This is a genomic window from Abiotrophia sp., assembly GCF_057275535.1.
In genome coordinates, this window is sequence record NZ_DBHIRJ010000004.1 from 115344 (window position 1) to 228154 (window position 112811).

Here is a 112811-nt window from a genome sequence, read left to right on the forward strand (position 1 = left end):
AGATATTCTAAAGGCTAAAAAGGTGCCGGCCACCTTCTTCGTGATTGGCAAGACGGTGGGAGACAAGACCCGGCCCTTGTTAGAACGGCAAATTCGCGAGGGACACGCCATCGGGATTCACTCCTACAGTCATGATTACAATCGTCTCTTTCCGGGCGGGGTAGTCGATGTCAATCAAGTAGTCAAGGAAGTCAAGGAAACCCAGGCCTCTATGCAGGAAGTGCTAGGTCGGGATTTCCACACGGCTGTCTGGCGTTATCCAGGTGGCCATATGTCCTGGAAGGGGACCGAAGAACTGGATGCCTCCCTTAAGAAACTAGATGTTGACTGGATGGACTGGAATGGCATGTCTGGCGATGCGGAAACACCGTCTGCCCGCCCAACCACGCCGAGTGACATGTTAGCCTATATGGAAAAATCCTTCTATGTAGCGCCAGATGCCAAGGTGCGGGTCATTCTCATGCACGATGCATCGGATAAGCAATTGACCATTGAGGCCCTGCCTCACATTATTGATTACTTCAAGTCTCAAGGCTATGAATTTGGGGTGTTAACATGAGCCCACTTGCTTGGTTAGGCCTAGGTTTGGGCATGACCGCCTATGCCTTGGCCACCTTTTGGGGCTGGCACTTAGGCCCTAAGTTGCAGCAACGGCCTTGGGTTCGCAGCCAACTACTCTTGTTGACTTGCGGCATCTGGCTAGAATTAGTCTTCTTCGATTTATTGCCTTCTACCCAGCCCACCCTTATGGGGATTCTGGGTTTCCGTATGGCCACTCTGTTTAGCCTTATCCTCTTCTTTACTCCGGTCATCCTCATGTCAGGCCTGCATTCCTTTGTTGGCTGGGCACCGAGCGGGCGCCTGCGCCTAGGGGCCTTCACCCTCCAAAATATGTTGGAAGGGGTCCTGATTTACAGCCTCTGCCGGGTCAATCCCTGGTTAGGGACAGCCTATCTTTTCCTAACGGCGCCACACGCCTTAGTAGAGGCCATGACCATTCGGGACCTGAGCCGTCCGGCTAAGGCTGGCACCTGGCTCTGGTTAGTGTTGGGTAACTTAGCTGGGCTTGGCCTAGGTTTTGTCCTAATCGAGGGCATGGGCTCCTTAATCAGCCTAGCCGTCTTCAACCAACTCATGGCTGGCTATCTCTTCTATGTGGCCTTTGTGGACCTCTATCAGGAGGTGGTCCGCCAGGCTAAGCGCCCGATCATTCCCTATGCCGTCTTCCTAGGCATGGGACTCATGGGTCTCTTGAATGTGCTGGTTTAATTGAATATAAAAATAACGAGCTAGGATGCTTCCTAGCTCGTTTTTCTTATCCTATTAAATGTAAGCCCGTCATATAGACGGCCGTGCCCAGCGCGATGCTAAGGAGGAAGTTACGCTTCCACAGGTGGCAGACAGCTGTGATAAGGGCTGCGCCAATCATGAGTAGACTGTCTTGGGGCAGACTAGGGCTGAGATGGCGGAAGGCATAGACGACTAGGAGTCCCATGACGGCAGTGGGTAGCACTTGGCCTAAGTAGCTTACGAAGGCGGGTGGCCGCTTGTGTGCTGGGAAGATCCAGAAGGCTAGAAAACGTGTCAGCACAGTTCCTAGAACGACTAGTGCGATGGTAATAGCTTGCTGCCAGGGTGTCATGCGCCCACCTCCTGGTCTTGCTGCTTCTTCTGCTGCCAGTAGCGGTAGCCAAAGAGGACTAACATGAGAATCATGGCCGGAATCATAAAGTTTTCCGGTCCGAAAAGGACCAAAGAGAGGACCGATGCGCCTAGGCCAATAAAGGCAGCGGAGTGTTGACGGTGAGAACGCCATTGTTCAATCAGCAAGACAATGAAGAGGGCATTGAGGACGAAGTCCATGCCCTTGACATTAATGGGCAAGTAGGGGCCACTAAAAGCCCCCATGGCCGTTGCGCAGACCCAGTAGAACTGGTTGAGCCAGGTCACATGGAAGTAGGCCCAGCCGCGGTCAAGGTCTTGAGGTAAGTCGAGCGTCACATTAATGGAGAAGGACTCATCACACATGCCGAAGATTAGATAGGGTTGCTGCCAGCCCAGATGGTGGTATTTGTCCAACATGGCTAGGCCATAGAAGAGATGGCGGGCATTGACCATGAGGGTCAAGAGCAGGGCCTGGAGTGGGTTGAAGGCAGCAAGCAAAAGTTGCAAGGTCACAAACTCCATGGAACCAGCGAAAATAAAGAGGGCCATTAAGACCGGTAAGTAGGGGGGGAAGCCCTTGCTGACGGCTAACATGCCCAGGGAGAAGCCTAGGAAGAGAAAGCCCGTCATAATAGGGATGGTCTTAGGGAAGACATAGGAGAGTGCACGTTTCATTGATTCACCTCGGCATCGTTAATAGTCCCATTCTAATTGCCTTCCTTGGCCCTGTCAAGTCCACCTGACTTATGGTATAATGACCAAGTGAAGATTTAACGTGAAAAGAGGGAAGTCACCATGACCTTATATTACCAAAGTACTCGTAACCCAGAAAACCGTGTCACCGCTTCTCAAGCCATCCTCAAGGGCATTGCGGAAGACGGAGGCCTCTATGTGCCGGTGGAGCATCCGAAACTGCCAGTCCCTCTGGCTGACCTAGTGGGCAAGTCCTATCAGGAGGTTGCCTTTACCGTCATGAAGGCTTATTTTGATGACTTCAGCCAGGAAGAATTACAGGCCTGCATCGATGGGGCCTATAACAGCGACAAGTTCGACACGCCAGAATTGACCCCAGTTAAGAAGGTAGGGGATGCCTACTATCTGGAGCTCTTCCATGGCCAGACCATCGCTTTCAAGGATATGGCCCTGTCCATCCTGCCTTATCTCATGACCACTTCGGCTAAGAAACAAGGCTCTGACAAGGAAATCGTCATCCTGACTGCTACGTCCGGCGATACTGGTAAGGCGGCTATGGCCGGCTTTGCGGATGTACCCGGCACTAAGATTGTGGTCTTCTATCCTAAGGGTGGCGTCAGCCATATCCAAGAACTGCAAATGCTGACTCAGAAGGGTGATAACACCTATGTAGTAGGCATTACCAGCAACTTCGATGATGCCCAAAGCCAAGTCAAGGCCCTCTTTGGGGACCAAGTGCTTAATGAACAGATTGCTGCAGCAGGCTACCAATTCTCAAGTGCTAACTCCATTAATATTGGCCGGCTCATTCCCCAAGTGGCTTACTATGTCTTTGCCTACTTGCAACTAGTGAGCCAAGGTGTCATTGCCCTCGGCGATGTCATCAATGTGGATGTGCCAACCGGTAACTTCGGTAATATTTTGGCGGCCTACTATGCGCGTCAAATGGGCTTGCCAATCAAGACCTTCATCTGTGCGTCTAACAAGAACAATGTCTTAACTGACTTCTTCAAGACCGGCGTCTACGACCGTCAACGTCCTTTCTATGTGACCAATTCGCCATCCATGGATATCCTCATCTCTAGCAACTTAGAGCGTTTAATTTACCATGCGACCGGTAATGATGCGGCTCAAACGGCTGCTTATATGAAGCAATTAGTAGACCAAGGTCACTACCAAGTGACGCCTCAAATGCAGGCAACTTATGCTGATTTCTATGGGGGTTACGCCGATGAGGCCCAAATCGAAGCCAGCATTAAGGCCGTCTATGAGGCGACCGGCTATGTCTTAGATCCACATACAGCAGTGGCTACTTCAGTATACGGCGACTACCGCCAAGAAACCGGCGACACTACGCCAACCTTAATCGCTTCGACCGCCAGCCCTTACAAGTTCCCGCGCTCTGTCATGCAGTCCTTCCAGGACTTAGATCTTGAGGTGGATGACCTGACCCTGGTGGACCTGTTGGAAGCCATCTCTGGCGTGCCACAACCTGCGGCCGTTCTCGAAGTCAAAGAAGCCCAAATCCGTCATAATGAAGTCGTGGATGTGGCCGGCATGAAGGCTAGCATCTTGGCTAAGTTGGGGCTCTAATCACAAGTCCTAAGAAAGAAGGTGCTTAAGATGATCAACTACCGTCATGATAAGGAAATTTCCCATGCCCAGTTGCGACCACTCTATCAGGCAGTCGGTTGGACAGCCTACCTAGACCAGGTATCTGACTTGGGTCAGATGCTGGCGGCTTCCCAGGATGTCATTAGCGCCTGGGACCAAGACCAGCTAGTGGGGCTGGTGCGTACAGTTGGAGATGGCCACTATGTGGCCTTGATCCAAGACATCTTAGTTCTGCCAGATTATCAGAAGCAGGGCATAGGCCGACAATTGCTGAATCAAATTCAGGAAGCTAGCCAGACCTATCGTCAGGTCTTTCTGGTGACTGACACCACGCCTTGGAACCAGTCTGTCCGGGAATGGTACGACCGACGCGGCCTAGTGGGCTTTGCCCAGGCGGAGCTAACTGGATTTTTAGCCAATCAAGGAGATTAGGACGCTGTCCTAGTCTCTTTTGCTTTGCTATGGCTAGGCAAATAATTCGTACTGGGGACCTTAACGTGGTAGACTAAAGTCATCATAGTAGAAAGGAGGGGACTGAGATGTTGGAAGATAAACTCGACCAAGCTGCTGGCAAAGTCAAGGAAGTGGCAGGTAAAGTAACTGGCGACAAAGGCCTTGAAACTGAAGGCGTCGTTGAAGGCGTCGTTAGTAAAGCCAAAGAAGTGGCTCATGACGTGGCTGAAGCTGCCAAAGGTGCAGTGGAAGGCATCAAAAATTCCTTGGGCAAATAATCCAAGTAAAATAAGCTTAGCATCACCAGTACCCCTCGTTCTAGGGGTGCTTTTTTTGTGCTTGAAGTAAGAGTGCTAGGTTAATAAATCACTTGCATTCCCCGCCAAGTAAGCGTATACTAAAGGTAATTCACCAAGGAGGTACTTGTGCCGATGAAAGTTAACTAAAATTGTCAATTACTAAATAAAGGATCAAGATGGCTTTATTTAGTGCGGTCAATTTTAGTGAAGAGGTACAAGCAGCTAGGGCAGGCGCACCTTATATTAGGGCGCAGACTCTTTCTTTGGCTTCATCCATTTGCTTCCAAACAGGGACCGACGCTAGATAGGGCATCGGTCCCTCTTTATATAGGAGGTAGCAGATGTTACACGTTGAAAATTTTACCATGACCCATCAACAAGACCTCAAGGTCTTAATTCCTTCCCTGTCCTTTGACTTGAAGCCAGGCGACAAGCTAGCCCTGATTGGCGAAGAAGGCTGCGGCAAGTCTTCGCTCTTGAACTGGCTCAGGCAGCCGGATGCGCCCCTGCCCTATGTCGAGGTGACGGGCACTTGTTCTAATTCCTTTGGTCGGACGGTCTGGATTGGCCAGACTTTTCCAGCCCAAGATGAAGGCTTGACCATCGAGGCTTATTGCTTTGATCCGGTCTTGGCCGAGCAAGTAGACTATGGTTACTTCTATCAGCTAGTCAGCCAATTAGGCTTTGACCCCGATCGTCTCACTAGCCAGCAGCTAATGGGGACTCTGTCAGGGGGCGAGAAGCTCAAGTTGCAGTTGGCTCGGACCCTGGCCTTGGAGCCGGACTGTCTGCTCTTGGATGAGCCTTCCAATGACTTGGACTTGGTCACACTGGACTGGCTCAGTCGGACCCTGGCTAGTTTGCCGGCAGCGGTTCTCTTTATTTCCCATGATGAGGCCTTCCTGGCTCAAGTGGCCAATCGCATTCTGCATATTGAGACCATTCATAACCATAAGGCCAGTCGGGTTCATTTGGTCAATCTGGACTATGAGACCTATCGCAGACAACGGGAGGCCCAGTTCCAGCGTCAGGGCCAGCTGGCCCGCAAGCAGCAGGAGGAGCAGGCCAAGCAAGAGGCCCGACAGCGGCAAATGCACGACAAGGTCCAACACCAATTACGTCAGGCCCATGATTCTAGCCTGGGTCGTCTCTTGGCTAAGAAAATGCGAAATGTTAAGTCTGTGGGCCGTCGCTTGGAGCGTCAGGCTGAGAACCTACTGGAGATTCCCATTCAAGAGGATGCCATCTTGGTCAAACTGCCTTGCCCCCATCCCTTGCCCGCTAGCAAATGGCTGATCAACGAGCCGGACTATGTGGTCCGCCTAGAGGGGCGCGCTCTGACCCAACCCCTGACCATGGAGTGGCGAGGCCAGGAGAAAATCGGACTAGTGGGCCCCAATGGCGTGGGCAAATCTACCCTCCTCAAGCAAGTCCGTGACTGGCTGACAGACCGGCCAGGCATTCGTCTGGGCTATATGCCCCAAGATTATCGCCAGGTCCTACCTCAGGATCAGACGCCCTTGGACTTTCTCCAGGAATCGGGTAGCCAGGAGGAGAAGACTAAGCTCATGACCTATCTGGGTAGCCTACGCTTCGACCCTGATGAGATGCGTCATCCCATTAGCCAACTGTCTGGGGGCCAGCAGGCCAAGTTGCTCCTGCTTAAGTTGAATCTGATGGAGGTCAATGTCTTGTTATTGGACGAGCCTAGCCGTAATTTCTCGCCCCTGTCTCAGGCTGAAGTAAGGCAAATTTTTCGCGACTTCCCCGGGGCCATTCTGGTGGTTTCCCATGACCAACGCTTCCTAGACCAAGTCTGTGACCGGCGTCTGGCTTTGGAGCCAGCCGGAATCTAGTAGCGGAATCTCCTTGTTGAAAGCTAGGCCTTTGTGATAGAATGAATAGGTATTGGACTTGAGAGGAGCAAATCAATGAAACACCACCAAGGAATCCTGCTAGCCATTTGGATTGGTTTACTAAGTAGCCTGGCGGGGGCAGTCAATGTGACCACCCTGTGGCTGGTAGCCACGCCATCGACCCACATGACGGGCAACCTGTCCCAACTAGTCCTAGCCTTAGTGCGGGGTGATGGGGAAGCGACCAGCCGTCTGGCCTTGACCTTGCTGGCCTTTATGGCTGGGAGCATCTTAAGCGGCCTCTTATTCTCTGATAAATCCTTTCGCCTGGCCAACCGTTACGGTGTTTTGCTGATTAGCTTTGGCCTCTTATTGGGTTTAAGCTATGCCCTCAACTGGCAGGCTAGCTGGCTCTATCTCTTGTCCTTCGGTATGGGGACGCAAAATGGTATGTTTATCTACTATCGCGGCATGATTGTCCGCAGTTCGCATTTTACGGGTTACTTGACTGATACGGGCTTTGCGCTAGGACGTTACTTGCGGGGCTATAAGGAAGATGGCCACAAGATTATCTTCTACATGGCAAGCATTGCCTGTTTCCTAGTAGGAGGGCTCCTGACTTATATATGGCTTAATCATTCTGCTATCAGCATGATTTTGGTCTTGTCCCTGGCCTATCTGCTGACGGGGACCTATTACTTTATCCTCCGCCACTGTCATCAAGCTGCATAAGCAAAATCCCCTTATATCTTATAGGATATAAGGGGATTTTTTACTTGGTAAAAAGAAGCTGAGACTTAGTCTCAGCTTTTGGCTTCTAGTTGAACTTTTTTCTCTGCTTTAGCCTTAAGTAGATAGACCAGAATCAGAATGGCGAGGACTTCGATGATCAGGCAGTAGAGACCACCTTCTAGTCCAAAGTCGCCACCAGTCCAGAGCTTAGGACCTCCTAGTCGGGTGTGCCAGATAGGATAAGGCAGGCTCATGCCGGATACTTGGATGCCCAGAACAGGCCCTTGCACGAAGTTCCAAGCCGAATGGGCCGCCCCCACAAACCAGATATTTTCCGTATAGGCGAAGAGGAGGGAGAAGGTCAGGCCGGCCAGGGTCAGGTTGACCAGGGCCAGGGTCGAGACATTGGGGTTACCCAAATGCATGGCCGCGAAAATCAGGGAGTTGGCCAGGACCGCTAGCCAGGTTGGAAAGCGTAAGGCCAGACCATTCATGAGATAGCCCCGGCAGATGACTTCTTCACTCAGGCCCTGAATGAGGAAGCCGGCTAGGTAGAGTAGGGTAACTAAGGCGGGCGTCTGGCTAATGCGTTCTAGCGATAAGTGGCCTAGCAAGGCGGGGATGATGAGGCAGGCCAGCAGTTGTAGCCCACCCAGAATAAAGCCCAGTAGATAGGGGCCAATCAAGGGACGCTTGAAGCCCATGGATTGCCAGGACCGTCGGCCCAGGGTCCAACCGTAGAGGGCGAAGCCTAAGAGGGGAATCAAGGTCGAAAAGAGGGCCAAGACGTTTAAGAGTGGGGCTACCAATTCGGGGTGAGTCCAATTGAGGATTTGGAAGCGGGGGTGTGTGATGCCCCATAGGGTGGCCTTGGTCTGCCAGTCCTGAAGGTAGTGAAACAAGAGAGGGAAGGCCAGCATGGAAAGCATCCAGCCCCAACCGGATGCTTGGCTTGATTTAGCTTTGATAAATGGCATTAAGCCACCTCCTTTTCTTCTAGTATAAGGCTCTTGGCAGATCAAGGCAAATGTAAACAATCAGCCAATATCGGAATCAGTTCCATACTTTTCTTGATTTTTCGGCCATTTCCTAAGCTTAGGAAATAACTTTAGCGATTAGATGGCACATAAAATGTTATAATAGAATTGAGAGAAAGCGATGTCACAGCCTAGGAGGAGGGCGCTTATGCAGACACGACAGGAACAGCTCATGGTCATCCTGGCCCAGTCACAAGGCTGGCTCAAGGGGCGGGATCTTGCGGCTTTGTTGGGCGTCTCCGACCGGACCATTCGCTCTGATATGAACAAGTTAAAGCAAGACTATCCAGGAGCCATACAAACTCATCACCACAAGGGCTATCGGCTAGTGGCCCAAGCCCTGGAAGACTCCAATCAGCCCAGTCCTCTGGGTCTGCCACAGAGTCAGGAAGAAAGGCTACATTATATACTCAAACTCCTATTGGCTGACAGTCAGCCTCAGACCCTCAAGGAGTTGAGTCAAGACCTCTATGTCAGCCCCCAAACCCTAACCATGGACTTGCATCAAGTCGGTCAGCTGGTGGGGGCCTATCCGGACTTAGACCTAGAACATGATGCCAAGGGCTGGCAGCTTAAGGGCCCTGAATTCCAGAAGCGCCGGCTCTATCGGGAGCTCCTAACCTCAGAACTTCAGGGCGATTTCTTGAATCTGGATAAGGTCTTAGCTATCTATGAAGAATTCGACATGGTCTGGGTGGCCCACTATTTCCAAGGCCTGCTTCAGCAGGCAGACTATCAGATTCGGCCTGCCAGTTTACCTATCTTACTCCTGCACGTCGGGATTGCGGTTCAGCGTATGCTAGCCGGTCAATTTCTCTATCATCGTCAGGACCTACCGCCTCTGGCGCCTAAGGAAGAAGCCTTAGCTCGCAAGTTCTTGCAGGGGGTGGGTAAGCAATATAAGTGCCGGATTCCAGCTTCTGAAGCCTACAGTATTGGCCGTCTCTTGGAAGCTTATCAGGCTATGCATGAGCTAGCCTCACAGGTCATCTATCAGGGTCACCCCCTGGATTTGACCCACCTGGTTGAAGACTTGGGCCAGCACCTACAAGACTTGGTGGGCTTGGATTTTCTTAGTGATGCCGACTTTAAGGATCGCTTCCATCTCCATCTTCAAGGTCTAATCGAACGCCTCCATTATCAGGTGGAGCTGCCCAATCTCTTCCTACAAGATATGAAACGCCAGTATCCCCTGGTCTTCGACCTAGCCGTGACGGTCAGCACCTGGTTGGGAGCTCGCCTAGGGGTGGTCTTATCCGAAGCCGAAATCGGGTTGATTGCCGTCCATATTGGCAGTTCCTATTCTCGCCTGGAGCGACCATGGAAGGCGCGAGCCATTTTGTTGGCGCCCCAGCACTATCCCCTTATGCAATCCTCAATCGACCGGCTCAAGGCTAGCTTCGGCCACCGGCTGGAAATTCTAGCCCAATTTGATTATGTCAGTGAAGCCCAGCTCCTGCATCAGCCGGTTGACTTAGTCATTAGTTTTATGCCGCTGGCTCAGACTTTGGGCCTTCCGACCTTGCAGGTTTCTACCTTCTTCAATGAGGAAGATGAGCTAGCCTTGGTTAGTCTGCTTAACCAAGTAGAACAGCGTCAGACAGCCATCCAGCTGGCCCTACAATTGGGGGACTTTCTGGAGTCACGCTTCTTCTATCAAGACTTGCAGGCCAGCAGCCCCGAGCAAGTTCTGACCCTCATGGCCCAGGATTTGGCCCAAGCCGGTTATGTGACGCCGGACTTTCTGCCTTCGGTCTTGGAGCGCGAAGCCCTATCTTCGACGGACTTTGACTATGCTTTGGCCATTCCCCATCCCTTGCAAGCCCACAGTCATCAGTCGGTGCTGGCCATTGCCAATTTAGCCAGTCCCATTGAGTGGGGCCGCTACCCTGTTAAACTCGTCATTTTATTGGCGCTTAAGGACAGCGACTGGGCCTTCACCCAGGTCTTCTTCAAATGGCTAGGCCAGTGCCTAGCCCATCCGCGTCAGCTCAAGTCCCTCTTAGCTGCCAGCAGTCGCGACGACTTCTTGGCCGCTATTGTGGGCGAATTTCCCCATCCATCTCGTTAGCAAGTTTATTTTATAGGAAAGGAGGTAATGGTATGGATGACTTAGAGTTGGTATTCTTCAAGATGATTTCTTCCTTGGGATCCGCCCGATCTTCCTTCATGGAAGCCATGGCGCTAGCCCGGACAGGTGACTTCGCCCAAGCCCAGGCGGCCATTGAGCAAGGGGAGAGCCAACGGATTGCCGGTCATGATCAGCATTTCGACCTCTTGCAGGCGGATGCGGCAGGGGACCATCCACCTTTCTCGCTCTTGTTAGTTCATGCCGAAGATCAACTCATGAGTGCTGAACTGCTCAAGGTGACAGCCGAAGAAGTTCTGGCCCTTTATCAACGTTTGGCCCAGCTCACCACCTAGATTAGGAGGAAATACCATGAAACGTGTCTATTTATTCTGTAGTGCTGGCATGTCGACCAGCCTGGTTGCCAGCCGTATGCAGGCCGTGGCGGACGACCACAACCTGCCCATTGAAGTCAAGGCCTTCTCAGATTCTAAGCTAGATATCATCGTGGAACAGTATCATCCCGATGTCATCTTGTTAGGGCCTCAAGTCAAATACAAATTCAATGCCACCCGGGACAAATACGAGCCCCAAGGCATTCCCGTTGAAGTTATGAACCTAGACGATTATGGTAACGTCAATGGCGAACGCATTCTCAAGCGCGCCATTCAATTACTCAAGCAAAACAAGCAAGGCTAAGTACAGATCTCATTATAAGAAAAGAGGTAAGTCACATGTTTGCAAATCTTGAAAAAGTCATGGGCGGGACAGCCGAGAAACTCAGCAATAATAAGGTGTTAATTGCTATTCGTGATGGTTTCTTGGTGACCACGCCACTCATTATTGTCGCTTCCTTCTTCATTTTGGCCGGTAACTTCCCAATTGAAGGTTATACCGACTTTATGGCCCAATTCTTCGGCCAAGGCTGGGAAAACCACATGGATGCCGTGATTGATTCCACCTTTAGTGTCATCGCCCTCTTAGGGGCTATCGGGATTGGTTACGCCTATGCCCGTCAACTGGAATCAGACCCTATTGCTGGGGCAGCCATTTCCGTCGTCTGCTTCTTGATTCTGACACCTAAATCCCACCCTGCCTTCACTAACGAAGCCGGTAAGGTCTTCAATGGTTTGGCTAATACGAATATGGGGTCCGCCGGTATGTTCGTGGCCATGATTACGGCCATTGTCTCGGTCCGCATCTTCGTGGCCATTGAACGTAAGGGTTGGGTCATCAAGATGCCTGACGGGGTGCCACCAGCAGTTTCTCAATCCTTCGCAGCTTTGATTCCTTCGCTCTTTGCCATGTTAACCTTCTTCTTGGTTTACCTTGGCTTCTCACTCACCGATTATCACTATGCTCATACCTTTATCTATACCAACCTGCAATCACCTCTCTTAGGGATTGGACGCAGCGTCTTCCTAGAACCCCTGACCCAGTTCCTGTCCACCTTCTTCTGGTTCTTCGGGATTAATGGACCAGCCGTTACCAATACGGTCTTCGCGCCAATTGGTCTGGCCTTGACGACTGAAAACTTGGAAGCCTTCAAGAACGGCTTGCCATTGCCTAACATCTTCACCAACGGTTTCAGCAACTTCTTCACCAACTTCGGGGGTGGGGGTTCTACCTTGGCTTTGGTCTTCCTCATGGTAGGGATTGCCAAGTCCAAACGTATGAAGACCTTGGGGCGTTTGGCTATTGTACCTGGGATTTTCGGGATTAACGAAATGATTATCTTCGGGCTACCAGTCGTACTCAACCCAATTATGTTGGTGCCATTTCTTGCAACACCACTGGTTAACACCATTTTATCCATTATCGCAACAGTCATCGGTATTCTGCCGCGAACTACCGGGGTCAGCATCCCATGGACAACCCCATTCTTCTTCTCTGGTTGGTTGGCTACCGGGCACTTGATTGCCGGCTTCTGGCAAATTATCTTAATTGCCATCGACTGCTTGATCTACTATCCATTCTTCAAGGTAATGGACCGTCAATTCTTGGCTGAAGAAGAGAAACCAGTTCAAGACCTTAAAGATGATTTAGATGATATTTCCTTGGACGACTTGTCCTTCGATGATTTATAGACAACTGAAGAGTTCAGCCCTATCCTGCTGAACTCTTTTTGCTGAGGAGGGAATAAGGATGAAAGTAATCCTATTATTCGACCAAATTCAGGCCGGTTATGGGGGCAAGGAACGCCCCAACACCCCACTGGGATTAGAAAAGGGCGGGATTGGCTCTTATCTCATGTTTAAGGACGTCTTCGCGGCTCACGATCTCAAAGTCCTAGCGACCGTCTACTGCGGACCTGACTATTTTCAGGCTAATAAGGAAGAAGTCCTACACAAGATTGCCAATCTCATGAAGAAGGCGCAACCTGATGTCCTCTTGTGTGGCCCTTGCTTCAACTACGACACCTACGCCCAAATGGCGGCCGAGGTCGCAGCCTATATTCAAGATCAGACGCCGGTTCGCACCTATGTGGCCTGCTCCGCCGAAAATGAGGCCGTGGTCGACCGCTACAAGGACCAGGTTAAAATAATTCAGATGCCTAAGAAGGGCGGAGTAGGGCTGACGGATGCCCTGCACCATATTGCTGAAATTCTCAGTGGCTCAGCAGAGGCCGATTGGCCCCACTTCTTCCAATAGGAGGTGCCTTATGGATTGGACAAGTTTCTATGATTTACCCGCCTTGTCGGGGGATGAATTCGACCTGCATCAAGCCCTGTCTCAGGCCCTGACCGAACAAGGGCTCAGCCTCTATCGGGATCAACTGGGCTCTGTCTTGGGCCTCAAGCCCCAGGAGCAGGCGCCCTTTCGGGTCATGCTGACCACTAACCTGGATGAAAATGGCGGTCTGATTCAAGCCATTCGTCCGGATGGCCTCTTGGACTTTGTGGCCCTAGGCCGCTATCAGAAGACCGACTATGTCAACCAAGTGGTCCGCCTCTTAACCCGGGATCATGTGCCCCATCTGGGCTATGGGGTTCTGGTAGAGGGCCAGCCCTATCTAGCGCTAGGTGCGGCCTCAGCCCAGCAAGTGGCTGACTTGGGCATCCAGGTGGGTGATAGCTTTGTCTTAGACTTTTCCCGCCGGCAAATAGCTGGGAGTGCCTGGCTAGGTCGTAACTTGGCCAATCGGGCCAGCCTAGAGCTGATACTGGATATGAGTCGCCAACTTCAAAACAAGTTAACTTATGAGTTGGCTGTGGGGGGCATTAGCCAGTCCCTAGTGGGGACCCGGGGTGCCATTACCGCCACTAATCTTATTCAACCAGACTTGGCTCTGGTGCTGGATGCCAGTCCAGTGCCAGCTTCTGACTATGACCCTAAGTGTCTTTATTTGCGTTATTTTGATAAGACCCTCTTACCTAATACGGCCTTGCTGGAAGCCATTCGCCAAGTGGCCCAGGGTCTGGGTTACCAAGTCAAGGGCCAGGTTCAAGAGGCCGGGACCGATGGGGCCTTTATCCACAAGACAGGGGTGGGGGCACCGACCTTGGTTATTGCCTTGCCGCTGCTTCAGTCGCCAGGTCTCTACCAGTGTCTAGATCCAGCCAGTTTCGAGCCCGTGCGAGATACTCTGGTGGCCTTCTTGAGCCAACTGACCCCAGCCCAAGTCCGAGACTTTGGCTTTGGCAGTCGGGGAGGTGGCCCTTATGACCACTGAGGCTCAAGGTCAGGTAGACTGGCAAGTCCTGTCAGATTTATGTTGCTTACCTGGGGTGTCGGGCCATGAAGCGGGCATTCGGGCCTACTTGGATCGGCAGCTGACCATGTGCCAGCAGGGTACCGATCCCTTGGGCTCTGGCCTCTACAGCCTAGCAGGTCAGTCCCAGTCGCCCCTGTCCTTGCTCTTTTCCACCCACATGGATGAAATCGGTTGGGTGGTGCGGGTCATTGATGAGGCCGGCTATGTCTTTATTCAGGAAGTGGGGCGATCTTGGTCCCATACCCTTTTGCAACAGGAGGTCCAAGTCTTCACCCAAGATGGCCGTGTCTACACAGGGATTCTGGCTGGGCCTCAGGTTCATAGTCTCAGCCCTGAGCAGCGCCAGCAAGTGGTGCCCATGGACCGGGTCTATCTGGATCTGGGGGTGGACAATCGCGACCAGGTTAAAGCTCTGGGCATTGAGGTTGGCGACTGGGTTTGCCCGGTGACTACTTTTCAGGCCTTAGCCAATCCTGACTATCTGGCCGCCAAGGCCTTCGACAATCGGGTCAGTGTGGCCCTGGGAGTCTGGACCATGCAGGCCCTGGCTGAGGGGCCTTGTCCCAACAAGGTGACCCTGGGGGCGACCGTTCAAGAAGAAGTGGGCTTGCGGGGGGCGCGGACCGTGGCCCAAGCCGTCAAGCCGCACATTGCCTTGGCCGTGGATACCTGCTTGGCAGGCGATACGCCAGCCGACTACAATCCTATTAAACTAGGCAAAGGGGTCTCCCTAACGGTGGCCGACAATATGACCGTGACCCACCGGGGCCTCTTGCGTTACTTGGAAGGCATCTGCCAGCGAGAGGGCATTCCTTACCAACTGGGCTGCTTCCTAGATGGGGGGACGGATGCGGGCAATATCCATAAGTCCCAAACCGGTATTTTGGCGACGACCCTGTCCCTTCCCATGCGCTATATGCATACCCACCGGGGTATTTTGCATCGGGCTGATGTCCTAGCGGCCTACCGCCTCATGGTGGCAGTGGCGCGGGACTTGACGCCGGCTATCTACCAGCAGCTGCTGGACCAAAATTATCATTATCAAGTATCGAATCAATGACAGAAAGAAGGTGACAGCCATGTGGGGAATCATTGCGACCTGGCGGATGGCCTTAGAAGGAGTCCAGGCCACCCTGCCTAGCTTGGCAGGCGGTGGCTCTGCGGGTGACGCCATTGAGCAAGCCATCAAGGCCGTCGAAGACTTTCCTTATTATAAATCCGTCGGTTATGGCGGGCTGCCTAACCGCCAAGGCCAGGTAGAATTAGATGCCGCCTATATGGACGGCAGTCGCCTGGACTTTGGGGCTGTTTGCGGGATTCAGGATATTGCTAATCCCATTGGTGTGGCGCGCCGCCTTAGCCAGGAGCCGGTCAATAATGTCTTGGTCGCCCAAGGTGCCCGCCAATATGCCCTAGACCATGGCTTTGAAGCCAAAGAAATGCTGACAGACCGGGCTCAAATTCACTATCACAATCGCCAGGTGGAGCTAGCTCAAGAACAAGGCCTAGCTGCCTACGACGGCCATGACACGGTGGGCATGGTGGCCCTGGACGGCCATGACCACATGGTGGCAGGCACTTCGACTAGTGGCCTCTTCATGAAGCATCCCGGCCGGGTAGGCGACTCGCCAATTATTGGCTCGGGTCTCTATGTGGACTCCCAGATTGGGGGAGCCACCGCTACAGGCCTAGGGGAAGATTTGATGAAAGGGGTCCTGTCCTACGCCATCGTTCAGCTCATGGCTGCGGGCTACCATCCCCAAGAGGCCTGCGAAAAGGCCGTTTATGACTTAGACAGACGTCTCAAAGCCCAACGCGGCCAAGCCGGCGATTTGTCGGTAGTGGCCATGAACGCCAAGGGCCAGTGGGGGGCTGCGACCAATATTGACAACTTCTCCTTCGTGGTGGCTAGCAAGACCACGCCTTTGACCGTCTACCGTCTTCATCCGCTGGCTTCTGGCCAGATGGAGTTGGAGCGGGCGAGTCAGGAATGGCTGGACGACTATGTGCGTCAACGCATGCGGCCCCTGGAGGTGAAGTAGGCATGACCCTCAAGCAAATCCAGGCACTCAATGACTTGCTGGAAGACTTGCTGCCCCAATACTGGCAGGACCTAGCCCAACTGGTAGCTATTCCTAGTGTGCAGGGACCAGCGGAGCCAGACGCTCCCTATGGGCCTGGACCTAAGGCTGCTCTGGACTGGGTGCTAGACCGGGCCAAAGCCATGGGCTTTGAGACGGTCAATTTAGACCATAAGGTTGGCTACGCCCAGTGGTCGCCTGACCCTAACCAGGCGACCTCAGGCGCTGGCTATTATGGGATTTTCGGGCATGTGGATGTGGTGCCGGCCGGCCAAGGCTGGCGGCAGGATCCCTGGACCCTAACCAAGAATCAAGCACAAGGTCGCTACGAAGGGCGTGGCGTCCTAGATAATAAGGGGCCCATTCTGGCCAATCTCTATGCCGTCTATGCCCTCAAATGCCTAGGCTATCACTTCCGCCATCCCATTCGGGTGGTCTTTGGGACCAATGAGGAGACAGGCTTTGGCTGTATCCAGCATTATCTGGCTCAGGAAGCAGCGCCCCTCTTCGGTTGGACGCCAGATTGCAAATGGCCGGTCGTCTATGGCGAGCGAGGGCGTTTGCGGGTAGCCCTTAGTGTGGATTTGGATCAAGTGGCCAGCCTCTTTGACTTTGTCAATGCCTATCTGCTGACCGGCACCAAGGATGGTCGGGAGCTGGGCATTGCTTATGAGGACCAGGACTTTGGCCGCATGATGCTGAGGGGCTATCAACTGGGCATGACTCAGGGACGGCCTTGGGTGGCTTGGTCCATGGCCTATCCGGGAGCCTGCAGTCAGGAAGACATTCTGACCCAAATTAAGTCGCGCCTGCCGGAAACAGGCCAAATAGAAGTCCTCAGCCATTGGGCGCCTGTCCTCAAGGACAAGCAGTCGCCTTATATTGAGGCCTTGCAGCAGGTCTACAATCAGGTGACCGGCCAAGCCCTTGAGCCCGTCACAACCACAGGGGGCACCTATGCTAAGTTTGTGCCTAATATCGTGGCCTACGGGCCTTCCTTCCCGGGCCAACGAGACATCGCCCACTTGCCCCATGAATGGCTAGGCATTGAGGATTTAGAGACTGATCTAAAAATATATAGCCAGGCCTTATTGGCCTTATGGCAGCTAGAACAAGAAGTAGAGGAGGCAAGTCCATGACCCTAATCGAGTTGTGTGCCGGTAGTGTCAGAGATTGTCTGATTGCCCAAGAAGCTGGCCTGGACCGGATTGAGCTCAACAGCGCCCTGGCTCTGGGGGGACTGACGCCAACGGTGGCCTGTCTGGAGTTAGCCAAGGCCAATGGCGTGACCCTACCAATCATCTGCATGGTCCGCCCACGTGGCGGTGGCTTCGCCTATGATAAGCTGGAAATCAGGCAAATGCTAGCAGAAGGCCAAGCCTTGTTAAGAGCAGGTGCCCGTGGCCTAGCCTTTGGCTGTCTAACTGAGACTGGTCAGCTTAATTGGGATGCCAACCAAGCCCTGATTGAGCTCTGTCAGACCTATGGCGCCCAGTCGGTCTTCCACCGGGCCATTGATGTGGTGGCCCAGCCTGACCAAGCCATTGAAGGCTTGATTAAGCTAGGCTGTCAGCGGATTTTGACCAGTGGGGGAGCCAAGAGCATTGAGGAAGGGCGAGACCGACTAGCTCATTATCAAGCCCAATATGGGGCTGACATTGAATTTGTCATGGGGGCCGGTCTGAATTTGGCTAATGCGGCGGACTTGGTGGCCTATACGGGCATCCGGCAAGTCCACGGCAGCTTCAAGACCTGGTACCAAGACCCTACGACCCAGCAAGGCCCCGTTTCATTTGCTTACGATCCTCGTGGAGCCTATGAAGGGGCAGACCCGGACCTAGCCCGCGCGCTAGGCCAAGCACTAGGAAAGAAGGAGTAATATGGTAAGACGTGTATTAGAATGCCTGCCCAGCGATTATGCTGGCTACAGTGCAGAAGAACTCAAGCAAGCCATCTGGGCCGCTGAAGGCCGGACCGTTTGTTGTGAAATGGTAGCGCCTGTGCCTGCCTATATCAGCAACTTGACTAATGCGGAAATCGCTAAGGCCTTCGGGGCAGACCTCATGCTCTTAAATGGCCTAGATGTCCTTAATCCAGTCATTTGTGGCTTAGATCAAGGGACAGAAGATCCCATTCGCCGTCTCAAAGCCCTATCAGGTCGCCCTATTGGGGCCAACCTAGAGCCAGTTGATACCGACGCCATTATGGTGGAGGCGCGTAATGTTCTGCCTAAAGGCCGGACCTGCTCGGTTGAGACCCTAGAAGCGGCCGACCGCCTAGGCCTAGACTTCATTTGCCTGACGGGTAACCCTGGAACGGGGGTAACTAATAAGGAGATTGCCCACTATGTCAAGGTGGCCAAGCAACATTTCTCAGGTCTGGTCATTGCCGGCAAGATGCATGGGGCAGGGTCCAAGGAGCCAGTGGCCAGCATTGAGACGGCCAAGGACTTCATTGAGGCCGGGACCGACATTCTGCTGGTGCCGGCCGTGGGGACGGTGCCGGGCTTCACCGATGATGAGCTGGTGGCGATTGTCAAGTACGCTCACGCTCACGATGTCCTAGTCTTATCCGCTATCGGGACCAGCCAGGAATCTAGCAGCCCGCGGGTGGTGGAAGATATTGCCATTCGCAATAAGGTGGCTGGCGTGGATATTCAACATATTGGCGACGCAGGCTTTGGCGGCCTGGCCAATGTGGAAAATATCTTCGCCTTATCAGTGGCCATACGGGGCATGCGGCATACGGTGAGCCGTGTGGCCGGCTCCGCCATTCGTTAATGAAGCAAAAGTAGACAAAGAAAGCCAGGTAGTTGAGCTACCTGGCTTGTTTTAGTGTGGGCTGACCACTGATTGGATAATGGTAAGGACGACTTGGCTGGCCTTTTCCATGCTTTCTAAGCTGACAAATTCATACTGGCCATGAAGGTTCTCAGCGCCCGTGAAGAGGTTGGGCGTCGGGATGCCCTTATAGGTGATGATGCAGCCGTCTGTCCCACCCCGGAAAGGCTTGATAATAGGCTCAATGCCACAGGCCTTGTAGGCGGCAATGGCCACCTCAACCGGCGTCATGTCTTGCTTTAGAATGTCGTACATATTATAGTATTCGTCGTAAATTTGGCATTGGATGCGGGGCCGGTCGTAGCCTGCATTCTGTTGGGCCACAATCTGACGGAAGAAGTCCTTACGGGCTTGGAAACGCTCCTTGTCATGGTCACGAATAATGTAGGTGGCCTGAACTTGGCCAATGTCGCCGCTTTGACTGGACAGCATATAGTAGCCCTCGTGGCCCTCAGTCAATTCTGGTACCTGGTCTTGGGGCAGGCGGGCGAAGAGTTTGGCAGCCTCGGCCAGGGCATTGACCATGAGGCCCTTTGCGGTCCCTGGATGGACACTGGTCCCGTCGATGGTCAGCATGACCCGGGCGGCGTTGAAGGTCTCGTATTCCAACTTGCCCACCTCGCCGCTATCCAGCGTATAGGCAAAGTCTGCTGGGAAGTCTTGGGCTTGGAAACGGTGGGCGCCCTTGCCGATTTCTTCATCAGGTCCGAAGGCTAGCCAAATATCGCCGTGAGGCAGGTCTGGATGGGCTAATAGATGGATGACAGCTTCCAAAATGCTGACCAGACCTGCCTTGTCATCGGCCCCTAGCAGGGTGGTACCATCTGTGGTGATCAGGGTCTGTCCCACATAGTGTTTCAAGTTAGGAAATTCGGACACCCGCATGACAATGTCCAGGTCAGGATTCAAGACAATATCCTGGCCGTCATAGTCTGCATGAACCTGGGGCTGGATATGGTCAGCATTGAAGTCGGCTGTATCCACATGGGCAATAAAGCCAATGGCTGGCGCCTTTTGATGGGCCGATAGGTTGCTTGGCAAGAGGGCGGTGACAAAGGCGTCCACTGGATTGAAGCGGACTTGGCTGAGCCCCAGGTCCTTGAGTTCGCCCTCCAACATGCGGAGGAAGTCCAGTTGACCGGGTGTGGTCGGTACGGCATCCGAGTGCAGGTCAGATCGGGTGTTGATTTTAGCATAGCGGATAAAGCGTTGGAGCATGGATTCCATGGCGGAGCCTTCTTTCTCTTAATCAGTTAAGTCTAGTATAGCACTATCACGGGCCAGACCCAAGTTAGACCTTGTTGGCAGGGACGAGGATTTGTGATAGACTGAGGGACAGTAAGGCCTGGAGCAGAGGAGGAAGCCGCATGCGGATTAGAAAAACACAGAATCGGGACTTGCCGGCTTTGATGTCCATATACGACCAAGCCCGGGCCTTTATGCGGGCTAAGGGGAATCCCAACCAGTGGCCAGACGGCTATCCGCCTCTAAGTCTCCTAGAAGCAGATATAGCGCAAGGCCATTCCTATGTCCTAGAGGACGAGGCCGGCCAGCTAGTGGGCACCTTGGCCCTGATTGGCGGCCAAGATCCGACCTATAGGCAGATTGACGGTCTGGGCTGGCGCAGCCAAAGTCCCTATGTGACCATTCACCGCCTGGCTTCCAATGGCAAGGCCCGCGGCGTGGCGCGGGCAGCTTTCGACTTCGCTAAGTCCGTCTGCCCCCACATCCGGATTGACACCCACGCCCAAAACCTTCCCATGCAGCAGGCCATCCTGGCCTACGGCTTCCAGGAGCGAGGCACTATCTATCTCCAAGACGGCTCGCCCCGGCAGGCCTATGACTATCTAAGTGAATAAATGTGTGAGGGCTGGCACTGGGGTGCCGGCTCTTTTTTGCTCGGGTCAGTTCATTGGTCCCGGCTTCTTTTTTGTTGTATAATAGTAAGGTTACGAAAGGAGAAGGTGTCATGTCACTCATTCGCAAATTAGGCTGGTTCTTCAAGTTGGAAGCCCGCCGCTATATCATTGGGATTCTGGCCTTATCCTTGGTCAGCGTCTTCAACCTGATTCCGCCGCGCATTATTGGGCAGGTTATTGATGCCATTGCTGGTGGCAATCTGACCCCTAGCGATCTGGCCATCAATCTGACCTGGCTAGTGGGAGCCGCCCTCATTATGTATGCCCTCCGCTATGTCTGGCGACTCTTTATTTTAGGGACAGCCAATAGCCTGGGCCGGATTCTACGGACTCGCTTGTTTAAACACTTTACCCGCATGGCGCCGTCCTTCTATACTCGCTATCGGACCGGGGACCTGATGGCCCATGCCACCAACGATGTCCAAACTCTGGTTATGACGGCAGGGGGCGGGGTCATGTCGGCTGTGGATGCCTCGATTACTGCCCTAGTTACCCTGGCTACCATGTTCTGGATTCTGGATTGGCGCCTGACCCTGGTGGCGATTTTGCCTCTGCCAGTTCTGGCCTGGGGCACCAGTCGCCTGGGACGCATCAACCATGAAGGCTTTAAGCAAGCCCAGGAGGCCTTCTCTGAGCTTAACAACTCGGTTCAGGAATCAGTCTCTGGTATTAAGGTGACCAAGTCCTTTGGTTATGGTGCCCAGGAGACGGCTAAGTTTCAGGCCACCAACCAGATGGTCTGGGCCAAGAACCTGCGAGCTGCCAAGTACAATGAGCTCTTCCAACCCATGGTCTTGATTTTCGTGGGGGCTTCCTATCTGATTAGTCTGCTCTACGGGGGCTATCTGATTAGTCAGGGCCAGTTCACCGTCGGGGAAATGGTTACCTTCATGACTTATCTGGACATGCTAGTCTGGCCCCTGCAAGCCATCGGCTGGCTCTTCAACATTATGCAAAGGGGTTCGGTCTCGCTGGATCGGATTGATAAACTGCTGCATGAGGAAAGCCCCGTCCGTGAGACGGAACACCCTCTGCCTAGCATTCAAAATGGGCGCCTGGACTATGACATTGAATCCTTCGCCTACCAAGACCTGCCTACGCTTGAGGATGTCCACTTTAGCTTGGAAGCCGGTCAAACCCTGGGCATTGTCGGGACCACGGGGTCCGGTAAGACCAGTCTCTTGCGTCTACTCTTGCGGGAGCAGGATGTCAATGTGGGCAGCATTCAGTTAGATGGTCACGACATCCGCGACTACCGCCTGAGCGACTTGCGGAGCTTGATGGGCTATGTACCTCAAGACCAGCTGCTCTTCGCCATGAGTATTCGGGACAATGTCCGCTTCGGCCAGGCTGACTTGGATGATGCGGCCATTGTCAGAGCCACCCAACTCTGTGGCGTCTACCAGGATATCCAGGCCATGCCCGAAGGACTTGATACCCTGATTGGGGAGCGGGGCGTCTCCCTGTCCGGTGGTCAGAAGCAACGTCTGGCCATGAGCCGGGCCCTGATTTTGGATCCAGACATTCTGATTCTGGACGATTCGCTGTCAGCCGTGGATGCCAAGACGGAGCATTTGATTTTAGAAAATCTTAAGTCGGAACGTCAAGGCAAGACCACCATTATTACGGCCCACCGTCTGTCAGCCGTCGTCCATGCCGACCTGATTCTGGTTATGGAAGATGGCCGCATTAAGGAGCGGGGTAATCACCAAGAATTGCTGGCGCAAAATGGTTGGTACGCGACCACCTACCGTAGTCAGCAACTGGCTCAAAGTTTGGAAGGAGGGGACTTGGATGCCTAATCGTGCTAAAACTTTTCGGCGCCTTATGGCCTATATGTGGCGTTACAAGGGGACTGCCCTGATGGCTCTGGTCTTCATCTTCCTGACGTCGGCCGTGACGACTGCCATTCCACTTCTGGCCCGGTATTATATCGACCACTTTATTGGGGGTGGCTTGGTGGCCCAAGGAGGCTTAATCCTTCTGGCCTACTACAGCCTCTTCCTGGTGCGGGTGGCCTTTACCTTCTTAGGTAACTACACCTTCGCCCGTGTGGCTCAAAGTGTGGTCCGCGACTTGCGCCAAGAGTCCTTCGACAAGCTGCAAAGCCTGTCCATGCGATACTTCGACCAGACGCCAGCCGGGGCCATCGTGTCCCGCCTGACCAATGATACTCAGGCAGTGGCCGATATGTTCAGTGCCATCTTCTCTAGTTTCCTCAGTTCCTTGGTCATTGTGGCGGTTACGATTGGGACCATGCTCAGTCTTAATGAGCCCCTGACCCTGCTCATGCTGGTCTTTATTCCCATTATGTTTGGTTCTATTGCCCTCTACAATACTAAATCGCGTGATTTGATTGCCATGACCCGGGCTAAGCTCAGCGACCTGAACGTTAAGCTGTCGGAAAGCATTGAGGGCATGCGAATTGTCCAGGCCTTTGGCCAGGAAGGGCGTCTCTTGGCGGAGTTTGAAGCCATTAATGCAGACCACGTGGCCTATTCCAATAAATCCCTCAATGTCAACAGCCTCTTCCTGCGGCCGGCCATGTCCTTACTTAAGCTCTTGGCCTATGCTGTTATCCTGGCCTATTTCGGGGTCACCTGGCAGGTGGCTGGTGTGACCGCGGGGCTTATGTATGCCTTTATTCAATACTCCAACCAGCTCTTCAACCCGCTGATTGAAGTCACCCAGAACTTTTCCATTCTGCAAACTTCCATGATTGCGGCCGACCGGGTCTTTGCCTTGATTGACCAGGAGGATTATGAACCGGCCCAAAGCGGTCAAGTCACAGAAATCGGGGCGGGCAGCATTGAGTTCCGGGATGTCAGTTTCTCCTATGACGGCAAGCGGGATGTCCTCAAGCGTATTAGCTTCAAGGTGGAAGCCGGCCAGACGGTGGCCTTTGTAGGTGCGACCGGGTCTGGTAAGTCTTCGATTATGAACCTCTTCTTGCGTTTCTATGATTTTGATCGCGGCCAGATTCTGATTGATGGTCAGGATATTAAGTCTTATTCGGCTCAGGCCTTGCGGTCAGCAGTAGGCTTGGTTCTGCAAGATCCTTTCCTCTTCCACGGGACCATTGCCTCTAATATCCGCATGTATCAAGAGGGCTTGACGGATGAAGCCATGCGCGAGGCGGCGCGCTTTGTTGATGCGGCTGACTTTATTGAGAGTCTACCTGCGGCCTACGACAGTCCGGTGACGGAGCGGGGGGCTACTTTCTCAAGTGGCCAGCGCCAGTTGCTGGCCTTTGCCCGGACCATGGCCACCCAGCCTAAGATTTTGATTCTGGATGAGGCCACGGCCAATATTGATTCGGAGACCGAGGAAGTCATTCAAGCATCGCTGGCTAAGATGCGAAAGGGGCGGACGACCTTGGCCATTGCCCATCGTCTGTCGACCATTCAGGATGCGGACTGCATCTATGTCCTGGACCAAGGGCAGATTGTCGAGTCGGGCAACCACCAGGAGCTACTGGCTCAAGGTGGGCTCTACTACCGCATGTATCAGCTCCAGGCTGGTATGATGAACTAAATAAGATAAGCTTGAGGCTGGGACGGGTGTCCTAGCCTCATTTTTGTGTGTCGCCAAGGCCAAAGTCTAGCCTCGCTCCCACCAAATCGGCCTTCCTAGGAGCCGGACCGGCTGCAGCCTCCCTGCGGGAGTCTTCCGCCTTGCCTAGCTATGGAATCTCTAGGTCGCTAGCGCTCCCAGAGCTTCTCATGCGCTTGGCATCCTTTGGTACCACACGGACCCGATTTTGCCTGTGTCGCGTCTTAGTCACGGGCTTGAGGCTCTCTAGCAAAAAGGAAAGGGCTGGCGAGTGCCGATCAAAAGTAAAGAATAGGGCCTGCCCTTTTGAAGTCCAAGACAGGCTTTGTTATAATGAGAAAGTAAGCGAAAGGGGGGCGACCGTATGACCATTACAGCACAGGAGATTCTGGCGCAAAGGCTCTATCATCAGGCTTTGCTTGAGTCTAAATTGACAGGGACAGAGGTCTTGGCCAAGAGTCTGGGGATTCAGTCTCAGTATGTGACCCATGGCATCTATAATTACTTCAACCGCCTGGCTAATCCCAAGGCGGATAGCTATGCTGACTTGACAGAGCAAGGTATTCTGGCTTGGGGCCAGCGGGGGACCTACCACTTCTATGATCGTCCGACTTGGGAGGCCTTGTCACTTCTTCTGTCGGAGACAGTCTCCTGGCCCTGGCATCATTTGGCCGAACAAGGGGTAGAGGTGTCGGCCCAATTAGAGCGCCTGGCCGGCTATCTGGCTGACGGTCCTCTGACGCGTGAGGCCCTTAAGGATCGCTATGGTCAGGAAGAGTGGCGCCAACTCTTCCGTTGGGGTGGGCTCTTCTTGGCGGCTTCGCGTCAGGGCCAGCTCTATCATACCCTGAGTCAGGGCGACCGCTTGGTGTACTGGCAGCTAGCGCCGGGCTCACAGGACCTTCTTGGCCTTAAGGAGCAGCTCTTAGGGACTTATTTTTCTTTTTATGGTCCGGCCACACTGGGTGATGCAGCCCATTTCTTCGGGGTGCCCCAGGCCTTCTTCAGTCAGGTGGACCTGTCTGACTGGCCAAGTTGTCGCTACGGCAAGCAGACCTTCTACTATGAAAGCTGGCAGGATGCGGCCAAGTTGCCGACTGTCTTAGTCCTGGGCAAATTCGATGCCCTCTTGGTCTCCTACAAGTCTAAGGACATCCTAGTAGAAAAGGACCGTCACCACACTATTTGGCAGAAAGCAGGCCAAATTCCGGCTCTGATTCTGATTCGGGGCCAGGTCAAGGGCCAGTGGAACTTGCGCCAGCAAGGCGACCAAATCACTTTTCAGGTGACTAGCGCCCAGCCTTTGGCTAAGGTCCACCAGGCCAGCATCCGCGCTCGTTTCAAGGCCTTTGCCCGCTGGTGGGGCAAGCAGGTCAAGGCCATTGATTTTGTGGTGGAATCCTAGACCCTGTTTTCTGTCAGTCAATCTGCTATAATATAGAAGTATAAAGAATTTACACAACGAAGGAAGATAGAATGAAACTGATCTCATGGAACATCGATTCACTCAATGCGGCCCTAACTAGCGACTCGGCCCGGGCCCAACTCTCCAAAGCCGTCTTGGACCAGCTAGCGCAAGCAGGGGCAGACATTATTGCCATTCAAGAAACCAAATTATCGCCAACAGGTCCGACCAAGAAGCATGAAGAAATCTTGGCCGAATATTTCCCAGGTTATGCCCACACTTGGCGGTCCTCTCAGGAGCCAGCCCGCAAGGGGTATGCTGGGACCCTCTTCCTCTATCGGGAGCACTTGCAGCCTAAGGTGACTTTCCCTGAAATCGGGGCGCCGTCGACCATGGACTTGGAAGGCCGGATTATTACCCTGGAATTTGACGATTTCTATGTCACTCAGGTCTACACGCCTAATGCGGGGGATGGCCTCAAGCGTTTGGCAGAGCGTCAGGTCTGGGATGCTAAATACGCCGACTACCTAGTTAGTCTGGATGCTAAGAAGCCCGTCTTGGCGACCGGAGACTTCAACGTTGCCCATCAGGAAATCGACCTGGCCAACCCAGGAGCTAACCGCCAATCTGCGGGCTTTACCGATGAAGAACGGGCCGGCTTTACTCATTTGCTCAGCCGGGGCTTTACCGATAGTTTCCGCCACCTACATGGGGACGTGCCGCATCAATATACCTGGTGGGCGCAGCGTAGCCGGACCAGCAAGATTAACAATACAGGCTGGCGCATTGACTACTGGTTGGTATCTGATCGCATTGCAGACAAGGTGACCAAGTCCGAGATGCTGGATTCCGGGGCGCGCCAAGACCATACACCTATTCTGTTAGAAATTAACTTATAAGAGGAGGCAGTTCGATGACACACTATCCTGTGGAAAGCACAGAGCTCATGCCGGAAGATTTCTATGAGAGAGTCTTCACGCATGGCTATGAGACCTACTTCAATCAGCCTAAGCCTGAAGGCTTGGACCAGTCCTTCATCTGGCAGATGAAAGACGGGGAGCGCTTGGTAGCTGCCATGAATGGCAAGATTCGTTATCAGGCCATGGAAATCGATAACTTGGCTATTGACCCGGACTATCAAGGGCAGCGCCTGGGCAGCCAGTTCATAGACTATGCCAAGGACTATGCTCGTCAAATAGGGGTGACTAGCATCCTCCTAACTACGCGGACCTATCAGGCCAAGGACTTCTATCTCAAACATGGCTTTGAGGTCTATGGCTTCTTGGAAGATGTCCCAATGCCAGGGGTCGGGGTCTACTATATGATTTATCGACTTAAATAAGCAAGCTAAGGTCGGGAAGGGATTCCCGGCCTTTTTGCTAGATCGACTATCTATAATCAATATTATTAAATAATACAATCTTGACGATAAATATTATTGACAATCTAAATTAGAGAAGCTATAATAAGAGTGTAAAGTAAATTGATTATAAATAAGAGGTGAGATCATGAAGTGTTTAAGATACAACAAACGAATTATTGAGACTGCGCTCTGTCTGGGTTTTATCCTAGTGGGACTAGTCTTTTTAGAAAGTCAACCTGTCTGGGGGCAGGCAAGTTTTATTCTAGCTTTCTTGATTGGAGGCTATGAGCCAGCCCTAGAAGGCTGGAAGGAGTTAGTAGAGGAACATCACCTCAATGTGGATGTCCTCATGGTCCTAGCTGCCTTGGGTGCAGGCATTATTGGTTACTGGCTAGAAGGGGCCTTGCTGATTTTTATCTTTGCCCTGTCTGGGACTCTGGAAGAATTAGCTATGAAGAAGAGCCAGGATGCCATTACAGCCCTCATGGCCCTACGGCCAGATAAGGCTTGGCGCATTCTGTCCGACGGTCAATTGGAAGAAGTAGAAACCGGCGACCTCATGATTGGCGACCGTCTGCGGGTCAAAAAAGGCCAGGCAGTGCCAATCGATGGCAAGTTAATCAGCGACTGGGCTAGTTTAGATGAAGCCATGGTGACAGGGGAGCCAATCCCAGCGGATAAGGCAGCGGGCGACCTAGTATTAGGCGGGACCCTCAATGTGGGCGCCGAATTGGATATGGTAGTGACAGTAGCCCAAGAAGATACCCTCTTCGCTAAAATCGTAGCCCTGGTCAAACAAGCCCAGGGCCAAAAGAGCCGGGTGTCTAGCCTGATTGAAAACTTAGAAGATGGCTATGTGAAGGCGGTGCTCTTCCTGGTTCCGACCTTTATCGTGGCGGTCCACTTCTTGCTGGGCTGGTCCTGGTTGGATAGCTTCTACCGCGGCATGATTCTCTTGACGGTGGCTTCTCCTTGCGCCTTGGTGGCTAGCTCCACACCGGCTGTCCTTGCGGCTATTAGCCGAGCTGCTCGTATGGGCGTCATGGTCAAAGGCGGTCAAATCATGGACCAGATTGGCGATGTCAACCTGGTGGTAATGGATAAGACTGGGACTTTGACTCAAGGTCAACCCCAAGTAGAAGAGGCTTGGTTTGCAGAAGAGGCGACTGACTTGAATGCCTTGGTGGCAACGGCTGAAGCGACTTCTACTCACCCTGTGGCTCAAGCCATCTTGAACTATGTGGGCGACTATCAAGCGGTGACCTTGGATCAGCTTGAGGATGTGACCGGTCGTGGTTTTACTTGTGCCTATCAAGGGCATGACTGGCGGATTGGGAAAGCTGATTTCGTCTTAGAAGCAGTGGGGCAAGTGCCTGCTGACTTAGAACAAGTCCTAGCTGAGCAAGAAGCAGACGGCAAGACCCTGGTCTTGGTGTCTCGTGACCAAGACTTAGTGGCCTGGTATGCGCTCTTTGACCGAGTGAAGGCGGAGAGTAAGGCCACAGTGGAATTGCTGCATGAATTAGGGGTCCAAGTGGTCATGATGACGGGGGACCACCAGGCAGCGGCCCAAACCATTGCTAATGATTTAGGTATTGACCAAGTGCAGGCTAACTGTCTGCCAGATGACAAGGCCCGTTTGGTGGCCGACTACAAGGCTCAAGGCTATTGTGTGGCCATGGTAGGGGATGGCATCAATGATGCGCCTGCCTTGGCTCAGGCTGATGTCAGCTTTGCCATTGGTTCAGGGACGGACATTGCCATGGAAACGGCCGACTGCGTCATTATGGATGACTTGACCCGGGTGCCTCAGGCCATTCGGCTCTCTCGTCGCATGAAGACCATTATTATGCAAAATATTATCTTCGCCTTGGCCGTGATTGTCTGCCTGATTGCAGCCAATGTCTTCCAAGTGGTCAGTCTACCGCTGGGTGTGGTGGGCCACGAAGGTTCTACAATTTTAGTGATTCTCAACGGCTTACGTCTCTTAGGTTTTCGGCATAACCCATCAGACCCTAAGTCAGTCCAAGCGGCACAAGTAGCCCAATAGGTAAGAGGCTGCGCCACTTGGAGGTGCTTTTCAGATGACTGGCTCACACTGCATGTGGGCCAGTCATTTTTTTGTAAGCTTTTCCTTAGGCTCAGAATGTGCTATAGTAAGGGAAAGCAAGAAGGAGGGCCTTACATGAGATTATGGCATCAAGCCTTGATTGACAAGTTGCCAAGACAACAGCTGCTAGGTCAGCATCGGGAGTGTGCGGCCTTGCGGGGCAAGGGTTGGGGCAAGCCCCACAGTGTGGTTAACTATGTCTTTGAACACTCGCCCTACAAGCTCTATGCCTACCACCGCCTGATTATGGAGGAAATGGTCCGCCGCGGCTACCGGCCGGACGACCAGTGGTGGGAGCCCAGCTATCGTGGCAAAGTCATGCCAGCCTATGAAGCTAGCCAAATCCAATCTCAGCCGCTGGGCTCTCCTATTTATGCGGAGCATGACGCGGCATATCTGGCTGAGTGCTTAGCTAACTTGCGAGCTAAGGGTATTGAATTAGAGCCAGAAAACTAGAAGGGAGATTTAAATGATGATTAAAGAATGGAAGAAACTAGGGCTTTTAAGCCTGACTGCGACTATGTTATGGGGTGTCGGTGCACCGAGTGTGCAGGCTCAAGACTTGACCACTGATGAGCTGGTAAACCGGGTCATTAAGACTAGCCTCCAAAGCAAAAGCGTCCACACTAAGGTCAAATTTTCCATGACCCACAGTGATCTTGAAGAGAAAAATACACAGACCGTGCTAGATGGCGAGTTAGATGCTAGCCTTGACTTAGATCAAATGGCGGGCAAGGCCGAGTTTGGCTTGGCTAAGTTTCCCGGGGCAAGCAAAGTCAAGTTGGCCTTAGTAGATGGCTACTTGTATGGTAAGGCGGACGGTAAGGAGTTGGAGCCAATTGACCTCAAGTCTCAGGTGCCAAGTTGGAAGTCAGACTTGGAGTCGATGCGTCAGGTGGAAACTTGGAATAGTCCTCAATACAAAGGGGAGCTAGCGAAGTATATCCAGAGCGTCAAAGAAGATCAGGGTTACCTCTTGCAATTATCAGAAGATATTGATGGCAAGCAGCTCTATCGTGATCATCAAGAGTTCTGGGACCAGGTCAAGCAAGAGGCCTTGCACCAATTGCTGCTGGAGACTAGTAACCCTACCATCTATGGCGATTTTGCGAGCTTTATTGACTATGTCTTAAATGAAGAGGCCTTTGGTGCTTTCATGGCTCGTAAGCCAAAGATTCTGGTGCAGACCGACAAGGATTTCCGTGTAACCCATGTCACGGTTGATTTTCAGTTTAGTATTGACCAGGGGATGGATCTATTCTCTGGCTTAACAGGAATCTTCCATGTCAAATTGGAAGCGGACTTGGACCAATATGACCAAGCGGTGTCAGTAGAAAAGCCCTAGGACATTTGAGGAGGAAAGTAGATGAAATGGTTTAAAAAATTAAGCCTGCTAGCCATGGCCGGCGGCCTTTTGGCAGGGGCTGGTGGGGTGGCGCCAGCAAGCGTTAGTGCGCAAGCTCCGTCCCTGGACCAATTACTGAATGAGACGGTCAAGAAGATGGCCAAGACCCAGACAGTCCATACTAAGGGTGAGTGGAAGATAAGCAATACTCTCCCAAGCCAGGAGGAAGATATCCTCATAGGCGGCCATTTTGAAGCAAATGTAGATTTGGACCAAGCGTCCGGATTTGGCTCCTTTGATATTGGTAGCTTCTTGGGCGACTACCACTTAATTGCCTCTGTCAAAGACGGGCAGCTTCATGGCAAGGAGAACCATGAAGAAGAGGTCAGAAGTCTAGATATCAAGACCGAAGTTCAAGAATTTCAAGACTCGCTTAAGCAGTTACGTAGCTTGGATCAATTCTATACGCCTGAAGAAATCGCCTTATATTCAGAGATTTACGAGGTTAAGGAGCTAGAGAATGGCTACGAGTTGCGCCTGAGAGAGGATATAGATGGTAAGAAGGTTTACCGCGACCACGAAGCTGCGTGGAATCTATTAAGTGCAGCTGCGGTTTATGGGGCTTATCAATCGGACCACCCAACCGACGCCAAAGAGATTAGCACGGAACTGATCCGCTACATCTTTAACGAGGATGCTTTCGCGGCTTTCTTTGCCAGCAAACCTAAGTTTAATTACCAAGTAGATAAGGACTTCCGACTTCAGAGCCTTGAAGTGGACATGGTCTTTACTGTTGAAGAGGGCAAAACGCGTCACTTGAACTATTTAGCAGGTACCTATCGTATTCAAGGTAAAATCACTTTTGACCAATACAACGAACCTGTTCAAAGTCCAAGACCTTAAGCCATCTAGCCTCCTGCATGAATCTGTAAGAATTTTTCATATTGAAAATAATCAAAAATGTGGAAATATAAGTGATTTCTAGAAGATGCTTGGAGCGTTATTAAATATAATTATTTCAAAATGGGCCAAAAGTAGGGCAAAGAACCATACAGATTCTATACTGTATGGTTCTTCTTTTTTATCTAACCAAGAAAGGTTAAAACCCATTAAAATAAATCCCAGTCAGGTGTTGAATATTTTCTAGTCTGGGTCATGTAAAAATGAACAAAAATGAATTTCTATGATTAAGGCTAAGAGGATTATTTGCTAGAACAGCAGCCTGAAAGAGTCCAATTCTGATATAGAAGAAGCATGTCACGCATTACGCTGTTGCTCGTAGTGTCAATAAAATAAATAGACAATTTGGAAGTTTCAGTCTGGTTCGCAAAAAGAAAAGGAGTTTTCACTCCTTTTCACACGTTATATTTCGCTTTGCTTTTCTTTCTTTTGCAATCATATAGGTGCCAAGAATGACGAGTACGCCGAAAATGATACTTCCCAAAGTGATGTTCATAAAAGCAATTTTTTGAGGACTATCGGCTGTTCCGTACTCTTTCATCATCATACCAGACAACGGTATGATGGAATCCTTCTTTGGTATTCTTAAGTCTGAGATGTTTTATGGTTATGAGAAAACATTTAAATCACTTAACCAATTGGAACAAGCTATTGTTGACTACAATGAGTACTACAACAACAAACGAATTAAGGTAAAACTAAAAAGGGCTTAGTCCTGTGCAATACAGAACTAAATCCTTCACTTAAATTATTTGTCTAACTTTTTGGGGTCAGTACAAACAGTGCTTTTTTTGTTGAAATCGCAAAAAATCCAAGCTTTCTTTTTGCAGATAACATTCGCTCTTTTATTTTCGGTATGATTGAGTCGATGCCCCGTTCTCGACCGGTTATTATTGCAACTTATCGAATGCTAGAGCACTATGCCATCACTTTTTGGAAGAATACTTGGAGCAATTCTACGCAGAATGGAATGCGAAAAAGTGATAATTAAAGAGACGAAAAAGCTGAGAATATGATTTCCCAGCTTTTTTGAATGCGATAGAAATAGCAACTAGACTATTTACGAAAGGCCTCAATAATGTAGGTGAAGCCAGTAACTAAAAATGCAAAGGCATTGACATAAACGACAAAGACAGCTGTAGCCACTGGATTGAACAGAATCACTAGACCTAGTAAAAATTCAAGCAAGGCTACCCACGTGATATTGCTACCAATAATAGGGAAAATCAATCCTAGACGATTGCCTTTAAAGAAAGCAATAATGGCTTCTACAATTAACCAAATTCCTACAATGGTCGGAATGACGACCGGCAGGGTCACAAAGCCATAAGCAACGAGGTAAAGAGCTAAGAGAAGACTAACAAATCCTTGGAAAAGATAAACAGGTGAGCGAAGCTCTTTTGGTGCAGAGAAATAGCCTAAAATAGCTGCTATAGAAGAAACCAGTAAACCAAATGCAATCCACCAGCTGTAAGCAACAAGATTAGCTACTGGGTTTGTAAATAGGAAAAGTCCTAAAAGGACAAAAACAACTCCTGCAAGGAATAGCAGTAAACGATTAGAAAATTTCATTTCAATACCTCCGATATAGTATAGTTTGATATTAAAGTTATTGTACCTCTTTTTATAAAAAATGTCAATAAAATAAATAGACAACTTGGAAGTTTCAGTCTGGATCGCAAAAAGAAAAGGTGTTTTCGCTCCTTTTCACACTTTATATATTTCGCTTTGCTTTTCACGCTTTTGAAATCATATAGGTACCAAGGATGACAAGTACGCCGAAAATGACACTTCCCAAAGTGATGTTCATAAAAGCAATTTTTTGGGGACTATCAGCTGTTCCATACTCTTTCATCATCATGATTTGCAAGAATCGGTAGTAAAGCAGCTGTTGCAAAAAATATTCCACCTTATGCTATCGCAGTCGGAAATCCAGTGCGTGTTATCAAGTACCGCTTTGACGAAGAGACGATTGCTTTTTTGGAAAAACTTAAATGGTGGGATTTTTCAGAAGAACAGCTCGACGCTGCTATTCCGTACTTGACGAGTGTGCATTTAGAAGAGGCAAAGGAAGAGTTGATGAGAATTAAGCAAGAAATGAAATGATACGAAGATAGTGTATTATCAGAAAGGATTCGTTAAAAATGCGATAAACTCGCAACAAATTTACTTTGGAAAAGTAAAAAAGCCTTTAAATAAAGGCTTTCAGAGTGAGGACAAAGTCCTTATAAAAGTGTCTTCTAAAGATTTTAACTCCAATCTGAAGCGAGGTTATCCTCGCTTTTTCTATTTATCAAACAATTCCTTATTTTCAATCAAGAGTTCTAGTGGAGATTTTTCTCTTGCTACAATAAAATCGGGTTCATATTGGGTATGAAATGTTCTGTTCTAAGAAGTTGGATCAATATACAACTCTTCTCCATCTTCTGTGTATAGTTGGTTGCCCCGTGTTAGATAGAGTAAATCTTCTAAGTGCTGTCCATCAGTTGGAGGAGCGCCATGTCGTGTTGGGGCTCCAACGCGACGTGGTGGAGGCGATGAACTTGGTTTTTGAGCGAAAAAGGAGCCAAAAGGTGCAGCCACGTCGCATTGGAGGAGGGCGATGTCGTGTTGGGGCTCCAACACGACGTGACTGCGGGCACCCGCCCCATTTGTCACGCAAAAAGATAGGGCGCCTATCCAAACTTGTGTTATAATGAAGGTGTAAACAATTTTCAAGGGGGCATTAGGATGAATCCAACCTTAAGTTATCTGCAAGAACTTCTAGCTATCGCGTCGCCAACGGGCTACACGCGTGGCGTTCAGGACTATTTGGTATCGACTCTGGAAAAAATGGGCTACCAACCGGTGCGCACTTCCAAAGGACTAGTACATGTGACGGTGCCGGGCCAGGACGATGACCACCACCGCATCGTGACGGCTCACGTTGACACCTTGGGGGCAATGGTGCGCGCGGTCAAGGGCGACGGCCGGCTCAAGCTGGACAAGGTGGGTGGCTTTCCTTGGAACATGATTGAAGGGGAGAACTGTACCGTCCATGTGGCGGCCACCGGTAAAACTGTATCTGGGACTATTCTCATTCACCAAACTTCTACCCACGTCTACCGTGATGCGGGGACGGCTGAACGGACCCAAGACAACATGGAAGTCCGCTTAGATGCCAAGGTTACCAACGAGGAAGAAACCCGCGCCCTAGGTATTGAAGTGGGTGACTTTGTCTCCTTCAACCCACGAACCACCATCACCGACACCGGCTTTATCAAGTCGCGCTTCCTCGACGACAAGGTGTCCGCCGCTATCCTGCTTAACTTGTTGCGCCGTTACAAGGAAGAGGGCATCACCCTGCCGGTGACGACCCAATTTGCCTTCTCGGTCTTCGAGGAAGTAGGGCATGGGGCCAACTCTAGCCTATCAGACAAAGCGGTTGAGTATCTGGCGGTCGACATGGGCGCCATGGGGGACGACCAACAGACCGACGAGTACACCGTCTCCATCTGTGTCAAGGATGCCAGCGGCCCTTACCACTATGAATTCCGCCAACACCTGGTGGAGCTAGCTAAGGCCAAGGAAATTCCTTACAAATTAGACATCTACCCATTCTACGGCTCCGACGCTTCGGCCGCTATGTCAGCGGGTGCCGAAGTCAAGCACGCCCTCTGTGGTGCCGGCATCGAGTCCAGCCATTCCTATGAGCGGACCCATGTCGACTCTGTAGAGGCAACCGAGCGCTTGGTGGATGCCTATCTCTTGAGTGACTTAGTCAAGTAAGATGACAGGGAAGTGACTAGTGTGACCATTACCTTTAGAGAGATAACAAGCGATAACTACTCCCAAGTCTTAAATCTCAAGATTTCTCCTGAGCAAGAAGAGGCCAAATTTGTATCTCCTGTCGTCCGGTCCTTGGCAGATGCTTGGTTTTACCGTGAAGAAGGCATTACCTATCCCAAGGCCATTTATGCAGATGAGGATTTAGTTGGCTTCATTATGTATGAATTGGATCCAGAGGAGCAGCAAGTCTTTGTTTGGCGCTTCTTGATTGACCAGCGCTACCAAGGCAAAGGCTACGGCCGACAAACCATTGAAGCCGTAGTTGAAATGGCCAAACAGCAAACCCAGATGACCAAGGTGGTGGCCGATTACGTGGACGGTAACGAGCCTATGAAGAAGATTTTGCTAGGTCTAGGCTTTGAAGAGACCGGCTTTGACCCAGACAACAATGAACACATTATGGTCTATCAGTTATAAGAAGAAAAGGTCCCCTTATGATCAGACGAGGGGGCCTTTTGCTATAAATGACTATATATGTGTCTAAATTTATGATATAATATAGCCATTAAAAGGGGGTGGCGTTGATGAAAATTATTCCCATGCGCGATTTAAAAAACACAGTGGCAGTTGAAGCGTATTGCCAAGAGGAACAAGGCCCAGTCTTCGTAACTAAGAATGGCTACGGGCGACTAGTTGTCATGGACATTGAATACTATGAGAAGACCCTCCGCCAAATGGAAGAAGCAAAATTTCTATATCAAGGGCTGGAAGATATTCGAGAGCAGCGTCTAAGAGACGGTGAGTCCCTTATCGCGGATATGAGGGAGCGTTATGACCTATAGTTATGAGTTCACTCAGAAGGCAGAAGAAGATTTAGAAGTGATTCTGGACTATCTGACCAAGGAACTTAAGAATCAGCAAGCTGCCAAAAAGTTTCTTGATGCACTCCATGAGTGTTTGAAAAATTTGCTAGTTTTCCCAGAAAGCGGGGAGCGGGTGCGCAATCCCTATTTGCCAGCTATAGGCATTCGACGGAAAATTATTGGTCACTATATTGTCTACTATGCGCCATACCCCAAAGAACAAAAAGTGCGGATTATCCGGCTAGGACATGGTCTTCAGGATCAAGCCCATTTGTTTATGGACCTTAAGTCGCATTAAACCAAGCAAACGCCATCGCTAGGTCATCATACCGAGCTGATGGCGTTTTGTTTATTCCTAATCCTCCATATCAAACAACAACTTATACTTATCCAAGATAAGCTTCAATTCTTCTTGGGATAGTCTTTCCTCTACCTTAGCGACACCTCGTGCCGCCAAGTCTAGGGTCATGGTCTGGTCTAGCATGACCTTGCCCTGAATGGTGCGGGTGCTAGTCAGCTCATGATAGGTAGGAAAGTTACGACTAGTGGTGGTGATGGGGGCAACGATGGTCAAGCCACTCCCCTCCAAGTTGAAATTTCCTTACAATCCTATTATAATTAACTTGTAAAGGGTTACAGATAACCCTGCGCATTCGCATCGCAACTTATGCAAGATCATGTCAGACCAGGAAAGGAGGCAGCCAGGCCAGGAAGGGCCGCGAGTCCCTCGGAAGAAGGGACCAAAGGAGTGAGTCAGGAGGATTCCGATGCGAGACTTCTGAAGCACCTAACAATCAAAGGAGGTCTTTGTACCATGTTTAAGTTGTTACAAAAAATCGGGAAAGCCTTTATGCTGCCAATCGCTATTCTGCCGGCAGCCGGGCTATTGCTGGGGATTGGGGGCGCCTTGTCTAATCCAACCACGGTGGCGACCTATCCCGTATTGAATAATCCAAGCCTACAAGCTATTTTCCAAGTCATGAGTTCGGCCGGCGAAATTGTCTTCGCCAACCTGTCCCTCCTGCTCTGTGTGGGCCTCTGTATCGGCCTTGCCAAGCGCGACAAGGGGACGGCAGCCCTAGCTGGGGTGACCGGTTACCTGGTCATGAAAGCCACCATCGGTGCCTTAGTCAAACTCTACATGGCGGAGGGTTCTGCCATCGATACCGGGGTCATTGGCGCCATTGCGGTCGGTGCCTGTGCAGTTTGGCTCCATAATCGCTATCATAATATTCAACTGCCACAGGTCTTGGGCTTCTTCGGGGGCTCCCGCTTCGTGCCGATCGTGACATCCTTTGCCTCAATCTTCTTAGGGGGCGTCTTCTTCCTAATCTGGCCACCATTCCAACAATGGCTAGTATCAACAGGGGACTACATTTCCCAAGCAGGTCCGCTGGGGACCTTCCTCTACGGCTTCCTCATGCGTCTCTGCGGGGCGGTCGGCTTGCACCACATGATCTACCCAATGTTCTGGTACACTGAATTGGGTGGGGTGGCTCAAGTTGCGGGCCAAACCGTAGCCGGGGCGCAAAAAATCTTCTTCGCCCAATTGGCAGATCCAAACCACACTGGTCTCTTCACCGAAGGAACTCGCTTCTTCGCTGGGCGCTTCTCAACTATGATGTTCGGTTTGCCAGCTGCCTGCTTGGCTATGTACCACTTGGTGCCAAAAGACCGTCGTAAGAAATACGCAGGTCTCTTCTTCGGGGTTGCCTTGACCAGCTTTATCACCGGGATTACGGAACCAATCGAGTATATGTTCCTCTTTGTGAGTCCTTTCCTCTATGTGATTCACTCCTTCCTGGATGGGGTCAGCTTCTTCATCGCCGACATCCTCAACATTTCCATCGGGAACACCTTCTCTGGTGGGGTCATCGACTTCTCCCTCTTCGGGATCCTGCAAGGGAATGACAAGACCAACTGGCTCTTACAAATTCCATTTGGCTTAATCTGGGCCGGCCTCTACTATGTGGTCTTCCGTTGGTTCATCACCAAATTCAACGTGCCAACGCCAGGTCGTCTGGAAGAGGACTTGGACGAGGATGCCAAGCCAGTGGTCGACACCAAGGACAGCCTCAAGCAAGATTCAGTTAGAATCATTGAAGCCCTAGGTGGTCCTGAAAATATTGAAGAAGTCGACGCTTGCATCACTCGCTTGCGTGTATCAGTCAAAGATTCAGGCAAGGTCGACAAGCCAACCCTCAAGGCCATCGGTGCCGTCGATGTCTTGGAAGTCCAAGGCGGCATCCAAGCAGTCTACGGGGCTAAGGCTATTCTCTACAAGAACAACATCAACGAGATTCTGGGTGTGGATGACTAGGAATCTAATCAAGGCTGGGGTGACCCGGCCTTTTTTGATGTGGCGGAGAAAGATTAAAATAGAAATATGCTTATTTTGAGTTTAACTACTACTCACTTAAGACTCTAGCATATTTATTCTTTCTTGACCGAGATTAAATTGAGTGGTAATGTAAAAGTATCTAAAACTTTTAGACATATGGATCTTAAAGATAGTACTATTAAAGGTAATGGAGGAAATATTATGGGAAAATTTTACTTCTCAAATTTAAAGACCCTGTATGCGGATATGAAAAGGAAAAATGAAGTTAGAAGTATATTTCCTATTAAAATAAAGGAGAAAGGGTTTAATTGTATCTTCATTATAGACACTGTGCCTTTTAGGTTGTATTTGACAACTTTAGGAAAATTTCCTGTTGTTTTAGAGTTTGAAGTAGAAATAGGATTTAAAGTTAATGATTATTTAGATGGCGATACATATAAAGCTTTGCTGAATTATCTAGAGATAGAACGTGATCCGGACTATAAATTTAAGCCAAAGGATTTCTTTGAATTAGTAAATAGTAAAATTCCATCTGAACACAGGGAACGCCCTGGATATCGGAATGTACTTAATCTTGCTAGAAAGACAAGATATATTGAGGATGAGGATAAGAGATATTTTTGCGGATGGCGTAAGAATCCTGAAGGAAAACATGTAACCAAAGAAAATATAGAAAAGACAATGGCAGCTTTTGGTAAGAAATATGCTGATTTAAGTATCCGTTATAATATGAGTTCGTGCTGGACTGATATCAGTAGTAAGGAGCAAATAGAGCGATTAAATCAACTAGTTAGTGATACCGATTAACAATTTCTATATTTGACAAGCTTTTACAAGAATGAGTAGGTCTGGATGTTAGGCCACGCAGACCTATTTAAAATGTAAGTAAACCCAAGACACCCCCTCGGGTGTCTTTCTTTATGCTAGCTTGAGAATTTGTTATAATAAGGAAGCAAAAGAGGCTGGCTGACGCCTAGTTTAAGCCCCCAACTACCCAGCCAGCAGACAAGGAGGTCCGGCTTATGCAATGGACAGATCTTTTATCTACTACCCGTCTATCGGGTAGTGCGACCCAGCATCGTAATGAATTTGATGATGACTACAAACGAATTGTAACCAGCCCGTCTTTCCGGCGCTTACAGGACAAAACCCAGGTCTTTCCCCTGGAGCGGATGGATTTTATTCATACGCGCCTGACTCATTCCCTGGAGGTGGCCATGATTGGCCGGACTCTAGTCTCGGAGATTGCCCTTAGTCTGGCTGATCAGCTGGAAGGAGTGGCCGATTCAGAGCTAGCAGTCAGCCAGCAGGAATTCATTGTCCGTCAGGCCGATATCGCCCGTATTGTCGAGTGCGCTAGTCTCCTGCACGATATTGGCAATCCGCCTTATGGGCACTTTGGCGAGGATATTATCCGCCAGTGGTTCAAGAAGCGTCTGCCAGCCATTCTGAGTGAGCAGTTGGATCCCCAACTGGTCCAGGACTTTCTGGCCAGCGACTATGTTCATGACCTCTATCATTTTGAAGGTAATGCCCAGGCCCTGCGGATTGCGGCCAAGCTCCACGACTTCAAGGGCAGCTTTGTTGGCCTGGATTTAACCGTGGCGACCCTCAATACCATTCTCAAGTACACTCGGGCTTCCCACCAGCCAAAGACTGGTGCTATCACCCATAAGAAGGTAGGCTACTTCCATGCGGAGGTCGACCTCTTCCAAGCCATTACTAGCCAAACGGGGGCGGGCAGCCAACGCCATCCGCTGACCTTTATCCTAGAGGCAGCCGATGACATTGCCTATCTGGTGGCCGATATGGAAGACGCCCTGGGCAAGGGGGTGCTGACCTTCGCCATGGTCAAGGCGGACTTGCTAGCCAGCCTGAAGCAGTCAGCCCAGGAAAGCCAGGCTTCGCGCCAGGTGGTTCACATTCTGGAGACCATTGATGAAGAAATCTTCAGCATCAACCGTTTCTTCGAGCACCTGCGCAATGTCCTCATTGCCGGTGCCACCCAGTCTTTCGTGAGTCATTATGCTGACTTGATGGCCGGAACCTACGACTTTGATCTCTTCAAAGACTCGGATGTGGCGCCGCTCTATGCCCAGTTGCGGTCTATTTCTGAAGAGCGAATCTATGACCACAAGTCGATTCTACGCCTGGAAATAGCGGGCTATTCGACCCTGACCTATCTGCTGGATAGCTTCGTGCCACCACTCGTAGCCTATGATACAGCGCGTCGACTAGACTATGTGGACCTTAAGAAGATTGGCATTATTTCCGAGAGCCAGAAGCGGTCCTACCATTACTTTGCTCAAGGTAAGTCGGACCTGGAGAAGCTCTACCTGCGCCTGCTCTTGGCCACGGACTTCATCTCAGGTATGACCGACAGCTATGCCCACCAACTCTACTTAGATATGGTAGGAATTTCCTAAAGCTTATCACTCAGCTCCCTCATAGCAGGGGGCTTTTTTGATGTTATCAAACTATTTAACAAGTAGTGCAATATTTTTTCATTAGACTATTGACAATCATTACGATTCGGTGTAAGATGCTAAACGTAAGAATTACCATTATATATAAAGGAGTCATCATTCATGACTAAAAAACGCATCCTCTTATGGGGGATTAATGGCGTCGTTCTCTTGAGCGCCGGGGCCGGTTTGTGGGGCCTTAACCAAGAACTTAGCCAATCTCAAGCCCGTTTACAAGAGGCCCAAACGGCCATGTCACAAGCAGAAAGCGACAAGGGGCAATTATCTAGCGATTTGGCCGCAGCCCAAGCTCGAGAGGAATCTCTGGCTTTGGATAAGCTAGAGCTAGAATTCAAGGAAAAAATGGGCAAGCAAAAGGTCATCGTGGGTAAGGTCTTTTCCAACGGTTACCTTAAGAAACACGGCAATCACTATCACTTTGTCTATGGTAAGCCACCAGTGGACGCTATCTATGAAGACCAGGACCAAGCAGGGGCTAGCAGCTCAAGAAGGGGTGGGGACGATCACTATACCTTTAACCCAGCCGATATTGTCGAAGAGAATGCGGATGGTTATGTAGTCCGTCACGGCGACCATTTCCACTTTATCTCCAAACGGGACTTGGCCAATGCGCCAACTGTGCCTAATGCCCACACACCAGGGGGCTGCCGCCTAGTGCGGATTCCTCACGGCGACCATTTCCACGATGTCTTGGATTGCGGTCAAGGCTTAGGCAATCTGTCCTTCGATGATGAGCCAGTCAGCCCAAGACCTAATGGTCCAGTCGCTAGCCGGCCGGCTAGCCCAAGCCAACCTGTGGCACCAAGCCATCCAGCCGATCAATTGACCCGACCAAGTCAACCAGCGACGCCAAGTCTGCCAGTGGATCAGCCAGCGACGCCAAGTCCGACTCCGAGCCAGCCAGAACAACCAAACACGCCACAAGGGCCGACTTCCCTCTTGACCCTAGACTCGCCTGAGTTGCAGCCGCATTTGGATTACATCAGCTATGCCTATGGGGTAGAGCGGGACACTATCAAGTTGCAAGCCGTCTATGATGATGCAGGCAACTACCGGGGTCAAGTCTTTGCCTTCCAAAATATGGAACAAGGCCAGGACAAGTCTCACATCCACCCTTGGGTAGTGCCACTCTGGACCTTGGAAGTGCCTAGTCAGGATCCAAGCATTGACCCTGAGTTACGCTTTGCCCGCGAATTAGCAGGTCTTGCTAAACGCATGGGAATTCCTCAGCGCATTATTCGCATTCGCGATGGCTACTTCGAGGTGCCACATGGCGATCACAGCCACAATATCCGCATTCGCAATGTGGACGGGGCCAAGGCTTATGTAGCCAACAAATTAGCGAGCCTGCCAAGTGTCCATGTGCCAGGGGATTTGGATGAAGCGACAGTCAAAGCCTACATCGCCACCCTGCGCCAAGTAGCTAGCCAACGTTTGGCTGGCCAAGAAGTAGCCCTAGCCCGGATTGAAGCTGGCTTGCAAGACATTGAAGAAAGCCTCAAGGACAAGGGCAATTCGACCCAAGGCTTCCTCCAACTCTTAGACCGCTTTGCGGCCCGTTACATCTTCCAAATTGAAGACAATAGCGACAAATTGTCCGAACGTCTGGCCAAATTGAATGCCCAACATGAGAGCATCCTCAAGGCCATTAGCGAGCTTAACTTGACCAACTATGGAGTGACCGCTGACCAATTGCGGGAACAAGCCAACAAGGCCATCGAAGCACAAGACGCGGTGGGCTTAAGCCGCTTAGCAGCCTATGTGGCCGCCCTCAAGGACGCCAACGACCGTCCTGGGGTTGAAGCCATGAAGCATCTCTACTTCTTGACCCAACACGTCCAAGATAAGCCATTGTCTTATGACTTGCGGGAACAAGTGTCGGATATCATTGCCCGCCTATCCAAGACCAATGCCGTCTTCGGTGGGGACGACCCGGCAGAACCGCTTTTCGCGCCAGCTATCTTAGCTAAACAAGCCATCGAGCTCGCTCACGCCCAGTTCAATGGCAAGGTTGACACCCGCGTAGGCGACAAGTATAAGGCCATTACCCAAGCCGGGGAAGATGGCGGTCCAAGCATCTTGGAGAGCAACAAGTCCTTCACTTCCGAAGTCTTAGAAGACGCCGACAAGGATAAGAGCCTGCCAGTGACTAACTTTGAAGAGGACAAGGCAATTGAGGCCTCCTCATCCTCAGACCAAAGCTCATCCCAGTCTTCGTCCAGCTCAAAAGCTGATGCAGCAAGCGATCAAAAAGATGAAACGCCTGCAAGCAACTAAATCTAACCCCTCTATTAAAAAACCACCCCCATCAGCGGCCGAACTGATGGCAGGGTGGTTTTTAGCTTGGCTGGCTAGGATTCAAGTTCCTGAGCCAAAATATGGAGAATAGCTTGTGGACTTTGGGCCTCTTTTAGCGATTGCTTGATCGGTTGGCGCATTAGTAGCCGAGCTAGCTGGGAGAGAACCTTGAGGTGGGTAGTTCCTGCTTGGGAATCAGGAATCATGAGACAGAAGATAAAGTCAATGGCTTGGCCATCCATGCTTTGCCAGTCAATGCCTGAAGTTAATTTCAAAATTAAGACCTTAGCTTCTTTAATGCTCGCGTCCTTGGCATGAGGAATAGCAAATCCATCCATCATGCCAGTTGTCCCCAGGGACTCGCGCTCTTGAAGACTGGCTAGAACTGCCCCGGCATCTGTGGCGACTCCCAGGGTCACTGCTTGTTTAGCCAGAAAATCAAAGACAGCTGCCTGGCTTGTCAGCGTCTGGTTGAGGTAAATAGCGTCATCTGATAGTAGCATGCAATTCTCGCCTCCTACTATTTAGGTTCTGGACGGGACAAGCCCAAGAGGACCGCCCCAATGACGGAACCAATCAGGATAGCAAGGACCCATAAGAAGGGATGTGTCACGACTGGTAGGACCAGGAACCCACCGTGAGGTGCAGGAACTTGAACCTTGAAGAGATAGGTCAGGATTGCTGCGACGGAAGAACCAATCATCATAATAGGCATAGCTCTGAGTGGGTCTTTGGCTACGAAAGGAATAGCACCTTCGGTGATATGGGTACTACCCAGGATGATGTTGACAATCCCAGCATTGCGTTCACTGGAATCGAAGCGTTGGCGGAAGAGTAAGACCGCAATCCCGGTAATGAGTGGTGGGGCAATGCAGGCTGCAGAGACCCCAGCCATAAAGGCGGTATTGCCTTGGGCTAGGAGAACGGTCCCGGTGACATAGGCTGCCTTATTAACCGGGCCGCCCATGTCGAAGGCCGACATACAGCCCACGATTAGGCCCAGAATAATCGGGTTAGAGTTTTGGAAACCTTGTAGGAAGGTCATCATGCCTTCGTTGATGCCAGCCATTGGGGTGACTAGCCACATCATAATCAGCCCTGTAATCAACACCCCGAAGAGTGGGAAGAGGAAGATGGCTTTCAGCCCGTCCAAGGTCTTAGGTAGGCCCTTGAAGACGACTTCTAAGAGACGAATGGTATAACCCGCCAAGAAACCACCGACGATACCACCTAAGAAGCCGGCGCCGCCAGTGCTGGCAATGGTCCCTGCCACGAAACCTGTGACGAGAGCAGGGCGTTTGCCAATACTTTGGGCAATGTAGGCTGCTAGTACGGGCGTCATGAGACCCATGGCTGTGCCCCCAATATCCTTAAGTTTGGCGGCAATTGGATTATAAGATTCATGACTAGGGTCGAAGGAATAAATCCCGAAAATAGCGAAGGAGAGGGCAATCAACACCCCACCGCCGACCACAAAGGGTAGCATGTGAGAGACCCCGTTCATGAGGTGCTTATAGATATCACGTCCAAAGGATTGGCCGCTAAGGCTTGGGGCACTAGTCCCTAAGAGAGCATCTTCCGCCGCCACTTGTTGGCTGGAAGGGTACTTGACTTGACCTTGTCCCGCCAACGCTTGTTCAATCAGCTGGGCTGCTTGCTTAATGCCTTGACCGACGGATACGTCAATGATGCGCTTGTCAACGAAGCGTTCAGCCTGGACATCTTTGTCAGCGGCAATAATGACCGCCTTGGCATCCGCAATTTCTTGAGCAGTTAATTCGTTGTCGATACCCATTTGCCCATGAGTTTCAACCTTGATCGTAACGCCAGCCGCCTTGGCTGCTTGTTCTAGGGCCTCTTGGGCCATAAAAGTGTGGGCAATCCCGGTCGGACAACCGGTTGCCGCAATCAAATCATACTTGGTCATGCAAATTCCTCCTTATAAATAAGTAAGCTCTATGCTTTTACTGAGTTCTGCTACATCTGAGAAGTCTGTCAGTCCAGGTCGAAAGGCTGTCGAGCTGCCCGCTGCTACCGCCTTGACCAAAGAATCTTCATAGGATAGCCCTTGTTGGCGACAGCCAATGAAGGTTGCTAATAAGGTGTCACCGGCGCAAGCCGTATTGACGACCTGGCCTTGAGGAGCAGTGGCTTTAAGGCTTATCTCTGGCGTCAATAAGATGGCACCGTCTGGGCCCAGTGATAGTAAAACCTGGCGGGCACCCTTGTCTAAGAGTTGGCGACCGTAATAGATGAGCTGGTCTTGGTTAAGGGCTTCTACCTGGAACCAGTGGGCTAACTCTTCATCATTAGGCTTGATTAGGGCGGGGCCATAAGGCAAGAGGTCCAAGACTACCGGACTGGAGATATCTAGAATGAGTTGGAAGCCTTGCGCTTGGGCAGCCTGGCCGATGGCCAAATAGGTGTCATTGGTGACGCCTTGGGGATGGCTGCCAGAGATTACTAGGGTGTCTTGGGGTTTGAGCCGTTTAATCTGGGCTAGAAGTTGCTGGATATGGTCAGGACTTAGACCGGGTCCCTGATTCACCAACTTATACTCCAGATTTTGACTGGTGACGCGGGTGAAGACATTGATGCGATTAATCCCAGGAATAGGGATGAAGGCAGTCTGGATACCCGCTGCAAGCAGTTGGTCTGAGATAAAGCGGCCCGTAAAACCTGCACTAAAGCCAAGCGCCGTAGAGTCTAGGCCCAGTTTCTTAAGGATGAAGCTGACATTGACTCCCTTGCCATTAGGCTGGTAGTCTGCCTCTTGGGTGCGGTTGACCACGAAGGGGACTAGGTCCTGAGTTTTGATGAAGAGGTCAATGGCCAGGTTCATGGTACAGGTATAGATCATTCAATCACCTCCTTGGTTTGAGATGGGACTTTTGTTATACTTAGTATGACAGAAGTTTGACTGTAAATGTTTTCTAAATGCGACGCTAGCTAGGAAAAAATTTACAGAATTACGGAGGAGGGAGTCTATGTTTTCGCTAGAACATTTAACGGCGACCGAGCGTCATCTTGTAGCCTATTTGGAGGCCCATCTAGGCCAGGTGCCCAGTCTATCCATCACCAAGTTGAGTCAAGAAGCCAATGTCTCCACAGCTTCCATTGTCCGAACCATGAAGAAGTTAGGCTATGATGGCTTTACGGCCTTTAAGCATGCTATCAAGCAGCAGCTTAGAGGTGATCAGGCAATCTCCATTACCTATCAAATCCTGGACGATAATGATCAGAAGATTCAGGAAGTTATCTTGAAAAATGACCTTGAGGTCCGGCAAACCCTGGCCCTCTTAGATAAGCGCCAGATTGAAGATGCTATTCAAGCTATTGCAGGGGCAGGCCAGGTCTATCTCTTTGCTCGCGGCTTGAGTGAATTGATTGCTAGCGAGATGGAAGTCAAATTTCATTTGCTTGGCCGGACCTGCGAACTCTATACCGACCCCAATATTATTCGTACCATCAGTAAGCGCCTGACGGATCAAGACCTGGTGCTCTTGATTTCCCTTAATGGCCAGACTCAGGAGTTGGTGGCAGCTGCCCAGACCTGTGTGGCCCAGGAAGTCCCCCTAGTTCTCCTGACCGCCAACGGAGGCTCTAGTTTGGCCCAGCTAGCCGACATCAGCTTAGTAGGCTATAAATCAGAAATTTCTTATTTTCCTGATTATGAAGTGAGGTCTCGCCTACCCTTGCAGGTCATTGGCCGAATTTTACTGGATGCCTATGCTATTCGAGTTGGGGGCCCAGCCAGCTAATTTTATTTATAAAAAATCCCAGCCCTTATCCTGTTCTCAAGCCAGGTCAGGGGCTGTTTTTTTCATTTATTGAAGAAGACAAAAATTTATTTCACAATTTCATATCAACTTCACACAGGGGTTGCATACTATAGTTAGTTCTTAATCAGCAGAAAGGAAGTGACTCGTATGAAATGGTATCAGCGTGCTTGGGCCTATGTCAGCCGTAAGCGAGTCAGAGTAGGGCTGCTTTTCCTCATCTTATCTCTGATCACGACCGCTGTCTTAGCTGTTTTCGCGATTCAGATTAGTACCCAACAAGTTCAAGATAAACTCCTGTCCCTCTCCAATGCGGGATTCCAGCTCCAAGGTCAGGGCTTGCAGGCAGGTATGAAAGAGTCGGACATCAGTCAAGTGGCTCAAGTAGAAGGGGTAGCAGATGTTCAGTATCAATCAGAAGGGCTGGCCAAGTTTGAGTCCGGCCAAGTCATTCAGGCCCAACAAGCCGTGCAACGTGACCAAGGCGACGATATCTTTAATCAGCTCTTATCCATTCAAGGTCGCCAAGACAGTCAGACCGATTTAGATTTTGCTAGCGGGGCCTTGACCCTCAGCCAAGGGCGCCACTTGACGCCAGATGACAAAGACAAGGTCATGGTCCACGAGGCCTTTGCAGAAGCCAACAAGCTCCAGCTAGGCGACAAAATCAGCCTCAAGGGCACCCAGCTAACAGAAGGTGGGGAAGCCAAGGACGGGGAAGCCAAGGAATTTGAGATTGTCGGGATCTATGGCGGGAAACGCAGTGAGACCTTCACCGGGCTCAGCTCCGATTTGACCGAAAACCGGCTCTACACCGATTACGCCAGCAGTCAGGCCCTCTACGGGCGGCAAGCAGACGACTATCAAGTGCGTCTGGCTCAGTATCGGGTGAAAAATCCCAAGGAACTAGACCAAGTTATTAGCCGTGTTAAGGCCTTGTCGCTGGATTGGGACCAAACCCAATTGACAGCCAACAGTCAAGCCTTTGACCAGGTGGCAGCACCTATCGCTAGCTTCAAGTCCCTCATGACCATCATGACCGGCGCGGTCTTATTGGTCAGTGTGATTACCCTCTTCCTAGTCTTGCTATTCTGCTTGCGGGAACGAGTGCATGAATTCGGCATTCTGCTCTCGATTGGGATTTCCAAGGGCCAAATCATTGGTCAAATTCTGCTAGAGCTCTGGGGCCTATCCATTGGGGCCTGGGCCATCGCAGCAGCAGTCGCCTATCCACTGGCTAACAGTTTCTTCTCCAGCCTCTTAGTCTCCAATGACCTGCCAGACCAGGTCCGCAAACTCTTCGCGGCCGCTGCGCCAACTTGGCAGGCCGGCCTAGTCGCAACAAGTTATGGCGTGGTTCTCATTATTATAGTAGTGGCGGTCATGGCTTGTGCCGGCTTAATTCTAACCAAAAAACCTAAGGAAATCCTAGGACAACTCAGTTAAGGAAGTGATCATGATGACATTATTGAAATTAGACAATATTTACTATCGTTATGAAGGGGCACAAGAGAGTGTCCTCAAGGAATTAGACGCTAAATTTGATGCTGGCACCTTCTATGCCGTTGTGGGTAAATCCGGGGCTGGTAAGTCAACCTTCTTATCCCTCTTGGCAGGCTTAGATAGCCCAACCAAAGGTAAAGTCCTCTTCCAAGGCAAGGACATTGCCCAAGAGTCCTATAGCGCCCACCGCCGCCACAATATTTGCTTGGTCTTCCAAAACTACAACCTGATTGACTATTTGACGCCACTAGAAAATGTGCGCCTAGCCAATGCGGAAGCTAGCGAAGACTTGCTCTTACAATTAGGCTTGGGCCAAGACTTAATTCATCGTAACGTCCTCAAGTTATCTGGGGGTCAACAACAACGGGTGGCCATCGCCCGGGCCTTGGCTAGCGAGGCACCAATCATCTTAGCTGATGAGCCAACCGGTAACTTGGACGAAGGGACCGCCCAAGAAATTATCGACATTTTACGTCAAGCTGCCCATGAACGAGGCAAATGTGTCATCGTCGTGACGCACAGCCCACAAGTGGCAGAGGCAGCCGATACGGTTCTAGAACTCAGTCATGGTAAGCTCAAAGCAGCTAACGGACATAAAGTCAAGTAGAGAGGGGGAAGCACAATGCGTTTATTGAATAATGCTTGGGCCTATGTCTGGCGTAAAAAATTTAAGACTCTGATCATCTTCCTCATTCTCCTAGTCATGTCGACTGTTTCCTTAAGTAGTTTGGCTGTTAAGCGAGCTACCGACGTAGCCTCCAAAGAAACCTTCAAGGGCATCAGTTCTTCCTTCTCTATGGAGATTGACCGCCGTAACAACCAAGGGACCAACCGCGGGAGTGGGAACTTGCGAGGTAAGGACATCGCGGCCATTCAAGGCCTAGATGGCATTAGCCAAGTAGTCAAACGTATGGGGATTGTGGCTGACTTAGTCGACAAGGAACTGGTTTCCCAAGATGGCCTGCCACGAATTGATGCCGACCGTCAACGTCGCTTCGGTAAGGCAGCTATGTTGACAGGGACCAATGACTCTTCCTTGGATGATCGCTTTAGTGCCGAAACCTTCAAGCTAGTTGAAGGTCGTCACATTAAGCCTGAGGACAAGAACGTGGCCATGGTCCACGAAGAATTTGCTAAGAAGAACGGCCTCAAGGTAGGGGACACCCTCAAGCTCAAGTCCAACATCTATGATGCCGATAATGAAAAGCAAGCCAATGAAACGACTGAAGTTACGATCGTAGGGACCTTCAGCGGGAAGAACAAAGGTGGGGTAACGGCCATCCAAGAACTCTACCAAAACAACCTGCTGACCGACTTAGGGACCACGCAAAAGCTCTATGGTTATACCGACGAGACGGCTATCTATCAAGATGCTAGCTTCTTCGTTGACGGTAACCATGACTTAGACAAGATTATGTCTGAAGCTAAGAAGTTGTCCATTAACTGGCGGGCTTACAGCTTAGTTAAGAGCAGCCAAAACTTCCCATCCTTGCAAAAATCAATTGGTTTAGTCTATGGCATGACCGACAAGCTACTCTTGGGTAGCCTGATCTTCTCAGGTGTCGTCCTCATGTTGATTCTCTTCCTCTGGATGAACGGTCGTCGTAAGGAAATGGGGATTCGTCTCTCCCTAGGTATGACCAAGCCACAAATCTTAGCTCAATTCCTAGTTGAAGTGCTCATGGTCAGTCTAGCAAGCTTTGTGGGGGCCTTCCTCCTAGGTGGACCTGTCAGCCAATGGGTAGGGAATACCATTTTGGGCAGTGTCAACCAAAGCATCGGCCAACAATTGGCAGCTGAAGCCAAGAATACCACGCTTGGGGGTGGGGCTGCGATCGATAGCTTCAACAAGACCTTGACCGAATTATCCGTCCAAGTACAAGCCATGGATATGGTTTGGGTAGTGGCCTTAGGCTTGGTGGTAATCCTGGTAGCTGTACTCCTAGCTTCCATTACCCTTATGCGTAAGCAACCTAAATCGCTCTTGGCCGACCATCAATAGGTCATAGGCCAAAAATGTGGGTGAGTTCTCGTCATCGAGAACTCCTCATAGACCGGCCAAGTCGCCGTCATTGTCACTTACATACTCTCGTCACTCAGTCCAAGCAATGACGCCTTGACCGGCCTATGAGGGGTTCTAGATACCCCTTTATTCTCCACCTAAGGGACTTCCATTTGTAGATAATGTTCAGAATTTGGTTCAAGTGTAGGCTAGGAAGTCCATAATATTTTTTACCATGGAAAGTAGGGTTTGCGCAGGCTAATCCTACTTTCTGTGGTATAATTGACTTAAGATTTTAATGTGAAAGGAAGTGCGCCCATGAATCTGATGATTGTAGAAGACGAAGCAGCCATCCGCGAAGGAGTCAGCGAATTTCTCCGCAGTCAAGGCTACTTTGTTTGGGAGGCGGCTGATGGCCAAGAAGCCCTGGACCTCTTTGGGGAGGTATCCGTGGATCTGGTCCTCTTAGATATTATGATGCCTAAGAAAAATGGCTTTGAAGTCTTAGCAGAAATCCGTAAAACCAGTACAGTGCCGGTCCTTATGTTGACGGCGGTGGCCGATGAAGAAGCCCAAATTAAGACCTTCGACTTGCTGGTGGATGGCTATATTCAAAAGCCATTCTCCCTGGCCCTGCTGGCTAAGCGCATTGAAGCCTTGCTTAAGCGCCATTACGGCGAGTTTGACATCTGGGAATACAAGGACAGTAAGGTCAACTTCTCCAGCTATGAAGCGACTTATAAGGGGGAAGTGGCGGATACCAAGCCTAAGGAATTGGCAGTTCTCAAGCTCTTGCTGGACCACCAAGGCCAAGTCCTCAGTCGGGCGCAAATTCTCGACCATGTCTGGGCCAATCAGGATGATCCACCTTTTGACCGAGTAGTGGACGTCTATATCAAGCAATTGCGCAAAAACTTAGGATTGGATTGTATTGTCACGGTCAAAAATGTGGGCTATAAATTGGAGCTAAAATGAAACGACTAAGTTTATTTCCGAAAATATTTATCTGGACCATCTCCATCTTGCTAGCCTTGGTGGCAGTGGCCCATCTCTCCATCTATTTGGTCTTTCCCCATTTTTATCTCAATGATCGCCAGACCGACTTGAGCCACAAGGCCGATGCTATGGTCCAAAACCTGGCCGAAGTCGATGAAGAAGAAGTGGAGACAGCCCTGGAAGTCTATGCTAAGAACGAGGGTATTACGGCCTTTATGCAGCCCCAAGGTTCTAACTATACCAAAACACTCGGACGTAACCTCAACTATAATCAGGACAGTGACCAGAACTCGGTCATTATCGAAGAGCGGGAAGTGGTGACGCGGGATAAGAAACGCCTGTTAGTTCAGTTTGTTGCCACTACCGAAGTGGTCCGCCAGGCCACGCGGGTGACCCTGACCTTACTGCCTATGTCGCTAGGGGGATCGGTGGCTTTGGCAGTGATGGTAGCCTATGTCTACGCTCGCAGCCTGTCTCGGCCTCTCAGCCGCATGGCGGCCATGACCGGGCGCATGAAGCAGTTGGATCGGACGGCCTTCTTTGCTAATATTCGTCAGGATGAGCTGGGCATGATGGAGCGACAAATCAACGAGCTCTACGGCCATCTCCTAGCCGTTATTGATGAACTGGAGGAGAAGAACCAGCGCATGGTGGAGTTAGAGAAGCTCAAGGTCGACTTCCTGCGCAGTGCTTCCCATGAACTCAAGACGCCCTTGGCGGGTCTGCGTATTATGCTAGAAAATATGCGTTGGAAGGTAGGCAAGTATGCCGACCGGGACACTTATTTGGATGAGGCCATGCTTAAGGTCGACCAGTTATCTGGCCTAGTTAAGGAAATTCTGGAACTCTCCAAACTGCAAGAATGGCAGGCCGAGACAGGACCACTGGATGTGGTGGCCATTGTACCTCAGGTACTGGCTGACTATGAAGTCCTGGCCCAGGCTCAGCACTTGCAGATTGACTATCAACTGGACCAGGCCACCCTGGCTATGAGTGAGTCAGCCTTCCGCAAGGTCTTCTCCAACCTCATGAGTAATGCGGTCCGCTACTCCACACCAGGCGGCACCATCCGCATCTATCGTGAGGGACAGAAGTTAAGAATTGAGAATCCTTGTCAGCCTATGTCTGACCAAGCCCTTCAGTCAGCCTATGACATTTTTAGTCACCAGGACAGCGACCAGCAGGGCAATAAGGGGACCGGCTTGGGTCTCTATATGGTCCATAACCTACTGGAAAACTACCATATTGTCCATGACTTCTATGCCATTGAAGGCGGCATGCGCTTTGAGCTGGAAGTGCTGGAGGATTAAATCAAACATGAAAAAGCGCCCTAGGGCGCTTTTTTGAATGGGAGAGTGACTTATGCTATAATCGGGTCAAAGCAATAGTGTAGTAAAGGAGCCTAGACCATGTGTTTAATTTGTCAACGTATCGAGATGATTAAGGAAGGCAGCAATCCTTACCTAGTCAAGGAACTGTCCACTGGCTATGTGGTCTTGGGTGACCACCAATACTTCAAGGGCTATACGCTCTTCTTAGCCAAGCAGCATGTGCGGGAGCTACATGACTTAGACCCTGAGACTAGGTTAGCCTTCCTGGCTGAAATGAGTCAGGTCCAAGAAGCGGTGGCCAAGGCCTTTGGGGCGGAGAAGATGAACGTCGAATTGCTAGGCAATGGCGACGCTCACCTGCACTGGCATCTATTCCCACGTCGTTCCGGCGATATGGGGACCTACGGCCTCCAGGGGCGGGGGCCCGTCTGGTGGGTGCCCTTTGAGGAAATGACGGATGAGGCAGTGCGACTGCAGGAGCCCGAGCTGTCCCAGATGCGGCAGAAACTGTTAGAGGCCTTAGAAGGCTAGACGAAAAAATACAGGCATCGCACAAGTGATGCCTGTATTTTTTTGATTTTATGGGGTTAATTGGTCAATCATCTTGGCCAGGCGGCGCTCCTTAGTTGCTTCCTGCTTGGCTTCGTTGAGGTACTTAAGCCATTCGGCTTGGTGACTAGGGGGTAGACTGAGAAAATGTTGTCTGACTGGCTCAGGTAGCAGAGGCGCTAGGCTTTGACTGGTGTAAGAACTTGTGGACATCTTCATCCTCCTCCTTTGCCTTTTAGTATAACATAGGGGCCTTAGGGCAAGCCAGAAAGAGGGCTTGAAAGCCTACAAATCTTGAATTAAAGGCCTAAAAATGCTATATTGAGACTATCCAAAACTAAAGGAGTGGATTCAACTATGGCAACACGGACAGTGCTCTCTCGTGACGCGGCGCGTAACCTACGTGAGGGAGTCTATACAGATGGCGAGTTACAAGGTGTGATTCTAGAATTAGCAGAGGTGCAGGCGCGCCTAGACAAGAACTTTAAGTGGGTCATTATTATAATGGCTGTCCTGTTTGCAGCGGCAGGGGTTTTATACTTAAGCAAGCCGGGTACCGGTTTTGGGTCTACCCTCTCATCCCTTGTCGGTTTTCTTGGTGCAGGGGTTATTGCCCTCTTCTACATCCATTTCCGCTATACGACGCCGGTCAAACGGGCTTTCCTGCGTAACTTGCGCAAGGGCTACCCGGATCAATATGACCACTATGCTTCGCTCTTCCAAAGCTATGTGGAAGAAGCTAAAAATAATTAAAAATAGACTTGCTTAGTTGCAAGTTGCTAATGGCGGTAGCGATACCGCCATTTTTATGTCCTCGCTTGATTGTCAACGGCGGCCTTGCGCCCAATCTTGGCTAGGAGCGCCTAGAATGCTGGGCCTATGAGTGGCCTTGGCGCGGAGCGACTTAGGCCACCATAGACCAGCAAGGCGGAAGACAGCCGCAGGCTGGCTGAAGCCGGTCCCGCTCTCTAGCCAAGATTGGCTAAGCAAGGCCAGAGCTTGCCACCTCACTAAACTTTAAAAGTTATGACACCAAGCCCTTTCCAAGTTTGGCGCTTACAATTCACGAATCATAAGCAAGCACCTCTTGTCCAAGCCTAGCTCCCACTACAAGCGGGGGGCTTTTTTTGTTATAATAGAGAAGACAAAGTTATGAAAGGAGTTCCCGTCTTATATGAAAGAAATCCAGTGTCCCCATTGCGGGACCCACTTTACCATTAATGAAACCCAATATAGCGAGTTGCTAGCCCAGGTACGGACGGCCGAATTCGACGCCGAAGTGCAAGCTCGCCTCCATCAGGCCCTAGACTTGGCCGAGCAGCGCTATCAGAACCAGGAGCAGGCTTTGCGAGCCCAGAAGGACCAGGAACTAAGCCAACTGCAACATCAAATCCAACAATTTGAAACGGAGAAGGCCCTAATTCAAAAGGAAACCGAGACCGCCCTCCAGGGCCAGTTGACGGCCAAGGACCAGGCCATTCAAGCCCTAGAATTCCAGCTCAAGCAGGCCCAGTTGGAGCACCAACAAGCCCTGCAAACGGCCAAGACCCAGTTGGAGAAGGAACGCGATGCGGTGGCCAACCAGCTGGCCTTACAGGAGAAGGAAGCCCAGCTGTCTCGCAAGGCTGATCAAGAGAAGTACGAATTGGAGCTGCGCAAGAAGGACGAAACCATTGAGTTTTACAAGGACTTCAAGGCCAAACAGTCCACCAAGATGATTGGCGAGAGCCTGGAGCAGCACTGCGAGTACGAATTCAACCGCAATCGCATGGGCATGTTTCCCAAGGCCCAGTTCGGCAAGGACAATGATGCCCGGACGGGTTCCAAGGGGGACTATATCTACCGCGAGTATGATGACCAGGGTGTCGAAATCCTCTCCATTATGTTTGAGATGAAGAACGAAGGCGACGAGACCGCCAGCAAGAAGAAGAACGAACAATTCTTCAAGGAGTTAGACAAGGACCGGCGGGAGAAGGGCTGCGAGTATGCCATTTTGGTCAGCCTGCTGGAAGCCGACAATGAGCTCTATAATAGCGGAATCGTGGATGTCTCCTATGTCTACGACAAGATGTATGTCATCCGGCCGCAATTCTTCCTGCCTATGATTACCCTCCTGCGCAATGCGGCCATGAATGCCCTCCATTACAAGCAGGAACTGGCCCAGATGCGGGAGCAGAATATTGACATTACCCATTTTGAAGAAGACCTCAACGCCTTCAAACTAGCCTTCGCCAAAAACTACAATTCAGCCAGCAACAACTTCGCTAAAGCCATCGAGGAAATCGACAAGGCCATCAAGCGTATGGAGGCCGTCAAGACGGCCCTGCTAACCAGCGAGAACCAGCTACGTCTAGCCAATAACAAGCTGGACGATGTCAGCGTTAAGAAGCTGACTCGCAAGAACCCAACCATGAAGGCTAAATTCCAGGCCTTGGAACAAGCCAAGGATCAGACAGAGGAGGGATAAGGTGTTAGAAGGACTCAGAAGTTTGGGGGCAGTCAAGATAGACCTAGCCACTATCGCCGAAGATAGCGTGGAGTTACGTCTCTTGCCCCATTTGGTGCCAGACAGCCGGCAGGTTAGCCAGGACTATCTGGACCAAATCCTCAACCAACTCTATAAGGTCGGCGACTGGTATGCTTATGCCCAGACCGTCCTCCAGTCCGAGGATGCCACTTACGGCTACCTCAAGACTCTCTACATTGCCTGGGCACCGGGGCAGGAAGCTGGCCGTCTAGGTCTGGCCTTCCAAGTACCAAGCGACCCGGCCGGACGAGGCCTGGTCTTGACGACTGAGCCCTTGGAGCTAGAAGCCTATGGCAATCTGACCTACCTTAAGAACTATTTGAAGGGAGGGGACTAGGATGGCCACCAGTCCAGATTATCTAGCCTTTATCCTAGACCTTTGCCAGCATGACCAGCGGGTCACCAGTCGAGCCATGATGGGCGAGTACCTGCTCTACTATCAAGGAAAATTAGTGGGCGGTCTCTACGATAACCGCCTGCTAGTCAAGCCGGTGCCTGCCGCCCTATCCTATCTAGCCAAAGAAGCCAAGGCTATTCCTTATCCGGGTGCCAAGCCCATGATTGAGGTGGAGGACCTAGAGCAATCAGGCTATGTCCTGGCTTTGTTTGAAGCCATGTGGCCTGAATTACCGGCCCCCAAGCCTAAGAAAAAGTCAAAGGAGGACAAGACATGATTCAATTAGTAGAAGCAGGTCAAGACCGCTCACAACTAGTGGCTAAGGTCTTAGCCGACCTGCCTGAATGGTTTGGTCTGCCAGACTCCACCCAGGAATACATTGACCAGGCCACCGACCGGGTCTGCTTTCAAGCAGGGGAGGGCTGGGGCTTTATCACCCTTCAAGAAACTTCGCCTGTCTGTCTGGAAATCCACTGCATGGGCGTCCTCAAAGCCCATCAAGGCCAGGGCCTGGGGCGACAGCTCATGGCTGCGGCTGAAGACTATGCTATCAGCCAGGGCTATCATTATCTGCAGGTCAAGACCGTGGCCCCGGGACACTATGAGGCCTATGATGCCACCAATGCCTTCTACCAGGCCTGTGGCTATGAGGCCATAGAAATCTTCCCGGATCTCTGGGATGAATGGAATCCCTGTTTACTTCGACTCAAGTATCTCAAGACCAATTAATAAAATGAGGTGAATGCCATGTTAGAAACCAAACGCGTTTCAGTTTTAGAAATTTTTTATGATTTTGTTTTTGTTACCGGCTTGTTCACTCTGCTCTATATGTTAGCAGATATTACCAAGTATCCCCTGGAGACCAACCTGATCTGGCGTTTTGCCCTGACCCTGTCGGTCATTCTCTATGTCTGGTTCAGCCAAGCCGCTTACAACAATCGTTACCTGAAGGAAGGGCCCCTGGACTATGTCTGTCATTTCTTCGATATGACCGTTTTCCTCTTCCTCTTTAAAGGCAATACGGCTTCTTGGAAGGATAGCTGGGTCCTCTTGTCAGCATGTCTGGCCTTCCTCAGCCTCAGTCTGACCCTACGTTACGGCCTTCAATGGCTCAAGGCCCAGGATGACCAGAACAAATACTTTGCTGCTAGCCATGCCTTGATTTTCTTGGCTCAAGGGGGCTTGCTCCTGCTGGGCACCAAGTTGCCTTATGAATGGGGCGTCGCTGCTTTGGTAGTAGCAATTCTAGCTGGCTGGTTAGCGCCATTTTACTTTTTGCGTGACCGCCAAGTGCCAGCCCTGGACTTCGACCGGTTGAAGGACCGCACTTCGCTCATGACTATGATGTACTCAGCCGGCTTGGTTGTCCTCAGCTTGGGTACCTTCCTATCTCTGGAAACGACCACCTTACTAGGTCTTATCCTCATTAGCTGCCTCATTCTCCACTATAAGGTTCAAATCGACCGAGTGCCGCAAGGGGCCGACCAGTCAGCTGCTGGTTTTATTTACAGCCACTATGTGATTATGATTGGCTTGAGTCTTGTCATTATTGCCTTGGGTGGCTTTATGACCCCTTATGTGCGCATCAGTCATATTGTGGACCTAAGCTATGCCGGCCTGGCTGTTTACTATCTGGGCATTCTCTTGCTGAGCTTTAAGAGAAAGCCTGAATTCTTGGGTGGCTTTGCTACGTGGAAAATCTATCTGCCTCTCTTAGTAGGCTGGATCCTATCCTTGCGTTCACCTGCCACAGACGACGTGGAATTAGTCCGCCTAGTAGTGGTAGTTGGCTTGATTTTTGCCGGCCAAGTTTACTTGCTTAAGAAGCCAGAACAAGAGCCAGTGCCAGTCTTAGAAGGAGCGCCAGCGGAGGGCAACCAAGGTCAAGCACTAGAGGCGGCTGAAGAAACGCCTGTAAGAGAAGTGGCTGAAGAAGTAGCACTTGAAATTGAACCTGCTGAATCAGAAGTTGCTACAAGAGAAGTGCCGGCAGCTCAAACATCTGAAGCTCAAGAACAAGCAGACCCACAAGCTGAAAGTCCAGCTCCAAGCCAAGACTAATCCTTAGCAAGACCCGCACGAAAGGAGGCCGCTATGGCGTGTATATTGATTATCGAAGACAACCAGGACATCCATGCCCTGATTAAGCAGTCCCTGGGCCAGGAACATGAACTGGTCTCAGCCTTTGCCGGGACAGAGGGCTTGCTTTACTGCCAGTCACAGCCGGTGGATTTGGTCCTACTGGACTATATGTTGCCGGGCATGAATGGTCAGGCTGTCCTGGAGGCCATCCGGGCCTTTAGCCAGGTGCCGGTCATTATGCTGACGGCCTTGGGGGACAAGAAGCTGATTAGTCAGATGTTGCTAGCCGGAGCCAATGACTACATGGTCAAGCCCTTCGACTTCGAGGAGCTCTATGCCCGGGTGGCCGTCCAGTTGCGGACAGCCGGCCATGAGGCGGGCGCTAGCAGTCAGCCAAGCCAGGCGATTACCAGCCTAGGCCAGCTGCAACTCCAGGCCGATAGCTTTGAGATCAGTCGGGAGGGCCAAGCGGTCCGTCTGTCTAAAAAGGAATTTGGCATTCTAACCACCTTGCTAGGCGAGCCCCAGCGGATTTTCACCAAGGAGCTGCTCTATGAATTGGTCTGGCAGGATGCCTTCATTCCGGGCGACAATACCCTTAACACCCACCTGTCCAACCTGCGCAAGAAAATCAGCCAGCTGGATGATAGCCAGGATTATATTGAAACGGTCTGGGGCCTGGGGGTTCGCCTGGCTCAAGGAGTCCGGCCAGGAGGGGAGGCGACCTAATGTTGGGAATTACCTTGGGCCTAGGCCTCTGTCTCCTGGGGACCAGCCTCTATTTATTTCATCAAAGCTACACTGTCCGCCAGCTGACCCGGCAAATTGAGACCAAGCGCCAGACCAAATCCCAAGGGCGCCTGCGTCTCAGTCAGCAGAGTCGAACCTTAGTGGGCCTGAGCCAGGCTATCCAAGAAGTCTTCAAGGACCAGGAAGCCGAGCGAATCACCAGCCAACAGGAGCGGCGGGATTTGGACCAGGCCATCAGCAATATTGCCCACGATATCCGGACCCCGCTCACCATTGCTTCGGGTTATACCCAGCAAGCCCTTAAGCAGGTCAAAGCCCAAGAGCTACCCGATGTCCAGGCCTTGGAAAAGGTCCACCAACAACTCAAGCAGGTCTCGGGCCGGCTAGAGGCCCTCTTGGACTATCGCCGGGTCTTGGAGCACGAGGTCAAGCCAAGCTTTGCGCGCGTGGATGTCCATCAGCTCTTGTTGGAGACGGCCTTGACCTATTATGAAGCCTTCCAAAGAGCAGGACTTAGGGTCAATTTGGACCTGGCACCAGGGCCTATCTGGCTAGAGACCGACCCAGAACTCCTGGTCAGGGTCTTGCAGAACTTGCTAGGCAACTTACTTAAACATGGCCAGGGCCAGGGGCGAATTAGCCTGAGCACGCAAGCGGACCAGCTGCAAATTCGCCTTGATAACCAAATGGCCCAGCCCATCCAACAGGTCCGCTACTTGACCAAACGCTTCTATTCAGAAAACCTGTCAGAAGTCGAGTCTTCTTCAGGCCTGGGGCTCTATATTAGTCAGCAAGTGGTCCAATTACTAGGTGGCCAGCTGACCCTAAGCAGTCAGGACTTGGATTTCTCCGTCTGCGTCAGCCTACCATTGAGATAGCAAAAAGCCAGCCCGTCAGTATTCAAACTGATGGACTGGCTTATTTTTGTGGCTTTATAAGTCACGTCTTTTGAAAATCTGGTAACCTAGGCAGCCGAAGATGGTACTTAGGATTAGTGATAGGCCCACGGCCAGGGCTAGGTTGGGGTCTGATAGGAGGGCGAAGTCGGCTTGCACATCGACGTAGCGCAGCCAGGTGATTTTTGGCAAGAGCATGGCCAGATAATTGGCGGAAGGTCCGAATAGGAAGAAAAAGACCAGGCTGATGGGGATGGAGTGGGTCAAGTGGAGGAGGGTCAGAATGACGGCCACCCAGAATTGAATGAAGAGCCACTGAAGCAGGAGGACTTGGATTCCTTGCCCAAGCACTTGGGGACTTAGGCCCGACATATCCAGGAAGAGACTGGCATATAAATAGCGAGTGCTGGTGTAGAGGAAGAGGTTGAAGCCGGTTAAGAGGAAAATCATCAGCCATTTATTGAAGTAGTAGCTGAAACGGGAAACACCAGCGGACAGAGAATTCTTATAGAGTTGGTGATTGAGTTCAGGTCCCACCAAGTAGAGGGTCAAAAAGAGCATAAAGATCTGAATACCAGCTCCGCTTTCAATGGCCTGGCTGACGGCGGTCAAGCCGTCCAATCTCAGCTGCTCCAGGCCCTCGGCACCGGAGACTCCTTGGAGGCCCGAGATAAACTTGAGGACGGTAGGATGAGCTAGGAGGACAATGAGGAAGTTGAAGGCCAAGAGCAGGATTTCCATGGTCCAGAAACCCTTTGAATGAATCAGGCGACGGAAATCGGCTTTAAGAATGGCTAACATGGTGAGCATCCTCCTCGTGAATCAATTGGGTGAAGTAGTTTTCTAGGTTCTGCTTAGCATAATAAATCTCATCCAGGGCCACTTGGCCTTGGACCAGGGCGGTATTGACGGCCGACAACTGGTTGGCAGGCGCGAAGACATGGATCTCACCTGTTTCGGCCACCACCTTGAAGGGATAGCTGAACTGGCTTTCTAGCAGGCGGCTGGCCGCTTCCACCGCATGGGTCTTGAGGACAATATAGTCTTCAGACAGGCTATCGAATTCGGCCTTGGAGATTTCCTTAATCAGACGACCGTTTTTGATAAAGCCAAAGCGGTTGGCCACTTGCTGGAGCTCGCTTAGGATGTGGCTGGAAATAATCATGGTCATGCCCAGCTCGCGGTTGAGTCGGAGGAGAAGGGCGCGCAAGTCGCTAATGCCGATCGGGTCTAGGCCGTTGACCGGTTCATCCAAAATGAGTAGGTCGGGCTTGGCCAAGATCGCCAGACCGATAGCCAGGCGTTGCTTCATCCCTAGAGAGAAGTCCTTGAAGGGTTTTCGACCGGCATTCTGGAGGTCAATCAATTCCAGGGTCTCCTGGATGACTTGCTCGGCTTGGGGCAGGCAGAGGAGGGTGGCTTGGTAGCGTAGGTTCTCGTAGGCCGACAGATTAGGGAAGGCGGCTGGCGACTCAATGACGGCACCCACCCGAGTCAGGGCCTGGCTCCACTCCCGGTCGCTGCTAGAGCCGAAGAGGGAGACGCTCCCGGAGCTAGGGTGAATGAGTCTGGTAATAAGCTTGAGTAGGGTCGTCTTACCGGCCCCGTTTTGGCCGATTAAGCCGTAGATGTCGCCTTCTTCTAGGCTGAGGCTGACCTGGGTCAGAGCCGGCCCTGAGGCATAGTTTTTAGTCAGGGATTGGGTAGTCAGGATGGGGGTCATGTTGAACACGTCCTTTCTGCTAATTAGGAGCTTGGCTCCTTGATAATTCTTAGTATAGGACCTAAAAATCAAATATCTCTCAAGCAATTCTAAAGTATTTCTAAAGTTTTGTCGAGGGGGCTGGAACTTGCCAAGGGCTTGGGGCTATGCTAAAATAGTTAGCATGATAACTATTCAAGGAGGGATGCCAATGGAAGGTTGTATCCATGACACGGTGGTCTTCAGCCATCGCCTTAAAAATCAAGCCCAGAATCTAGCCAAGGAAGCCGGTATGGATTGGTTAGCCGGTCCCCAGGGACGGGTAGTGACCTATCTCTTCCACCACCAAGAGAGGCCGGTTACCATGATGGAAGTAGCAGAGAAAATGAAAATCTCCAAGCCGGTGGCTAGCCAACTCTTCAAGCGTATGGAGAAGAATCAGCTGATTGATATTAAGCCTGATCCCCACGATAAGCGGCGCAAGTATGTGACCCTGACCGGGCAAGGCCTGGTCAAGCAAGCCCAGGTCGATCATTTCTTAAAGACCATCCACGACCAATTGCTGGAAGGACTCAGTGAGCAAGATCTAGCAGTCTTCCACCAGGTGCTCCGCCACTTGACGCAAAATCTGGAACATATTCAATACAAAGGAGTAGACCATGTTTAAATTAATTAAGCGACTCAGCGCCCGTGAATGGGGGATGGTGGGTCTTACCGTGGCCTTCATCTTCCTAGCCGTCTACTTGGACTTAGAAGTCCCAAGTTATATGAAGGAAGTGGCCACTCTCTTACAAACGCCAGGCGTGGGCCTAGATCAGTTAATGGGTCCAGGCGCCCTCATGTTGGCCCTATCCCTGGCTAGTTTCGCAAGCCTAGTCATGGTGGGCTTCCTAGCCGCTCGTCTGGCCGCTAGCTATACCACCCGTTTGCGGTCGGACATCTATAGCCAAGTCCTTAGCTATTCAGATGCTGAAATCAAACGTTTCAGTATTCCCTCTCTCTTGACCCGGACCACTAATGACATTAGCCAGATTCAGCTGCTGATTACCATGGGCCTCCAGGTCATCGTTCGCGGTCCCATTATGGCTATTTGGGCCATGACCAAGATTGTGGGCAAGTCCGAGGCTTGGCTTTGGGCAGTGGGGGCAGCGGTCTTAATCATCATCCTCATGACGGTGGTCCTCATGACCTTGGCCTTTCCTAAGCAAGCGGTCATCCAGAAATTAACTGATAAGCTCAATGCCGTTACCCGCGAGAGTCTGATGGGGATTCGAGTTATTCGGGCCTACAATGCCGAGGACTACCAAGACGCCAAGTTCGAGGCCACCAACAATGAAGTGACCCGTCTCAACCTCTTCGTTAACAACCTCATGGCCATCTTCAATCCTATCATGTCGGGGATTTCCTCTGGTTTGACCCTGGCCATCTATTGGATCGGGGCCTATCTCATTGCCTCTGCTAACTTATTTGATAAAGTTGGCCTCTTTAGCGAAATGATTGTCTTCATGTCCTACGCCATGCAGATTGTCATCGGCTTCCTCTTGATGGGGATTATCTTCTTCATCCTACCCCGTAGCTTGGTTGCAGCGGGTCGGATTAATGAAGTCTTAGAACTAGAACCAAGCATTCATTCACCAGCCCAGGGCCAGTCTCCAGACCCAAGTCTCAAGGGCCAAGTCACCTTCCAAAATGTGACCTTCCGCTATGCTCAAGAAGCTGAGCCGGTCATCCAAGACGTGTCCTTCCAGGCCCAAGCTGGTCAAACCGTAGCCTTTATCGGCTCAACCGGTTCAGGCAAATCCACCCTAGTTAACTTGATTCCACGCTTCTATGATGTGTCAGAAGGCCAGATTCTGGTCGATGGCGTCAACGTGGCCGACTACGACTTGACTGAACTGCGCAAGCGGGTAGGTTATATTCCTCAAAAGGCCGTCCTCTTCTCAGGCGACATCCAGTCCAACCTGGATATGGGGGAAAGCTTAGAAAGCCCACTGACGGAAGACAAGATGTGGCAGGCGCTAGAATTAGCCCAAGCTAAGGACTTTGTGGAGGCCAAGGAAGGCGGCCTAGCCGAGCATGTGGCTCAGGGCGGGACCAACTTCTCTGGTGGTCAACGTCAACGTCTGGCCATTGCCCGGGCTCTGGCGCGTAAGCCAGAAATCTTAATCTTCGACGATTCCTTCTCTGCCCTAGATTATAAGACCGACCGCATCTTGCGTGAGGCCTTGACTAAGGAGACGGCCCACATGACTAAGTTGATTGTGGCTCAACGGATCTCCACCATTATGGAGGCTGACTTGATTCTGGTCCTAGACCAAGGTCGAGTAGTCGGCCAAGGGACCCACAAGGAATTGCTCAAAGACAATGCAGTCTATCGTGAAATTGCTTACTCTCAATTATCCAAGGAGGAATTAGAAGATGGCCAATAAGACATCCAAACCATCCCTCTTTAAGGGAATCAAACCTTATATTCAAGGCTTTCAACTGCCCTTGGTCTTGGCTCTGATTGGGGCGACCATTTTCAGTATGATTACGGTCTATGGGCCACGTAAGTTGGAAGAAATGACCAACCTGATTGGCCAAGGCATGTCAGGCAATATGGACCTCAAGGCCATTTCAGCTGTGGGCTTCTTGCTAGCTGGGCTCTACGCCTTTGGGGCGGTCATTAACTACCTACAAGGCTTCATTATCACCACCATGATTCAGCGTCTGTCCCAGCGTCTGCGTCGGGCCATCGCGACTAAGATTAACCGTCTACCCTTGGCCTACTTCGATAGTCACTCCCAAGGGGATACCCTGTCACGGGTGACCAACGATGTGGATACCGTCGGTCAATCCCTTAACCAGAGTCTGGCCAATGTGATTTCTTCGGTCATCATGATTATCGCGGTTCTGATTATGATGTTCACCGCCAATGTCATCCTATCGCTGGTGACGGTGGTTTCCGTCTTCGTGGGCTTTATCCTGATTATGTTTATCGGTATGCGGGCCCAGGCCTTCTTCAAGGTCCAACAAGTCAACTTGGCGGCCGTCAATGGCTTCGTAGAGGAAACTTATTCGGGTCACAATGTGGTCACTAGCTACAATGCTGTGCCTGAGTCTCTAGAACAGTTCGCCAAGCTCAATGGCGACCTCCATGACAGCATCTGGAAGTCTCAATTTATCTCGGGCATTATGATGCCGCTTATGATTTTCATTGGGAACTTCGCCTACGTCCTGGTTATTATCGTTGGGGCTATCTTGGCCCTGCAGGAGGGCAGTGGCGTGACCATGGGGACTATCGTGGCCTTTATGGTCTATGTGCGGATCTTCGGTCAACCCATTTCTCAACTGGCCCAAGGCATGACCTCCCTGCAACAAGCGGGGGCAGCCATGAGTCGGGTCTCCGAATTCCTTAATGAAGAAGAAATGGCGGATGACCACCAACTGCCACAGGCCTTGACCGACATTAAGGGGCAGGTCACCTTCGACCAGGTTTCCTTCGGTTATTCACCTGATCAAACCATCATCAATGACTTTACGGCCCAAGCCCGTCCTGGTAAGAAGATTGCCATTGTAGGGCCGACCGGGGCAGGTAAGACCACCATTGTTAACCTGCTTATGAAGTTCTATGAAATCAACCAGGGGACCATCGCCATTGATGGCGTGGATCTGGCCCAAATGAAGCGGTCAGAAGTCCACGATGCCTTCGCCATGGTCCTACAGGACACCTGGCTCTTTGAAGGGACCATCAAGGAAAACTTGATCTTCAACCAGACTGGTATTAGTGACGACCAGGTGGTCGAGGCAGCCAAGGCGGCCGGCGTCCACCACTATATTATGACCCTGCCTAAGGCTTACGACACGGTCCTGGATGACACGGTCACCTTGTCGGTTGGGCAAAAGCAGCTCATGACCATTGCCCGCGCCTTGCTTAAGGACGCGCCACTGCTAATCCTGGACGAGGCCACTTCTTCGGTGGATACCCGGACCGAGGAACTGATTCAACAGGCCATGGATACCCTCATGGAGGGGCGGACTTCCTTCGTCATCGCCCACCGTCTGTCGACTATTAAGAATGCCGACTATATCCTGGTCATGCAGGAAGGTCGTATTATCGAACAAGGTAACCACCAGGAGCTCATGGCTCAAGGCGGCTTCTATGCTGACCTCTATAACAGCCAGTTCGATAAGAATTCTAGTGGCATGGACTTCGAAGAACTCTTGGCTTAAGGCTAAAATTAAGTAGACAAAAAAAGGCTGGCATCCCGCTCTGGGTGCCAGCCTTTTGCTGTCTTATAATTCGTAGGAGTGTTCCTTGAAGTTGCCCAAGATATTGCTGATGTTGGTAATGGTGATGAAGGACTTGGGACTGGTTTGGGCGATAATTTTCTTGAGGGTATGCAGCTCATTTTGCTGAATAATGAGGATGATCATGTATTGTTTCTGGTGGGAATAGCCACCTTCCACTTCAATAATGGTCGAGCCCCGGCCCAGACGGGAGTTGATGGCGGACACGACTTCTTGCGGATTGAGACAGATAATGGAACATTGGATATAGGCCGAGAAGAAGCGTTGGATGGTCTTCATCGTCTGGTTACGGACGAAGCTCATAATCAGGGCATACATGACGTGTTGAATGTCGAAGGTCAGCCAAATCAAGCTGTAAACCAGGATGTCCTGCATGAGGAAGACCGTCGGGATGCTCCATTTGAAGCGCTTGGCCAGGAATTTACCGGTAATGTCGGTCCCACCTGTTGAAGCCCCCGCAATCAGCAGAAAGCTCATGGCAATCCCCGAGATAATACCACAGAAGATGGCGGCCACTAGGGAATCATGCAATTCAACTGGAGCTACCATATTAGGCAGGTTGTTAATGAGGAAGGAGGAGGCGAAGATAGTGGCCCCGGTTAGTAGGAGAAATTGCTTGCCGATATACTTGTAGGCAATGTAGAAGAGGGGGACGTTGAGGGCTAATTGGGTGGTCCCGATGGGAATGCCGAAATACTTCTGCATAATCAGCCCAATCCCGATAGTGCCACTGGCCCCGATCCCGTTATAAGGAACTAGCAGGCCGGCATAGACACTAAAAAGTAGGATGCCGATGACCAGGAAGAGGATGTCTTTGAGTCGTTTGTGTTGGTGGGGGGCATAGACGCCTTCAAGCAGTTGCATAATCGCAGTCAAATCCTTTACAGTATACTATTCATCTATCATTTTAATGATTCTGGGCTCATAAATCAAGGATAAGGGGGAGGACTTGGGGGTCAATTGCCTTTGTGCTATAATAGAGCTATCAAGGAGGTGTTAAGATGGAGCCAAGCAATGTTAGGAAACTGAGTCCAGAGGACAGGGACAAGCTGGTCCTTCAGCTGGAGCGGGAAGAGGCTGACCTGACTGAGCGCGACTACGATCGCTACCAGGAGCTGATTAAACAGGACCTAAGTGGTCTGACCGCTAAGAAAATCGTCCAGTCCCTGCTGGCTCTGCTTGATACCTTACAAGATGGTCTGCTCTTTGTCTTGGGCTTCGTGCTCTTGGTCCTAGTGGTAACATTCTTGAATGGTCATTTGGACCAGGCTTGGCCTTTCTTGAGGACCATGCTGACGGGGCTTTTGGCCCTAAGGCCAGACCAGTTTGTCTGGAACTTGACCTCGCTCTGCTTAGTCTTCCTAGTCGCGATGAATGTCTACAACCACTGGCGCTATCGTCAGGCCATGTTGAGATTACAGGTCTCAGTGGATGCCATGGTCCGGGTTCAGGCCGAAATTGCCCAGCGTCCTGTCGCCCTGACCCGTCTGGCTAGCTACCTCTACGAGTATGGCTTCCAACGCCTCTTAGCTGAGGAGGAGCAAGCCGACTAATACCGCATAGATTATAAGGAGGTAATCACTATGAAAGTCTTAATTGTTTATGCCTACCCAAACCATCAAGGTCTCAATGCTCAGATTCTAGCCCGAGTGCAGGCTGGGCTGGATGGCCGCCATGAGGTCAAGACCCTGGATCTCTACCAGGAGCATAAGGAAAAGGGCTTTGATCCCTGCCTAGTCTTTGACCAAGACCATAAACGTCGCGATTTAGACAAGGACCCTCAAATGGCTCCTTATCGCGACTTGGTGACTTGGGCTGACCATCTAATCTTCATCTATCCTATTTGGTGGGGCGGCATGCCTGCTATACTCAAGGGCTTTGTTGATCGCGTTTTGGTTAAGGGCTTTGCCTACGATTATAGTGATAATCCAATCCCTCAAGCCCTGCTTAAGGGGCGAACGGGATGGGTCATTACCACTCACGATACAGTAGGCTTCTTCGCCCGCCTCTTCATGCAGGATTATGGTCGCGTTTTAGCTCGCCATATTCTGCGCATGGTGGGCATTAAGCCAGTTCAACAAAGCCAATTAGCCTATGTGCGTGGCAGAAAGCCTGAGAAAATTGCGGCCTTCCTAGATAGAATTCAAGCCCAAGCGGCCAGCCTCTAAGAAGGGAGCCAAGTTAGTTGATGACAAGTCCCTTATTTGAAGCCTTTTTAAGCATTGCTAGAGCCCTTAATGAGCGGGGCCTTGTGCCACTCTTAATGGGCTCAGTCGGTCTGGAAGTCCGGACGGGCCGATCCTGGCAGGCGCGCGACCTGGACATCCATGTGCCGGGTGACCCGCGGGGGTGGGAGGCGCCTGACCACTTACGTATTTATGACTTTGAGCTGCTTGAAGGCCTGATGGAGGATCTAGGCTATGTCTTGGTAGACCGACACGAGCATGAATTCCAAGGGCCTGCCGGCTCAGTAGAGTTTGGCGCTCTGGATACTTTGCCAGACTTTGCCGGCGTGGCCTTGGAGGACCTGCCCCTGGAAGACTGTCAGGGGGTCCGCTTTTATTTACCTACCATGAGCCAGTATCTGGCCATCTACCGGGCTTCCTCCCAGGATTCCTATCGTAATGATCAAAATAATCATAAAGACTTCGCTAAGATCGCTTATTTAGAAGAGCGCTTAGCATTAGATTGTCAAATCAAGGAGTAAACCATGTCGCAAAAAGCTACCCCACCAAGGTCCCTGCCTAATAGCCATTTTCCGAGGCATCGCATCTATGGCCTAGGCCTTCGCTCTCGCTATGGGGCCATTGCCCGTTGCCTAGCAAGCCTACTTTTTATGTATATTTTTAGAGTTGCACTGATATTATTTGCTGCGCCTCTAATAGCCCGCTTGCTCTGGCTAATCCGCCAATGCTGGCTCATTCGCCGCCACAATAAGGAACGTTGGCACTACCTAGTCCAAAACTATCCCCAAGTGGAAAGCGATGACTTCCAGCCTGACCGGGAGTGGCCCGAGATTACCTGCATGGTCTATCAGAACCACCTAATCTTCTGGGGCGATGGACTAGAGGTCTGGCATTTCAATGATATTCTGACCATGGATTTCGATATTAACTGGGAAGAGCCCGACCAGAATATGCGGCCAGCTGAGTCCAGACGCCACCAACGCAACTGGTGGGGCCGACTGCAGAAGACTCGCTATCTGATTGTGTCCCTGGCTAACTGGCAAGTCCTAGAATTACGCCTGCCCAAGAGGGCAGAAGAAGTAGACTTGGAAATCGCCATTGACGAGCTCAAGGAATACTTTGCCAAGGCGGAGTATTAGTAGGTACCAACCTAGGCCAATCACAAAGGAGTCTACCATGATTAAACATCTTTTTTCTGATATGGACGGAACCATTCTGCGGGAGGACGGCCGCATTAGCCCGGAGACGGCCCAGGTCATTCGTCAAGTTGGCCTGCCCCTGACCCTGGTCTCGGCCCGATCGCCTATGGAAATGTGGGAAGCTATCGACCAGCTGGGCCTGCATGATGTCCATGTGGGCTTCAATGGGGGCTATATTTTCCAGGCCAGCCCTGAGGGCTACCAGGTCATTCATGAGGTCCGGATGGAATATGAATTAGCTAAGACCCTGGTCCTGGACTTAAGAGGCCGTTATCCCGACCTCAGCATCAGTGTCTTCGACGACCAGACCTGGTTTGTGGACCGCTATGATGCCTGTGTGGCCCACGAGCAGGACCTGACCGGTCTGGACTATGTCCTGGTGGACTATGAGGACTTCTTCCAGTCCCCTTGGCGCAAGGTTTTCAAGCTCATGCTAGTAACCTTCGACCATGATCTCATGGAAGCGATCAAAGCCTATCTGCCAGCAGCCTATCCAGAAGCCGAAATCGGTCTCTACCAGACCAGCATTCCTTATCTGGAAGTCACGCCGCACCTGGCCCAGAAATCCCTGGGTATCCAGTATATCCAGGAGCGAGAAGGCTTGACCCGCCAGGAACTCATGGCCTTTGGCGATGGGACCAATGACCTGGCCATGTTCCAGGTAGTAGGCCAGGCGGTGGTCATGGCCAATGCCAGTGAGGCCATTAAGGCCCAGGCTGACTATGTGACCCTAACCAATGAAGAAGACGGCGTGGCACATGCCTTGCTGCATTATTTGCCAAGTTTACAAGATAAATAAAGAGAGCCTCTGCCATCTGGCAGGGGCTCTTTGCTTGTTGTAGATTAGATTAGAAGAGGCCAGTCACCTTACCGTCGGCATCGATGTCGATACGTTCAGCGGCAGGGGATTTAGGCAGGCCTGGCATGGTCATGATGTCACCAGTCAAGGCCACGATGAAGCCTGCGCCGGCAGAGACCTTGAGTTTCTTAATGGTGACAGTGAAGTCCTTAGGTGCCCCAATCAGGCTAGCATTGTCGGAGAAGGAGTACTGGGTCTTGGCCATACAGATTGGCAGCTGACCGAATCCCAGGTCTTCCAGCTCCTTGAGTTCACGCTTGGCCGCTGGGGTCAGGCTGATGCCTGCGCCACCGTAGACCTTTTGGACGATTTGGGTGATCTTGTCTTGGATGGAATCTTCCAGGTCGTAGATGTAGCGGAAGTCCTTAGGAGCCTCCGTCAGAGCCACTACTTTCTCAGCCAAATCGCGACCGCCGGCCCCGCCTTGGCCCCAAACATCGGAGATGGATACGTCCACGCCACGGGCTTGGCAGGCTTGGTAGACGGCCTCCAGTTCAGCCTCGGTGTCGGTTGGGAACTTGTTGATGGCCACAACCACTGGCAGGCCAAAGGCTTCTTGGATGGTAGCCAAGTGCTTGTCCAAGTTAGGCAAGCCAGCCTTGACGGCCGCCACGTTTTCAGGACCTAAGTCGGTCTTAGGCACGCCGCCGTGCATCTTGAGGGCCCGGATGGTGGCAACTAGCACAACTGCGTCAGGCTCTAAGTCAGCCAGGCGGCACTTAATGTCTAAGAATTTCTCTGCCCCTAGGTCAGCGCCGAAGCCAGCTTCGGTGACCACATAATCGGCTTGGCCTAGGGCTAGCTTGGTGGCTAGGACCGAGTTACAGCCGTGGGCGATGTTAGCGAATGGCCCGCCGTGGACAAAGGCAGGAGTGCCTTCCAGGGTTTGAACCAGGTTAGGGTTGATGGCGTTCTTGAGCAGGGTGGCCATGGCGCCCTCAGCCTTGAGATCAGCGGCCGTCACGGGGCGGCCGTCGAAGGTATAGGCCACGATGATGCGGGCCAGGCGCTCTTTGAGGTCGGACAGGCTGGTCGCCAAGCAGAGGACCGCCATGATTTCAGAGGCTACCGTGATGTCGTAGCCGTCTTCGCGCGGTACACCGTTAATCTTGCCTTGTAGGCCGTTGACGATATGACGCAACTGGCGGTCGTTCATGTCGACCACCCGTTTCCAGGTGATGCGACGGCTGTCGATGCCTAGGGCATTGCCGTGGTGGATGTGGTTGTCCAGCATGGCTGCCAGCAGGTTGTTGGCTGCGCCGATGGCATGGAAGTCCCCGGTAAAGTGCAGGTTGATATCTTCCATAGGGATGACTTGGGCATAGCCACCCCCAGCGGCGCCCCCTTTGACCCCAAAGACTGGGCCAAGGGACGGTTCGCGCAGGGCGATGGCAGCCTTCTTGCCAATCAGGGTCAGGGCATCAGCCAGACCTACTGAGGTCGTGGTCTTACCTTCGCCGGCAGGCGTAGGGGTGATGGCAGTCACTAGGACTAGTTTGCCAGGCTTGCTTGCTTCTTTGGGCAGGGAAGCCAGGTCCACTTTGGCAATGTGATGGCCGTAGCGGAAGAGATTTTGGGGTTTTAAGCCCACTGAAGCAGCGATGTCTTCGATGGGGCGAGGGGTAACAGAGTTGGCAATTTCAATATCAGATAGATGGGTCATGGATTAGCGGTCCTCCTAGAATGCTTGGTAATGGCCAGCCCTTGCAAGGGGCTTCTGCTATGATTATAACAGAAATGTCAGGCCTTGTGGCTAAAAAAACGAATGGCCGGGGCCAAGAAAAATGGCTTCGTTCGTGTTTATGGTTAGGGCAAATTGGAGGGGCTAAGGTGCAGGACTCAAAATCTTTTGCCCCCGCACTCGCTCTGGCTAAGTCAAATTGGCTAAGAATGCCGCTATATCAAGGAAAAATAAGCCCTAAAAAATTTTAAGTCAATGGGGTTGACAACTAAAAGAGAGGGTGTTAAGATTTAAGTATAAACTTGTAACGCGGAAAGTTACAAGTTAGCATTTGACAATAAAGGAGGGTAGACTAAGACTTGTCCCAGTAGCCAATGGTAAACCAGGCAGACGGTTGCTTAAGCAGCCTTAAGTCGTCACAACCATGGTAAGAAAGTAAGAAATAGGATGTGAGTCTATGCAAATATCAAGTCGCTTTACCATTGCAATCCATTCATTGGCCGTCATCTATTTGAGACAAGACCAGCAGCGCGTGACCAGTAACTTCCTAGCGGAGAGCATTCAGGTCAACCCCGTGGTCGTGCGGTCGGTCCTATCCGGCTTGAAGGCGGCTGGCATTATCGAGTCGCGTCAAGGTAGTGGGGGATCACGCTTGGCCAAGCCCCTGGATGCCATCACTTTTTATGATATCTATGTCACGGTAGACAGTGTTGACAAGGATGGGCTCTTCAATTTCCATCCTAACCCACATCAGGACTGTCCGGTAGGCCGCAATATTCACCAAGCGGTGGATGGCAAATTGATACAGATCCAAGCGGCCATGGAAAATGAACTCAAGCGCATCACCATGCAAGATGTGGTGGAAGATTTAGAAAAGGCCATTGCGCAAAGCGCCCAATAATATAAGTAAATTAACTATCCCTTGGGGATTAGAATATAAAAAATAGAAAGAATAGAGGTAATTAATATGTCAAACTTTAACCAATTACAAGCAAAACGTCGTTCAGTTTACGCACTCGGTAAGGAGCTGCCAGTTTCTAACGACGCCCTAGTTGAAATCGTAGAAAAAGCCATGAAGGAAGCACCATCTGCTTTCAACTCTCAATCTAGCCGTGCCGTCATCTTATTCGGCAAAGAGTCTGAAGACTTCTGGAACGAGATTGCTTACAGCGAACTTGAAAAGGTAACGCCAGCGGAAGCTTTTGAAGGGACTAAGGGTCGTTTAGCAGGTTTTGCAGCAGGGGCTGGGACCATCCTCTTCTTCGAAGACCAAGAAGTCGTAGAAGGCTTACAAGCTAACTTCCCACTCTACGCTGACAACTTCCCAATCTGGTCAGAACAAGCCCACGGGATCAACTTATACGCAGTATGGTTGGCATTGGCTGAACAAAACATCGGCATGAACGTGCAACACTACAACCCATTAGTAGACGAAAAGGTAGCCGCTAAATACAATATCCCATCTACTTGGAAATTACGTGCCCAAGCACCATTCGGTAGCGTGGTAGCGCCAGCTGGCGACAAAGAATACATGGCTGACCAAGATCGCGTTAAGTCATTCGGTAAATAAGACAAGCTATAGCTAGTGGAGGACAGAGGTCTGAAGGACCTCTGTCTTTTTTGTGTCTGCCTCGGTTCGCCTTGGTCAGGTCGGGTACTTAGGCAAAGTGGAGCCCTTGTGGCGGGACCGGCTCCAGCCAGCCTGCGGCTGTCTTCCGCCTTGGCGGTCTATGGTGGCCTAAGTCGCTCCGCTCCAAGGCCACTCATGCGTCCGCCATCCTAGAGGCCACAAGGCCCACTTTGCCCGCACCCGACCTGGCCATGGCTGGGGACTATGACTAGGAAATTGGGGCTCAAGCCAAAGACTTGGCCTGGGGCTGGACCGGTTCGAGCCTGGCCCGCCAGTCTCTCGCCTTGCCTAGCTATTGAGTCCCTAAGTCGCTTCGCTCCAAGGGCCTCTAATACGCTAGTCATCTCTTGGGCCCCTGGCGCAAGTCTTTGGCCGCCCCGATTTCCTTAAGTTGGTGTTGAAGGTAGGGTGACGAATTAGTCGGCAAAGCCTGTATTTAAATGAAGTAGGCCTATTTATTTTCGGTTTAGAGGGCTATAATAAGGATGTAAGTAGAGTTATCAGCCAAAAGGAGGAAGCGTCATGTTTGTTGAAAATGATTATATCTTGCGCCAAATTAAGCAGGTCATTCGTAACTTAGCGGGCCTCTTGAATTTGCAGACGGTTTTTGATTTGCTGAGTGATACCCTCGACATTCGGGATGAGGCTACCGTCCTTAAAGTGACCAATGACTACTATGCGGAATTGATTCGGATAAAACTACAAAGCAAAGGGACGGACTACCTCAAGCGGCTGAGTGATACTTCTGGTGTGTCCCTTGAAGCCCTAAATAAACTGATAGACGGGCAAGAGATGCTAGATCAAGAACAAGTAGCACTTCTAAAAGCCTACTTTGGGGATTAATAGAGTGGATGTGAGTAGGTATTTTCGCTAAATTCTTTAGAAAAATAAGATTTGAAGTCAGATAGACAGATAAATCTTGTTGGCAACACAAAACTTTTTCGCTTCCTAGGCTTGGCAAGGCGGCTGCGGGGCAAAGTAGCCCTTGTGGCATTAGGATGGCGGGCGTATGAGTGGCCTTGGAGCGTAGCGACTTAGGCCACCATAGACCGCCAAGGCGGAAGACAGCCGCAGGCTGGCTGGAGCCGGTCCGCCGCAAGGGTCTAACTTTGCCTAGAGCAGCCGCCGTGGCCAAGCCAGAACAAGGCACAAAAAAGAGGCCCGAGGGCCTCTTTTTCTATCGCTTATTCCGAGAATTGGACGTTAACATTGCCAGTTGACGAGTGGGCCTTGACTTTCTTGCTGGCGCCTTCGTTTTCTTGGGTTTTGTTGCCCATGGTCTTGGTGTCGATTTGATAGTCCTTGCGTTTGCCTTGAATCGTGGCCTTAATATCACCCGTTGAAGAGGAAAGTTCAATGTCTGGCACGTCATTCAAGTCCTGAATATCTACTTCCCCAGTTGAACTATTGGCCTTGAAGGTCGTACCACTAGCCTGGGTTTGCTTGGTGCGGATATCACCCGTTGAAGCAGATAGGTCAAAGTTTTGGCCGGAAACCTGGTCAAGGCTAATCTTACCCGTTGAGGCAGAGACGTTAATATCCTTGCTAGCCTTAACCTTTTCTAGCTGGATGTCGCCAGTCGAGTCGTCGAGCTTGAGGTTGTCCTTGAGGTTAAGGTCGCTGACGGTGATGGATCCAGTCGAAGACTTGATGTCCACTTTGGCGGCCAGCTCCTTAGGAAGGGTAATGTTAATCTTGTGGGAATTGAAGATACCGAAGGGGTTGAAGGACCAGAAATTGAAGAAGAAGAACTGGCCCTTGGATTGCATAATCAGGCGAGAGCCTTCTTGCTTGATGTTATAGTTGACGCTGCGGTCTTCGGTGTAGTCAATCTTGATGTCGGATTGGTCAGTGCCTGTGACGGTCACATCCGCAATCGAAGCCTTGACGACCAACTCAGTCACATCGCTAGCTGAGGCTTGGTATTGTTTGTTCTCTGGGCTTCCTGCCATATTGAAGCGTGACAGGTCCCCACCCGATAGGGCGAAGGCCGTCCCAATGGACATCATGCCTAATATAATGAGAATAATGGCGGTTTTGGTCAGGTTTTTCATAAATAAGCTCCTTTCTAGGTGAGTCTAGTCACGACGAGAGTGAATCCAGCGCAGTCGATGGTTGAGATTGCGGAAGCCACGTTGGGCCCATGGCAAGAATAGGAGGCCTAGACCGACTAGGGAAAGACCTGCCCCGAAGTTGAAGAGGGCATTAATCAGGTTGAAACCGGAGGTGAAGGGGCTGGTCACTACCAGGAAAGCCCCACCGATGATAAAGGCAAAGACCATGGCATAAAAGGCGAAAAGTAGGGATGCCATCACCAATACCAAGGCAAAGCCTATAGCGCCGACCGTTATAATAAGTGGCAACCAGATGGGGAAGGTCAGGGCAATCAAGACCCATTGGCCACCCGAAATAGGGCGTTTGGGTTTGAGTTTTTGCTTGACCCGCTCAAAGGGTGATATTTCCGCTAGAATCCGGTTAGCAATTTCATCTAAGTCACCCAAGTCAGCTACGGCTTGCTCCTCAGTCATGCCCTCGTCTAGGCGGTCATCAATCATCTCATCGAAGAAGGACAGGGTGGTGGCCAGTTCTTCGTCGGGCAGGTCAGCCAAGCGCCCGGCTAGTTGGTGTTTGAAGTCGTATCTATTCATGTCGATCATCTCCTAGGATAAAGTGGTAGGCTTTCATGACGGCGTCCCAGTCCTGGAGAAAGTTCTGGATTTGACTGTGGCCGACATGGGTCAGGCGGTAGTACTTGCGTAGGCGTCCCTTATGCTCAATCGAGTAGGCAGCCACCGCCTGGTTGGCTTCCAGTCGCTTGAGGATGGGGTAGAGGGTGGATTCGGAGATCGGAATGTATTCCGACACATCTTTGACAATTTTATAGCCATAGGAGTCTTCTTGGCGCAGGGCGGCCAATACACAGACTTCCAAAAGGCCACGCTTGAGTTGAGCTTCCATAGGCGTTCTTCCTTTCTACACCTATACTATACAACGCATAGTATAATGCGTCAAGGGATATTCTGTCATAAAGAGTAAAATCGGTCTTAAGTCTGAGAAAAAAGAGGGGTTTACAAATGTAATCTAAGGTGTTATACTATAAATGAGGATTACACTTGTAATCCTAAAAATGAGATTAAGGAAGGTGATGACCATGTCACAAGAATATGCGGTTCAAGGCTTGTCTTGCGCTTCTTGTGCCCATGCAGTGGAAGTGGCCCTGCAGGCCGTAACGGGTGTCAAGTCAGCACAAGTGAATTTAGCAACTGAAAAAGTCAGCCTGGAGACAGAAGGGAGTGTCAGCCCCCTAGACTTGCAGGCAGCGGTCCAGGCGGCCGGTTATGATTTGGTCCTGCCCCAAGTGACGCAAAACTTCGCCCTGACAGGCATGTCCTGTGCCTCTTGCGCGGCCAATATTGAGTCTGCAGTCGGCAGCCTGCCAGAAGTCAGCGCGGCTAGCGTCAATCTGGCCACTGAAGTCCTGTCGGTGACCTACCAGCTAGGCGCTATTAATGAAGAAATAATTTGCCAAACCGTGGCAGAGGCCGGCTATCAAGCCCAGGTCCTAGCAGATCAAGCTGGAGCTAGCCAAGCCCAAATCCAGCAAGAGGCGGATCAGGCGGCCCAAGCCAAGGCTAGCCACCAAGCAGCCCTCTGGCGTCGTTTCTGGCTGTCGGCTATTTTCGCCTTGCCACTGCTCTGTCTAGCCATGGCCGAAATGGTAGGCCTGACCCTACCAACTTGGCTCAGCCATCGCGGGGGTGGCCAGCTCTTTGTTAGTCTGCAGCTGGCCTTGACCCTGCCTATTCTCTGGCTGGGGCGGTCCTTCTTCCTAAATGGCTTCAAGCATTTGGTCAAGGGCCATCCTAATATGGATTCTCTGGTGGCCCTGGGAACTAGCGCGGCGGTAGCCTATAGCCTCTATAGTAGTATTCAGGTCTGGTTGGGCAACCACCATGCGGCCATGTCCCTCTATTATGAGTCAGCCGGCGTCATCCTGACCCTGGTGACACTAGGTAAATATTTCGAAGCCCGGTCCAAGGGCCAGACCTCAGCCGCCATTCAGGCCCTGATTAAGCTGGCTCCTCAAGAGGCTCAGGTCTTACGAGAAGGCCAGGAAGTGACCCTGCCACTGGAACAAGTCCAAGTGGGCGACCTAGTTCGGGTGCGACCTGGACAAAAGATTCCGGTCGACGGCCGGGTAGTGGAGGGCCAATCCTGGGTGGACGAGTCCATGTTGACCGGTGAGAGCCTGCCGGTTGCTAAAAAGGTAGGCGACCAAGTGGTGGGCGCTAGCCTCAACCAGCAAGGGTCTTTAATTGTTGAAACCAATAAAGTGGGCCAAGACACCACCTTGGCGCAGATTATTCATTTGGTCCAAGCAGCGCAAGGCTCTAAGGCCCCTATTGCCCAATTGGCTGACCGGGTTTCGGCTGTCTTCGTGCCGGTAGTGATGACCTTGGCTCTAGTGGCTGGTCTGGCCTGGTACCTGATTGGCGGCCAGTCCTGGGGCTTTGCCTTGACCATTAGTATTGCAGTCCTCGTGATTGCTTGCCCATGTGCGTTGGGTCTGGCCACTCCAACCGCCATTATGGTGGGGACTGGTAAAGGGGCCGAGCAGGGCATTCTGATTAAGTCCGGGACCGCCCTGGAAATGGCCCACCAAGTGGACGCCGTAGTCTTGGATAAGACGGGTACCCTGACCCAGGGCCAACCCCAAGTGACCGATGTGCTGCCTCTGACAGGCTGGACGCCAGATCAGTTACTGGCCTTGGCAGCTGCGGCTGAAGTTAACTCTGAGCACCCACTGGGTCAGGCCATTGTGGCCGGTGCCCGTGAGCGGGAGCTGGCTTTGCCTGAAGTGACTGACTTCCAATCTCTGACCGGGTCGGGGATTCAAGTCCGGCTAGATCAGGCGACTTATTACCTGGGCAACCGACGGCTCATGCAAGAGCAGGGGCTGGATTTGGGTCAGGCAGAAGAGCAGGCGGCGGCTTTGGCGGCTGGGGGTAAGACGCCAATTTATGTGGCTAATGAGCATGAGCTCCTAGGCCTGATTGCGGTAGCCGACCCGCTTAAGGAGACTAGTCCGGAGGCTGTCCGCCGCCTCAAGGCCATGGGCTTGCAAGTCATTATGCTGACGGGCGACAATGCCAAGACAGCGCAGGCTTTGGCTGCAGAAGCTGGCATTGACCAGGTTATTAGCGACGTTCTGCCTGCGGACAAGGCCCAGGTAGTGGCTGATTTGCAGGCTAAGGGACTCAAGGTAGCCATGGTAGGGGACGGCATCAATGATGCGCCTGCCCTGGCCCAGGCAGATGTGGGCTTGGCCATTGGCCGGGGGACGGACGTGGCCATTGAGTCGGCTGACATGGTCCTCATGGGCTCTGACCTGACCAGCGTGGCGACCGCCATCAAGCTCAGTCAGGCCACCATCCGCAATATTAAGGAGAATTTATTTTGGGCCTTTGCCTACAATGTGTTAGGCATCCCGGTAGCCATGGGGATCTTGCACCTCTTTGGTGGGCCGCTCCTCAACCCCATGTTGGCAGGCGCGGCCATGAGCTTCAGCTCCGTCTCCGTCATTGTCAATGCCTTGCGACTGCGTCGTTTTAAGGCTTAAGTGAAAAAGGAGAGATTATAATGGAAAAAACTTATCTAGTAGAAGCCATGAAATGTGGTGGCTGTGCCAAGAATATTGAGAACCTACTTAGCCAGGTAGCCGGCGTCCAAGCCGTCACCACCGACCTAGCCAGCAAAAGCGTGACCGTCACCGGTCAAGTTGACCAAGCCAGCTTGCAAGAAGCATTGGCGCAAACTAAATATGTCCTGGCTACTAAGTAGTTGGGTTAAGGAGGAAGACTAGCTCTATGGGGCTGGTCTTTTTTCTTGGGTTTGGGGAAGGGAGCCTAGACAGAATGCCCGACGCTGAGAGCCAGTGGTCCACTCTCCAGAGTGGTCCACTGGCTAGGTCTGAAAGGCTGGGAAAGGGCCGGAAACCAGGGGAAGAGGCAGAGCCAGTGGACTACTTTTGAGAGTGGCCCACTAGCTGAGGCGAAAAGGCCGAGAAAGGGCCGGAAACCTGGAAAAATGGGAGAGCTAGTGGACCACTTTTGAGAGTGGCCCACTGGCTAGGCGAAAAGGCTGGAAACTGAGGAAAGAGGCAGAGCTAGTGGTCCACTAGCAAGGCAGAAGCTCCGGCCCCGAGCCCAAGGCTTGACAAGTTAGGGGCTCCCTTTTTATACTGACAAGGTTACTAACCAAGCAACTTAAAGGAGCAACACTATGTCCATTATTTCAAAGATTCTTATTACTTTATCGGCCTTGCTTTTCTTCTATATTATGTATCTGGAGACGGTGGCGACGACTTCGCAAGCTACCAGCCGGGTTTTCTCTATTAGTCGGGAGCAGCTGGCAGAGCCCAAGTTCAATACCCTCATGAAAAATCAAGGGGTCTACAACGGCTTTATTGGCGCGGCCTTGCTCTATGCGGCTTACTTTGCCTCGGCGCCTAAGGAGTTGGCCCTAGTCTTACTTATCAACATTCTGGTGGTGGCGGCCTATGGGGCAGTCACTAGCGACAAGGCCATTCTAGTCAAACAGGGCGGGCTGCCTTTCTTGGCTTTGCTTAGTCTCTTGTTTTAATAACAAAACCTAAGTTTATATAATTCTCAATAAAAAGTGCATATTCCTTGCTTTACTATCTAAGAGGTCTATAATGGTAGATAGAGATAGGGTCATCCTATCAAAAAAGTAAAGGAGTGTTTGATTATGTCAACCGTTCAACGTCTTAACGAAATCACAGCCAACTTAGGTGTTTTATATGCGAAATTGCATCAACACCACTTCTATGTAAAAGGCCAAGACTTTTACAAATTGCACGAACTTTTCGAAACGCAATATAACGAAGTTCACGAACAATTTGACGAAGTAGCCGAACGCATCCTCATGATTGGCGGCAAGCCAGTTTCAACTTTAGGTGAATTCTTAGCCTTGGCAACCATCAAGGAAGCGCCATACACGACTGAAAAAACAGGTCGTCAAATGGTCGAAGAAACAGTTGCCGACTTCGAGCTCTTCCGTACTCAATTGGAAGCTGCCATTCGTTCTGACATCGACGAAGTCAGCCAAGACCTCTTGATTGGTATGAAGGCTGTCTACGACAAGCACTTGTGGACCATGAAGGCTTACTTGGGCTAATAGAAATTTTTGGAGCTGAAGCCCCGAGCTTGGGCTCCTTTTTTGTGCTTATTTTTTGGCTAATGGCCCTATGATTTTTATCACTTTTATGTTAGTCTAAACGAGACCCAGTCCTCGGGACTGGACAAGTTTAGATTAAGATAATGAGGAAACCTTATGTCACCTACCCATACACACCACAAACCCCAACCCATCCGTCAGACCCTAAGTTTGATTAGGCGCCATGCCTTGGTCCTACTGTCCATGGGGACGGCCCTACAATTCCTAGTCAGTGGGCTAGGGGCCGGGCTGCTGGTCTATCTCTTCCGGCTGGCTCTGATAGCAGCCGACCAGACCAATCTGGATAAGAACAATATTAGTCATCTGCTGGCTAACCCGCTCTCTATTGGTATTCTGCTGGTCCTGGGGGCGGTCTTTGCCTTGCTCTTCTACCTGGAACTGTCGGCCATAGCATATGTGATTGATGCCTGTCGCCAGGGCAAACGCCTGTCCTATCGAGGCTTGCTGACCCATTCCCTGGGCCGGCTCAAATCCTTGACTGGGTTGGACTTTGTTAGTTTTTTTGGCTATTTACTGATTACCTTGCCAGTCAGTGGCTTGGTCCTCGAGTCCAGTCTGACGGAGGGCATTTATGTGCCGGAATTCATCACGGGTGAATTGATGAAGACCCCCATGGGGACGGTTATGGTGGGGCTGGTTTTTCTAGTCCTATCCTATCTCAACCTGCGTCTGATTTACACGGTTCCCCTCATGGTCATTGGCGACCAGGCCTTCTCCCAATCGCTTAAAATGAGTTGGCAGGCCACGCGCCAGGGCAAGCGCAAGCTAGTGGGCGCCTTGCTGGGCTTTGAAGTAATCCTGGCTATCTTGGGCTTTCTATTTATTATTCTAGGTGCCAGCCTAGCCTTCCTAATCAATACAAAGGGCGATAATCTCTGGTTCCAGGCCGGCGTCCTGACCCTCTATCGGGGCGTCAACTTTGCCTTTGGTCTCTTCACCAAGGTGGGCGTCATGTCCATTCTCTTGATTTTCTTGGGGCGGCCTTTGGAAAGTCAGCCTTACTTGCTAGCCCAGGCCAAGGGCAAACGCGGTTGGCGCTTCTATCTGCTGCTAGCCTTGCTGGGAGCCATGGCCTATGGGTCGGCTGCCTTTGAAGTCTTTTCTGGCGGTCTTAACAGCAAGCAGCAAGTCGTGGCCCATCGGGGCTATGTGGCCGAGGGAGTGGAGAATACTATCCCAGCCCTGGAAGCGGCGGCTGCCCAAGGGGTGGACCAAGTAGAGATGGATATTCTACTGACCAAGGATTTGCAGTTTGTGGTCATGCACGACTATAACCTCAAGCGTCTGGCTGGCATTGACCGCCGGGTTCAGGACATGACGCTGGCGGAAGTGGAGGGCCTGACCGTGCACCAGGACGGCCTGGAGGCCACCATTCCTTCCTTTGACGCCTATGTCAAACGGGCCAAAGAACTGGGCGTCAAGCTCCTAGTCGAGCTCAAGCCTCACGGGGGCGAGCCTGACAATTACGCTCAAATCTTTATCGACAAGATGCGCCAGCTGGGTGTGGAGACCCACTACAAGACCATGTCCTTAGACCTCAAGGTCATGGAAGAAATTGAGCGACTGGCGCCAGAAATCGAGACCGGCTATGTCATTCCCATCCAGCTAGGGGGCTTTGGCGACAATCAGGTAGACTTCTTCGTCATCGAAGACTTCTCCTATCAGGACTACTTGGCTGACCAGGCCCACGACCAGGGCAAGGCCGTCTATGTCTGGACCATTAATGATAATGAGAAAATCCGCAAATACCTGCAAAAACCGGTCGATGCCATCATCACGGATCAGCCGGATCAAGTGGCCAGCATCAGACAAAAGCTCCAGTCCCATCAGGGCAACTACTTGGACTATCTGCTCCAGTTGGCTTCGGGTAACTAGCTGGGTTGACTCGGGCTAACTAGCTCGCTTGGCTTGGACTTACTAGCCTGACTGGTTTGGGTTAACTAGCTTGGCTGGCTCGTGCTAACTCTTTTCCTAGTTAAGCCAATTGAAGCACACCTAAAAGAGGCCCCAGGGCCTCTTTTTTGCAGGCTTAAGTCGGCCATTTGTAGGGAATTTGTTACAGACACTGGGGGGTATTCATGTTACAATAAGGGGTGCAAGTATTGTATAGCCGATTAGAGCCAAAGGAGGGAGGCAAGAGATGAAACGGATTGCCACTTTAAACACAGGGGGAACTATCTCCATGAGTGAGGACCAGACTACTGGTAAGGTCTCCCCATCTTCCACCAATCCGCTCAGCCAGGAAGGCAATCTCTTCCGTTCTTTGGCTGACTTAAGCATCATTGACTTCTTCCACCTGCCGTCACCCCATGTGACGCCCCAACATATGTTGGAGCTGAAAAACTGGATTGAAGCCCACCAGGAGGAGTTTGACGGGGTGGTCATCACCCACGGGACCGACACCCTGGAAGAGACGGCCTATTTCCTGGAGTTGACCCTGGATCTGGACATCCCGGTCATCATTACCGGGGCCATGCGTTCCAGCAATGAGATGGGCTCGGATGGCCTAGCCAATTTGCGGTCGGCCATTGTCACTGCCGTCGCCGACCAGTCGCGGGGCAAAGGGGTCATGGTGGTCATGAACGAGGAAATTCACACGGCTACCTATGTGACCAAGACCCACACCACCAATGTGGCCACCTTCCAGACGCCAACCTTTGGCCCTAATGGGATTGTGTCTAAGAACCAGGTCCTCTACTTCCAGAAGTTACTGCATAGCGAGCACTATGAGCTCCAGGCCCTGACCAAGCAAGTAGCCCTACTCAAGGCCTACTCGGGCATGACGGCTGATTTGTTTGACCACATTGTGGACTCAGGCGCCTATAGCGGCCTGGTCATTGAAGGGCTAGGGGCAGGCAACCTGCCACCGGCGGCCTTGCCTGGCCTTCATAAGGTCTTGGCAGCTGGCCTGCCAGTAGTTATGGTGTCACGGGCCTTCAACGGCATTACGGAAGATGTTTACGACTATGAAGGGGGCGGCAAGCAGCTGCGCCAAGCCGGGGTCATCTTCACCCAGGGCTTGAGCGGGGTCAAGGCTCGTATCAAGTTGCTAGTCTTGCTTAACAGCCAGACGCCGGTCAATATCGCCCAGGCCTTTCATTTAGGGGCAAAATAAGTGAAAAATTATCAAAAAAGGGATGCCAAGGCGCCGTTTTTTTGATAAACTAATAGGGACAGTTAGAATGAGTAGAAAGGTGACCCATATGAGTCAAGTAACCCATATTGGATTAAGCTTCTTCGGCTACAACCGTAGTCAGGTAGAACGCGTCATTGAATCCAAGGATCAGCGCATCAGTGAGCTCGAAAAGCAAGTCGCTGACATCCAAGCACAAGTGACCAAGTTGCAAGCAGACATGGTCAAATATCAGGACATGGAACAAGCCCTTAAGGATGGGATTGTGGATGCCCGCCGCACAGGTAACCAGATTGTCCAAGAATCGACGGAAGAGGCCCAACGCCTAGTCGATCAGACCAACCAACAAGTGGTCCAATACAAGGAAGAGTTCGCCGCCTACAGCCATGATTTGGTGGAAGGCGGGGCCCAACTTAAGGACCAGCTCAATGAGATGAAGGCCCAAATGATGACTATTTTGTCACAGTATGAAGCCATCCTCAAAGACACTGACTTTGATGCCCTCTATCCAGAGAAGGAAGTCAATCGCTTCAATATACAGCTTAAGGAATATGTGGCCGACGAGGGCTTTAGCCTTAAGGGTCGGGAAGATTTAAGCCACCTCTTACAAGACGGCAGCCTGACCGAAGAAGAGAAGCAAGAATTGAAGAAATTAATCCAGGAAGTGATGACGGTCGAGCCTAATCAAGAGGCGCCCCAATCGAACGCTTCATCAACATCTGCCAAAGATAAGCATGACCAGGAGGACGACGCCTCCTCTCAGTTCCAAGCAGTCAAGAAAGTTGTCGGGTCTGATCAAGTCTATGAAGAAGCGCCCGTAGGGGAAGAGTCCTCCAGCTCAGTCAGCGACGCTGACCGCAAGCTCGTCCCTTTTAAACCCAAACACAACAAGAAGAAACGATCATAAGCCTCAAGTCCCGTGTCAACCAACCACGGGCTTTTGCTTACTAAGAAGGAGCATAACATGAGTTTAACAAGTCAAGTAGCCAAGCGCCGGACCTTTGCCATTATTTCTCACCCGGACGCGGGGAAGACGACCATCACCGAGCAACTCCTGCTCTTCTCGGGAGCCATCCGGGAAGCCGGGACGGTCAAGGCCAAGGGGAAGCAGTCTAAGAAATTCGCCAAGTCCGACTGGATGGAAATCGAAAAGCAACGGGGTATCTCCGTTACCTCTTCGGTTATGCAGGTGGACTATGATGGCTATCAAGTCAATATTCTGGATACGCCAGGGCACGAGGACTTCTCGGAAGATACCTACCGGACCCTGATGGCGGTGGATGCCGCGGTCATGGTGGTGGACTCAGGGAAGGGGATTGAGCCTCAGACCAAGAAACTCTTCGAAGTCTGCTCCATGCGTGGTATCCCCATCTTCACCTTCATGAACAAGTTGGACCGGGACGGTCGTGAGCCCCTAGAATTGGTGGCGGAACTGGAAGAAGTCCTAGGCATTGATGCCTATCCTATGAACTGGCCAATGGGTATGGGGAAAAACTTGCTAGGCCTCTACGACCTCTACAATAACCGAGTGGAACTACGCGGTCTGGACGGGGAAGAGGACAGCTATATTCCTCTAGATGAAGACGGGGAAGCCCAAGGCGACCATGCCTTCAAGCAATCCTCTATCTATTCTCAAGCCATGGAAGATGCCCAGCTCTTGTTAGAAGCGGGTAATGCCTTCGACCGTGAGCTCATTAACCGGGGTAAGTTGACGCCTGTCTTCTTCGGTTCAGCCCTAACAGGCTTCGGGGTCCAAACCTTCTTCGATGCCTTTGTGGATTTGGCGCCAGCGCCAGCGGCCGTAGAAGCCGAAGGAGAAGTAGTGGTCCAGCCAACCGATGAACGCTTTACTGGCTTTATCTTCAAGATTCAGGCCAACATGAACCCAGCCCACCGTGACCGGATAGCCTTTGTCCGTATCTGCTCCGGTAAATTCGAGCAGGGCATGAACGTGACCCTCAATCGGACCAAGCGGACCATCCGCATGGCCCACACCACACAATTCATGGCCGATACCCGGGAAGAAGTGCAAGAAGCCGTTGCCGGGGACATTATTGGTCTCTACGATACAGGCAACCTACAGATTGGCGACACCCTCTACACGGGTAATGCCGGTCTGCAATTCAAGCCACTGCCACAGTTTACACCGGAACTCTTCATGAAGGTAACACCTAAGAACGTCATGAAGCAGAAGTCTTTCCACAAGGGGATTGAGCAGCTGGTCCAAGAAGGGGCCATCCAGCTCTACAAGACCTACCATACCGAAGAATACATTATCGGGGCGGTCGGTCAGCTACAATTTGAAGTCTTCCAGTACCGCCTCCTGCATGAGTACAATGCGGAAGTGGACATGACCCCAATTGGCAACAAGATTGCCCGTTGGATTGACGAGAAGGACCTCAACCCTAACATGTCTTCCAGCCGTAACCTCTTGGCTAAGGACCGCTTCGGTCAGCCGGTCTTCTTGTTCGAGAACGCCTTTGCTGAAAATTGGTTCAAGGACAAGTATCCAGATATTGAATTGAAAAAATTACTCTAATCACTTGCTCATGGAAAGGAGCCAGGCCCATAAATACGCCAGTTACCCTCTTAGCAGATTTCTACAAACTCTCCCACCGGGAACAATACCCAGCCAAGACCGAATATGTCTACTCAGTCTTGACCCCACGTTCCAATGAACGGGCTCAATTTAGCCAACATGTGGTGGTCTTCGGGATCCAATACTATATCAAGGAATACTTGATCCGACGCTTCAACGAGGGCTTCTTCCAAAAGCCTAAGCGTCAAGTCATCGCCGACTATCAACGCTTCGTTAAGCATTCCCTAGGCTTGGACCCTGTCCCCGTGGCCCACTTGGAGGCCCTGCATGACCTGGGCTATCTGCCTATTAAAATTTCTGCCCTAGCTGAGGGGAGTCGGGCGCCTATCAAGGTGCCAGTCTTGACCATCGAGAATACCCATCCGGACTTCTTCTGGTTGTCTAGCTACCTAGAAACCACCATGCTCAACACCCTTTGGTTGCCGATGACTAGCGCCACGGTAGCCGATGGCTACCGCCGGATTCTGGAGAGCTTCAGCCTGCAAACTACAGGTGGGGTTGAAGGCGTGGACTTCCAAGCCCATGACTTCGGTATGCGGGGCATGAGTTCTGAAATGACCTCGACCGTCTCAGGCGCGGCCCATTTGCTCAGCTTCTTGGGTTCCGACACCATTCCAGCCGGTTGCTTCCATGAAGAATACTATGAGGCTGACTGTGAAAAGGCACCGATTATTATGAGTATTCCGGCCACTGAGCACAGCGTCATGTGTGCCTATGGCGAGGATAGCGAGCAAGAACTCTTCCGCCACCTGCTGACAGATGTCTATCCTAAGGGCTTTGTCAGCGTGGTGAGTGATAGCTGGGACTTCTGGCGCGTGGTAGGGGAATACCTGCCAGCCCTTAAGTCAGTCATTCTGGAACGTGAGGGCCGCCTGGTCATCCGACCTGACTCTGGCGTGCCAGAAGACATCCTCTGCGGGACGGTCCAAGAATTTGGCAAGGGCCAAACGCCAGAAGAAAAGGGTCTGATTGAGTGTCTCTGGGATACTTTTGGCGGCCAGGTCAATGACTTGGGCTACAAGGTGCTGGATCCGCATATCGGGGCTATCTATGGTGATTCCATTACCCTGGAAAGGGCCCAACTGATCTTAGAGCGTTTGGCAGCTAAGGGCTTTGCTAGCTCCAACGTGGTCTTCGGCATTGGTAGCCGCTCCTATCAATCCATGACCCGGGACTCCTTCGGCTTCGCCCTTAAGGCGACCTCAGTGGTCATCGACGGTCAGGAAAAGGCCATCTTCAAGGCGCCTAAGACCGACAAGGGCGGCACCAAGAAGTCGCAAAAGGGCCGGGTGCGGGTTTACCGCAATGACCAAGGCCAGCTGACCTACGAAGACGGCCATACCCGCGAAAGCTTGGCAGGCTGCGACAACTTGCTGCTGCCAGTCTTCGAGAACGGCCGTCTCTTGCGCCGGACTTCGTTAGAAGACATTCGCCAGCTGCTCAAAGAAAAATAATAGAAGCAAAAGAGACTGAAAGTTGGCCTTTCAGTCTCTTATTTTTTTATTTTATATAAGAAAAAAACCGCCTGCTTATAGGCGGAGTTCTAACTCGACAAAGTTGTGGGCCTCTAGGATTTCGACATTGTCGCGGTTGTTTTGCTGGAAGAGCTTGGCAATGGCAAAATCAATTTCCTTGGCGCGCACAGGGCGGTTCTTATTGATGACGATGATGTTCTTGTGGGTTGGGGCAGCTGAATAGAAGACGGTTGTGGGGCCCAGGGTGTAGACCTTAACAATGGATGCGTCCGAACATTCTAGCTGTTTAGTGACCAAGTCATAATGACTATTGGTGACGTCAATCATTTTCATACGAGACCCTCCTTTATTCTATTATAAGCCTTTTCAAACCAAAAATATAGGGGAATTTCTAGAAAAAAACCGCAAAGAGACATTTTCATGATAAAAAGCGACTAGGATGGGGCCAAATTAGGAAAGCGTTTAAAAAATTTTCGTCTTTAGGGTCATTTTTTCATGCTAGACGGTTGTTCTATCGGGAAAAAAATGTTATCCTAGTACGTGAAGAGATGTAATCGCCATTACATCCTCATCTTCTAAACTATTTTTTCAAAGGAGTTTTTTTGATATGGAAAAGAAAGAATTTCACGTTGTAGCTGAAACAGGGATTCACGCACGTCCAGCGACTTTGTTGGTACAAACTGCAAGCAAATTCTCTGCTGATTTAAACTTAGAATACAAAGGTAAATCTGTTAACTTGAAATCCATCATGGGTGTTATGTCATTAGGCGTAGGCCAAGGCGCTGACGTAACCATTACGGCAGAAGGTGCTGACGAAAAAGAAGCGCTTGAAGCTGTAACTGAAACTATGAAAAAAGAAGGCTTGGCTGAGTAATGACATACTTAGCGGGTATTGCAGCGAGTGATGGGATTGCCATCGCTCCTGCTTATTTATTAACGGAGCCAGATTTGAGCTTTGAGCGAGTAGCCGTAGCAGACACTGACGCCGAAGTTGCGCGTTTGGATGCTGCCTTGGCTCAAGCCAAAGAAGAGATCACAGCCATTCGTGACTTGGCATTAGACGCTTTAGGCGAACACGAGGCACAGGTCTTTGAAGCTCACTTGTTGGTATTAGGCGACCCAGAATTAACTGACCAAATCAAAAATACTATCCGTAACGAAAAGGTAAATGCGGAAGCAGCCTTGCGTGATGTAAGCGGCATGTTCATCCAATTGTTCAAATCAATGGAAGACAACCCATACATGCAAGAGCGTGCAGCCGACATCAAAGACGTATCTGAACGCGTACTTGCCGCTCTCTTAGGCGTTAAGTTACCAAGTCCAGCTACTATCTCTGAAGAAGCCATTGTCATTGCCCATGACTTGACTCCAAGTGACACGGCGCAATTGAACAAGAAATACGTTCGGGCCTTTGTAACAAATATTGGCGGACGCACCTCCCACTCAGCCATTATGGCGCGCTCTTTGGAAATTCCTGCCATTGTCGGGACCAAGGAAGTAACCCATGTGGTTAAGGATGGCGACTTACTGATCGTCGACGCCTTAGAAGGTAAAGTACTTGTTAACCCTAGCGAAGCGGAAGTAGCGGAATACCGCCAAAAAGCCCAAGCCTTCGCTGACCAAAAAGCAGAATGGGAGAAACTGGTCTCTGCACCATCCGTAACCAAAGACGGCAAACACGTGGAATTGGCTGCCAACATCGGGACGCCAAAAGACGTAGCCGGTGTCTTGGCTAACGGTGGGGAAGCAGTCGGTCTCTACCGGACTGAGTTCCTCTACATGGACTCTGCTGATTTCCCAACTGAAGATGAACAATACGAAGCTTACAAGGCCGTATTGGAATCAATGGCTGGCAAGCCAGTAGTGGTACGTACCATGGATATCGGTGGTGACAAAGAGTTACCATACTTGGAATTACCACACGAAATGAACCCATTCTTGGGTTACCGGGCAATCCGGATTTCCTTGGATCAACGCGACATGTTCAAGACCCAATTGCGGGCTCTCTTACGCGCGTCTGTTCACGGCAACCTACGGATTATGTTCCCAATGATCGCGACCTTGAGCGAATTCCGTTCAGCTAAGTCCTTCTACGAAGAAGTCAAGGCTGAATTAGTCGCTGAAGGCGTGGCAGTAGCTGACGGCATCCAAGTCGGGATCATGATTGAGATTCCTGCTGCGGCTGTCTTGGCTCATCAATTTGCTAAGGAAGTAGACTTCTTCTCTATCGGGACCAACGACTTGATCCAATACACCATGGCGGCGGACCGGATGAACGAGCAAGTCTCTTACCTCTACCAACCTTACAACCCATCCATCTTGACCTTGATCAAGCACGTCATCGACGCATCGCATGCTGAAGGCAAATGGACTGGTATGTGTGGGGAAATGGCTGGGGACCAAACGGCTGTGCCACTCCTCTTAGGGATGGGCTTAGACGAGTTCTCTATGTCAGCGACTTCGATCTTGAAGACGCGTTCCCTCTTAACCAAGTTGGACTCTCAAGAAATGAAAGCCTTGGCTGACAAAGCCATCAAGGAGTGCACCACTGTTGATGAAGTAGAAGCCTTGGTAGCTGAAGCCGTTGCTAAGGCAACTGGCCAAGCATAATAAGCTAAGAATTAGGAGACTAGGACGGCGGTCCTGGTCTCTTTTTGTGTGGGCTGGGGCTTTGGACTTGGGAGCTGGCTGAGGAGGGGAGGCTGACCCGGCTCAAGGTGGGTGCAGGGGAAGCCAACTGGTCAAGAAGGGCGGGGCGTCCACTCTCAAAATAGAGGCTATGAATCGCTCAAGAAAAGGGGCCTGTCCAGGCCAGACAGACCTTGACAAAGCCTGTCCCATGCCGTAAAATAGATAGGTATTCGACTTGCGAATACAGCATGTCTCAGTAGCTCAGCTGGATAGAGCATTCGCCTTCTAAGCGAACGGTCGGGGGTTCGAATCCCTCCTGGGATGTATGGATACGATTATACGTAATCAAAAAGCCCGATAAGACGGGCTTTTTGTCTGCAAATGATATTGCATGTGTCAATTGGTGTGCACAAAAATTACACAGCATGAGAATGAAAGGAACCCCACTAGCTAACAAAGGCTAGTGGGGTTCCTTTATTTTTCTTTAATCTCAAATTCATGGACCCTATTAAAGACCAGACCTTTTGCTTTATCGTTATCCTTATATTGGACGGCGTGTACTTTATGCTTGCCAACATTTGCTTTTGTATCTGGAACATAGAGAGAACCATCCATGCCCAATTCAATCTGTTTGCTATCAACTTCTATTCTGTCAATGTAGAAATAGGTGAGCAAAGCACCATTGTCGCACTCTGCGATAAAGAGGTTTATATGAGTAACATTTTATTCATTTTTTTCTTTTTGTAAATCATTCTTTTTTAAAAAGGAATGAACTTGATTTTTCAAACCATACGCTGGGGAATTACGCATATCAGACCAACATCTCTAACTAATGACTCAAATACCTGTTTCAAGATTCTAATTTTGATAATTGATAAGAATAGACACTAGGAATTATCACTACAAAGAAAAGTGTCAAGAAGAATACCCAGTAAACATATAGTTGCACAAAGGAATTTAGAAACAATAACAATCCTCCTAATACCCAAATTTTTCCAGCTAGGCGATGCGTTTTTCTCCAGTTTTCATCATTCTCCAAGGTCCACGGTAGTCGAATACCGATTATATAATTTCGGTGTGTTTTTGGTAGATAATTTCCAATTACAAGCATCACGACTCCCATAAAAATCTGAGCTAGTAGCCCACTCATCATGGAATAACCCAAAGATTCTCCGAAGATAGAAATCATTGATAGACAAGATACAAAAGGAATAATCCAGTAAATCAAAAGTTGTATTTTTGAACTGATATTGCTAGATTTAGGATCCTTAATCATTATAAATAGAAGCAACCAATGCATCAAAAGCATGAGAGTTGGTAATCCAAAGATAGCAAACATTTTATGATTGTAGCCATCTGCTTGACCCAGTAGGTTAAAATGAGTGGGCATCTCCTCTGGTAATTGATACCAGAAAACACAACCTACAAGGGAAGGTAGTAGGATGAGAATGCTCGTAAATAATACCAATTTCTTATTGATTTTTATCTTCATCAAAATGATTTCCTTTCAGATCTGCTAACCAAACCATTATATCCTCTAAAACCGATGTATTTAACTCATAGTAAATAAAGTTTTTCTCTTTCATTTCATGAATCAAATCAGCTGCTTTCAAAATCGTAAGATGATGTGAAATCGTTGCACCCGTCAACTCGAAATAACTGGCAATTTCTCCTGCAGATAATCTACCTGTTTTGAGTAAATTCAAAATCTCTCTCCTAACTGGGTGAGATAAGGCTTTAAAGCTATTTGCAAAACTCATGGTTCTTCCTTTCCCTTTGTAATATTAGCAAGGCTAGGAATAAGCATGGTAGAACTGATAGCATTCCAGCCGGTGACGGGCCTAAAATCAAGAGGCCTGAAACTTTTTCTCCTGGTAATTGAAAGAGTAACCCAAGACCTGCAGTTGCATTGATTGCCCCATGAAATAGTGCTGAAGCCCAGATAGAGCCTGTCTTTGCCAACAACCAGCTTAACAATATTCCTAGGCTAAAACAAAATAGAAACATGGCGACAACTCCCAAAACAGGATAAGCAAAATAAGATAGTCCATAATTATAGCCTTGCAAATTGATTGGTAGATGCCAAAGACTCCAAATGAGACCAAGCAAGACATGAGTCTGGACTATTGAAAAGCGTTCTCTTAGAGCTGGGTAAAGATAGCCACGCCAACCAATTTCCTCTCCCAATGCGAAGAAACTATTAAGAAAAGGAGCGTAGGTCAAACTAGCTAGGATTTGAATCAAGGCCAAGGAAGATAAGGGAATGGTTGATTGAGAAACACCTTTTTCTTGTAAGATGGCTTGAATAGATTCCAAACCAAGGCTGAAATTGCTAGGAAATACAAGAAAATAAAGTCCTGCTCCTAAAAAACTGATGACTGCTGGTAACCAGATAGCTAGTAAGTAAAAGCGCCAGTTCCTCTTGAGATTCACGACTAATTTAGATTTGATTCCACTAGGTTGATTCGTGATTTTCCCTAAAATAAAGACTGCAAGCGCAGGCATCCACATGGCCACAGTACTAGCAAGCTGATTCCATGGAGAATTAAGACCGACACCACTTAGCCATAGTGCCAACCATATTATCCAAGCAAGGCCGTAAGCCAAGACCACAAAAAGAAGGATTGTTCTCTTATTTGACATATTGATATACTTCACTTTCTATTTAGGTGTTTTTCTAAATAGCATTATACACCTTTCCATTCTATATACAAGAACTATTTAGATGTTTTTCTAAATAGTTTGGAAAATTTTTATTTCCCCTCGCTCAGCTTCAGATAAGTGTTTGTAAGATTGATTTGTGGCAGAATAATTAGTGGACATGCTCATCTTCCTTTATACTGATTTTCGCAACTCTAGTATATCAGATGAACATGTCTTTTTTGTTGCACTTCATTTTATAACAGGGCAAAAACCGAAAATAAGTCCCTTATAATGATGACCTATTTCCAGTTTTTGGCACTGACTTGCTAAATAATAGTTGATTAGTTACTATATGTCTAATCTCTACCCATTCGCCCTTAGCCGGTTCTCATAGGCCAGTTTCATTAACATGGTATAGAGGGGGCCCATGTCATAGCGTTTGGGGAATTCTAGGGTCAGGGTCTGGCGGCTTTCGCTGTGGGCCTTGAGGCGGATGTTGTCCAGGTATTCAATGGTCAGTTCGCTGTCATCCAGCATGGCGCCAGCCGTTTCCAGTTCAACATTAATAATGTTCATGAGGAAGATGGTCTTATAGCGGGCCTTCTTGCCCGTGGTGCCTTGGCGGTCGACAAAGAGGATGCGGATATTGGTGAAGATGACCAGGTCCCGAATGAGGGCATAACCCGCCTGGATTTCTTCCTTTTCAATCAAGAGGTGGCCGTAGTCCTTGGCCAAACTTTCCTTGGAGACCTCACTCATATTGCCGGATAGGCCTTGGAATAAATTGCCTAATACCATACTAATCCCTCCTTATGGATTCTTAGCTCTAGTATAGCAGACCCATGCCGTCCTTGCCCAAGAAAAGGCCCTAACTTTCAACTGGCCTCAATCTGTAGTACAATAGAAGCACGAAAATCAAGCAGGAACAAATGACCGCGCGACGGAGGGGGCGACAGACATGTTAGCATATGAAATATTGGGCCTAGAGGGTCCCACAGAGGATGAGGCGGTCCTAGAGGCAGCCTATCGTCAACGCTATGAGGAGTGGCAGGAGGATGCCCAGGCTCTGGCCCAACTAGAGGCGGCCTATCAATGGGCCCTCAGCCAGCGGGGCGCCAGCCAGGACATCGCTAGCTTGTTTAATGACCTAGATGACCACTCTGAAGAGAAGGGGACAGACTGGACCGACTTTGACTTAGAAGCCTGGATGGCGTCAGGCCTGTCGGGCCAATTCAGCCAGCAGGTAGCTCATAATCGGCTGGCCCAGAATTTGGCCGGGGTCAAGCAGCAATTTAATGACTGGCCAGCCTGGCAGCAACTCCTAGTCGACCAAGCCAATAAGGACTGGCAGGTGCCCCAGGAAGACTTCCTGCTGGCCCTACAAGCCCTGCCCCTGGAAAGCTTAGAAAATAAACGGGTCCTCTATACCTTGCTAGGCTATGTTCCCAGCCTCAAGGGCGACCCGGACCTGACCCAAGCCCTTGACCAGCGGGTCAATCAGCGCTGGCAGGAGCTAGTGGGTCAGTCCTGGTATCCAACTAATCGCCGCATGTTGTTAGCGGGTCTGATTACGACCTTTGGTAGTCTGGCTTGCTTTGGCTTACAGATCTTGATCTGGATAGGGATTATGATTTGGCCCCAAGCCTATGCCGTCTGGCTGCCCTTGGTGGCTAGCAACACCTTAGTCTGCTACTGCTTTGAGCTCCAGTATAGTACGGTCAACAACTGGGGCCACTTCCCTCATTACTTGGATGGCCGAGGCTATCGCTACCTGGCCCTGTCCAGTCTGCCCTTGGCCGGTCTCTATCTGGTCACCCTAGTCTTGGGGGCCTTGGCGGTCTGGCAAGAGAGCTGGCTGCCGGCCTTTGGCTGGACCTTTGGTCTGCTGATGGTACTAGTGGCGGTCCTACTCTTGGCCCAGCGAGGCTTAGGCATGGGGGCCTTTCACTTCAAAAATCAGGTCTATGATGCGGGCCAACCCGTCCTCTATCTGATTTTGGCCGCCCTGGTCTTAATCAGCCTGGTTGCCTGGTTCTTGCGTATGAACCAGCCCAACTTCTCTATCTTTTTATTAACTAGCATCTATTTATATGTCAACGCCAAACTAGACCCGACCAAGAAGCCAGCAGGGCGCTACTTGATTAACCAGGCCAGCTACCTGATCAGCGTCTCGGCCTTGCTGGTGGCTTGGCGACTCTATCAAGGGGCCTTCTGGCAGGTGCCCAATATTATCTGGTGGGTCATGGCCCTGACCTTAGTTCCCTACCTTGTGGGGACTTTGCTGGCCAGATTCCAATCGCGTGAAAAGGAGTAAGTATTATGACAGTTATCGGTATTGACTTAGGTACCACCAACAGCTTGGCGGTGGCCTATAGTGAAGGGCAAGTTCGCATGATTCCCAATAGTTTTGGGGAATATTTGACCCCGAGTGTGGTCTACTATGACGGGTCGGAAATCCAAGTGGGTAAGATTGCCCGGGAGAAATTAGTAACCCATCCCCAAGACACCGCCCAACTCTTCAAGCTCCATATGGGGGCCAACCGCCAAATTACCTTGTCCAAACGGGCCTTCCAGCCGGAAGAATTGTCGGCCTGCGTCCTCAAGCAGTTGGTGGCAGACGCCGAGGCCTTTCTAGGTCAGACGGTGACCGAGCTGGTCATTAGTGTGCCGGCTTACTTCAACGCGGAGCAACGCCAAGCCACTAAGAAGGCGGGCGAATTGCTAGGTCTCAAGGTAGAACGTCTCATTAATGAGCCATCTGCTGCAGCCATTGCCTGTCACGAGGCAGATGACTTCGAGACCTTCGTGGTCTTCGACTTTGGGGGCGGGACCCTGGACGTGTCCGTGGTGGACTGCTTCGAAAATGTCATCTCCATTGCGGCCATTGCCGGGGATAACCACCTGGGCGGTAGCGACTTCGACCGACTGATTGCCCAATATGTTTGCCGCAAGGCTGGGACTAACTTTGAAGCCCTCAATCGCCGGACCCGCAACTCTCTGCTCTTGGCGGCCGAGCGGGTCAAGAAGCAATTGTCTGAATTTGAGTCAGTCAATATGCAGGTTCAACTGGAAGGCAAGTCCCATGAATATAAGATTACCAATGAATTATTGGCTGAAATCAGCCAGCCCCTCTTCAAACGCATGCGGGAGGTCATCCGCAAGGCCATTGTGGAAAGTAAGTTTGGCGCGGGCGAACTAGATCGCCTGATCTTGGTTGGGGGTTCTTCCTACATGCCGGTGGTCAATGACTACCTCAAACGCCTACTTAACCTGCCAGTCGTTAGCGGTCAGAAGATGGACGAGTTAGTGGCCCTTGGTTTAGGTCAGTATATCGGTATCAAGACCCGGGCCCAAGAGGTCAAGGACTTGGTGGTGACCGACATTTGTCCTTTCTCCCTGTCTACTTCGGTTCACAACTATGTGGATGAGGACAAGGATTTGTCCGACGTCCTGATTGCGCGTAACTCCGTTCTGCCTAGCAGCAAGACCCAGATCTATTCGCCGGTCCACAAGGATCAGCCGACCATTCGATTCAAGGTCTACCAGGGGGAAGCCATGTATGCCAAGGACAATCTCTTCTTGGGCTCGGTTCAGTTACCAGTGCCTAGCAATGTTGACGACCAGTCCTTTGCGGTCACTTATTCCTATGACATCAACTCTATCCTCTATGTGGAAATCAAGACCGTGGCCACCGACGAAGTTAAGACCTACAAGCTGGGCCCTAACAAGAGCCTGGTAGCGGTAGATGCCACTGATACGGCCCATAAGGAAATCAAGGAGCTGGCCCTGCAATTGGCTAGCCAACCAGAGCGGGATGCCCTCTTTGAACGTGCCCTGCGTCTTTACCAAGAGTTGAGTCTGGACCAACAACAAGCCTTGCAACTGACCCTTATGCGTTTCTCCCGGCTCTTTGCCCGTTATCAGAACAACCTGCTCAAGAAGCGGCAGTTGCTGGATTCAACCAATGACTACCTCGACCACCTAGAGTGGGGCTTGGATGCCGGCATGGGCGATATCTTCCGGGATGTGGAGTCTGACTGGGATCAGGATTCGGATTGGGACCAAGAGCTAGAAGCCGAACTAGACCGGACCGTCATGGAATTCCTCAATGAGGATAGTGAAACTGAGGAAGGGGAGGATGCCCATGGCTAAGACGCCCTGGCAAGTCTTAGGGCTAAGCGGGCCAACTGCGGATAAGAAGGCCATTAAGCGGGCCTACGCCCAACAAGTTAAGCTCTACCACCCAGAGGACCATCCCGAAGAATTCCAGGCCCTGCAGGCAGCCTACCAAGAGGCCCTCAAGCGGGCGACTGACTTAGCTGCCCAAGAAAGCAGGGGAGCAGGAGCGGCTTTCTTAGGCGACCAGTCAGCAAGCAGTGGCCCTAGCGCCACTAGCAAAGCCGGCCACCAGTCCACTCATGCCAGCCAGCAGTCTAAGGCCAAGCCGTCAGATCAGTGGCCAGCCCAGTCGGCTGACCAAAAGTCTGGCCAGTCAACCGACCAAAAGCCTAGCCAGTCGGCCGGCCCAAGTGGCCAGACCAAGTCCCAATGGCAAGCACCTAAGCAAACGGAGCCTAGCTCTGAAAGCAGCTTAGATTGGTCGGATGCCAATCAGGGGCCTCGGGACAGCACCAGCAGCCAGACCCTGTCCTGGTCAGCACCGCAAGACCAGGAGCCAGTCAGCGACGGTCATTTAAGCTGGCAGGACCAAGCTGAGGAAGGTCGCCAATCGGGCAGCTTTAGCTGGCGGGACCAAGCTGAGGAAGGTCGCCAGTCGGGTAGCCTGAGCTGGCAGGACCAGGCCGAGGACAGACGCCAGACGGGCAGCCTTAGCTGGCAGGACCAGGCAGAAGAGCGCCGCCAATCGGGCGACCTCAACTGGGATGACAGCCAGTCCGATAGTTCTTTGGGGGACTTGGACGAGTTGGAGGCTGACGACCCCATTTTCTCTGAATTGGAAGAGCCTGAGCATGACCTTTTCCGCCAGGAGGAGCTGGAGCAGGACCCAGAACCTGTGGACTACCAACCGTCCATGGACTTCAACCTGGACTATCAAGTTGACATTCAGCAGCTTTTGGCCCCGCTCAGAGGCTTCCTGGATGACCAGGACCTAGAAGAACTGCTGACCAACCAAGCCCTCATGGCGCAAATTAGCCAGCATGGCCAGAAAGAAGCATTAGACCGGGCCCTGACCAGACTAGTCCTGACCCAGAATCGTCGCAAGCGTAAGCGGGTCAAGCAACTGGCCCAGCAATATGGCCTGATCCATTTGCTTAGAAAGAGCAAGCAGGGCTTCCGCCTACCTTATTGGCCTATGTTGCGCTTGGTCTTGGCGGGGCTTGCCTTTTTACTGGCAGCTATCTTCGGGCGCTTTACCGGCTCGGGACCTAGCCATCCTGTTCCGCCGCGCAAGCCAGCGGTTGATGTCGGCAAGTTGGCCGTCATTAGCTATGACCCTATTTCCATTCCGAGTTTTAGCCTGGACTTGTCCGGCCTAGATCAAATGGGGGAGAGCGGCCGACTGGAAGGGCCAGAGGGCAATCAGACCCTCTGGATTGGGGAAGAAGAGCGCCTGACAGGCATTAAGCAGTCTTGGTCGCTGACCCGGTCTGCCACCCTCTATCAGACCCAGTCCGGCTATGCCCTCCATCTACGGGCTAAGGACAAGCTCATTGATTTCAAGGACTACCAGGCCATGCGCCAGGTGAAAGCCTTTAATGACCAGGGGACCCAGAAACCGGCCCTAGTCGGTCAAGACAAGTCCAGCCAGCAATGGTACCTAGTGGACCTATCTTCGGGTAAAGTCCTAGCTGCCATTAGTGGGACGGCGCCTGAGCAGGGAGACACCAGCATGGGCGTCCACTACAGCCAGCAGGGAGACCTAGTGAAGGCCAAGTGGGAGCGTCTGCCCCAATAAGTTCGCAAGCCTTATAGCCAGCCAGCAAGCCAGTCTTGCTGGCTTTTTTTGTACTCAGGAAAGTGGACCACTAGCTCACGGCAAAACGTCGAATTCCCCTGTTTTCCGGCAAAATCTGAGGAGCCAGTGGACCACTCTGGAAAGTAGGCCACTAGCTCAGTCAAAACCGGCGAATACCCCTGGTTTCGGGCAAAAACAAAGGAGCCAGTGGTCCATTCAGGAAAGTGGACCACTAGCTCCTCTGGTTTTGATTGCTAGCTGCAAGTCACAAGCCCTTAAGCCCGGCCCAGCCCCAAGGTAAGGGCTTTTCAGTCACTTTCTGTCTCTAAGGCAACAAGAAGATGATAAAAAATCCTGCAAACGCGACCATGGCTGATTTATCAAGGATAGCGCCTCGTAAAACCTGTCAGGGCCTAGCACATGTGTTGACAGATGAGCAGACTTTCGATAAACTTTGATTATCAAATAGTTTGATAGTCAAAGTAAGTTAAAGGAGTGATAGTGAGTGGACCATTCGACCATTTTTGAAATGAACGAATTTTTGGTCTCTATCTTTAATGAAATTCTGTTAATTGAAGAAACTTCGCTCAAGATGAGTGAGTTTTCGGATTTATCAATCAAGGAAATGCATACGATTGAAGCCATTGGTTTGGGCGGCAACTTGAGCTCTTCGGAGGTGGCTAAGAAAATTGCCATCACCATGGGGACCCTGTCAGTGTCCATCCAAAACTTAGTAAAAAAAGGCTATGTTGAGCGTGTGTCCTCACCCAGCGATCGCCGGGTGGTGCTACTCAAGCTAACGAAGCGGGGTAAATTACTCTATCGGATCCACCGCAAGTTCCACTTGAACATGGTAGCTGAGACCTTAAATGGCATGGCGCCTGAAGAGGCAGCCACCCTAGTCAAGGGCCTACGTAATTTACATCGTTTCTTGGACAATGCTAAACAACGATTAGGAGAGTAAGATGAGTCGTATTATTGCAACAGGTGCTTATTTACCTGGACAAGCTTGGTCTAACGACCAATTAATCAATGCTTATCAACTAGAATCCAGTGACGAGTGGATTGTCCAACGGACAGGAATTCACCAACGTTACTTCGCAGCTGAGGACGAAACCGTCGCGATGATGGCGAGTGAGGCGGCCAAGCAATTATTGAAGAATTTATCCCCTGACATTGTCAGCCAAATTCGTCATATTGTCGTCGCAACCATGTCTGCTAAGGCTGCGACCCCATCCATTGCCTGCCAAGTGCAAGCCATGATTGGGGCGGAAGGGGCTTGGGGCTTTGACCTCAACGGCGCCTGTTCTGGTTTTGTAATGGCGATGGAAGTAGCCAACCGCCTGGCAGCTAGCCAGACCCAAGGTTACACCCTAGTCATCGGTGCTGAGAAAATGAGTCAGATTGTAGATCTGACAGACCGTACCACTGCCGTCTTGTTCGGTGATGGGGCGGGGGCTGTTCTGATTCAACATGATGGTCAAGAACTCAGCGGCTATGCCAGTCAACTCTTTGCCCAAGGAACAGGGGGCGCGGCCATTGAGGTCCATGAAGCGTCCGATGGTCAGTGGGCTATGCAGATGCAAGGGCGTGACGTCTTCAATTTCGTGAAACGAACCGTCATCAAAACGCTAGCAAACTTTATTGAGCAGAATGATTTTGATATTGACTATTTGATTTGTCACCAAGCGAACCAACGCTTGTTAAATCTAATTGCGGACAAGTTGTCCCTAGAAGAAGGCAAGGTGCCTGCTAATATTGCCCAAGCGGCTAACACCTCAGCAGGCTCTATTCCAATTCTCCTGGACCAACTGGTTCGTGACGGGCGATTGCGACTGGATGGAACGCAGTCCATTATCCTAAGTGGCTTCGGTGCTGGCTTAGCCTGGGGTCACCTACACCTTTCCATCTAAGAATCAAAAAATATTATTTATTTAATGGAGGAACACTATTATGACATTTGAAAAAGTACAAGCGATTATTGCAAACCAATTAGGGATCGACGAAGCAGAAGTACAATTAACCACTGACTTCGAAAACGACTTGAAAGCTGACAGCTTAGACGTATTCCAAATCATCAGCGAAATCGAAGATGAATTAGACATCACCATCGACACTGACCAAAACTTGAAGACTGTTCAAGACTTAGTAAACTACATCGACTCTTTATAATCAATTTTTCTTAAAGTTAGGACTGAAGGTATGAAAACAGCTATTACGGAGTTATTAAACATTGAATATCCAATTGTTCAAGGCGCAATGGCTTGGGTAGCAGACGCTGATTTAGCAAGCGCGGTATCAAATGCAGGCGGCTTAGGGGTTATCGGGACTGGCCACGACAACGTGGACACAGTTCGTGCTAAGGTAGAGGCAATGTTTGCCAAAACCGACAAACCTTTCGCTGTCAATGTAATGTTATTGAACCCACATGTGGAAGAAGTGGTAGACTACTTAATCGCATCTGGCGTCAAAATCATTACCACTGGTGCAGGTAACCCAAGTAAGTACATGCAGCGCTTCGAAGAAGCGGGCATTAGCCTGATTCCAGTAGTAGCGTCTGTGGCCTTGGCCAAACGTATGGAACGCATCGGCGCCAAAGCAGTGGTAGTCGAAGGTATGGAAGCAGGGGGCCACATCGGCAAACTGACCACCATGGCCTTGGTCCCACAAGTGGTGGATGCCGTTAATATCCCAGTCATCGCTGCCGGCGGGATTGGGGACGGACGTGCCATGGCAGCCGCCTTCATGTTGGGTGCTTCCGCGGTTCAAGTGGGGACTCGCTTTGTAGTGGCGCATGAGTCGAACGCTCATGACAACTTCAAGCAAGCCATCATTAAGGCCAAAGACATCGAAACCGTCGTGACCGGCCAAATTACCGGCCACCCAGTACGGGTCTTGCGTAACGCCTTAACCACTGAATACCTGCAAGCGGAAAAAGAAGAAACCAGCAAGGCAGAGCCAGACTTTGAACGATTGAACAAAATCGGCAAAGGCGCCCTCCGTCGTGCGGTAGTGGAAGGTGACGTTAAGACAGGTTCCCTAATGGCCGGCCAGATTGCTGGTTTGGTCTCTAAGGAACAATCCTGTCACGACATCATCCAAGAATACTTGGCTGAATGCCGTCAGACCATTCAAGCGAAACTTGACTTGGTCAATCAATAATTGTTATTTCCTTTCCTACTTGCCGGCACCCCCTAGCTGGTAAGTAGGCGAACCAAAGAGCTTGCTCTGACTTTATCCCTCTTAGGAGTGAGCTCTGGCCTTCGGGCCTTTTATATTATGAACGCAAACAAAACGAACGATAACTGAGGATAGGAGTCAGTGTATGAAACTAGCACTTATCTTTAATGGCCAAGGTGCCCACTATGCGGGCATGGGAATGGACTTCGACCGTCAATTTCCCCAAGCCAGCGCTGTCTATGAGCAGGCAGAAGCTGTGACCGGTTGGCCCTTAAGAGAATGGATCCAACAAGAACCTGAACGCTTCGGCCAGACCCGCTATGCCCAAGTCGCCATTACGTCGACCAGCCTAGCTATCTACCGTAGCATCCAAGACTTGTTACCTCCTGTAAGCTATATGGCCGGATTGAGCCTAGGTGAATATTCCGCCCTGGTTGCCAGTGGTGCCCTAGATCAAGCCAATGCCTTTGCCTTATTGCAGGAACGTGGCGAACTCATGTCCAGACAATGCGAAGCCCTAGCCAGCGACAGTCCATGCCAAATGGCGGCGGTTATGGGTGTGCCTTATGAAGAATGTCAAGCCTTGGTAGCCCAAGTGGCCGATCAAGAGCCGCTCTACATTGCCAATATCAACTCTTCAGCCCAAATCATCGTGGCTGGGACCATTGCGGCGGTTGAGCGCTTCAAGGAAATCGCCAAAGCTGCCGGCTACAAGAAAGTCATCCCCCTCAAAGTCGAAGGACCTTTCCATAGTCCCTTGATGGCCAATGCCCAAGAAGCCATGGCCCAAGCCTTGGAAAAAGTGACCTTCAAGCAAGGGGACGTGCCCGTCATCAGTAACACCACGCTAGACCTTCATCAGCCTGAAAGCCTCTCCCAAGTACTTGTTCGACATCTTGTTGAGCCAGTTTACTGGAAGCAAACCATTGATAAATTGGTTGAAGAAGGTGTGACTCACCTAGTTCAAATCGGTCCCGGCAATACCTTAGCTGGCCTGCTCAAACGCGAAGTTCTGCCCCTCAAGGTACAAGTCCTGGACAAAGTCGAAGACCTCGACGCCCTCAAAAACTTTTTAACGGAGGAAGAATAAATGACCTTAACCTGTTTGATTACGGGCAGCTCCCGCGGGATTGGCCTAGCCATTGCCCACCACTTAGCGGCTAAAGGCCACCGTGTCATCTTAAACAGCCGTAGTCCCATTGCCCCTGAAGTCTTAGCCCAATTTGAAGGCTATGAACAACCAGTCTTACAAGCGACTGGCGACATCAGCCAATTTGACGTGGCTAAGCAATTAGTGGACGACCTCTATGACCAAGGCGTCCAAGTGGATGTATTGGTCAACAACGCCGGTATTACCCGCGACGGTTTGGTTATGCGCATGAGCGAAGAAGACTTCAACGCAGTTATCCAAACCAACTTGAACGGTTGCTTCAACATGTGCCGTCATTTGACTCCACGTCTCTTGAAGCAAAAGGGCGGCCGCATTATCAACATGACCTCCGTTGTTGGGGTTATGGGGAATGCTGGCCAGGTCAACTATGCTGCCTCTAAGGCTGGTATGATTGGCTTGACCAAGTCCCTAGCCCGCGAAGTGGCTAGCCGTGGCATCACCGTCAACGCCATCGCCCCAGGCTTTATCGAAACTGACATGACCGATCAATTATCGGATCGCGTCAAGGAAGCTATGTTAGGCCAAATCCCACTCAAACGCTTTGGCCAAGTGGAACATATCGCTAAAACAGTCGACTTCTTAATCGACAATGACTACATCACAGGCCAAGTCATCGAAGTCAACGGTGGCTTGCACATCTAAGGTCTAATTCCTAGACCCGCACTACAGGAGGTAATTATGCAACGAGTTGTCGTAACAGGTTTGGGGACTGTCTCCCCAATTGGTAACAATGTCGCCGCATTCTGGGACAGCATGCGCCATGACAAGGGCGGTATCGCGCCTATCACAAAATTTGACCACAGTGGCTCTAGCGTCTCTGTGGCCGCTGAAGTCAAAGACTTCGACCCAAGCCCAGTCTTAGACCGTCGGGAAACCCAACGGATGGACTTCTTCTCCCAATATGCCGTAGTGGCATCGGTGGAAGCAGTGGAAGACTCAGGCTACAAGATTGAAGACAATGCCCACCGGGTAGGGGTCTTAGTCAGCTCTGGGATCGGGGGCTTAATCGAAATCGAAAAAGGCATCCGTAAGATGATTGAGAAGGGCGCTAAACGTATTCCGCCACTCTTCGTGCCACTGACCATTGGGAACATGGCCTCTGGTAATATTTCCATGAAGTTAGGTATCAAGGGCCCAAGCTTGGACATCGTAACAGCCTGTGCCTCTGCGACTAACTCGATTGGGGAAGCCTTCCTCAAGATCAAGACAGGCCTCTTGGATGCCTGCTTGGCAGGTGGGGCAGAAGCTACTATCTGTGAAATCGGGATTGGCGGCTTCGCAGCCTTGACGGCCTTGTCCACCAACCAAGACCCAGCCACTGCTTCCCGTCCTTTTGACAAGGACCGCGATGGCTTCGTGATGGGTGAAGGGGCCGGTGTCCTCTTCCTGGAATCCCTGGAGTCTGCCCAGGCTCGTGGCGCCCACATCTATGCTGAATTAGTGGGTTACGGGGCTAACTCTGACGCCTACCACATGACCGCTCCAACCCCAGACGGGTCTGGCGCCGGTGAATGTATCAAGCAAGCCTTGGCTATGGCCGGGCTCAGCGCTGAAGACGTGGACTACATCAATGCCCACGGGACCAGCACCCCAACCAATGACAAGGGCGAAACCCAAGCCATCAAGTATGCTTTGGGCGATGCGGCTTACAAGGTCGCTGTATCCAGCTCTAAGGGCCACTTCGGTCACCTCTTAGGTGGTGCCGGTGGGGTAGAAGCCATTGTCTGCGTCAAGGCCTTGGAAGAAGGTTTCGTACCAGCAACCCTAGGTCTAGAAAATCCAGAAGAAGGCTGTGACCTGGACAATGTCCCAGGCCATGGACGCCAACAAGACATCCAAGTTGCCCTGTCTAACTCCCTGGGCTTTGGCGGTCACAATGCGGTCCTCGCCTTCAAACGATGGGATGGTAAATAAGCATGCAATATGAAGAACTCGTCAAATTAATCGACAAACTCGACCAGTCTAGCCTGGCCTACTTCGAATTCACCAATGACAATGAGCGTCTGCTCTTGGCTAAGGAAGTGCCACAAGTGGCAGCGCCAGCCCCAGTCGTAGTGACCGATGTGACCGAATCGGCGGCCCTAACAGCCCCAGCTAGCCTGGCGGCCCCAGCCCCTGTGGCGGTGCCAGAAGTCGCAGAAGCGCCAGTAGCTCCTACACCTGAGCCAGCAGCCGCTGGTAAGGACGTGCCAGCCCCTATGGTAGGGGTGGTTTACCTGCAAGCTAACCCTGATGCGGATCCTTACGTACAAGTAGGCGACAGCGTCAAGAAGGGTCAAGTCCTCTGCTTGATTGAAGCCATGAAGCTCATGAATGAGATTGTGGCCCCTCAAGACGGCGTGGTCTCTGCTATCTTAGTTGAAAATGAAAACATCGTGGAATACGGCCAAGCCCTCTTCCGCATTAGCTAATTCGATTGAAACATAACCCCCAAAGAAAAGAGGAATAAACATGACTTTATTAACTGCTCAACAAGTAATGGACATTATCCCTAACCGTTACCCAATCTTCTTCATCGACGCTGTGGATGAATTGATTCCAGGTGAAAAAATCGTCTGCCGTAAGAACGTGACCATCAACGAACAAGTCTTCCAAGGTCACTTCCCAGGCGAGCCTGTTTTACCAGGTGTCTTCATCTGTGAAGCTTTAGCTCAAGCTGGTTCTATCCCACTCTTGCAAATGGAAGGTTTCCAAGGCAAGACCGCTTACCTAGGTGGCTTGAACAAGGTAAAATTCCGTCAAAAGGTAGTACCAGGTGACGTGCTTCGTCTCCAAGTAGACATCGTTAAATTGCGTAAGAACGCAGGGATTGGTTACGGCCAAGCCTTCGTTGGCGACAAGAAAGTTGCGGAAGCAGAAATGACCTTCATTATCGGAGCAAAATAATATGTTTAAAAAAGTGTTAGTCGCCAACCGTGGTGAGATTGCAGTCCGAATCATTCGGGCCCTGCGCGAAATGAATATTACGTCGGTGGCGGTCTATAGCGAGGCAGACCGGGAGGCCCTTCATACCCAATTAGCGGATGAAGCCATCTGTATCGGGCCTGCCAAGGGCTTAGACTCCTACGCCAACCCAGTGGCCATTCTGTCCGCTGCCATGGTGACGGGGGCTGACGCCATCCACCCAGGCTACGGCTTCTTATCCGAGCGTAGCGATTTCGTTGCCCTCTGTGAAGAGGTCAATATCAAATTCATTGGCCCTAAGAGCCACATTATCGAAGCCATGGGGAACAAGCAAAATGCCCGCAACACCATGAAGGCAGCCGGCGTGCCTATCACGCCAGGTTCCGACGGCTTGGTGCATAGCTTAGAAGAAGCCCATGCCATCGCCCAAAAGATTGGCTTCCCCTTGATTATCAAGGCAGCCGACGGTGGGGGCGGAAAGGGCATGCGCCGGGTGGAAGATCCTAAGGATTTTGAAGCCCTCTTCCTCCAAGCCCAGAACGAAACCCAGTCGGTCTACGGTAACCAAGATCTCTATATCGAGAAAATCATCTACCCAGCCCGCCATATCGAAGTCCAACTTCTGGGCGACGAGCATGGCCATGTCATCCACTTGGGTGAACGGGACTGCTCCCTGCAACGTAATAACCAGAAGGTCATTGAGTTTGCGCCCGCTGTCTGCCTAGATGAGGACACTCGTCAGGCTATCTGTGGGGCAGCCGTTAAGGCAGCTTCGGCCATTGGCTATACCAATGCCGGGACCATCGAGTTCCTCTTGGCCGATAATGGCGAGTTCTACTTCATGGAAATGAATACCCGTCTGCAAGTGGAGCATCCGGTGACTGAGATGATTACCGGGGTCGATATCGTCCAAGAACAGATTAAAATCGCCATGGGCCAACCCCTCTCTTATCAACAAGAGGACATTGTCTTGTCAGGGTTTGCCATTGAGTGCCGCTTGAACGCGGAAGATCCGCTCCACCAATTCCGTCCGGCTGCTGGCCATATCAAGCAGCTAGTCCTACCGTCTGGCGGTATGGGCTTGCGGGTGGAGTCAGGAATCTATCCTCAATACACCTTGCCACCTTTCTATGATTCCATGATTGCTAAAATCATTGTCCACCAACCTAATCGTGAGGCGGCCTTCCGACTCATGGAACGGGCCCTCTATGAAGTGGCCGTGGATGGACTGGTAACCAACGTGGAACTACTAGAAGCCATGGTGGCGGATTCCCACATCCAAGCGGATGATTACCACACCAAGTGGTTAGAAGAAAGCTTCATGCCAGCCTGGCTGGACTTCCAGAAAGAGGCTGAAGCAACAGAGGAGGCCTAGTAAATGGCATTATTTCGTCGTAATAAAACCATTCAACTGAATGCGGACGCCGTAGCAAAATATTCGGATAAGGTCGCCCAAATCCCAGATGATTTGATGGCCCGCTGTCCTAAGTGCCACAAGGTCTACTTCACCAAGCAGAAGCCTGAGGACTACTGCTGTATGCACTGCCACCACCATTTGCCATTTCCGGCTATGGAACGGATTGACTGGCTAGTGGATGAGGGCAGCTTCCAAGAAATCAACGCTGATCTCTGGAATGACAATCCCCTGGGTTTTCCTAAGTATTCTGAAAAATTAGCTAAGCTGCAGGAAGCGACTGGTCTTAAGGAGGCTATCGTGACCGGGACAGCCCGCCTGGACGGCCATGCCTTGGCCCTAGGCGTCATGGATAGCCGCTTCGTCATGGCTTCCATGGGGACGGCCGTAGGGGAGAAGTTGGTTCAGCTTTTTGACCTGGCGACGGCCCAAGGCCTGCCAGTAGTGCTCTATATCGCTTCTGGTGGGGCCCGCATGCAGGAAGGCATCCTGTCCCTCATGCAAATGGCCAAGGTCAGCCAAGCCGTAGCCCGTCATTCAGCGGCCGGCGGCTTCTACTGTGCCGTCTTGACCCATCCGACGACCGGTGGGGTTACGGCCAGCTTCGCCATGCAAGGCGATGTCATCCTGGCTGAGCCTGATGCCACGGTCGGTTTTGCTGGCAAACGGGTCATCGAGCAGACCCTGCGCAAGCCTTTGCCTGATGATTTCCAGGCGGCTGAAACCGTCCTAGGCTACGGCTTTATCGACCAAATCGTGCCCCGCGACCGCCAAAAGCGGATGCTGGCGCAACTCTTGACCATTCACGAGGGAGGGAAGGCTGAATGAAGGCTTATCAAATTGTCCAAAAAGCCCGCGACATTAAGCGTATCTCCACCTCGGATGTGATTGGCGCCCTCTGTGGCGACGACTTTATCGAGTGCCACGGTGACCGCATTATGGGCGATGACGCGGCCATTATGGGCGGTGTGGGCCTGGTGGACGACCAGCCCATGACCATCATCGGTATTCAAAAGGGCAAGACCACCAAGGAAAACATCAAGCGCAACTTCGGTTCAGCCAGTCCTGCTGGCTACCGCAAGGCCCAACGTCTGATGAAGCAGGCCGAAAAATTTGGCCGGCCAATCCTGACCCTCATTAATACGGCCGGCGCCTTCTGTTCGCCTGAGTCCGAGGAAAATGGGATCGGGGAAGCCATTGCTTCTTCCTTGCTGCTTATGAGTGAACTGACCGTACCGACCATCGCCATTATTCTGGGTGAGGGCGGGAGCGGCGGTGCCATTGCCTTGGCCCTAGCCGACCAAGTCTGGATGCTGGAGAACGCTATTTACTCGATCTTGTCGCCTGAAGGCTTCGCTTCGATCTTATGGAAAGACGCCAAACAGGCCGGCAAGGCCGCCGACATGATGAAATTGACGGCGACTGAACTCTTGGACTTGAAAGTCATCGACCGCATCGTGCCTGAGACCTACAACTCCAAGCCCGTGGAAAATGACGTCCTCTTAGAGCGCCTAAGCCACTTGATCAAGCGCGAATTTAAGAAACTAGGCCAAAAAACGGCCCAAGAGCGTCTGGCCCAACGCCAAGACCGCTTCAAGCAATTTTAGGAATTGTGACAGCCCGGGCCTAGCCCGGGCTTTTTGTGTGGCGTGGCGTGGCGGGAGCTGGGAAGCTTTCTGTGGAAGAGCCCCAAGCCCCCAAAAAAGGCAGAAAGTAGCCTGTGAAGAGGCGGAAACTGGGGCAGAAGCACCGAAAAGGCGCGAGCTAGTGGTCCACTCTTCAAAGTGGACCACTAGCTGCCTAGGAAGGGTCCGAAACAGGGCCAAAAGCCCGGAAAAAGTGTGAGCCAGTGGCCCACTCAGGCGAGTGGACCACTAGCTCCCTGGGAGAGGGCAGAAACCGGGTCAAAAGCCCGAAAAGTCGTGAGCCAGTGGTCCACTCAGGCGAGTGGACCACTAGCTCCCTGGGAGAGGGCAGAAACCGGGTCAAAAGCCCGAAAAGTCGTGAGCCAGTGGCCCACTTTAGAGAGTGGACCACTGGCTCCCCGGGAAAGGGCAGCAACTAGGTCAAAAGCCCGAAAAACCGCGAGCCAGTGGACCACTTTGCCGAGTGGACCACTAGCTCCCTGAGAGAAGGCTGAAACCTAGTCAGAAGCCACAAAACAGCCACCACACCCCGCCCTCTTTCCACTATAGCTGAGCCCTATAACCTGTCATAGAAACTAAATGATTGACTATTGGCGGCAAAAGGGCTAGAATATTCTCATGATGATTAGAATGAAAACCCGACAGGAGGTTCTTTAATGAAATTAAAAGCATTGAAACGTTCTGCCCTTGTGGCGACTTTATTGGCTAGCTTTGTGGCTGGCCCTGTGACAAGCTTTGCCCAACCAGCTGGCGTTGACGCCTCTGTAGAGCAAAAGCTCAGCATCGCAACCCAAGGGGAGCTGGCTACTTTGGACAGCGCCCTCTACAATGACGTGCCAAGTTCCGACATGATCGGTCAGGTCTTCGAAGGTCTTTACCGGGTTAAGAACGGGACCGAAGTGGAGTTCGGCCAAGCTGAATCAGTCAAAGTTTCTGACGACGGCTTGACCTACACCTTTACCTTGCGCGACGGTCTCAAATGGAGCGACGGCAGCCCGGTGACGGCGGCCGACTTCGAGTACAGCTACCAACGTCTGGTCGATCCTAAGTCTGGTGCCAGCGTCCAATCGGTTGACGTCTTCAAGAACGCAGCCGCAGTCCGCAAAGGTGAGAAAGAAATCTCCGAATTAGGGGTCAAAGCCTTAGATGACAAGACCCTTGAAGTGACCTTAGAATACCCAGCGCCATACCTGCCAAAACTCTTGTCCGGTAGCCGCTACATGCCTGTCAGCAAGGCAGTTCACAGCGCCAAGGCCGACAAGTACGGGACCAGCGCTGACAATGTCGTTACTAACGGGCCTTTCACCATCCAAGACTGGAACGGGACCAACCTGGAGTGGAAATTGGTTAAGAACGACAACTACTGGGATGCGGCCAACGTTTACCTTAAGGATGTCCAAGTTCAAGTCATCAAGGAAAACTCTACTGGTGCCGACCTCTTCGATGCTGGCCAGTTGGACTACACCACTTTGACTGACCAATTTGTCCAAGAATACACTGGGGCTGACGATTTCCATACCGCTTCTAAAGCCACCATCGGTTACCTCAGCTTCAACACCCAACGGGAAGCGACCGCTAATGCCGACTTACGTCGCGCCATTGCCCAAGCTTTCGACAAGCAAGTCTATGCGGACTCCGTCATCCAAGACGGCTCCAAGGTCCTCAACAACCAAGTGCCTAAGGACTTCGACGTCAACGAGGCAGGCGAGGACTACCAAACAGCGGCTGGCCCAATGTTAGAGTATAACTTGGAAGCGGCCCAAGCTGACTGGGCTAAGGCCAAAGCTGCTCTAGGCAAGGACACCATTGAATTGCAACTGCTAACCTCTGACGTTGGCTTGTCCAAGCGGACAGCTGAGTTCTTGCAGGCCCAATTAGAAGCCAACTTGCCAGGTCTCAAGCTGACCATTTCCAGCGTGCCCCTCAAGAACCGTCTAGAGTTCCAACGTCAATCAGACTTTGACATCTTCTACGGGACTTGGGCGCCAGACTATCAAGATGCCCTTAACTTTATCGAGCAGTACAAAACTGGCGGCGGCATTAACTTCGCCAAGTATTCCAATGCTGAATACGACAAATTAGTGGAGCAAGCCCGCAACGAATACGCTAACGACCCAGCTAAGCGTCGCCAAGCCTTAATCCAAGCCGAAACCATCGGCATTAAGCAAGACGCAGTCGCTGCGCCAATCTATCAATCTGCCACTTCTTACCTACTCAAAGCCCGCGTGAAAAACTTCGAAGTTATGCCATTCGGCCGTACCATTAACCTACGTCCGGTCTACGTGACAGAGTAATAAGGAAAAGAAAACAGAGAAAAGCCCGCACTATGGTGCGGGCTTTTTGTGTGGTGTGGGCTGGGGTTTGGGGCAGAAGCTAGGTAGCGAGCAGAAAATGGTCAAAAGCTAGGAAAAGCACGAGCTCCTCGGAAAGCGGCAGAAACTAGATCAAAAGCTCCGAAAAGTCGCGAGCCAGTGGTCCACTCTTTCGAGTGGTCCACTAGCTTCCTTTGCCTGCGGACTAATGAATCTGCACGGGCTGGCCAGGATTTTCTAGTAGCTCATGCAGCTTGAGGTGGGGCTGGGCGATGGCGTAGGGCACGTTGGCGCCGTGACCGTGTGCCTGCAGGGGCATCTAAACACAACAGGAAAAGCCTTGATTTACAAGGCTTTTTTGCTTGTCTATAACTGATTTGCCCCATCATTTGCCCCACATTTTTTTATGAGCAATCTTTCCAGACATCTCTGATTTGATTAAATTCCTCAAAAATTTTCTCTTCTAAGGTATGTCCATACACTTCTACTGTATAATCTTATTCTTCATTATCAATCGTCAAACACTCCGCCTGTAATCTGGTACATGAGGTAAATGTGCTCCAAGGTTTTGACAATTCGCGCCACATGAAGTTATTTAAGCATCTCCTTTTCTTTCAATACCATTTTCTGTTATAATAAATTGTACTTCTAAAATAGAAAGGACTTAAGATGACAACTCTTATTAAACATAAACGTGTAGAATTTTC

Annotated in this window: 112 protein-coding genes, 1 tRNA gene and 3 pseudogenes (1 of these 116 only partly in view); 93 read left to right on the forward strand and 23 right to left on the reverse strand. The window is 51.0% G+C overall.

What is annotated here, in order from left to right; genetic code table 11:
* Positions 1-559 carry the 3' portion of a polysaccharide deacetylase family protein gene (locus tag ACO53F_RS04250; RefSeq protein ID WP_314693635.1) on the forward strand. The gene continues 386 nt to the left of window position 1, outside the view, so 559 of the gene's 945 nt are visible here — the last part of the coding sequence; its start codon lies off the left edge, out of view; the stop codon is at positions 557-559.
* Positions 556-1269 (forward strand): hypothetical protein, encoded by a 714-nt coding sequence (locus ACO53F_RS04255; RefSeq protein WP_485137435.1) that lies wholly within the window; start codon positions 556-558, stop codon positions 1267-1269. Before ACO53F_RS04250 ends, ACO53F_RS04255 begins: the two co-directional genes overlap by 4 nt.
* Before the next feature lie 46 nt (positions 1270-1315).
* Here the strand turns inward: ACO53F_RS04255 and ACO53F_RS04260 are convergent, their stop codons facing one another.
* Both ACO53F_RS04260 and ACO53F_RS04265 read right to left on the reverse strand, forming a co-directional pair.
* On the reverse strand, positions 1316-1642 hold the full coding sequence (locus tag ACO53F_RS04260; RefSeq protein ID WP_314394900.1) for a branched-chain amino acid transporter permease: 327 nt from the start codon (positions 1640-1642) through the stop codon (positions 1316-1318).
* On the reverse strand, positions 1639-2340 hold the full coding sequence (locus ACO53F_RS04265; protein WP_485137436.1) for an AzlC family ABC transporter permease: 702 nt from the start codon (positions 2338-2340) through the stop codon (positions 1639-1641). Before ACO53F_RS04265 ends, ACO53F_RS04260 begins: the two co-directional genes overlap by 4 nt.
* 120 nt (positions 2341-2460) lie before the next feature.
* On the opposite strand from ACO53F_RS04265, the gene thrC reads away from it, so the two are divergent.
* The 5 genes from thrC to ACO53F_RS04290 all read left to right on the forward strand — a co-directional run bounded on the left by thrC (position 2461) and on the right by ACO53F_RS04290 (position 7312).
* A complete protein-coding gene (gene thrC / locus ACO53F_RS04270) occupies positions 2461-3951 on the forward strand; it encodes a threonine synthase (protein WP_485137437.1) in 1491 nt (496 codons plus the stop codon).
* Between the two features lie 30 nt (positions 3952-3981).
* Positions 3982-4404, forward strand: coding sequence for a GNAT family N-acetyltransferase (locus tag ACO53F_RS04275; RefSeq protein ID WP_485137438.1), 423 nt, complete (start codon positions 3982-3984; stop codon positions 4402-4404).
* 107 nt (positions 4405-4511) lie between these two features.
* Positions 4512-4703, forward strand: a complete 192-nt coding sequence (locus ACO53F_RS04280; protein WP_070755998.1) for a CsbD family protein — start codon at positions 4512-4514, stop codon at positions 4701-4703.
* Between the two features lie 362 nt (positions 4704-5065).
* Positions 5066-6580, forward strand: a complete 1515-nt coding sequence (locus ACO53F_RS04285; protein ID WP_485137439.1) for an ATP-binding cassette domain-containing protein — start codon at positions 5066-5068, stop codon at positions 6578-6580.
* A 75-nt stretch (positions 6581-6655) separates the two neighbouring features.
* Positions 6656-7312: a YoaK family protein gene (locus tag ACO53F_RS04290; RefSeq protein ID WP_485137440.1), complete on the forward strand. Its 657-nt coding sequence runs from the start codon at positions 6656-6658 to the stop codon at positions 7310-7312.
* Between the two features lie 71 nt (positions 7313-7383).
* Here the strand turns inward: ACO53F_RS04290 and ACO53F_RS04295 are convergent, their stop codons facing one another.
* The gene (locus ACO53F_RS04295; protein WP_485137441.1) at positions 7384-8289 is read right to left on the reverse strand and encodes a CPBP family intramembrane glutamic endopeptidase; all 906 of its coding nucleotides are present in this window, start codon (positions 8287-8289) and stop codon (positions 7384-7386) included.
* Between the two features lie 208 nt (positions 8290-8497).
* Here ACO53F_RS04295 and ACO53F_RS04300 point away from each other — a divergent pair, with 208 nt between their 5' ends.
* Genes ACO53F_RS04300 through ACO53F_RS04350 form a run of 11 tightly spaced genes read left to right on the forward strand, consistent with a single transcriptional unit; the run spans position 8498 to position 18993 of the window.
* Positions 8498-10420, forward strand: a complete 1923-nt coding sequence (locus tag ACO53F_RS04300; RefSeq protein WP_485137442.1) for a BglG family transcription antiterminator — start codon at positions 8498-8500, stop codon at positions 10418-10420.
* A gap of 32 nt (positions 10421-10452) precedes the next feature.
* Complete coding sequence (locus ACO53F_RS04305) at positions 10453-10773, forward strand: PTS sugar transporter subunit IIA (RefSeq protein WP_454922933.1); 321 nt, start codon at positions 10453-10455, stop codon at positions 10771-10773.
* A gap of 16 nt (positions 10774-10789) precedes the next feature.
* Positions 10790-11116 carry a PTS sugar transporter subunit IIB gene (locus ACO53F_RS04310; protein ID WP_023391654.1) on the forward strand — a complete coding sequence of 109 codons (327 nt, stop codon included), beginning with the start codon at positions 10790-10792 and terminating at the stop codon, positions 11114-11116.
* A gap of 35 nt (positions 11117-11151) precedes the next feature.
* A complete protein-coding gene (locus ACO53F_RS04315; protein WP_485137443.1) occupies positions 11152-12504 on the forward strand; it encodes a PTS sugar transporter subunit IIC in 1353 nt (450 codons plus the stop codon).
* Positions 12505-12562: 58 nt separating this feature from the next.
* Positions 12563-13069 (forward strand): GrdB-related putative oxidoreductase, encoded by a 507-nt coding sequence (locus tag ACO53F_RS04320; RefSeq protein WP_485137444.1) that lies wholly within the window; start codon positions 12563-12565, stop codon positions 13067-13069.
* 10 nt (positions 13070-13079) lie between these two features.
* A complete protein-coding gene (locus ACO53F_RS04325; RefSeq protein ID WP_485137445.1) occupies positions 13080-14090 on the forward strand; it encodes a hypothetical protein in 1011 nt (336 codons plus the stop codon).
* The gene (locus tag ACO53F_RS04330) at positions 14080-15192 is read left to right on the forward strand and encodes a M42 family metallopeptidase (RefSeq protein ID WP_485137446.1); all 1113 of its coding nucleotides are present in this window, start codon (positions 14080-14082) and stop codon (positions 15190-15192) included. The genes ACO53F_RS04325 and ACO53F_RS04330 overlap by 11 nt, the downstream gene beginning before the upstream one ends.
* Positions 15193-15211: 19 nt before the next feature.
* On the forward strand, positions 15212-16174 hold the full coding sequence (locus ACO53F_RS04335; RefSeq protein WP_485137447.1) for a glycosylasparaginase: 963 nt from the start codon (positions 15212-15214) through the stop codon (positions 16172-16174).
* Between the two features lie 2 nt (positions 16175-16176).
* The gene (locus ACO53F_RS04340) at positions 16177-17352 is read left to right on the forward strand and encodes a M20/M25/M40 family metallo-hydrolase (protein WP_485137448.1); all 1176 of its coding nucleotides are present in this window, start codon (positions 16177-16179) and stop codon (positions 17350-17352) included.
* A complete protein-coding gene (locus ACO53F_RS04345) occupies positions 17349-18092 on the forward strand; it encodes a copper homeostasis protein CutC (RefSeq protein WP_485137449.1) in 744 nt (247 codons plus the stop codon). Before ACO53F_RS04340 ends, ACO53F_RS04345 begins: the two co-directional genes overlap by 4 nt.
* Before the next feature lies 1 nt (position 18093).
* Entirely contained in the window at positions 18094-18993 is a 900-nt protein-coding gene (locus ACO53F_RS04350) for a DUF7916 family protein (RefSeq protein WP_485137450.1), read from the forward strand.
* Between the two features lie 51 nt (positions 18994-19044).
* Here the strand turns inward: ACO53F_RS04350 and pepT are convergent, their stop codons facing one another.
* Positions 19045-20280 carry a peptidase T gene (pepT, locus tag ACO53F_RS04355; protein WP_485137451.1) on the reverse strand — a complete coding sequence of 412 codons (1236 nt, stop codon included), beginning with the start codon at positions 20278-20280 and terminating at the stop codon, positions 19045-19047.
* A gap of 140 nt (positions 20281-20420) precedes the next feature.
* On the opposite strand from pepT, the gene ACO53F_RS04360 reads away from it, so the two are divergent.
* From ACO53F_RS04360 to ACO53F_RS04410, 11 genes and pseudogenes are all read left to right on the forward strand, one after another.
* Positions 20421-20912, forward strand: coding sequence for a GNAT family N-acetyltransferase (locus ACO53F_RS04360; RefSeq protein WP_485137452.1), 492 nt, complete (start codon positions 20421-20423; stop codon positions 20910-20912).
* 110 nt (positions 20913-21022) lie between these two features.
* Positions 21023-22774, forward strand: coding sequence for an ABC transporter ATP-binding protein (locus tag ACO53F_RS04365; RefSeq protein WP_485137453.1), 1752 nt, complete (start codon positions 21023-21025; stop codon positions 22772-22774).
* On the forward strand, positions 22767-24506 hold the full coding sequence (locus ACO53F_RS04370; RefSeq protein ID WP_485137454.1) for an ABC transporter ATP-binding protein: 1740 nt from the start codon (positions 22767-22769) through the stop codon (positions 24504-24506). Before ACO53F_RS04365 ends, ACO53F_RS04370 begins: the two co-directional genes overlap by 8 nt.
* Positions 24507-24888: 382 nt before the next feature.
* On the forward strand, positions 24889-25929 hold the full coding sequence (locus ACO53F_RS04375) for a DNA glycosylase AlkZ-like family protein (protein WP_485137455.1): 1041 nt from the start codon (positions 24889-24891) through the stop codon (positions 25927-25929).
* A 71-nt stretch (positions 25930-26000) separates the two neighbouring features.
* Positions 26001-26828: an exodeoxyribonuclease III gene (locus ACO53F_RS04380; protein WP_311469049.1), complete on the forward strand. Its 828-nt coding sequence runs from the start codon at positions 26001-26003 to the stop codon at positions 26826-26828.
* A 14-nt stretch (positions 26829-26842) separates the two neighbouring features.
* Entirely contained in the window at positions 26843-27271 is a 429-nt protein-coding gene (locus ACO53F_RS04385; RefSeq protein ID WP_303886136.1) for a GNAT family N-acetyltransferase, read from the forward strand.
* Between the two features lie 166 nt (positions 27272-27437).
* Positions 27438-29342 carry a heavy metal translocating P-type ATPase gene (locus tag ACO53F_RS04390; protein WP_485137456.1) on the forward strand — a complete coding sequence of 635 codons (1905 nt, stop codon included), beginning with the start codon at positions 27438-27440 and terminating at the stop codon, positions 29340-29342.
* A gap of 135 nt (positions 29343-29477) precedes the next feature.
* Positions 29478-29858 carry a TIGR02328 family protein gene (locus tag ACO53F_RS04395; protein ID WP_485137457.1) on the forward strand — a complete coding sequence of 127 codons (381 nt, stop codon included), beginning with the start codon at positions 29478-29480 and terminating at the stop codon, positions 29856-29858.
* A gap of 13 nt (positions 29859-29871) precedes the next feature.
* Complete coding sequence (locus tag ACO53F_RS04400; RefSeq protein WP_485137458.1) at positions 29872-30747, forward strand: hypothetical protein; 876 nt, start codon at positions 29872-29874, stop codon at positions 30745-30747.
* Positions 30748-30768: 21 nt separating this feature from the next.
* Entirely contained in the window at positions 30769-31650 is an 882-nt protein-coding gene (locus ACO53F_RS04405) for a hypothetical protein (RefSeq protein WP_485137459.1), read from the forward strand.
* A gap of 605 nt (positions 31651-32255) precedes the next feature.
* Positions 32256-32454: pseudogene (locus ACO53F_RS04410) on the forward strand (IS3 family transposase); the annotation flags it as partial.
* A gap of 309 nt (positions 32455-32763) precedes the next feature.
* Here ACO53F_RS04410 and ACO53F_RS04415 read toward each other — a convergent pair.
* The gene (locus tag ACO53F_RS04415) at positions 32764-33279 is read right to left on the reverse strand and encodes a DUF308 domain-containing protein (protein ID WP_485137460.1); all 516 of its coding nucleotides are present in this window, start codon (positions 33277-33279) and stop codon (positions 32764-32766) included.
* Positions 33280-33642: 363 nt separating this feature from the next.
* Between ACO53F_RS04415 and ACO53F_RS04420 the strand changes: the two genes are divergently transcribed.
* Positions 33643-33813, forward strand: a complete 171-nt coding sequence (locus tag ACO53F_RS04420) for a hypothetical protein (RefSeq protein WP_023391680.1) — start codon at positions 33643-33645, stop codon at positions 33811-33813.
* Positions 33814-33993: 180 nt separating this feature from the next.
* Here ACO53F_RS04420 and ACO53F_RS04425 read toward each other — a convergent pair.
* Positions 33994-34194, reverse strand: a pseudogene (locus ACO53F_RS04425) (XRE family transcriptional regulator); the annotation flags it as partial.
* 243 nt (positions 34195-34437) lie between these two features.
* Here ACO53F_RS04425 and ACO53F_RS04430 point away from each other — a divergent pair.
* The 4 genes from ACO53F_RS04430 (at position 34438) to ACO53F_RS04445 (ending at position 36636) form a co-directional block, all read left to right on the forward strand.
* Positions 34438-35475, forward strand: a complete 1038-nt coding sequence (locus ACO53F_RS04430; RefSeq protein WP_485137461.1) for a M42 family metallopeptidase — start codon at positions 34438-34440, stop codon at positions 35473-35475.
* A gap of 21 nt (positions 35476-35496) precedes the next feature.
* A complete protein-coding gene (locus ACO53F_RS04435; protein WP_485137462.1) occupies positions 35497-35952 on the forward strand; it encodes a GNAT family N-acetyltransferase in 456 nt (151 codons plus the stop codon).
* Positions 35953-36059: 107 nt separating this feature from the next.
* On the forward strand, positions 36060-36317 hold the full coding sequence (locus tag ACO53F_RS04440; RefSeq protein WP_023391684.1) for a type II toxin-antitoxin system Phd/YefM family antitoxin: 258 nt from the start codon (positions 36060-36062) through the stop codon (positions 36315-36317).
* Positions 36307-36636 carry a type II toxin-antitoxin system RelE/ParE family toxin gene (locus ACO53F_RS04445; RefSeq protein WP_314943366.1) on the forward strand — a complete coding sequence of 110 codons (330 nt, stop codon included), beginning with the start codon at positions 36307-36309 and terminating at the stop codon, positions 36634-36636. The genes ACO53F_RS04440 and ACO53F_RS04445 overlap by 11 nt, the downstream gene beginning before the upstream one ends.
* Before the next feature lie 57 nt (positions 36637-36693).
* On the opposite strand, the gene ACO53F_RS04450 is transcribed toward ACO53F_RS04445, so the two are convergent.
* A complete protein-coding gene (locus ACO53F_RS04450; protein WP_485137463.1) occupies positions 36694-36927 on the reverse strand; it encodes a type II toxin-antitoxin system PemK/MazF family toxin in 234 nt (77 codons plus the stop codon).
* 225 nt (positions 36928-37152) lie between these two features.
* On the opposite strand from ACO53F_RS04450, the gene ACO53F_RS04455 reads away from it, so the two are divergent.
* From ACO53F_RS04455 to ACO53F_RS04470, 4 genes and pseudogenes are all read left to right on the forward strand, one after another.
* The gene (locus ACO53F_RS04455) at positions 37153-38658 is read left to right on the forward strand and encodes a PTS transporter subunit EIIC (RefSeq protein WP_314943367.1); all 1506 of its coding nucleotides are present in this window, start codon (positions 37153-37155) and stop codon (positions 38656-38658) included.
* Between the two features lie 222 nt (positions 38659-38880).
* A complete protein-coding gene (locus ACO53F_RS04460; RefSeq protein ID WP_485137464.1) occupies positions 38881-39486 on the forward strand; it encodes a DUF6037 family protein in 606 nt (201 codons plus the stop codon).
* 215 nt (positions 39487-39701) lie between these two features.
* Positions 39702-41105, forward strand: coding sequence for a dGTP triphosphohydrolase (gene dgt, locus ACO53F_RS04465; RefSeq protein WP_485137465.1), 1404 nt, complete (start codon positions 39702-39704; stop codon positions 41103-41105).
* Between the two features lie 549 nt (positions 41106-41654).
* A pseudogene (locus tag ACO53F_RS04470) lies at positions 41655-41792 on the forward strand (pneumococcal-type histidine triad protein); the annotation flags it as partial.
* Positions 41793-43516: 1724 nt separating this feature from the next.
* Here ACO53F_RS04470 and ACO53F_RS04475 read toward each other — a convergent pair.
* Genes ACO53F_RS04475 through pfkB form a run of 3 tightly spaced genes read right to left on the reverse strand, consistent with a single transcriptional unit; the run spans position 43517 to position 46323 of the window.
* Positions 43517-43966 carry a fructose PTS transporter subunit IIA gene (locus tag ACO53F_RS04475; RefSeq protein WP_485137466.1) on the reverse strand — a complete coding sequence of 150 codons (450 nt, stop codon included), beginning with the start codon at positions 43964-43966 and terminating at the stop codon, positions 43517-43519.
* Between the two features lie 17 nt (positions 43967-43983).
* Positions 43984-45390, reverse strand: coding sequence for a PTS fructose transporter subunit IIC (locus ACO53F_RS04480; protein ID WP_485137467.1), 1407 nt, complete (start codon positions 45388-45390; stop codon positions 43984-43986).
* A 12-nt stretch (positions 45391-45402) separates the two neighbouring features.
* Entirely contained in the window at positions 45403-46323 is a 921-nt protein-coding gene (gene pfkB, locus ACO53F_RS04485; RefSeq protein WP_485137468.1) for a 1-phosphofructokinase, read from the reverse strand.
* 127 nt (positions 46324-46450) lie between these two features.
* On the opposite strand from pfkB, the gene ACO53F_RS04490 reads away from it, so the two are divergent.
* The 7 genes from ACO53F_RS04490 to ACO53F_RS04520 all read left to right on the forward strand — a co-directional run bounded on the left by ACO53F_RS04490 (position 46451) and on the right by ACO53F_RS04520 (position 53605).
* Entirely contained in the window at positions 46451-47224 is a 774-nt protein-coding gene (locus ACO53F_RS04490; protein ID WP_485137469.1) for a MurR/RpiR family transcriptional regulator, read from the forward strand.
* A gap of 168 nt (positions 47225-47392) precedes the next feature.
* A complete protein-coding gene (locus ACO53F_RS04495) occupies positions 47393-48688 on the forward strand; it encodes an ABC transporter permease (protein WP_485137470.1) in 1296 nt (431 codons plus the stop codon).
* Positions 48689-48701: 13 nt separating this feature from the next.
* Positions 48702-49352: an ABC transporter ATP-binding protein gene (locus ACO53F_RS04500; protein WP_035364132.1), complete on the forward strand. Its 651-nt coding sequence runs from the start codon at positions 48702-48704 to the stop codon at positions 49350-49352.
* A gap of 15 nt (positions 49353-49367) precedes the next feature.
* Complete coding sequence (locus ACO53F_RS04505; protein WP_291432425.1) at positions 49368-50747, forward strand: ABC transporter permease; 1380 nt, start codon at positions 49368-49370, stop codon at positions 50745-50747.
* 318 nt (positions 50748-51065) lie between these two features.
* On the forward strand, positions 51066-51722 hold the full coding sequence (locus ACO53F_RS04510) for a response regulator transcription factor (protein ID WP_023391696.1): 657 nt from the start codon (positions 51066-51068) through the stop codon (positions 51720-51722).
* On the forward strand, positions 51719-53053 hold the full coding sequence (locus ACO53F_RS04515; RefSeq protein WP_485137471.1) for a sensor histidine kinase: 1335 nt from the start codon (positions 51719-51721) through the stop codon (positions 53051-53053). Before ACO53F_RS04510 ends, ACO53F_RS04515 begins: the two co-directional genes overlap by 4 nt.
* A 99-nt stretch (positions 53054-53152) precedes the next feature.
* Positions 53153-53605 carry an HIT family protein gene (locus ACO53F_RS04520; protein ID WP_485137472.1) on the forward strand — a complete coding sequence of 151 codons (453 nt, stop codon included), beginning with the start codon at positions 53153-53155 and terminating at the stop codon, positions 53603-53605.
* Between the two features lie 48 nt (positions 53606-53653).
* Here the strand turns inward: ACO53F_RS04520 and ACO53F_RS04525 are convergent, their stop codons facing one another.
* Positions 53654-53836 carry a YdeI/OmpD-associated family protein gene (locus ACO53F_RS04525; RefSeq protein ID WP_291454219.1) on the reverse strand — a complete coding sequence of 61 codons (183 nt, stop codon included), beginning with the start codon at positions 53834-53836 and terminating at the stop codon, positions 53654-53656.
* Positions 53837-53980: 144 nt separating this feature from the next.
* Between ACO53F_RS04525 and ACO53F_RS04530 the strand changes: the two genes are divergently transcribed.
* From ACO53F_RS04530 to ACO53F_RS04565, 8 genes are all read left to right on the forward strand, one after another.
* On the forward strand, positions 53981-54376 hold the full coding sequence (locus ACO53F_RS04530; protein WP_485137473.1) for a hypothetical protein: 396 nt from the start codon (positions 53981-53983) through the stop codon (positions 54374-54376).
* A 421-nt stretch (positions 54377-54797) separates the two neighbouring features.
* Positions 54798-56090, forward strand: coding sequence for a DUF2130 domain-containing protein (locus tag ACO53F_RS04535; protein ID WP_311466617.1), 1293 nt, complete (start codon positions 54798-54800; stop codon positions 56088-56090).
* Between the two features lies 1 nt (position 56091).
* Positions 56092-56487: a hypothetical protein gene (locus ACO53F_RS04540; RefSeq protein ID WP_314761348.1), complete on the forward strand. Its 396-nt coding sequence runs from the start codon at positions 56092-56094 to the stop codon at positions 56485-56487.
* Between the two features lies 1 nt (position 56488).
* On the forward strand, positions 56489-56824 hold the full coding sequence (locus ACO53F_RS04545) for a TfoX/Sxy family protein (protein ID WP_485137474.1): 336 nt from the start codon (positions 56489-56491) through the stop codon (positions 56822-56824).
* Complete coding sequence (locus tag ACO53F_RS04550; RefSeq protein WP_485137475.1) at positions 56821-57276, forward strand: GNAT family N-acetyltransferase; 456 nt, start codon at positions 56821-56823, stop codon at positions 57274-57276. The genes ACO53F_RS04545 and ACO53F_RS04550 overlap by 4 nt, the downstream gene beginning before the upstream one ends.
* Positions 57277-57294: 18 nt before the next feature.
* A complete protein-coding gene (locus ACO53F_RS04555; protein WP_485137476.1) occupies positions 57295-58608 on the forward strand; it encodes a low temperature requirement protein A in 1314 nt (437 codons plus the stop codon).
* Positions 58609-58641: 33 nt separating this feature from the next.
* A complete protein-coding gene (locus tag ACO53F_RS04560; protein ID WP_485137477.1) occupies positions 58642-59358 on the forward strand; it encodes a response regulator transcription factor in 717 nt (238 codons plus the stop codon).
* Positions 59358-60257, forward strand: coding sequence for a sensor histidine kinase (locus tag ACO53F_RS04565; RefSeq protein ID WP_485137478.1), 900 nt, complete (start codon positions 59358-59360; stop codon positions 60255-60257). Before ACO53F_RS04560 ends, ACO53F_RS04565 begins: the two co-directional genes overlap by 1 nt.
* A 54-nt stretch (positions 60258-60311) precedes the next feature.
* On the opposite strand, the gene ACO53F_RS04570 is transcribed toward ACO53F_RS04565, so the two are convergent.
* Together ACO53F_RS04570 and ACO53F_RS04575 are read right to left on the reverse strand one after the other, a co-directional pair.
* Positions 60312-61076 carry a hypothetical protein gene (locus ACO53F_RS04570; protein ID WP_485137479.1) on the reverse strand — a complete coding sequence of 255 codons (765 nt, stop codon included), beginning with the start codon at positions 61074-61076 and terminating at the stop codon, positions 60312-60314.
* Entirely contained in the window at positions 61060-61998 is a 939-nt protein-coding gene (locus tag ACO53F_RS04575; protein ID WP_485137480.1) for an ATP-binding cassette domain-containing protein, read from the reverse strand. The genes ACO53F_RS04570 and ACO53F_RS04575 overlap by 17 nt, the downstream gene beginning before the upstream one ends.
* 190 nt (positions 61999-62188) lie before the next feature.
* Between ACO53F_RS04575 and ACO53F_RS04580 the strand changes: the two genes are divergently transcribed.
* The 3 genes from ACO53F_RS04580 to ACO53F_RS04590 are packed head-to-tail and all read left to right on the forward strand — an operon-like array spanning position 62189 to position 66189.
* Positions 62189-62644 carry a MarR family winged helix-turn-helix transcriptional regulator gene (locus ACO53F_RS04580; protein ID WP_485137481.1) on the forward strand — a complete coding sequence of 152 codons (456 nt, stop codon included), beginning with the start codon at positions 62189-62191 and terminating at the stop codon, positions 62642-62644.
* Entirely contained in the window at positions 62637-64406 is a 1770-nt protein-coding gene (locus ACO53F_RS04585) for an ABC transporter ATP-binding protein (protein ID WP_485137482.1), read from the forward strand. Before ACO53F_RS04580 ends, ACO53F_RS04585 begins: the two co-directional genes overlap by 8 nt.
* Positions 64396-66189, forward strand: coding sequence for an ABC transporter ATP-binding protein (locus ACO53F_RS04590; RefSeq protein ID WP_485137483.1), 1794 nt, complete (start codon positions 64396-64398; stop codon positions 66187-66189). The genes ACO53F_RS04585 and ACO53F_RS04590 overlap by 11 nt, the downstream gene beginning before the upstream one ends.
* A 63-nt stretch (positions 66190-66252) precedes the next feature.
* Here ACO53F_RS04590 and ACO53F_RS04595 read toward each other — a convergent pair whose 3' ends face one another.
* Complete coding sequence (locus ACO53F_RS04595; protein ID WP_485137484.1) at positions 66253-67131, reverse strand: YitT family protein; 879 nt, start codon at positions 67129-67131, stop codon at positions 66253-66255.
* 137 nt (positions 67132-67268) lie between these two features.
* Here ACO53F_RS04595 and ACO53F_RS04600 point away from each other — a divergent pair, with 137 nt between their 5' ends.
* The 5 genes from ACO53F_RS04600 (at position 67269) to ACO53F_RS04620 (ending at position 70451) form a co-directional block, all read left to right on the forward strand.
* Positions 67269-67820: a hypothetical protein gene (locus ACO53F_RS04600; protein ID WP_485137485.1), complete on the forward strand. Its 552-nt coding sequence runs from the start codon at positions 67269-67271 to the stop codon at positions 67818-67820.
* 30 nt (positions 67821-67850) lie between these two features.
* Entirely contained in the window at positions 67851-68435 is a 585-nt protein-coding gene (locus ACO53F_RS04605) for an NAD(P)H-dependent oxidoreductase (protein ID WP_485137486.1), read from the forward strand.
* Positions 68436-68455: 20 nt separating this feature from the next.
* Positions 68456-68974 (forward strand): phosphoribosylanthranilate isomerase, encoded by a 519-nt coding sequence (locus ACO53F_RS04610; RefSeq protein WP_485137515.1) that lies wholly within the window; start codon positions 68456-68458, stop codon positions 68972-68974.
* Positions 68975-69103: 129 nt separating this feature from the next.
* Entirely contained in the window at positions 69104-69592 is a 489-nt protein-coding gene (locus ACO53F_RS04615) for a hypothetical protein (protein ID WP_485137487.1), read from the forward strand.
* 37 nt (positions 69593-69629) lie between these two features.
* Positions 69630-70451 carry an HAD family hydrolase gene (locus ACO53F_RS04620; RefSeq protein ID WP_485137488.1) on the forward strand — a complete coding sequence of 274 codons (822 nt, stop codon included), beginning with the start codon at positions 69630-69632 and terminating at the stop codon, positions 70449-70451.
* Positions 70452-70500: 49 nt separating this feature from the next.
* Here the strand turns inward: ACO53F_RS04620 and ACO53F_RS04625 are convergent, their stop codons facing one another.
* A complete protein-coding gene (locus ACO53F_RS04625; RefSeq protein ID WP_485137489.1) occupies positions 70501-72174 on the reverse strand; it encodes a formate--tetrahydrofolate ligase in 1674 nt (557 codons plus the stop codon).
* A gap of 59 nt (positions 72175-72233) precedes the next feature.
* On the opposite strand from ACO53F_RS04625, the gene ACO53F_RS04630 reads away from it, so the two are divergent.
* The 4 genes from ACO53F_RS04630 (at position 72234) to ACO53F_RS04645 (ending at position 74665) form a co-directional block, all read left to right on the forward strand.
* Positions 72234-72443, forward strand: coding sequence for a hypothetical protein (locus tag ACO53F_RS04630; protein ID WP_485137490.1), 210 nt, complete (start codon positions 72234-72236; stop codon positions 72441-72443).
* Between the two features lie 206 nt (positions 72444-72649).
* Entirely contained in the window at positions 72650-73093 is a 444-nt protein-coding gene (locus tag ACO53F_RS04635; RefSeq protein WP_485137491.1) for an Rrf2 family transcriptional regulator, read from the forward strand.
* 66 nt (positions 73094-73159) lie between these two features.
* Positions 73160-73762, forward strand: coding sequence for a nitroreductase family protein (locus ACO53F_RS04640; RefSeq protein WP_485137492.1), 603 nt, complete (start codon positions 73160-73162; stop codon positions 73760-73762).
* A gap of 582 nt (positions 73763-74344) precedes the next feature.
* Positions 74345-74665, forward strand: a complete 321-nt coding sequence (locus tag ACO53F_RS04645; RefSeq protein WP_485137493.1) for a hypothetical protein — start codon at positions 74345-74347, stop codon at positions 74663-74665.
* Positions 74666-75006: 341 nt separating this feature from the next.
* Here ACO53F_RS04645 and ACO53F_RS04650 read toward each other — a convergent pair whose 3' ends face one another.
* From ACO53F_RS04650 to ACO53F_RS04660, 3 genes are read right to left on the reverse strand one after another with little or no spacing between them, the layout of a single operon-like run.
* Complete coding sequence (locus ACO53F_RS04650; RefSeq protein ID WP_485137494.1) at positions 75007-75876, reverse strand: DUF4097 family beta strand repeat-containing protein; 870 nt, start codon at positions 75874-75876, stop codon at positions 75007-75009.
* 24 nt (positions 75877-75900) lie between these two features.
* Entirely contained in the window at positions 75901-76470 is a 570-nt protein-coding gene (locus ACO53F_RS04655; RefSeq protein WP_485137495.1) for a DUF1700 domain-containing protein, read from the reverse strand.
* Complete coding sequence (locus ACO53F_RS04660; RefSeq protein ID WP_023391732.1) at positions 76463-76780, reverse strand: PadR family transcriptional regulator; 318 nt, start codon at positions 76778-76780, stop codon at positions 76463-76465. Before ACO53F_RS04660 ends, ACO53F_RS04655 begins: the two co-directional genes overlap by 8 nt.
* A gap of 187 nt (positions 76781-76967) precedes the next feature.
* On the opposite strand from ACO53F_RS04660, the gene ACO53F_RS04665 reads away from it, so the two are divergent.
* From ACO53F_RS04665 to ACO53F_RS04705, 9 genes are all read left to right on the forward strand, one after another.
* Positions 76968-79442: a heavy metal translocating P-type ATPase gene (locus ACO53F_RS04665; protein WP_485137496.1), complete on the forward strand. Its 2475-nt coding sequence runs from the start codon at positions 76968-76970 to the stop codon at positions 79440-79442.
* Between the two features lie 20 nt (positions 79443-79462).
* The gene (locus tag ACO53F_RS04670; RefSeq protein ID WP_485137497.1) at positions 79463-79663 is read left to right on the forward strand and encodes a heavy-metal-associated domain-containing protein; all 201 of its coding nucleotides are present in this window, start codon (positions 79463-79465) and stop codon (positions 79661-79663) included.
* A gap of 441 nt (positions 79664-80104) precedes the next feature.
* Positions 80105-80464: a DUF1304 domain-containing protein gene (locus ACO53F_RS04675; RefSeq protein ID WP_485137498.1), complete on the forward strand. Its 360-nt coding sequence runs from the start codon at positions 80105-80107 to the stop codon at positions 80462-80464.
* A gap of 126 nt (positions 80465-80590) precedes the next feature.
* Positions 80591-81019 (forward strand): Dps family protein, encoded by a 429-nt coding sequence (locus ACO53F_RS04680; protein WP_485137499.1) that lies wholly within the window; start codon positions 80591-80593, stop codon positions 81017-81019.
* Between the two features lie 156 nt (positions 81020-81175).
* Positions 81176-82954, forward strand: coding sequence for a glycerophosphoryl diester phosphodiesterase membrane domain-containing protein (locus ACO53F_RS04685; RefSeq protein ID WP_485137500.1), 1779 nt, complete (start codon positions 81176-81178; stop codon positions 82952-82954).
* Positions 82955-83219: 265 nt separating this feature from the next.
* Positions 83220-84194, forward strand: coding sequence for an asparaginase (locus ACO53F_RS04690; protein ID WP_485137501.1), 975 nt, complete (start codon positions 83220-83222; stop codon positions 84192-84194).
* A gap of 88 nt (positions 84195-84282) precedes the next feature.
* Positions 84283-85119, forward strand: coding sequence for a DivIVA domain-containing protein (locus ACO53F_RS04695; protein ID WP_485137502.1), 837 nt, complete (start codon positions 84283-84285; stop codon positions 85117-85119).
* Between the two features lie 57 nt (positions 85120-85176).
* Positions 85177-86751, forward strand: coding sequence for a peptide chain release factor 3 (locus tag ACO53F_RS04700; protein WP_311466682.1), 1575 nt, complete (start codon positions 85177-85179; stop codon positions 86749-86751).
* Between the two features lie 29 nt (positions 86752-86780).
* Positions 86781-88265 (forward strand): nicotinate phosphoribosyltransferase, encoded by a 1485-nt coding sequence (locus ACO53F_RS04705; RefSeq protein WP_485137516.1) that lies wholly within the window; start codon positions 86781-86783, stop codon positions 88263-88265.
* Between the two features lie 75 nt (positions 88266-88340).
* On the opposite strand, the gene ACO53F_RS04710 is transcribed toward ACO53F_RS04705, so the two are convergent.
* Entirely contained in the window at positions 88341-88619 is a 279-nt protein-coding gene (locus ACO53F_RS04710) for a DUF1827 family protein (RefSeq protein WP_035364153.1), read from the reverse strand.
* A 274-nt stretch (positions 88620-88893) separates the two neighbouring features.
* Here ACO53F_RS04710 and ACO53F_RS04715 point away from each other — a divergent pair, with 274 nt between their 5' ends.
* The 3 genes from ACO53F_RS04715 (at position 88894) to ACO53F_RS04725 (ending at position 91241) form a co-directional block, all read left to right on the forward strand.
* On the forward strand, positions 88894-89160 hold the full coding sequence (locus tag ACO53F_RS04715; RefSeq protein ID WP_023391747.1) for a phosphocarrier protein HPr: 267 nt from the start codon (positions 88894-88896) through the stop codon (positions 89158-89160).
* The gene (ptsP, locus tag ACO53F_RS04720; RefSeq protein WP_485137503.1) at positions 89160-90896 is read left to right on the forward strand and encodes a phosphoenolpyruvate--protein phosphotransferase; all 1737 of its coding nucleotides are present in this window, start codon (positions 89160-89162) and stop codon (positions 90894-90896) included. Before ACO53F_RS04715 ends, ptsP begins: the two co-directional genes overlap by 1 nt.
* Positions 90897-91167: 271 nt before the next feature.
* Positions 91168-91241 (forward strand) — tRNA-Arg (locus ACO53F_RS04725).
* Positions 91242-91767: 526 nt separating this feature from the next.
* On the opposite strand, the gene ACO53F_RS04730 is transcribed toward ACO53F_RS04725, so the two are convergent.
* The 4 genes from ACO53F_RS04730 to ACO53F_RS04745 form a co-directional block, all read right to left on the reverse strand.
* A complete protein-coding gene (locus ACO53F_RS04730) occupies positions 91768-92409 on the reverse strand; it encodes an SdpI family protein (RefSeq protein ID WP_485137504.1) in 642 nt (213 codons plus the stop codon).
* Complete coding sequence (locus ACO53F_RS04735) at positions 92390-92677, reverse strand: autorepressor SdpR family transcription factor (RefSeq protein WP_023391752.1); 288 nt, start codon at positions 92675-92677, stop codon at positions 92390-92392. The genes ACO53F_RS04730 and ACO53F_RS04735 overlap by 20 nt, the downstream gene beginning before the upstream one ends.
* The gene (locus ACO53F_RS04740) at positions 92661-93560 is read right to left on the reverse strand and encodes a CPBP family intramembrane glutamic endopeptidase (protein ID WP_314237795.1); all 900 of its coding nucleotides are present in this window, start codon (positions 93558-93560) and stop codon (positions 92661-92663) included. The genes ACO53F_RS04735 and ACO53F_RS04740 overlap by 17 nt, the downstream gene beginning before the upstream one ends.
* Before the next feature lie 363 nt (positions 93561-93923).
* Complete coding sequence (locus ACO53F_RS04745; protein WP_485137505.1) at positions 93924-94358, reverse strand: PH domain-containing protein; 435 nt, start codon at positions 94356-94358, stop codon at positions 93924-93926.
* Positions 94359-94518: 160 nt separating this feature from the next.
* Here ACO53F_RS04745 and ACO53F_RS04750 point away from each other — a divergent pair, with 160 nt between their 5' ends.
* From ACO53F_RS04750 to ACO53F_RS04825, 16 genes are all read left to right on the forward strand, one after another.
* The gene (locus ACO53F_RS04750; RefSeq protein ID WP_485137506.1) at positions 94519-95874 is read left to right on the forward strand and encodes a hypothetical protein; all 1356 of its coding nucleotides are present in this window, start codon (positions 94519-94521) and stop codon (positions 95872-95874) included.
* Positions 95875-95879: 5 nt separating this feature from the next.
* A complete protein-coding gene (locus ACO53F_RS04755; protein ID WP_485137507.1) occupies positions 95880-97712 on the forward strand; it encodes an Hsp70 family protein in 1833 nt (610 codons plus the stop codon).
* Positions 97705-99477, forward strand: coding sequence for a J domain-containing protein (locus tag ACO53F_RS04760; RefSeq protein ID WP_485137508.1), 1773 nt, complete (start codon positions 97705-97707; stop codon positions 99475-99477). Before ACO53F_RS04755 ends, ACO53F_RS04760 begins: the two co-directional genes overlap by 8 nt.
* Positions 99478-100006: 529 nt before the next feature.
* Entirely contained in the window at positions 100007-100441 is a 435-nt protein-coding gene (fabT, locus tag ACO53F_RS04765) for a fatty acid biosynthesis transcriptional regulator FabT (RefSeq protein WP_485137517.1), read from the forward strand.
* A 1-nt stretch (position 100442) separates the two neighbouring features.
* Positions 100443-101390 carry a beta-ketoacyl-ACP synthase 3 gene (locus ACO53F_RS04770; protein ID WP_485137509.1) on the forward strand — a complete coding sequence of 316 codons (948 nt, stop codon included), beginning with the start codon at positions 100443-100445 and terminating at the stop codon, positions 101388-101390.
* Positions 101391-101430: 40 nt separating this feature from the next.
* Complete coding sequence (locus ACO53F_RS04775; protein WP_023391761.1) at positions 101431-101649, forward strand: acyl carrier protein; 219 nt, start codon at positions 101431-101433, stop codon at positions 101647-101649.
* A 30-nt stretch (positions 101650-101679) separates the two neighbouring features.
* On the forward strand, positions 101680-102639 hold the full coding sequence (gene fabK, locus ACO53F_RS04780) for an enoyl-[acyl-carrier-protein] reductase FabK (RefSeq protein WP_314181734.1): 960 nt from the start codon (positions 101680-101682) through the stop codon (positions 102637-102639).
* Positions 102640-102802: 163 nt separating this feature from the next.
* The gene (locus ACO53F_RS04785; protein WP_485137510.1) at positions 102803-103747 is read left to right on the forward strand and encodes an ACP S-malonyltransferase; all 945 of its coding nucleotides are present in this window, start codon (positions 102803-102805) and stop codon (positions 103745-103747) included.
* Positions 103748-104470, forward strand: a complete 723-nt coding sequence (gene fabG, locus ACO53F_RS04790) for a 3-oxoacyl-[acyl-carrier-protein] reductase (RefSeq protein WP_291427509.1) — start codon at positions 103748-103750, stop codon at positions 104468-104470. It begins immediately after the preceding gene.
* Between the two features lie 36 nt (positions 104471-104506).
* Positions 104507-105742 (forward strand): beta-ketoacyl-ACP synthase II, encoded by a 1236-nt coding sequence (gene fabF / locus ACO53F_RS04795; protein WP_485137511.1) that lies wholly within the window; start codon positions 104507-104509, stop codon positions 105740-105742.
* Between the two features lie 2 nt (positions 105743-105744).
* Positions 105745-106239, forward strand: a complete 495-nt coding sequence (gene accB / locus ACO53F_RS04800) for an acetyl-CoA carboxylase biotin carboxyl carrier protein (protein ID WP_485137512.1) — start codon at positions 105745-105747, stop codon at positions 106237-106239.
* A 40-nt stretch (positions 106240-106279) separates the two neighbouring features.
* Entirely contained in the window at positions 106280-106714 is a 435-nt protein-coding gene (gene fabZ, locus ACO53F_RS04805) for a 3-hydroxyacyl-ACP dehydratase FabZ (protein WP_070755848.1), read from the forward strand.
* Between the two features lies 1 nt (position 106715).
* Positions 106716-108107 carry an acetyl-CoA carboxylase biotin carboxylase subunit gene (accC, locus tag ACO53F_RS04810; protein ID WP_291427511.1) on the forward strand — a complete coding sequence of 464 codons (1392 nt, stop codon included), beginning with the start codon at positions 106716-106718 and terminating at the stop codon, positions 108105-108107.
* A 3-nt stretch (positions 108108-108110) separates the two neighbouring features.
* A complete protein-coding gene (gene accD, locus ACO53F_RS04815; protein WP_311468629.1) occupies positions 108111-108974 on the forward strand; it encodes an acetyl-CoA carboxylase, carboxyltransferase subunit beta in 864 nt (287 codons plus the stop codon).
* Entirely contained in the window at positions 108971-109753 is a 783-nt protein-coding gene (accA, locus tag ACO53F_RS04820; protein WP_485135723.1) for a carboxyltransferase subunit alpha, read from the forward strand. The genes accD and accA overlap by 4 nt, the downstream gene beginning before the upstream one ends.
* Before the next feature lie 695 nt (positions 109754-110448).
* Positions 110449-112086 carry a peptide ABC transporter substrate-binding protein gene (locus ACO53F_RS04825; RefSeq protein WP_485137513.1) on the forward strand — a complete coding sequence of 546 codons (1638 nt, stop codon included), beginning with the start codon at positions 110449-110451 and terminating at the stop codon, positions 112084-112086.
* Positions 112087-112811 lie beyond the last annotated feature (725 nt).

Excerpts from the sequence above, each read along its gene's own strand:
- ACO53F_RS04255 (WP_485137435.1), top strand. The coding sequence starts at position 556 with ATGAGCCCACTTGCTTGGTTAGGCCTAGGTTTGGGCATGACCGCCTAT.
- ACO53F_RS04260 (WP_314394900.1), bottom strand. The coding sequence starts at position 1,642 with ATGACACCCTGGCAGCAAGCTATTACCATCGCACTAGTCGTTCTAGGA.
- ACO53F_RS04265 (WP_485137436.1), bottom strand. The coding sequence starts at position 2,340 with ATGAAACGTGCACTCTCCTATGTCTTCCCTAAGACCATCCCTATTATG.
- thrC (WP_485137437.1), top strand. The coding sequence starts at position 2,461 with ATGACCTTATATTACCAAAGTACTCGTAACCCAGAAAACCGTGTCACC.
- ACO53F_RS04275 (WP_485137438.1), top strand. The coding sequence starts at position 3,982 with ATGATCAACTACCGTCATGATAAGGAAATTTCCCATGCCCAGTTGCGA.
- ACO53F_RS04280 (WP_070755998.1), top strand. The coding sequence starts at position 4,512 with ATGTTGGAAGATAAACTCGACCAAGCTGCTGGCAAAGTCAAGGAAGTG.
- ACO53F_RS04285 (WP_485137439.1), top strand. The coding sequence starts at position 5,066 with ATGTTACACGTTGAAAATTTTACCATGACCCATCAACAAGACCTCAAG.
- ACO53F_RS04290 (WP_485137440.1), top strand. The coding sequence starts at position 6,656 with ATGAAACACCACCAAGGAATCCTGCTAGCCATTTGGATTGGTTTACTA.
- ACO53F_RS04295 (WP_485137441.1), bottom strand. The coding sequence starts at position 8,289 with ATGCCATTTATCAAAGCTAAATCAAGCCAAGCATCCGGTTGGGGCTGG.
- ACO53F_RS04300 (WP_485137442.1), top strand. The coding sequence starts at position 8,498 with ATGCAGACACGACAGGAACAGCTCATGGTCATCCTGGCCCAGTCACAA.
- ACO53F_RS04305 (WP_454922933.1), top strand. The coding sequence starts at position 10,453 with ATGGATGACTTAGAGTTGGTATTCTTCAAGATGATTTCTTCCTTGGGA.
- ACO53F_RS04310 (WP_023391654.1), top strand. The coding sequence starts at position 10,790 with ATGAAACGTGTCTATTTATTCTGTAGTGCTGGCATGTCGACCAGCCTG.
- ACO53F_RS04315 (WP_485137443.1), top strand. The coding sequence starts at position 11,152 with ATGTTTGCAAATCTTGAAAAAGTCATGGGCGGGACAGCCGAGAAACTC.
- ACO53F_RS04320 (WP_485137444.1), top strand. The coding sequence starts at position 12,563 with ATGAAAGTAATCCTATTATTCGACCAAATTCAGGCCGGTTATGGGGGC.
- ACO53F_RS04325 (WP_485137445.1), top strand. The coding sequence starts at position 13,080 with ATGGATTGGACAAGTTTCTATGATTTACCCGCCTTGTCGGGGGATGAA.
- ACO53F_RS04330 (WP_485137446.1), top strand. The coding sequence starts at position 14,080 with ATGACCACTGAGGCTCAAGGTCAGGTAGACTGGCAAGTCCTGTCAGAT.
- ACO53F_RS04335 (WP_485137447.1), top strand. The coding sequence starts at position 15,212 with ATGTGGGGAATCATTGCGACCTGGCGGATGGCCTTAGAAGGAGTCCAG.
- ACO53F_RS04340 (WP_485137448.1), top strand. The coding sequence starts at position 16,177 with ATGACCCTCAAGCAAATCCAGGCACTCAATGACTTGCTGGAAGACTTG.
- ACO53F_RS04345 (WP_485137449.1), top strand. The coding sequence starts at position 17,349 with ATGACCCTAATCGAGTTGTGTGCCGGTAGTGTCAGAGATTGTCTGATT.
- ACO53F_RS04350 (WP_485137450.1), top strand. The coding sequence starts at position 18,094 with ATGGTAAGACGTGTATTAGAATGCCTGCCCAGCGATTATGCTGGCTAC.
- pepT (WP_485137451.1), bottom strand. The coding sequence starts at position 20,280 with ATGGAATCCATGCTCCAACGCTTTATCCGCTATGCTAAAATCAACACC.
- ACO53F_RS04360 (WP_485137452.1), top strand. The coding sequence starts at position 20,421 with ATGCGGATTAGAAAAACACAGAATCGGGACTTGCCGGCTTTGATGTCC.
- ACO53F_RS04365 (WP_485137453.1), top strand. The coding sequence starts at position 21,023 with ATGTCACTCATTCGCAAATTAGGCTGGTTCTTCAAGTTGGAAGCCCGC.
- ACO53F_RS04370 (WP_485137454.1), top strand. The coding sequence starts at position 22,767 with ATGCCTAATCGTGCTAAAACTTTTCGGCGCCTTATGGCCTATATGTGG.
- ACO53F_RS04375 (WP_485137455.1), top strand. The coding sequence starts at position 24,889 with ATGACCATTACAGCACAGGAGATTCTGGCGCAAAGGCTCTATCATCAG.
- ACO53F_RS04380 (WP_311469049.1), top strand. The coding sequence starts at position 26,001 with ATGAAACTGATCTCATGGAACATCGATTCACTCAATGCGGCCCTAACT.
- ACO53F_RS04385 (WP_303886136.1), top strand. The coding sequence starts at position 26,843 with ATGACACACTATCCTGTGGAAAGCACAGAGCTCATGCCGGAAGATTTC.
- ACO53F_RS04390 (WP_485137456.1), top strand. The coding sequence starts at position 27,438 with ATGAAGTGTTTAAGATACAACAAACGAATTATTGAGACTGCGCTCTGT.
- ACO53F_RS04395 (WP_485137457.1), top strand. The coding sequence starts at position 29,478 with ATGAGATTATGGCATCAAGCCTTGATTGACAAGTTGCCAAGACAACAG.
- ACO53F_RS04400 (WP_485137458.1), top strand. The coding sequence starts at position 29,872 with ATGATGATTAAAGAATGGAAGAAACTAGGGCTTTTAAGCCTGACTGCG.
- ACO53F_RS04405 (WP_485137459.1), top strand. The coding sequence starts at position 30,769 with ATGAAATGGTTTAAAAAATTAAGCCTGCTAGCCATGGCCGGCGGCCTT.
- ACO53F_RS04415 (WP_485137460.1), bottom strand. The coding sequence starts at position 33,279 with ATGAAATTTTCTAATCGTTTACTGCTATTCCTTGCAGGAGTTGTTTTT.
- ACO53F_RS04430 (WP_485137461.1), top strand. The coding sequence starts at position 34,438 with ATGAATCCAACCTTAAGTTATCTGCAAGAACTTCTAGCTATCGCGTCG.
- ACO53F_RS04440 (WP_023391684.1), top strand. The coding sequence starts at position 36,060 with ATGAAAATTATTCCCATGCGCGATTTAAAAAACACAGTGGCAGTTGAA.
- ACO53F_RS04445 (WP_314943366.1), top strand. The coding sequence starts at position 36,307 with ATGACCTATAGTTATGAGTTCACTCAGAAGGCAGAAGAAGATTTAGAA.
- ACO53F_RS04455 (WP_314943367.1), top strand. The coding sequence starts at position 37,153 with ATGTTTAAGTTGTTACAAAAAATCGGGAAAGCCTTTATGCTGCCAATC.
- ACO53F_RS04460 (WP_485137464.1), top strand. The coding sequence starts at position 38,881 with ATGGGAAAATTTTACTTCTCAAATTTAAAGACCCTGTATGCGGATATG.
- dgt (WP_485137465.1), top strand. The coding sequence starts at position 39,702 with ATGCAATGGACAGATCTTTTATCTACTACCCGTCTATCGGGTAGTGCG.
- ACO53F_RS04475 (WP_485137466.1), bottom strand. The coding sequence starts at position 43,966 with ATGCTACTATCAGATGACGCTATTTACCTCAACCAGACGCTGACAAGC.
- ACO53F_RS04480 (WP_485137467.1), bottom strand. The coding sequence starts at position 45,390 with ATGACCAAGTATGATTTGATTGCGGCAACCGGTTGTCCGACCGGGATT.
- pfkB (WP_485137468.1), bottom strand. The coding sequence starts at position 46,323 with ATGATCTATACCTGTACCATGAACCTGGCCATTGACCTCTTCATCAAA.
- ACO53F_RS04490 (WP_485137469.1), top strand. The coding sequence starts at position 46,451 with ATGTTTTCGCTAGAACATTTAACGGCGACCGAGCGTCATCTTGTAGCC.
- ACO53F_RS04495 (WP_485137470.1), top strand. The coding sequence starts at position 47,393 with ATGAAATGGTATCAGCGTGCTTGGGCCTATGTCAGCCGTAAGCGAGTC.
- ACO53F_RS04500 (WP_035364132.1), top strand. The coding sequence starts at position 48,702 with ATGACATTATTGAAATTAGACAATATTTACTATCGTTATGAAGGGGCA.
- ACO53F_RS04505 (WP_291432425.1), top strand. The coding sequence starts at position 49,368 with ATGCGTTTATTGAATAATGCTTGGGCCTATGTCTGGCGTAAAAAATTT.
- ACO53F_RS04510 (WP_023391696.1), top strand. The coding sequence starts at position 51,066 with ATGAATCTGATGATTGTAGAAGACGAAGCAGCCATCCGCGAAGGAGTC.
- ACO53F_RS04515 (WP_485137471.1), top strand. The coding sequence starts at position 51,719 with ATGAAACGACTAAGTTTATTTCCGAAAATATTTATCTGGACCATCTCC.
- ACO53F_RS04520 (WP_485137472.1), top strand. The coding sequence starts at position 53,153 with ATGTGTTTAATTTGTCAACGTATCGAGATGATTAAGGAAGGCAGCAAT.
- ACO53F_RS04525 (WP_291454219.1), bottom strand. The coding sequence starts at position 53,836 with ATGTCCACAAGTTCTTACACCAGTCAAAGCCTAGCGCCTCTGCTACCT.
- ACO53F_RS04530 (WP_485137473.1), top strand. The coding sequence starts at position 53,981 with ATGGCAACACGGACAGTGCTCTCTCGTGACGCGGCGCGTAACCTACGT.
- ACO53F_RS04535 (WP_311466617.1), top strand. The coding sequence starts at position 54,798 with ATGAAAGAAATCCAGTGTCCCCATTGCGGGACCCACTTTACCATTAAT.
- ACO53F_RS04545 (WP_485137474.1), top strand. The coding sequence starts at position 56,489 with ATGGCCACCAGTCCAGATTATCTAGCCTTTATCCTAGACCTTTGCCAG.
- ACO53F_RS04550 (WP_485137475.1), top strand. The coding sequence starts at position 56,821 with ATGATTCAATTAGTAGAAGCAGGTCAAGACCGCTCACAACTAGTGGCT.
- ACO53F_RS04555 (WP_485137476.1), top strand. The coding sequence starts at position 57,295 with ATGTTAGAAACCAAACGCGTTTCAGTTTTAGAAATTTTTTATGATTTT.
- ACO53F_RS04560 (WP_485137477.1), top strand. The coding sequence starts at position 58,642 with ATGGCGTGTATATTGATTATCGAAGACAACCAGGACATCCATGCCCTG.
- ACO53F_RS04565 (WP_485137478.1), top strand. The coding sequence starts at position 59,358 with ATGTTGGGAATTACCTTGGGCCTAGGCCTCTGTCTCCTGGGGACCAGC.
- ACO53F_RS04570 (WP_485137479.1), bottom strand. The coding sequence starts at position 61,076 with ATGTTAGCCATTCTTAAAGCCGATTTCCGTCGCCTGATTCATTCAAAG.
- ACO53F_RS04575 (WP_485137480.1), bottom strand. The coding sequence starts at position 61,998 with ATGACCCCCATCCTGACTACCCAATCCCTGACTAAAAACTATGCCTCA.
- ACO53F_RS04580 (WP_485137481.1), top strand. The coding sequence starts at position 62,189 with ATGGAAGGTTGTATCCATGACACGGTGGTCTTCAGCCATCGCCTTAAA.
- ACO53F_RS04585 (WP_485137482.1), top strand. The coding sequence starts at position 62,637 with ATGTTTAAATTAATTAAGCGACTCAGCGCCCGTGAATGGGGGATGGTG.
- ACO53F_RS04590 (WP_485137483.1), top strand. The coding sequence starts at position 64,396 with ATGGCCAATAAGACATCCAAACCATCCCTCTTTAAGGGAATCAAACCT.
- ACO53F_RS04595 (WP_485137484.1), bottom strand. The coding sequence starts at position 67,131 with ATGCAACTGCTTGAAGGCGTCTATGCCCCCCACCAACACAAACGACTC.
- ACO53F_RS04600 (WP_485137485.1), top strand. The coding sequence starts at position 67,269 with ATGGAGCCAAGCAATGTTAGGAAACTGAGTCCAGAGGACAGGGACAAG.
- ACO53F_RS04605 (WP_485137486.1), top strand. The coding sequence starts at position 67,851 with ATGAAAGTCTTAATTGTTTATGCCTACCCAAACCATCAAGGTCTCAAT.
- ACO53F_RS04610 (WP_485137515.1), top strand. The coding sequence starts at position 68,456 with ATGACAAGTCCCTTATTTGAAGCCTTTTTAAGCATTGCTAGAGCCCTT.
- ACO53F_RS04615 (WP_485137487.1), top strand. The coding sequence starts at position 69,104 with ATGTATATTTTTAGAGTTGCACTGATATTATTTGCTGCGCCTCTAATA.
- ACO53F_RS04620 (WP_485137488.1), top strand. The coding sequence starts at position 69,630 with ATGATTAAACATCTTTTTTCTGATATGGACGGAACCATTCTGCGGGAG.
- ACO53F_RS04625 (WP_485137489.1), bottom strand. The coding sequence starts at position 72,174 with ATGACCCATCTATCTGATATTGAAATTGCCAACTCTGTTACCCCTCGC.
- ACO53F_RS04630 (WP_485137490.1), top strand. The coding sequence starts at position 72,234 with ATGATTATAACAGAAATGTCAGGCCTTGTGGCTAAAAAAACGAATGGC.
- ACO53F_RS04635 (WP_485137491.1), top strand. The coding sequence starts at position 72,650 with ATGCAAATATCAAGTCGCTTTACCATTGCAATCCATTCATTGGCCGTC.
- ACO53F_RS04640 (WP_485137492.1), top strand. The coding sequence starts at position 73,160 with ATGTCAAACTTTAACCAATTACAAGCAAAACGTCGTTCAGTTTACGCA.
- ACO53F_RS04645 (WP_485137493.1), top strand. The coding sequence starts at position 74,345 with ATGTTTGTTGAAAATGATTATATCTTGCGCCAAATTAAGCAGGTCATT.
- ACO53F_RS04650 (WP_485137494.1), bottom strand. The coding sequence starts at position 75,876 with ATGAAAAACCTGACCAAAACCGCCATTATTCTCATTATATTAGGCATG.
- ACO53F_RS04655 (WP_485137495.1), bottom strand. The coding sequence starts at position 76,470 with ATGAATAGATACGACTTCAAACACCAACTAGCCGGGCGCTTGGCTGAC.
- ACO53F_RS04660 (WP_023391732.1), bottom strand. The coding sequence starts at position 76,780 with ATGGAAGCTCAACTCAAGCGTGGCCTTTTGGAAGTCTGTGTATTGGCC.
- ACO53F_RS04665 (WP_485137496.1), top strand. The coding sequence starts at position 76,968 with ATGACCATGTCACAAGAATATGCGGTTCAAGGCTTGTCTTGCGCTTCT.
- ACO53F_RS04670 (WP_485137497.1), top strand. The coding sequence starts at position 79,463 with ATGGAAAAAACTTATCTAGTAGAAGCCATGAAATGTGGTGGCTGTGCC.
- ACO53F_RS04675 (WP_485137498.1), top strand. The coding sequence starts at position 80,105 with ATGTCCATTATTTCAAAGATTCTTATTACTTTATCGGCCTTGCTTTTC.
- ACO53F_RS04680 (WP_485137499.1), top strand. The coding sequence starts at position 80,591 with ATGTCAACCGTTCAACGTCTTAACGAAATCACAGCCAACTTAGGTGTT.
- ACO53F_RS04685 (WP_485137500.1), top strand. The coding sequence starts at position 81,176 with ATGTCACCTACCCATACACACCACAAACCCCAACCCATCCGTCAGACC.
- ACO53F_RS04690 (WP_485137501.1), top strand. The coding sequence starts at position 83,220 with ATGAAACGGATTGCCACTTTAAACACAGGGGGAACTATCTCCATGAGT.
- ACO53F_RS04695 (WP_485137502.1), top strand. The coding sequence starts at position 84,283 with ATGAGTCAAGTAACCCATATTGGATTAAGCTTCTTCGGCTACAACCGT.
- ACO53F_RS04700 (WP_311466682.1), top strand. The coding sequence starts at position 85,177 with ATGAGTTTAACAAGTCAAGTAGCCAAGCGCCGGACCTTTGCCATTATT.
- ACO53F_RS04710 (WP_035364153.1), bottom strand. The coding sequence starts at position 88,619 with ATGAAAATGATTGACGTCACCAATAGTCATTATGACTTGGTCACTAAA.
- ACO53F_RS04715 (WP_023391747.1), top strand. The coding sequence starts at position 88,894 with ATGGAAAAGAAAGAATTTCACGTTGTAGCTGAAACAGGGATTCACGCA.
- ptsP (WP_485137503.1), top strand. The coding sequence starts at position 89,160 with ATGACATACTTAGCGGGTATTGCAGCGAGTGATGGGATTGCCATCGCT.
- ACO53F_RS04730 (WP_485137504.1), bottom strand. The coding sequence starts at position 92,409 with ATGAAGATAAAAATCAATAAGAAATTGGTATTATTTACGAGCATTCTC.
- ACO53F_RS04735 (WP_023391752.1), bottom strand. The coding sequence starts at position 92,677 with ATGAGTTTTGCAAATAGCTTTAAAGCCTTATCTCACCCAGTTAGGAGA.
- ACO53F_RS04740 (WP_314237795.1), bottom strand. The coding sequence starts at position 93,560 with ATGTCAAATAAGAGAACAATCCTTCTTTTTGTGGTCTTGGCTTACGGC.
- ACO53F_RS04745 (WP_485137505.1), bottom strand. The coding sequence starts at position 94,358 with ATGGTATTAGGCAATTTATTCCAAGGCCTATCCGGCAATATGAGTGAG.
- ACO53F_RS04750 (WP_485137506.1), top strand. The coding sequence starts at position 94,519 with ATGTTAGCATATGAAATATTGGGCCTAGAGGGTCCCACAGAGGATGAG.
- ACO53F_RS04755 (WP_485137507.1), top strand. The coding sequence starts at position 95,880 with ATGACAGTTATCGGTATTGACTTAGGTACCACCAACAGCTTGGCGGTG.
- ACO53F_RS04760 (WP_485137508.1), top strand. The coding sequence starts at position 97,705 with ATGGCTAAGACGCCCTGGCAAGTCTTAGGGCTAAGCGGGCCAACTGCG.
- fabT (WP_485137517.1), top strand. The coding sequence starts at position 100,007 with ATGAACGAATTTTTGGTCTCTATCTTTAATGAAATTCTGTTAATTGAA.
- ACO53F_RS04770 (WP_485137509.1), top strand. The coding sequence starts at position 100,443 with ATGAGTCGTATTATTGCAACAGGTGCTTATTTACCTGGACAAGCTTGG.
- ACO53F_RS04775 (WP_023391761.1), top strand. The coding sequence starts at position 101,431 with ATGACATTTGAAAAAGTACAAGCGATTATTGCAAACCAATTAGGGATC.
- fabK (WP_314181734.1), top strand. The coding sequence starts at position 101,680 with ATGAAAACAGCTATTACGGAGTTATTAAACATTGAATATCCAATTGTT.
- ACO53F_RS04785 (WP_485137510.1), top strand. The coding sequence starts at position 102,803 with ATGAAACTAGCACTTATCTTTAATGGCCAAGGTGCCCACTATGCGGGC.
- fabG (WP_291427509.1), top strand. The coding sequence starts at position 103,748 with ATGACCTTAACCTGTTTGATTACGGGCAGCTCCCGCGGGATTGGCCTA.
- fabF (WP_485137511.1), top strand. The coding sequence starts at position 104,507 with ATGCAACGAGTTGTCGTAACAGGTTTGGGGACTGTCTCCCCAATTGGT.
- accB (WP_485137512.1), top strand. The coding sequence starts at position 105,745 with ATGCAATATGAAGAACTCGTCAAATTAATCGACAAACTCGACCAGTCT.
- fabZ (WP_070755848.1), top strand. The coding sequence starts at position 106,280 with ATGACTTTATTAACTGCTCAACAAGTAATGGACATTATCCCTAACCGT.
- accC (WP_291427511.1), top strand. The coding sequence starts at position 106,716 with ATGTTTAAAAAAGTGTTAGTCGCCAACCGTGGTGAGATTGCAGTCCGA.
- accD (WP_311468629.1), top strand. The coding sequence starts at position 108,111 with ATGGCATTATTTCGTCGTAATAAAACCATTCAACTGAATGCGGACGCC.
- accA (WP_485135723.1), top strand. The coding sequence starts at position 108,971 with ATGAAGGCTTATCAAATTGTCCAAAAAGCCCGCGACATTAAGCGTATC.
- ACO53F_RS04825 (WP_485137513.1), top strand. The coding sequence starts at position 110,449 with ATGAAATTAAAAGCATTGAAACGTTCTGCCCTTGTGGCGACTTTATTG.